We start from the raw sequence: 115,343 nt of genomic DNA, 5'->3' as shown, positions 1-115,343 counted from the left end.
CCGTACATCTATGTCGACAATGACGCTGCGCTGGCGCGCGGCTGGACACAGGGATTTCCCAAGAAGACGGGGAGCATCTTTCAGACACGCTCCTTTGTGGCTCCTGGGCCCGCCGCGGCGCCGATGGCGTCAGGCAGCCGGTTTGGCGCCAGCCTTTCGGCGCATGGCCAGCGTCTTGCGGAAGCGTGCGTCACCTTGCGCGAGCCGGTCGAAGACGGATTGTCTCTGCTCGGCCGCCCCACGGTCCTGCTGCGCTACTTTCCGAGCCTAGTGGCCGGCCGCCGGGACAAGCCTGCCGTCGACGAGCTGGCGATGTCAGTCACCGACAATCTCACCGTTGCCGGTGCATGGATCGGAACAGGAGAGCTCAATTTTCCGGATGCGAACGGTGAGGAGCTCCACTCGCTCGCGCCGCGTCGGATCGAGTCGGGCTTCCGGTACTCGCTTTCCTATTCGACCAGCGATCTGAAAATCCTCGAAGACCGTGCTTTATAAGTGACCTCTCGCGCCCGGACGGCGAAGTGCACAGCCGCCGCTTCGCTAGGAGGTCCGTCGCAGGGCCGCTATCGGCGGCTATATTGTTGAAAATAAACAACTCTTTCGCGTCATCGAACGTTTGCTCAGCAAAAGAGCATTTGCCCGAATTTAACTGTTCAGAACGTTACTTAACAAGCCAAGGGGCTTCCCTTGCTGCACTCTCTCGCCGATCCGGGCGGCCGGGCTAAGCGTCGAGGGAACGAATATGACAGGACTTCCGGCTACCGCCCCAGAATCTTCCCTCGCATCCGACCAACAATTCAACTTGGTTGCGAGTAGCCTGGCCACGCTGCTTGAAACGGCGAGGCGAGAGCTGGAGCGTGATCGAGATGCGGCGAGGGTGTCGCTGGCGACGGCATCCCACATCCTGCAAGCGGAGATCGAGCGATGTTCGGGCGCTAGCGGCTCCACAAGGGGCGGTCTAGCGGCCTGGCAGATCTTGCGCGTGCGAGCTTACATCGACAGCAATCTGCACCGTACCATTCACATTCGGGATCTCAGTGCGGTCGCACGTCGAAGCCCGGCGCACTTTTCCCGGAAGTTCAAACTGGCTGTTGGGGAGTCGCCGCATGCCTATGTGGTGCGAAGGCGCCTGGAGCGAGCCTGCCACCTGATGATGACCAGTGCGGCCTCGCTGAGCGAAATAGCCCTGAACGTTGGCTTTTCCGATCAGGCGCACCTATGTAGGCTCTTCAGGCACGCTTTTGGCCGGAGCCCGGCCAATTGGCGACGCGAGCGCGGCATCCCTGACGAGGTCAGCTTAAGACCCGGCTTGGACGAGAATATCCCATGAGCGATCAGCGCGGCAAAGTGCTGAGCTTCGGCCCTTTCGAGCTGTCGATCGGGGGCAGGATTCTAACGAATGGCGCAGAGACCGTATCGCTTGGCGCGCGCGCCATGGACCTTCTCATTGTCCTGGTGGAGCAAGCCAACAAGGTCGTCGGCAGGAGAACCCTGATCGAGCGCGTTTGGCCGGAGAGCGGAGTTGAACAAGTCAGCCTGCGCGTTCATATCTCGGCGCTCCGCAAGGCCCTCAATCGGAGTGACCCCGGTCGGCGGTATATCGCGAACGTGCCCGGGCGAGGGTACAGCTTCGTCGTACCGGTAACGTCAGCTTCCCTGCCAATGTCGGGGGATCTCAATCCATCTTCGAGGCCCCGACTGCCTGCGCGCCTGGTTCGGATGCTCGGACGAAGAGAGGCGCTCGCCACGATCCAGATGAAGCTGGCCGAGCAGAAATTTGTTACGATCGTCGGCCCCGGCGGGATTGGTAAAACCACCGTAGCGGTGGCGGTTGCCCACGAAATGAGCGCCACCTTCAATGGCCAGATCTATTTTGTCGACCTGAGTGCTCTGGGCGGCGCTTCGCGCGTAGCTCCAGCAATAGCGGCAGCACTAGGCGTGTCGGTACAAACGAGCAATGTCGTACCAGCCCTGATTGATCGGCTGCAGGGAAGGTCAACACTCATCATTCTCGACTGTTGCGAACACCTTATCGATGAGGCGTCGGCCGTGGCGGAAGAACTGATCTGCCGTGTCCCGACACTGCATCTGCTCGCGACCAGCCGGGAGGCGATGCGAGTCGAAGGTGAACAGATCTACGAACTCTGCGCGCTCGAATGCCCTGGGGAAGACAACAAGTCGGCGCACGACGTGCTGCAATATCCCGCGGTCCAACTGCTGGTCGATCGCGTGCGGGCCGTACGCGGTGACTTCGAGCTAACAGATGCGGATGCGCCGATTGCGGCAAGGATCTGTCGGCGGCTTGACGGAATTCCATTGGCAATCGAACTCGCCGCCGGCAGAGTTGACATATTTGGCCTTAGCAAGGCGGCAAGCTTACTCGACGACCGACTAAACCTGTCATGGGTGGGGCGCAGAACGGCGTTGCCGAAGCACCAGACCTTGAACGCCGCGCTGGAATGGAGCTACGACTTGCTTGGCGTGACCGAGAAGCGCGTCCTGAGCCGGCTCAGTGTTTTCGCCGGCGGATTTACGTTCGAAGCAGCGGTCGCCGTGGTCGCTGACGAAACGATCGATGAAGCAAACGTCTCGGATTGCATTTGGGAGCTCCGCTCGAAATCGATGATTGCCGCTCAGGGACAGAGCGCGAGGCTCCGCTTGCTCGACACCACTCATGCCTTTGCGTCCCAACGGCTGGCCGAAAGCGCCGAGGAGGTCGGTTTGCGCCGCCGTCACGCCCTCTACTTCGGCGACTTGTTCAAACAGGGTGCTTCAATGGACATTCCTGAGAGGATCCAGGCGCTCGGGGTCGAGGTCGGCAATGTCAGAGCGGCTCTGAACTGGGCTTTCTCGGTCGAAGGTGATGCGAAAATTGGCGTTGAACTTGCCGCCGCCTCAGCAAGCACCTGGATGGCAATGGCCCTTCTTACCGAATGCCGGGATTGGATGACGAAGGCCATCGGCCGGCTCGACAATGCGAGTGCCGGCTCGCGCCAAGAAATGATCGTTCAGTCCGCGCTCGCCAGTTGCATGATGTTCACGGATGGCATGACCGAAGAGTCGTACGCAAGCTGGGAAAAAGCGCGCCTTCTGGCCGAGTGCCTTGACGACACCGAATGCCAGCTCGATTCCCTGCTTGTTCTTTGGGCCCACCAGATCCGGCTTCCAAATTATGCCGAGGCGACGGAATTGGCAGATCGATGCGGTGATGTCGCTGCTTTGAGCGGCAATCGTGGCGCGATCGCAATGGCCAACTACATGCGTGGCGTAACGTACCACCACAGTGGGCGAATATCACAGGCTGAAGCTTGCTTTGAGTTGTCCCTGCACCGCGACGACGAAGCGTCCCGTCGGTCTCTCATCACCCGGTTTGGCTACGATCGGAAAGTAGATGCCCTGGCCGTACTGGCCAATGTGACCTGGCTCCGGGGCTGTCCTGATCAGGCGCGACGCCTCAAACTGACGTCGATCGCTGAGGCACGCCAGTTGGATCACGCGGTACCGCTCTGCGTGGCGCTGGCTTGGGCAAGCTTCAATACCTATCTGGCAAGCCCGGACGATCCCGAGACCGAATCGCTTGCCAACGAACTTGTCGACCACGCCGGAAAATACAATGTGGAGAGCTACCAGGGGTTCGGCCTCGGCATGCAGGCTCTCTACGGCGTCAGGCGGGGGGAGGGCGATGCAGCTACTGCGACGCTCTACCGAGGTTTGGAGAAGTTGTCCGCGGCGCGATATGGAGTCTTCAATTGGTTTCTGCAAGCAGAGTTCGCAAGATGCACGGCCGTCGCGGGGCATCCGCAGCTGGGGCTTGCCGTCTTCGAACGGGCCAAGATCAATCTTGACGAGACCCACTGGTACGCCGCGGAATTGCGCCGCATCAGAGGCGAACTGGCCGTGTACAACGACGAGGGGCTTGAAGTTGCCAGACAGTATTTTCTGTCGGCGCTCGGACTCGCCGCCAGTCAAGCCAGCTTATCGTGGGAGCTCAGGGCCGCGACCAGCCTGGCCATTGCAGAAGAATCAGCCGAGCTGAAGGAGCGCGCGTGGCAGACCTTGCAGTCCACCCACGCAAAATTCCGAGAAGGCCATGAGACCGTCGACCTACGGTTGGCCAAGCAGGTACTAGCCGTTTCACATTTGCACGATGGCGCCGCCAACTCGATGCACTGAGGCTTGTCGCTGGAGAAGGTTTGGGGTAACCCTCGGAGGGCCGGGTGTATTTGCCCAAGACCGACGACGAACGGTGCAATTGCCGACGTCGTGCTTTTGGCGGAATAGGTTATGTCCGTCCAACCAATTGGCTCATCGTGTGCAATCCGGTTTCGGTTTGGCCCATTCGAGCTGAATGTATCCGAGCGCTCTCTGAGCAAGGCGGGCCAGATCCTTCCACTGGGCGGCAGAGCCTACGACATTCTGATAGCTCTGCTCGAAAATGCCGGTGAGGTCGTCCCCAAGTCCGAACTGATCGCCAGGGTATGGCCTGACGTAACCGTCGAGGAAGGCAGTCTTCGTGTCCATCTATCGGCGTTGCGCAAGACACTGGGCGATGGTCAATTTGGTGACAAGTACATCGCGAATATCCAGGGCCGTGGGTATAGATTCATTGCGCCGGTCACGCCACTTCCCGCAGCCCTCGACAGCGGTAACGCATCTTCGGGATTGTCCAGCTTGCCGCCGGCATTGGGCCGCATGGTTGGCCGCAGCAAGGTCGTCCTTGAGATTCAGCGTTTGCTCCAGACTGACCAGCGCCTCACGACTATTTTGGGCGCCGGCGGCATAGGCAAGACCACGGTTGCCCTGTCGGTTGGGCACGCGGCGCTTGCTGATTTCTCCGGGGCGGTATTCTTTGTCGATCTTTCAACGGTGACCGACAACGAGCAAGTCATCGGTGCTGTCGCTTCCGCGGTCGGGCTCGTCCCGCAGCCAGCCGATCCGAAGGAGGCGCTGCTCAATTTCCTGAGCGCTCGCAAGGCGCTTATCGTTCTCGATAGCTGCGAACATCTCATCGAGAGATCCGCGGAGATAGTCGACTATATTGTCCGGAATACCCCGGCCGTCTACATACTCGCGACCAGCAGGGAAACCTTGCGCGTTCCTGGCGAACGCGTATTTCGTCTTTGTCCACTGGACTGCCCGCCGGAGCAGCCGCAGCCGACTGCGTCAGAGGTGCTTGCTTATCCGGCCGCACGGTTGTTCGCCGAACGCGTCAGTGCTCGCCGCGGCAGCTTTTCGCTTAGTGACGACGAAGCTCCTATGGTTGCCGAGATTTGCCGCAAGCTTGACGGCATTGCGCTCGCTATCGAACTCGCCGCCGGAAGGGCCGCTGTCTTCGGCGTCGGGAATACCGTGGCAAGGTTGGGTTCGCGCATCGATCTCCTGAAGTTCGGTCGCCGGACGGCGAATCCTCGGCATCAGACGCTCAAGGCGACGCTGGACTGGAGCCACGATCACCTGTCCGAGGCCGAACGGATTGTGCTGCGACGAGTCGCAATCTTTATCGGGCCCTTTTCATTGGAAGCGGCGTGTACGGTTGCAGAGCAGGAGGGTACTGACCGGTCCGAGATCGAGGGAACGATCGCAAACCTTGTCAACAAATCGCTCATCGTGGCGTGGCCCAGCTATCGACAGATGCTTTATCGATTGCTCGACACGACACGCTCCTATGCCCTGGAGAAACTCGCTGCGAGCGGCGAACACAATTCCATGGCGGCGCGCCACGCGATCCATTTGAGCCGGTCATTGGAGGACAGCCGCGACAATCTTTTCGACCTGGAGTCCGGACGGCCTCCGGGGAGCGCGATACAGCACTATCTGGGAGACGTCCGAGCCGCGCTTGAATGGAGCTTTGGCCCCCGTGGAAACGGCAGCGCGGCCATACGACTGGCGGCGGCGGCCTCGCGTCTGTTTCTGGCCAAGTCGCTTTTCGTGGAGTGCCGGGACTGGATGGAGAAGGCGATCAATCGGATAGCTGCGGACTGCGACCCGCGCGACCAGATGGAGGTCCACGCTTCGCTTGCCTTGTCGCTGATGTTTACCGCCGGGAACAGTGAGAGGGTTCGCGATGCCTTCAATACGGCGTTGGCATTCGCAGAGCGGCACGACGATGCCTACCAGCAACTGCGTCTTCTCAGCGGGCTGTCGATGTATCTTCATCGTACGATCGACGCGGCGGGCAGCCTTGAAGTTGCGCGACGCGCGGAGTCGATCGCGAACAAGACCGGAAATCCGGAAGATGCGGCGCTTGCGGATTCGATGCTGGGGGCCGCCTATTATATCCTTGCGGACCACGTCCGCGCGCCAAAATACCTCGAACGGGCTCTGCACAGGTCGCCGGCGTCCCGACGGTTCAACGCAACTCAATATCTGTTCGATCTGCGAACCACCTCGCTGTTCAACCTGACCCGGTCACATTGGTTTGCTGGCAATCTCGATAGGGCGGCGGATTATGCCGAAAGAACCATCGAGGAGGCTGAGAGATCGGATCATCCGGTCGCTCTGTGTCGAGCTCTCATGCTGACGATGCCTTTCTATTTCTGGATTGACGATTTGGGGCAGGTCGAACCGAACCTCTCCGCGCTCGAGCTGACTGCGGAGAAGTATTCGCTGGAGCCATTCCGGGCTGTCGCCACAGGACTTAGGGGGCGCTATCTGGTCCGTGTCGGCCAGACGGAAGATGGCATGCGTCATCTGCGAGACGGCCTGGAAAAACTGCGGATCCTGCGATACGAAATGCTTGTAACGGATTTCGTCTCCGAGTTGGCGCTCGGCCTGGCGAAACAGAACGAGCGCGCGGAAGCGCTGGCTCTCATTGACGGTTCGATCGCCACGCAGCTCGGATCGAACAGGCCTCTTCACCTTCCGGCGCTGTTGCTGGCGAAAGGCGCGGCCTTTGTGTGCCGAGAGCCTCAACAGCTTGGTCTGGCCGCGGAGTGTTTCGGGGAAGCGATGACCCTGGCCGGGCAACAATCGGCGCTTTCGTTCGAGCTGCGGGCGGGATTGGAGCTTGCGCGGATTTGGATTGATCGGGGTCAAACCCGAAAGGCCCACGATCTCATCGAAGCCATCTACGGCCGGTTTACCGAGGGCTTCGAAACGCCGGATCTCATGTCGGCGAGGCTGGTCCTCGAGCGGACCCGCGTTCGTGCGCGACAAGCCGGATGACGGGGCGAAGCTTCACCGCGTGGTGACAATGCCGAGGGTCTGCGCGCGTGACACGGCCTGCGCGCGCTTCTCCACACCCAGCTTGGTGAAAACGCTCTTGAGATGCGACTTCACCGTCTCGGGGCCGATATCAAGGCTTCGGGCGATTTCCTTGTTGGACAATCCATCCGCGATCCGCGTGAGAATATCGGTCTCGCGACGGCTCAATGCGCTGAGAATCCGTGCGCTTGAGTCCGTAGCCGAGCGATCCTGTCGTGCTCGCTGCAGACCCGCCGCGAGACGATCGACGTAGGGGATCAGATCCGCCTTGAGGTTTCCTCCCTCCCGTGTCGCCCGGAGAAGCTCTGAAATGGCTGGCCCCTCGTCGAGGACGGTCTGATAGAGACCGGCCGCCGCACACGCGGCAAGCACGCGACTAAACCGGCTCACCGCCTCCGCGGCCTTGCCCGCGCTGAGCTGAACTGTCGACTGACGAATCGCAATGCAGATCAGGAACTGACGGTGCTCCATCGCTTCGGCTTCGTGCTGCAATTGTTGAAGGATTGAAGCGGCCTCGTCCGATTGAGCCTGCAGGCCCAGCAAATGAGCGCGGGCCAGTTTGTGGTACCATCCGATCTCCGACCAGGCGCCAGGCCTCGGTGCCGGGTATTTCCGTGCAAGGCGTTCCAGGCGATCGACGCATGCGGCGGCTTCATCCAACCGGCCGTCGTTCAGGTAGAGCCGCGCCTGCTCCGCGATCACGCCGGCCGAGAGTCGTCCCCAATCCCGCGCGACGCCGAGATTTTCAGCTCGTTCCAACAGAGTGCGGGCCCGCTCGAAGTTCATCCGTGCAGCGGCGACCCGGGAGATCACGAAATAAGTGCTCCACACGCAGTCGAGCATTGTCCCCGAGTTAATCAGCGGGAGGCGATCGATGACCCAGGCTTCCGCCTCATCGAGCAGGCCTTGCTCGTACTTGATTCGCGCGATCAGACTTGCTGGCAAGGCCGCTGCAATCGAATTCGGCCCGACATCCTGCTCGGCGACCCGGAAGCCCTCGCGGTAGTGCTTATCTGCCGCCGCGAGGCGTATCTGCCGCTCTTCTGTAAGCCCGTTGAGGCAGTGTCGATACACCGAGGCAAATACGTTCCTGCGATCCTCCTCGACCGAATAGGGAATCCATGGCGTCGCATGGAATTGCTTGAGGCTGCCCGCCTTCATGTGGCTGAAGCGAACGACGTTTGATGCTACGTTCGCGGTCCAGGGATCGGATGAACGGTCGACGCAATCCTGTGCCAGAGGCAGCGCGCTTTCGCTGTCATCCTTCAGCGCGATGGCAACGGAGCGGATCGCCTGGCATTCACACAGCAGGTTGCCATCAGGCAGAGGCATTGCGGCGATGTCGCCTTCGATGTCGGTTGCAAGCTTCAGGGCCTCGTCAAAGCGAAGCGCAAGCGCCAATCCCCATCCGATCGCCAATCGGACCTCGCACTGACCTCGCATGAGTTCGTCGGGAAACTGGCGTTGCCACTCCAGCAAGGTGAAGAGATCGCCTCTCTTGATCAAGGACATCGCGCAATTTTTGATCCAGCCGATCGCGCGGTCAGGAGCGCCGGCCGCGATCGCGTGCTGGACCGCTTCAGTCCATAATTCGTGGGAGGCATACCAAAGAGCCGCACGCCCGTGCAGTTCGGGAACTTCAATGCCACGGTCCGCCTCGAGCCGCTGTCGCAGATATTCGGCAAGCAGCGTGTGATAGCGAAACCAAACGCCGTCGTTGTCGAGCGGCGTGAGTAGCATCTGGCGCTGGGCAAGCGATGCCAGGATGGTGCGGCTCGCGCCCAAACCCGTTACGGCCTCGCAGAGGGCGCCGGAGAGCCGGTCGAGAACGGCCGTTCGCAGCATGAAGTCGACCAGTTCGACCGGGAGCCCATCCAGCATCTCGGTCAGGTAGGCGGCAATTGGACGCTGCGAGCCCGAGAGATTGTGGACATATTCCTTCAGGCCGGATCCAGACTGCGAAGGCATGGATGAAATGATCCGCAACGCGGCCGGCCAGCCTTCGGTCTTGCGCTGCAAGAGTTGCACGTCGGGGAATTCCAGCACTCCGGGTTTGGTGCCGTCCAGAAACGCCTGTGTCTCCAGCATGTCGAACCGCAGGGCTTCGGCATCGATCTCGATCAGCTGGTTCTGGGCTCGCAAGGTCGCGAGCGGCAGGGGAGGTTCGGTACGCGTCGTCAGCACCACGTGACAGTGGGACGGTGCGTGCTTCAAAAAATACGCGACGGTCTGATGGATGCGAGAAGCGCTGACCCAGTGATAGTCCTCGAGAAACAGGTAAACGTCGTCCTCCATCTCCGCCAGATCGTTGATCAGGCTCGACAGGATCGCCGTTGGGTCGATCAAATTGTTCTCGAGGATCAGCCCGATCGCGCCGGCGCCGACGTCCGGGCAGGCGTGATGCAGGGCCTGGGAAACGTAAAACAGAAACCGCGTGGCCTCGTCGTCGTCCGGATCGATCGTCAGCCACGCAACGGCATTGCCGTCTTGCTCGAGCGTCTCGGCCCAGGTGGCTGCCAATGAGCTCTTGCCGAAGCCCGCCGGCGCCTTGATGACACCCAGTCGCTTGGCCGGGAGGTCCGACAAGATCGCGAGCAGTCGGGGGCGCGCGACCAGCCCGCCGAATCGTGCCGGCAGGATCTTGGTCGCGAGAAATGGCAGCTGTCCTCCGCCGGGCGACGGACCCGTTCCATGAGTCGGATGGCTGGAGTGCGGCTGGATCAAAGGCTCCCCCTAACCACGTCAGTCCTCCCCCCATTCGGGGGATGCAAACCATGGTGAAATTGTACGATCTCTGTCAGCGAGAGGGAAGCGCCGGGCATTGTCAGTTGTATGCAGGCCGCATGCCGGTCGCTGCGTGCTGATCCCTGAAAGTCCACGCTAGGAGCCGGAAGCCAGCCGATGTCTATCGAGAACGCACGCTTGGGTTTCGCGCGGACCACTGAACATCCGGGAAAAGCACCCCAAGCCGGTGCCAAGAGCCATGGCTGACGATGAGCCTCGCGGAAATCTGCTATTCGGCCCCTTTGAGCTTTCGAGCAAAGAAAGGGCGCTGTGGCGCGACGGCGTGGCGCTGCCCCTCGGCAGCAGGGCCCTCGACATCCTGATCTACCTTGCCGAGCGTCCTGGCAAGGTGATCGCAAAGCAGGAATTGATCGATCACGTCTGGCCGGACGTGACGGTCGAAGAGGGGAGCATCCGGGTCCACGTGGCCGCGATTCGCAAGGCGCTTGGTGACGGCCAATTCGGCAACCGCTACATCGCAAACATCAAGGGACGGGGCTACTCGTTCGTCGGCGCATTGGCCTCCCTTGGGGGCGCCACGGAAAGCAGGACCGCCAGGTCCTGGCGGCAAGGCAGGCTTCCGGTGCGACCGATCATGATGATCGGACGCGAGACGTTCGTCACCGAGCTCGGCGACAGGCTTCGAAATGACCGGTTCGTGACACTGCTCGGCCCCGGCGGCATCGGCAAGACAACCATCGCTCTGGCCGTCGGCCGCGTCGTCGCCCAGGCGATCGGCGGCGAGATCTATTTTGTCGATCTGGAAAGCCTCACCGATCCGCACCATGTTGCTGCGGCCGTTGCGACCTCCCTGGGGTTCTCACTCAAATCGAAAGATCCCGGCCCGGAGCTGGTCGACCTCATCCGGTCGCGGAAGCTCCTCATCATACTCGACAGCTGCGAGCATGTGATCGAGGCGGTCGCGTCGCTTGCCGAACAACTCTACCAGCAAACGGAACAGATTCATCTTCTGACCACGAGCCGGGAATTGCTGAAAGTTGAGGGTGAGCATTGCTGCCGGGTTCCTCCTCTCGATTTTCCGCCAGACGACTCGGAGCAGACGGCAAATGCAATTCTGCGGTATCCGGCGGTGCAGCTGTTCGTACGGCGCGTGGCCACGCGAGCGGGTCGCATCGTTCTCACCGACAAGGAGGCGCCATTCGTCGCGGACATATGCCGAAAGCTGGATGGGATACCACTCGCGATCGAGTTGGCCGCGGGTCAGGTCGCCTCCCTTGGCCTTGAGAACACGGTTGACCTCCTGGTGTCCCGGCTGGAATTGCTGAGACTGAGCCATCGGACGGCAGTCGCCAGGCATCGGACGCTCAAGGCGACGCTGGATTGGAGCTACGATCTACTGTCTGACGCAGAGAGGATCGTGTTTCGACGCTTAGCTCCCTTCGTTGGACGTTTCACCCTCGATGGCGCGCGGTCTGTCGCCGGTGAACCCGGTGCGGGAGTCGAGGACATTTTCGACGCCGTCGCAGGGCTGGTCGAGAAGTCGTTGATAGCAACCCGGATTGATGTCGTGCAGGCGCAATATCGGCTGCCCAACACGACCCGGGCATACGCACTGGCAAAACTGGAGGAGCATGACGAAGTCGATATGGTCTTCGGCCGGCATGCGGAATACCTCGCCGGACATCTCGAAACGCTGAGGGAGGCTCTATCGAGCCTGCCAGGCGCAGAGAGAGCTGCGGCCTATTCCGACCAATTGAGCAACGTCCGTGCGGCCCTCGAATGGAGCTTTGGGCCGTGCGGCGATGCCGCGACGGCAACGAGACTGGCCGCCGCCGCCACGCAGGTGTTTCTGGAGCTGTCGCTGCTGATCGAATGCCAGGCATGGGCCGAACGCGCGATGGCGGGCCTGGGAAATCCGCATCAATACTCCCGCCGCGCCTTGGAGATCTCTGCAACGATCCCGCTGGCCTTGATGCATACGGAAGGCAACGATCAACGCGTCCGGACCGCTTTCGCAAACGCGCTGGATATTGCAATCGAACAGGGCGATCTCGCCCACGAGCTGCGGGTTCTAAGCGGACTTTTCATGTATTCGCACTGGACCATGGACATCCGGGGTGCGAGCGAGATCGCCACCCGGAGCAAGAAACTGGCTTTGGGAACGGGGAGTCACGACGACATGGCGCTGGCGGAAGCAATGCTGGCGGCTTCCGAACATCTGTCGGGAAATCACCTCGCCACACAACTGCATTGCGAAGCGGGTCTCCGGCACCTGGCGTCCCGACCGCGCTCTCGAACCGAACCATATCTCTTTCATTATACGAGCTTCCTGCTCGTCGGCATGGCACGTTCTCTCCTGTACCGGGGCTTGCTCGACCAATCGCTGGACTATGCAAGGCGCGCCAGAGCGGAAGCCAAGAGGTCGGGCAACCCCGCCACGTTGTGCCGGTCCCTGGCTTTGGTCCTTCCCGTGTTTCTGGCCATGGCGGATCTGAGCCAATCGGACCAGTACATTGGTGAGCTGAGTGAGCTCTCTGTCGCGCATTCCCTGATGCCTTATCGCGCCATAGCGACGGGCTTGAAGGGGCGATGGTTGCTTCTTCAAGACAATCGCATCGAAGCGATACAATTGCTGAAGCGAGCCCTGGAAGAGCTTCACGTCCAGCGCCACGAGATGCTGAACATGGATTTTACCTGCGATCTGGCCGCGGCGCTTATGGACCTCGGTGAGCATGAGCAGGCGCTGACCCTCACGGTGAATGCGATCGAGCAACAGCAGCGTGCCGGAAAATTGTTGCACATGTCTGCCTTGTTCAGGATGAAAGGGCTCATCCTGGCGTCTCGATCTGCGGAGGATCGCTTCGACGCCGAAGAAAGCCTGCTGTCGGCAATCGACTGGGCCAAACGCCAGTTCGCCACCCTGTTCGAATTGACGGCCGCGACGGACCTGGCCGGGCTGTTGCTGAAACAGGATCGCTTGCCGGAAGCTCACGAATATCTCAGCGCGAGTCTTGATCGCGTGCCGGCCGGGATATCATTTCCTGCCCGCAACCGCGCGGTGCAAATGCTCGGCCAACTCCGATCCGCAGCCGAGGACGTCGGTTGAAAGGTGCGCCATCCGAAGCCGTGCGCCGTCTGCGCAGTTGGGTTCAAGTCCTCGCATTTTGATCCAAGCCCTGACAGCACAGTTGGGCGCACGCTGTGGCAGGAACGGTCATAGCCACGGTTGAATGTCATGGGCAAGCTGGTCGCGGATATCATTGTGGAGACCTTGCAGAGCGCAGGCGTCAAGCATTGTTACGGCGTCGTCGGCGACACCCTCAATCTGATCGCCCGCTCGCTCGAAAAAAGCGAGATCGAGTGGATATCGATGAGACACGAGGAGGCGGGGGCGTTCGCCGCGCAGGCGGAGGCGCAGGTCGCAGATCGCCTGACCGCTGTTGCCGGCAGTTGTGGTCCCGGAAGCTTGCATTTCATCAACGGGATATTCGAAGCCAATCGCAACCGTGCACCCGTCATCCTGATCGCAAGTCAGATCATTCGCGACGAACTTGGCTTCGAATTCATCCAGGAGGTCGACTTCAAGCAGGTCTACCGAGACTGTAGCGTCTTCTGCGATATGATCCATACCCCGGAACAGGCGCGCCGGAAAACGGTGATCGCCTGCCAAACGGCTCTGACGAAACGCGGTGTTGCTGTCTTGATCGTACCGGCGGATATCTCCGCCTCGGTCGTGGATGATAACATCCCCTATGCGGTGCACGTCGCCAGACCCGTCACGCGACCGAGCGATGCGGATATCAACGAGATCGCGGATATCCTCAACAGCAGCGAAAATGTTGTCGTGTATGGCGGATCGGGCTGTAAAGGAGCCCATCAGGAAATTCTCGCGGTCGCCGACAGGCTGAAGGCGCCGATCGCGCATACGTCGCGCGCAAAGGACTTCCTCGAGTTTGACAATCCCTACAACATTGGAATGACCGGGATGCTCGGCAACGAGGCCGGGTATCATGCCCTGTTGGATTGTGATGCGTTGTTGATGCTGGGCGCCGACTTTGCCTGGCGGCAATTCTACCCGGACAAGGCAAAGATCGTGCAGGTCGATATCGACCCGACCCATCTGGGGCGACGGCATCCGATCACGAAGGGTGTCGTCGGCGATGTGAAGGCGACGTTGGAGGCCTTGCTGCCGAAGCTCGCCGGGCGCACCGACGCCTCATTCCGAGGCGCATATCTCCAGCGCTATGCGAAATATCGGGAAACAGAGCGGGCCAAGGTCGCTGCCGGTCACGATGGCAATATTCCCGGAAGCTATCTGACACAGGTGATCAGCCGCCATGCGGCGAAGGATGCGTTGTTCACGGCCGACGACGGCACCCCGGCCGCCTGGGCCTATCGCCACATCGAGGCAAACGGCCAGCGCCGTATTTTCGCAAGCCTGCTTCATGGAACGATGGCCAATGGCATGCCGTCGTCCATTGGGCTCCAAAAGGCAGAACCCGGCCGGCAGGTCGTGTGCATGGCCGGCGACGGTGGAATCTCGATGCTGTTCGGAGATCTGATGACGATCGTCCAACAGGAGTTGCCCGTCAAGATCGCCGTCTACGACAACGGCAAGCTTGGCTTCGTGGAGATCGAGCAAAAGGCCGAGGGCATGCTCGATACCTTCACGAAGCTGAAGAACCCGAATTTTGCAGGCGTTGCGCGCGCGCTGGGTCTCTGGGGCCAGACCGTTTCGAACGCGAGCGAATTGGAGACCGCGGTCAAGGACTGGCTGGCGCAACCGGGACCCGCGCTTCTGCACGTGCATGTCAACCCGATGCAGCTCGTCATGCCGCCATTCATGCAGGTCGAACCTGCAATCGGGATGGCGCTCTATTCCGCCCGCGCCGTCCTGCACGGTCGCGGAGGCGACGTCTGGGAGATGGTGAAGGAAAATTTCCTCTAGTCGGGTCGTCCCTCCAGCGGGGGCATGGCATGCCGTGCTGCGCGAGAGTGGCCAAGCATTGCTGTGATGGGTAGATCGAGATTGGCGAAATTGCCGGAGCCATCGGCTCTGCCCATGGCAAGGTACTTTGCCGTTGTCGGCGGCGCACTCGCTGCTCTTCTGCTGATAATTGGCTGGTCTCTGCCGAAGCTGCCGGACAGATTTCCTGATCGGGCGAATGGTATCGACGCAGCCACCATCCGGATCTCATCCGCGCGCAAATGGCCGGAAAAGGTCGTCCTGGATACCAGCCAGCCGGCAATGCCGCCATCGTCCCTCGAGGCGATACCGATCCAGGAATTGGCCGAGCAGCTGCCTGATGAGAGGACTGATCAAATGCACGCTGATTCCTCAGCTGACTTCGTGGCGGAATCGAAGCCCCTGGCGCGGCCGATCATTGCCGAGCATCCGCTTATGCGCGGCAAGCGTAAGAGAGCTCGGGCCGGTTCATCTGCCCATGTGGCGAGAACCCGTAGTCCCAACGAGCTCCAGGGATTGAGTGCGGAGTGCTGCTGGTTCGAGCCGATGGACAGGCGGGTACGATCGAGGCCTGCCTCGCGCAGTCGCGTGGCGCGTCGCGACTCATGGACAGGCTGGCATTTCCCGGAGGCAAATTGAAAGTTGGAGCTGCTCTGCCAGCCTCGTCCTTGTTCTGCCGACCTCACATCCAACATGCGCATGATTGTCCAATACGAGCAGTCATGGGGTCGCTACGCTGACGGCGACTATGTCGCAATGCTTGGGGGCGGGCTCTAGACGCCGTATCCGGGCGCTGTGCAGGCAAATCGTCGATGGAAGAGATGGGCAAGGCTTCGGTGCGTTGACGATGAAGATTCTCGCTACGCTGCCGACGAAAGGCCGGGATCTCCGGCTGGACCTGTTCCGAGGTGTGGCAAATTGGGGAATCTTCCTCGACCATATCCCCAACAACATCGTGAACTGGGTCACAACGCGCAACTACGGTTTCAGCGATGCTGCGGATCTCTTCATATTCATTTCCGGCTACACCGTTGCCTTCGTCTTCGCGCGGATGATGCTCGAACGCGGGTTTGTCATTGGCGCGACGAGGCTTCTGAAGCGCGTCTGGCAGATCTACGTCGCCCACGTCTTCCTCTTCGTGCTCTATCTCGCCGAAATCGGATATGTCGCGCAGCGCTCCGGCAACTCTGGTTTCACCGATGACTTCAACATCCGGGGCTTCCTGGCAAATCCGGCGCAGTTCCTGTTCGAAGGGCTGATATTGCGCTTCAAGCCGGTGAACATGGATGTGCTGCCGCTTTACATCGTGCTGATGGGCGTATTCCCGCCGATACTCTGGCTGATGCTGCGCAGACCCAACATGACGCTGACTGCTTCGGCGTTGCTCTATGTCATGGCCAGGCGCTTCGGATGGAACCTCTCGGCCTATCCAACTGGCCTCTGGTATTTCAATCCATTCGCGTGGCAATTTCTGTTCACATTCGGAGCCTGGTTCGCGCTTGGCGGATCGGCACAGGCGATGCCGTTCATCCGGTCGCGTACCGCGTTGGTGCTCGGCATCAGCTATCTTCTGTTCGCTCTGGTGATGACAATGGCGGCCCGGTTTGACGAACTGCGCGAACTGATTCCGCCTGAGGTCTACGGCGCCTTCAATCCGAACGACAAGACCAATCTTGCGCCTTATCGCCTGCTGCACTTCGTCGTGTTCGCGTTCTTCGTCGTTCGTCTGCTGCCACGCGATTGGCCGGGGCTGGAATGGGCGATCTTTCGGCCCGCGATCAAATGTGGTCAGCAGTCGCTCGAAGTCTTTTGCTCCGGCATATTCCTGTCCTTTGCTGCACATGTCGCGCTGGTTGAGGTCTCCGGCGCGATCTGGATGCAGATCGTCGTCAGCATTGTCGGCATCCTGATGATGACCGTGCTGGCGTACTACCGCTCCTGGTCGAAGCGCGTCGACAAGGCGCCGAAGGCCAAGCCGGCTGTTGTAGCGGCGGGTTGAGCGTCGCGCGGGGAGGAGTTCGGAAACACGATCTGCGATGAAGCGCTCACGATTTCATGGATTGATCCAGACCGCGCTTCTCTCGCCATTTCGGGCCCGGCCCCCGTATGTAGTGAGCTTCGGGGCAGTATCTATAAGCTCACGTTGAATACACATATTCCGGTCGCGCCTAGTCAGCTCTGACGGATTTTCGTTGCGGGATCGACGGCGGCGTCTTTGGGCGACCCAAGGTTTGCCGGATGGATGAACTTTGGCACGACGCATTTGCTGTCGTCGCGAAGATAGCGCGCGACCCTGCCAGGGCGACAGCCGACCGCCCGGTGATCGGCGACCATGCGCCGCTGTTTTGGTCTAGCCATGACCGCGCCCAATTCGACCCCGATCACGTGGCTTGGACAGGCTCCGGCCCAGGCGAGCGGCTCTTATGCCGACGCCGGACGCTCGCAACCAACAACGCGCATCGGCAAGCAAGGGTAACCCTCGTCAATTTGCGATGAGTGATTTGCATAACGTCAACGGAAGTGCAGCCGACCGCAGGAAAGGTGAGACGAATAATCCAGGACAGCGTTTGCTGAAGGTAGCGCGCTGGATAGGTGAACAGCTTCGCGTAGCTGGCCTCCTCTCTAATCCTCGTCGAAATAGATATCTTCAGGAAGATTAAACGCGACGTATACGACGAAAGCGGCTGCAACGAAGACCAGTAAGGTGAGCGACAAGCCAATTAACAGCCACACGATTCTGAGGTTCTCAAATGAGCGAATGCAATTAAATGGAGTATATACGTGCCCTGCGGTTGGGGTAGCCGGACTTAAGCCTCGGCTCCCCTGCTTGGCGCAGCGTTCTTCCGGGTAGCTCTCAATTTAATGCAGCGCTTGCAAGATTTTGATTCCCGTGTTTTTACGGTAATCATCTGCTGGTACGCTAGCGTCGGCTGCTCGGCCGTTTTACGCGTCTTGAAGGGCCCCGATTTGGCTTCTGAAGAACGTTGCGCCTCAATTGAGAAGATTGCCTGAGTTTATTCGCTTCCGCTTCACCAACCCTCCTTCGCAAATCGACTAACTCTCGAAATTGTTGCGCTAAATCAATGTGTTCCATGCGATTCCAAACCGTTTTCTTTTCTTCTGATAGCTGGCTGTAAGGCCGAGCCAAATATGCAGTTGCGTGCTTTGCCAATGTTGAAGTCGAGGTGGCAATTGTCTCCCACCGACCGATAATATATTCGAGCGGCAACGCAATTAAATTCATACGTTAAGCTAATAAGTCAACCTTACCCCGAGCCGACAGCCACCTGTCGCCTGAGCAGCATGGTACCGTTCAATTGGCGCTCGCAAGATAGGCCGCCGCCCTTTGGGTCGTCGCAGATATTTGCCGAAGTTATGTCGTCTCAGCAGCGGAACGCCAACCGTTGCAGACCTGCGAGAACGGGGTACTCCAAAGAAGTGGTATCGATCCATTTAATTGTTGTCGCCGGGATACTTTAAATAGATTATTGCTGTAGCGAAAAATTCGGAAATTCGAATGCGGTTGTGCCGGCAATCCCGCGCTTCATTGGGTGCCAGCTGATTGCGCAAGGTTTAATCAGGGCGTGGGGACATTTTAGGCAGCAGAAGCATTCGCCCAAGCGATCGCATCAATTCAAGGAAGAGAATTTACCAATTTATTTCCGAACGGCAGAGTATTCCAATTCGCGCATGCGCAATATTGCCCGAATCGCCTGCTGTTTACATAAGATGGACGGGCAGTAGGAACGCTGCAACTTCTGGTGCGTTGCCGGAACAGATCGAACCACTATTACGGGATTTGGTGGAACGAAGTTTGTTTCATCAATTGTGAGCGAAAAATGCGGCCAAGCACGTTCGATTTGAAATCACTATCTATCGACGAACTCTGGAAACTTCACGAGGAAGTTTGCAGTATTTTGTCTGACCGGATCTTGCTTGAAAAGCAGGGGTTAGAAGAGCGTCTCGCGAAGCTTAGTGGCGGCGCCCAGATCGAAAAGCCTAGGATCTCAGGCAGGCCGCTGAAGGCCAACGATCGCCGGAAGTATCCGCCGGTGCTTCCCAAGTACCAAAATCCCAACGACCCATCCGAGACGTGGTCCGGTCGCGGTAAGCAACCAAAGTGGTTGGTTCCTCATCTCAAGGCAGGTCGGAAGTTGGTTGATTTTCTAATCAGCACAAACAAGCGCAATGCAACTGGGCGTCGTAAATCCGCTTGACGATTTGGATCTGCGGTTGACGCAGAGCGCTGTGCGAGTTTCGACGTAGGCCATGGGCTCTCAATGGTCAGCGCGAGTGTGCGTCTGTCGAGCTGCTGTAGCCTGTAAGTTGACCCAGGCGCTATCGCAGCCGGCTACGAGCGGTCCTTAGAAGAAGCATTGGCTTGCTGTGCATGGCGCGATCGTGGTCCCTGATCTTTCCTGACTACCATCGCCTTCTGATTATCTCGTGCGCCGCCAACACCACGAATATGGGCGCCATTACCAGGTATCTTTTCCAAAGCCTCTTTGGCTCGGTGAAAAGGCGATAGGCCCACTCCAGCCCACTCCGTTGCATCCAAGATGGCGCCCGCCGAACCAGATTGGCGTGGAAATCAAACGCTGCACCAACGCCGAGCATAGTTGCGCCACCGCATCGCCCCTTGTTTTGGCCCATCCAGATCTCTTGCTTTGGCGTTCCAAGTCCTACCCAGACGAAATCAGGCGCAGCAGCTCGGATTTTCGCGCAAGCGATCTCATCCTCCTCAGGGGTGAGAGGCCGGAAAGGTGGACATTGCGTTCCTGCAATCTTTAGGTTGGGGTATTTCTTGACGAGTGCTTCAGCAAGGAGATCTGCGACGCCCTCGGCGCCTCCGTAGAAATAGTGACGCCAGCCTCGCGACAATCCGTGCTGGCAGACCGCGGGCAGCACATCCGGGCCGCAGACGCGATACACTGGACCATCTCCCGCCGCTCGAAGGGCCCAAACCAACGGCATTCCATCAGGTGCAACAATATCGGCGGTTTGGTGAGCAAGATCCAACTGAGCATTGTTGCGGGCTGCGATGATGCCGTGCACATCGCGAAAGACCACATATCGGTCCTGCGAGTCCAGGGTCCATGTCTCAAAAGCGGCGAGGAGTTGGTTCAGACTGATTGTCGAGACGGGAGTGCCTACCAGCAATGCCTGAGATAGTGGTACGCAATTCGCCGCTGACACATCAACATTAATATTCACGAAAACACCCAAGATATAAATCCGCAATTTATATATCTGATTTAATGCATATTTAATGAGGAAGATAAATAGACTTTAGATGCGTGGTTTGATTTGCTTAGATTTAACGCCAAAGGGGAGGGTGGCTTTACTGGACAATCTAAAATTGTGCGGGCCGCCGGTTGACCACTATTCTCGGTGTTGTTGCGGTCACATGGACTTGCGAATAAAGGACGCTTTCCGCCAGACGACGGTTAGTTTCTCGACGTAGGAGTTGATTTCGTATCGTTGAGCTTGATCTTCGCGAGCGGTGCTTCCCAATCGCAACCGTAGCTCGGGATCTTCGATCAATCGTTCGATCGCTCTGCTCAAGGCCGACACATCACCCGCCGGCACCAGGAAGCCGTTTCGTTCAGGGGCAATGACTTCCGGAATTGCGCCAACGGGGGTAGATATCACGGGCACGCCGTGGGCGAATGCTTCCAATATCACCATGGGGAGGTTTTCGGCGTACGAGGGGAGCGCCAGGATATCGGTCTTGCAAAGAAGATCGTCGGCTTGCTCAGAGCTCAACCAGCCCGGAATAAGCACCCTGCCGACGAGACCGTGTTTCGCCACAGCCCTGCGGCTTTCTTCAACGGAGCCGTCACCTGCAATCGTTGCCGTCCAGTCCTGTCTCTGCGACAACATCTGCAATGCAGCTATCAGCTGCGGGGTACCTTTGCGCTCGCCGAGTTGCCCCAAGCACGTGATTCTTATCCGGGAATCAGGGGCTTGAAGTTGCGGTTTCGAACTTAGCTTCGTGGCATTGGGCAGAACTGTAATCTTGTCGCGAACCTGAGGCACACGCATCAGAACGGCGTGAGCCCAATACTCGCCCAGTACGACGATCTGCACACTCTTCAGAAAGAGAAGGTCAACGGCTCTCGCCAACCTGGTTGGGGCAACCGCCAGAAATTCGTCAAATCCAGATCCGTGCAAGTGGACCACGTAGGGGACCCTCAAGAGGCGAGCTGCTGCCCCCATAACCGTCTTTCGATAGCTACTTCCCCAGTTCGATAGGTGTATGTGCAGCACGTCAATTCGTCGAAAGAGGACCAGCCACGCGAATTTCAACAAAGCAATGGCGAAAACAAATTGAGCCACAATGAGTCCGCGCTGACCTCGCGTGACTAGGCGACTTGCCTCAACGTTCAAGTGGGGTTGTTGCTGCTCAATGGTCTCAAATATGCTGTCGTTTAAGCGATCGATACCACCGCGCCCATCGAGACCAAGCGGCGTGGCAACAGCGACGCGAAGTCGTCCTTCAATCAGGTGCAAACTACGTTCTTCGCCGCTGCGGAGCATTGAATCATCTTGGGTCGAGGGCGAAATCAAATTGGTCTCCGCATGTCAAATCGATCCGCGTGAGGTTCAAGGATGCCGTCGGTCGGATACGCCCGGCACAATGACTTCGGAGCCCCGATTGCGAAGTGCATCCGCGAAGATTTCGCGGTTGCGTATCGGAACTTCGGTTAGCAGTGGCAATATCTGATCGCGAACGCGCCACGCTGGACCGGTGAATATCTCAACGGCTTCCATGTAGAGACCGGTATTCAAAATCTGAATAAATTCTCTGATCGCCGTCTTCGCCAACGCGGGATCCAACGCCTCGAAAATGGAAAATGCGATATGATTGCGCTTCAGCGCAATCCATCCTTCACTAGGACCAAGCTCGTAAGACAGACGCAGGTACTGGAGGTTTTCGGACTTGAACCCAATCTGGTTGTTGCTTAGCCAAAAGAGTGCGAGCCATGAGAATGGGTCGGCTGGCGAGCAGGACAGTGTGGTGACGAGGGCCCTCCGCAGCGCATCGAACTCCTGATCGATGGTCTCGGGCCTGCCTACCGAGAGCGTCTGCTCGGCAATCCTCAGTCGAATGATTGCTGCGCTTCTCGTGGCGGAAGCTCTGCAGAACGGCAACTGCTCGATCGCATCAAGGTCCGACTTGAGCGGTGAAAGGATTTCGGGCCGAAACGCGCGACCAGAAATTATTCCGCGCGCGACCGATTCATCGAAGCCTTGATTCCAAAACAGCGGGAGCGTCCAACATCCCCAAAGTATCGCGATCAGGGCAAAGCCGCCAACGAAGGCGCGCACAAGCAAAGACACCTGTGTTCTAGACAGTTCGAGCATTCAAATCTTTATCGTGCAGTGGAAACTGACGAGGCCGGCCTCTCGCCGTAATAGACATTCCCGTATCCCGAATAGAGTTGCAGCACTTTAGCGTCAGCCTGCGTCAACACTACTCCGAGCATGTTATCTTGAATCGTAGGCGCCGACCTGAGCGCTTGGGCGACGACATCAAATTTCGTATGCGCCCACTTAATCGCAAGAACATAGGCATCCATGAGTTGTGTGGTCGCACGTACATCGACGATCGGCGCAAGCGGCGAAAGATCGACCACAACGTAATCGTAGTTCTTGCGGAGGACGTCGAAGAATTGCCTGGCTTCACTCGAATTCAGAAGCTCATTGGGATGCACTTCATTGTCCCAGCTGACAGCGCCCGGCAGAAAAGACATATTCGTCTTCGAATCCCGCCACAGAAGCTCGGAAAGCGGCTTTCTGCCCATTATCCCATCGATGATCCCAAATTCGGCTGCCGGAGCGATGCGGTTGGAGAGCGCACTGTTTCGCAAATCGCAGTCAACCAATAAGACCTTAGCTCCGGTTTGGGCGATGAGCTGTGCGAGCGACGCCGACAACGTCGATTTGCCTTCGTTAGGAATCGCCGAGGTTATTCCGATAACCTTGGAGGATTTCGCATCCCAACTTACATCGATAGCCAGCTTAATTGCGCGGACCGCTTCCGAGAACTGCGAGAATGGATTGTTCGAAGCGGTCCAAATCAAGCCTCGATTTCTCGTGATTGTTCGGTTGGCGCGATCGCTTGTTCCCACCCGATTATTCAAAGTATCGCGAGGGGTCTTTCCGGCGCTGATCTTTGGAACGAGTGAAATACATGTGGCGTTGAGTTCCGCCTCGACTTGTTCGGCGGTTCGGAACACCCGATCCGAAAGATCGCGCAAGATCGCCAGGCCAAGTCCTAGAATCAGTCCTCCGATTCCGGAGAGGCCGAGCGCTAGCGCTGGCTTTGGATCGCTTTTCTGCGTCGGAGGAGCCGCCTGAGAGATTACGCGCGCTTCACTGATTGGAAAGGATTGCTGCTGAATTGATTCCATGTAGCGCTGCAGAAAGTTGTCATAGAGAGTTCGGTAGGTTTGGGAAGCGCTCTCTAGCTCTTTCAATGACACCTGGGCCTGGTTCGTCGCCTTCGATTGGCTGACCGCATTCTCCAACTCACGTTGAACGCCGACCTCGCGTTGCTTGGCGATTTCAAAGTCACTTTTGTAGGTTTCGGCGAGGCGCTGAAGTTCGTTGAGAATTGAGTTCTGAATCTCAGCCATTTGACTTCGAAGGTTGACGGCTGCCTCGTGACCCGTTCCGTACCGGCGTGCCCAATCCGCTTCGCGATTTGCGATGTCCAGGTACTGCGAACGCAGCTTTGTCACCACTTCGCTCTTGAGGGCGTCTGCTACCGTTGAGTTGACCGTTGAATTGGGAGAGTCGGCTCGCAATACCGCTTCGATCCGATCAAGCCGGGCCTTGGCTTCCGAGGTTTGCGCCCGCGCGACCACGACCTGACTGTTGAGTTCGGATACCTGTTGCTCTGTGACGAGCCGCCCGCCGGAGCCACCGGTGTTTACGATGTTGTTCTTTGCCTTGAAGTCGACAACCGCACGCTCCGCCAAGGTTGCCTGATTGCGTAGTTCACCGATGCGGTCCTGCAGCCAGGCACTTGCCCGTCGGGTTGCTTGGTCCTTCGCCTCCAACTGGTCGACGATATAGGCTTCGGCTACGGCGTTGGCGATCTCCGCAGCGCGATCGCGACTCAGCGACTTGAAGCTGATCTCAATCACATATGACAGGCCAATCCGCTTAATGGTGAGTTGAGACTGAAAGGTCCGGATCGCCGACCGCGTAAGCTCAAAGTTTGAGGCGGTGTCCCTTGAGCCGAGCATGGCGGACACCAAGCCAAAAGCTGAGGAAAAAAGTCCGGATCGTGATCCGGAAAATTCCGGATCCTCGATCAAATGAAGTGTTTTAATTACGGAGAGAGCTACCTTTTCCGACTTCAATATTTCGATTTGGCTCTCCACTGACGCCGAGTCGATCGGGATGTCTCCCAGAATGGACTGCTGTTGAAAGAGCTGAACCTTGCGGGTGTCTATGATCAGGGTGGTCTGGGCTGTGAAACGAGGGGGCGCAGTCACCACGTATACGAGGCCGAGAGCAAGGATCGAGAGCGCTGTGATCAATATGATCAAGTACTGGCGTTGCAAGAATCCAACAAGGCGATTGAGGCCTTCTGCCGCCGATTCGGGCGGTCGCGGCAACTCAAAATCGACCCGTGACTTATCAGAATACAACATGGGGACTTTCGGATGATCGACGTGTTGCGTCAAGGCGCGCCGTCGTTCCAATGGGAAATCTGGTCGCCGAATAACCGACGAGCGTCGCGCTTAATCGTGGAATGCTGGCCATCGGGAGTCAGTGTGGCTCTAGGGGCTTACACTGTTCGATATTCTATTTGTCGTGTTTGAACTGGGGGCTGACGCGCTGGATGCGGCCGATGAGATTGAGAAGTTTCCGATCGTCACACCACCTTGTCCGATCGATGGCGCAGACGGCGTCCCAAACCTGGAGCTCGTGGAGCCGGTCTGCCCGCCAGATCCGCCACCCGATCCGGCGCCTGTGTCGCCCGCGCCGCCACCCGCACCCGTTTCGCCAGTCGGCTGATCTCCGGATGTGGCTGCAAAAGCGAGAACGACGTCCTGATCCTTTGTCCGGATGATCGCCTGCTGAATTTCGTTGGCGTAGGTTGGATTAGAGACGATCACGATCTTGGCTGCTTGAGCGAGCCCGCCACCGATCGCCAATTTTTGATCCTTGTTGGCGGTCGACAGCAGAGTTAAAATCGATGCTAGCGTCGCCGGATCGTCGACCGCGAGATTTCGAATTAATGTCAGCAGGATGGCGCCTCCATCCTTGTTTCGCTCCAGTACGCTTCCGGGATTGCTCTGAAAATCGGCCGAGGTCAGGGACGGCTGTGCCATAGCTCCATGCGTGGAGAGCCCCACGGCAGCCAGTAACAGGATCCAGCCAGTGGCGGCAAATGCACATTTGCGATAAAGATCAAATGGCATATTAAATCTCCCATTAACTTACGAAAAAGTTTAATTAAAAATCAATATCACGGTGGGGAGGCAGACACAATTGGTCCGCGCGCCCGATCGCTCGGCGGGCGGTTGAAGTTTAAATATCGTAAATCCTGCCAGATAGGTGTTGGGCCGGGAGCGCGGGGCTCATTGAATCCGATTGCCGCTCGGGAACGATTGGCTCAGTCCCACGCCGAGAAGCCCAAATACCGTGATTGCAAATCCGGGTACCTGGATCGAGAAATCCACCAGGGAATGAGCCAAAGCGACCGCTGAAATCGACAATGCGGCAATGGGAACGATACGATCTCGCCTGCGCACCTTTATCCCTCTGATCAGGACAGCGAGCGCCAAACCCCAGGCTGCAACGATCGTCATCGTAAGCGGGAGACCTCCTTCAGAGGCAATCTCCAGCAGCGTGTTGTGAGCGCGGTCCCACGTCCCCCACATCGATCCGTGCAGGGACCGATAAGCAGGAAACATCGAAGGAAAGGTTCCAATGCCGGTACCCAGCCAGGGATGATCCGCGATACTCGCTACGGTTGACCGGTAGGTATCGAGCCGCATCGCATCAGAAAGCCCTTCGGCGCTGAATCGTCCGCTTACGCTGGCCCCCAGGATCTGGAAGAGGGCGATCACCACACCGAGGCTGATAGCGAAGGCAATGAGGGCTCCGGACCGCCCCGGTAGATCTCGATAGAAATACAGGAGCAGCGCGAGGACGAGGCCGGCGAGGGAGAGAACAATCCCAGCCCTGGAGCCCGTCATGAACATCGCTGTTACGCAAAGTGACAACATGAAGAACGGTAGCAGGACGTCGCGAGGTGCCTCCGAGAGAATCCGAGAAAAGACCTGCCCCCAAGCGAACCCGTTGTGTTTAACGAAAGTACGAATGCTTTCGGACGTAAATAGAAGCCATACAATCGAGCAGCTGCCGAAATACACGGCTGCAGTGTTCCGGTTGGTGAACGTAGCAGTCAAGTAACTGAGATGAGCCTCTTTCTCGACCCACAGCACCTTTGTCGGATCAATCAGGAACGACGCAAGGCCGAATATCGCGTACGTAGCTCCGGACCAGGCGACAACTTTGAGTAGTTGGGTCGCCAAGCTTCGGTCGCTCCCGACGATGATGCCGCAGATGATGGTGAGAATAACGATAAAGGGAGCTCCAAGTGCATAGATCGGTTGATGGCGTGCAATAGATACCGTGGAAGCCAACGGAACACCCAGCAGCTCGCTGGTTCGCGTCCACAAGGGCGAGGGACGCGAAGCACCAAACCAGGGGGATAGTGCAAGTTGTTCATGCAGAACCATTGCGTAGGCAACAACAACAATCCCGAGGACGAAAAAGATGGGGGCATGATGGCGCCGGAGGCGGTCGGGGGAGGCTGCAATTGCGGCGGCGCCGAGAACGATACACCAAAGCGCCTCGACCCAAGCATCCATCGACCCGAACGGCAGGGGTGCTAGAGCTACGACAAGGAATAGTATCCGCGCTGAAACTCGAGTCTGCGACATCAATGCAAACGTGACGATCTCCCCCTGATGCGACGTCAATAGAATTCCGCTTTAACCTCGTCGTTGGCTCATTACACGACGAAATTGGTCGTACCTCTTTTCGCCGACTTGAGAGTATATGCGTTCGTCGTTACCGATCGAGATGCGCCCGGTAGGCGAGCGCGATACCCTCAGCAAGCGGAGTGACAGCGCGCCAGCCGAGTTTGGTGATCTTTTCAATATCGAGCAGTTTGCGTGGCGTGCCGTCGGGTTTTGATGGGTCGAAGCTGATCCCGCCTATATAGCCGACCACGGTGGCGACCAGGCGGGCGAAGTCAGAGATGGTGATGTCCTCGCCGGTGCCGATATTGACCGGTTCATCGCCGGAGTAGGTCTTCATGAGGTGAATGCAGGCGTCCGCAAGATCGTCGACACAAAGGAATTCCCGGCGCGGTGCGCCCGTCCCCCAGACCACAACGTTCTTTGCACCGGAGACCTTCGCCTCGTGGAAGCGGCGGATTAGAGCGGCCACCACGTGGCTGTATTCAGGATGATAATTGTCGCCGACGCCATAGAGATTGGTTGGCATCACGCTGATGAAGTCGGCGCCGTACTGGCTACGGTAGGCCTCGACCATCTTGATGCCAGCGATCTTGGCAATCGCATAAGGCTCGTTGGTGTGCTCAAGCGGACCGGTCAGTATCGAGTCCTCGCGCAACGGCTGCGGCGCCAGCCGGGGATAGATGCACGACGAGCCGAGGAACATCAGCTTGTCGGCCCCACCGACGTATGCCGCGTGTATCACGTTGGCTGCGATCGCCAGATTGTCGTAAAGGAATTCCGCGCGCAGCTTGTCGTTGGCAGCGATACCGCCGACTTTCGCTGCCGCAAGAAACACTACGTGCGGGCGTTTGCGGGCGAACCAGGCGTTTACCGCGGTCTGATCGCGCAGGTCGACCTCGCTGCGGGGCAGGGTCAGCAGTTCCACATTTTCGCGCGCAAGCCGGCGCACTAGCGCAGATCCGACCATCCCACGGTGGCCGGCGACGAAGACGCGCCGGCCCTGGAGCTCAAACGGGATGTCTGCCATTGGCGACCTCCCGCTTGGCGATCGCCAGATCGCTTGCCATCATCTCCTTCACCAGCTGAGCGAACGGGATCTTTGGTTGCCATCCCAGCTTCTCGCGCGCCTTGCTTGCGTCTCCGATCAAGAGGTCGACTTCTGTCGGGCGAAAATACCTGGGGTCGATCCGCACGACTGTCTTGCCCGAAGTTCGGTCTACACCAGTTTCTTCGACGCCTCTGCCGCGCCATTCGATTGTACGGCCGACCTCCGCAAAGGCCAGTTCGACGAATTCGCGAACCGAGCGCGTCTCTCCGGTCGCCAGCACGAAGTCGTCAGGCGCGTCTGCCTGCAGTATCCTGTGCATGCCTTCGACGTAATCACGCGCATGGCCCCAGTCGCGCTTGGCCTCGAGGTTGCCGAGATAGAGCGTGCCTTCGAGGCCGACCTCGATACGAGCCACGCCGGTCGTGATCTTGCGCGTTACGAAGGTCTCGCCGCGTATCGGGCTCTCGTGGTTGAACAGGATGCCGTTCGCAGCATACATGCCGTACGCCTCTCGGTAGTTCACCGTGATCCAATAGCCATATAGCTTGGCGACACCATAGGGCGATCGAGGATAGAACGGCGTCGTTTCCCTTTGCGGAACTTCCTGTACCAGGCCGTAAAGCTCGGAGGTCGATGCCTGATAGAATCGCGTTTCCTTCTCCATGCCGAGAATCCGAATCGCTTCAAGCATACGCAAAACGCCGATCCCGTCGGCATTTGCCGTGTATTCTGGACTTTCAAAACTGACGCTGACATGGCTCTGGGCCGCGAGGTTGTAGATCTCGGTCGGCCTGACCTGCTGCATGAGCCGGATCAGGTTGGTCGAATCCGTCATGTCACCATAGTGCAGCAAGAACGGCACGTTGCCGTGGTGCGGATCCTTGTAGAGGTGATCGATCCGCGCGGTATTGAACGAGGACGACCGCCGCTTGATGCCGTGCACGGTGTAGCCGAGGCCTAGAAGGTAGTCGGCCAGATAGGCTCCATCCTGTCCAGTAATGCCGCTAATCAACGCAACACGTTGTTTCGAGGCCTTGGGTGTAGTTCCCGAGAGCATTCATCTCCTCGTAATTTCTTCGCAACCTCATGTCCGTAGATCAACATAGCGGGGTATAATTCTATTTTGCATCAAATCGACCAAAATACTTAATTCTCAACGGCGAATTTCAATGCGTCCTCAGCATCGCCGCCTCAAATTAAATGCTGCCGGTATTTAAGGAAGGGTGCCGCTGGAAACTGCGGCAGCCTGAAGTGTTCAGCCTCGGTCAAGCACCTTTCGCAAGCCGCGCGCTGCACAAGGCATCTTCCTCTGCTCGGTATCGGCTCGCTGCATGCGGAGCGACATTCGCCGTAGCCTTCGCAAGCGCGGGTGTAGCGGGCGAGGCGGTTGGTTAATAAAGTCCGCGACAGTTGAGTAAAAAGCTTCGACAAAGTAGGGCCAAATCTCAAATTGCCCATGCGCATGATGCTCTCGGTAATGCGGGGGGGAGCAATTCGACATGCGTGAGATTCCAAAGATTGCCGCGGTGATGATTGCGCTGCTATCTGCCGCAATCTCCGATGGAGCAAATGCGGGAATTTCCAATATGTCGCGCGGCTTGCGGGCGCAATTGGAACGAATTCAGCTCAGCGCGCCGGCGTTGGCGCCGATGGCTCATGTGAGGTTCTGCATGGATTACCCTGCAGAATGCACAGTTCGAAGGCTGATCTTTCGCGGCGGGCCCGTTAAGCTGACTTCGTCGCGATGGTCCGATGTCGTCCAAGTCAACAACACTGTAAATGGCACGATTGTACCAACGGCCAACCTCGGCGGCCTTGCAACTGAAACCTGGATCGTTGGCCCCCGAACTGGCGACTGTAACGACTATGCGGTGACTAAGCGGCATGAGCTACTTGCGCGAGGTTGGCCGGCGCGCGCCTTGCTTCTGAGCGAGGTGATTACTTCCTCAGGCGAGCATCACCTTGTTCTGGTGGTGCGGACGGCGTCGGCTGACCTCGTTCTCGATAACCTAACCGCCGAAATCCGAGTTTGGTCGAAGACGCCTTATCGGTTCGCCCGCATGCAGACACCAGGAAATGCTAGGCTTTGGGCTACCATCGTGTCGTGGAGCTCAAGACGTGAGCGGACGGCAAGTCTCGAGGCCGTTAAGGTTGGCCTCGATTAATATCTCCATCTGGTGCCATGGCCGCAAGTCTCAGCGCGGAATTGATGCCCGGCTCCTTGGAACGCGGAAGTCCACCATTCCGCAGTCGCACTGGCTAAGCCTCAATTTTCGCAAGTACAACCCTTACGAAAAAGCGTTGCCAGCATCCATTTGAGGTAGAAGTCGGCGCAAAGGGCGCGCCGCGGCATGTCGCGTTAAAAATTTAATCAGAATTAATCGAAAGTTAGTTTAACAGTCAATCAAAAATATGCTCAAAGCACGCTTGTTTAACAAGCGAGTTTTCGAATCGCATATTTTTGAGTGATTTTTCATGCCAAACAGTAGCGGCGAGTTGGCGTCGAGCGAGGCGATCCTCTCTCGTGACAGCGTCGGCTCGGCAAGCAAGGAGCCACGGCTCCGATTTCCTCACGCGATGGCTGGGTACTTTTGCGCCGGGGTCGATTTTCTCGTAATTATCGTGTCGAGCATTCTAGGTTGCTCTATCTATCAAGCGTTTTCAGGCCTGGTTGTCAGTAATTTTGATGCCTTTGCGGGAAGCGTCGCCGCAATCCTTTACTTGTGGATGGCACACGCGGCGGGATTCTACCAATTCGGCTCCATTGTCTCGTCACATGCCGTTTACCGGAAAATCATCAAACGTTGGCTTGTCGTCGGTCTTTTACTGGCCCTGCTGGCTTTCCTGCTCAAGGTTGGCGCGATCTTTTCGCGTGGTTCGATTGTCACTTTTGTCGCTCTGACAGCCACGTTATTGCTGGTCGCGCGGTGGGCCGTCACGCGCGCCATTAAAGTTGTCGTGTCCGAAGGACTGCTAGCTGGTCGTCGAGCCGTCCTCGTTGGATCGCGGGATGAGTTGGCGGCGCTGGACAGCGAGCAGTTATTGGGGGATTTCGGCCTGAGCGAAATCGACCGCTTAACTCTTCCAAGCCCAAGCCTGTCGACCATGCAGCTGACCCGCAGCGAACTGAGCGTGCTCAATCTAGCTATGGATAGCGCAAGGCAAGAAGGGGCCGAAGCGATCGTATTGGCAGTTTCCTGGAGTGAGTCGCGGAGGCTGGAACTCATACGCGAATGCATGCGGGCTTCGCCACTTCCAGTTCAATTGCTCCCGGATCGGATTGTTCGGGGTCTGACGCGAAATCTCACATTTGCTTGGCAGCCAAATTTTGCGATCGAAATCAAGCGCGGTCCGCTCTCCCGCGTCGAGCATCTTTTGAAACGTGTGTTTGACGTCGTTGGTGCCCTGGTGCTCCTCCTTCTACTCTGGCCGCCGATTCTCATTGCCGCGATTGCAATCAAGTTGGATTCCGCGGGACCGGTCCTGTTCCGTCAGCGACGAAACGGCTTCAACGCCAAGCAGTTCAGGATTCTAAAATTCCGTACCATGACCGTAACCGAAGACGCTGACAAGGTTGTCCAGGCGACGCGCTTCGATCGGAGAGTAACACGAGTAGGTCGTCACTTGCGCCGCTTGAGCGTCGATGAGCTTCCGCAACTCTTTAACGTCCTGAAGGGTGATATGTCGCTGGTTGGTCCGCGACCGCATGCATTGGTGCATGACATCCAGTATGGGGAAATAATGTCGGACTACGCATTTCGCCATCACGTCAAGCCGGGCATCACTGGCTGGGCCCAAGTGAACGGATTCCGGGGCGAGACACGTCAAGTCGAACAAATGCAGCGCCGGGTGGAGCTCGATCTCTGGTATATCAACAACTGGAGCCTGTTGTTGGATCTGAAGATCCTGTTGAGGACGTGCATTGAGGTTGCGAGCGCGCGAAACGCCTATTAAGCATCCCGACGCTCCAGGACTCGCCATTTCGTAATCAAACGTTAAATTGGCGGCACACCGCAACCGCGTTCGACGCAGTCTGTGGCTTATTGCATTTTGAAAGCCGCGAACGCTTCGTAGTTCTCCGATACGCTGAATCAGGTGAGTTTCTCGTGACCCGCGTCAGTATTATTATTAAAGCCTATAATGAGGAAGTGCATATCGCTTCGGCAATCGAGAGCGCCTTGGCCGCGCTTCCGAGCCCGGAAGGCGAGGTGGTGCTCGTAGATAGCGCTTCTGTAGACAAGACGCTTGAGTGCGCCCTCCCTTATCCAATCTCGATTTTCAGGATCGCGAACGCCAGTGAGCGATGTTGTGGAGCAGGTCCGCAGATTGGTTATGCACACGCCAAAGGCGACTTTCTCTGTCTCATGGATGGAGATATGGTTCTGGACAAGGAGTTCATAAAGACTGCTCTAGCCTTCCTCAACGACCATCCCGACGTGGCTGGGGTAGGGGGCAGGATCGACGAAATGTCGACGGAGAATATCGAATTCAAGAACCGCGCACGGAATCTTTCTCACTTGAATCCATTAGGTGAGGTTGATCGCCTTGCAGGCGGGGGGCTCTATCGACGGAGCGCGATCGATGAACTCGGCTACTTAACGGATCGAAATCTACACGGGTACGAGGAGTTCGACCTTGGAGCGCGACTTCGGTCTAGCGGTTGGAAACTTGTGCGGTTGAATGTCCCGGCCGCCAAGCACTTTGGTCATACTAGTAGCACATATCGCTTGCTCTTTCACCGTGTGAAGATGGGATACATTTTCGCACCAGGCGAAATGCTGCGTGCATCGATCAACGCTGGCTACTTCGCGCGTGTGATACGATCGCTTCGCGAATTTAAGCTCTGGGTCGCTGTGCTTGGATACTGGTCTGCCTTCGCGTTGCTTGCTTTGTTCACGTCTTACGGAGCAGCGTTTGCCGCCTTGGCTCTTCTTGGAGTTGCCGCCATCATCCTGGCCCTAACAGTTTGGAAAAAATCCTTTTCGAATGGAACCTATATGGTTATTGGCTGGCATGTTTTCACGATAGGCATGCTCTTCGGGCTCTTCAGGCCTAGAATCTCTCCCCTCAAGCCGCTCACGGTCGAAACGCTACGGTTGTCGCGATAATGAGGGAAGAAATGTTCCTTGTTAATTTGCGAAGGGAGCTGCGGAGAAATAAATCGATCCGAGTAAAGGTGTTTATTGCCGGCTTTCGTCTGACTAATTTTTTCTTTGAGTTTGACAAGACGCGTGTCCTCTACGCGGTGTCCAACTGTATTTACAAAACGGTTTGCTTCTTCTTCAAGATCGATATCTTGGCGCGAACACGGATTGGTTGGGGCTTGCGGATATTTCATCCCTTTTGCATATGCATTCACCCTGACGTTCGGATCGGCGACGATTGCACTTTGCGGCACGGAGTGACGTTGGGAAACAAGGGTGAGAGCTCAAGTGCGGTCCCTTCAGTGGGAAGCGGCGTCGAGTTTGGTTGCTATGCAGTGGTTTTCGGCGGGGTAAGCATTCCAGATGGAACCAGAGTGCGCGCTCTGTCGCTCACGACGGAGAGTGAAAGGTCGAAGGTGGCGATCGACGTGAACGCTCGCGATGCCTGTGACCTCGATCGGAAGTCTCTGTGCGGATTCGACAGGCCGTGAATACCGAAGGACCACATAAGCACATCAATATTCATCGCGCGTTCCAGATCCACTACGCGTTCAAGTTCATCAATCTGTTCCTGGGATTCTTCTTTCAGATCCTTGTGGTGAAAACGCTACCGCCGAGCGGCTACGCGACCTATGCGATCTTCCTTGCAATCCTTTTGACGATGGAGCGGCTACTTTCGTTCGGCATTGATCGTACGTTGCTGCGTTATGTTCCATCGCTTACAGCGGATGGTGACTATCAAGGCCTCGCGGCCCTGTTGAAGAGGGTGGCTCTCGTAAGGGGGGGATCTATCCTGGTGGCGCTGGGTGCAATTGGTCTGCTCGCGACGTTCGCGCGAGACACGTTGCTGATGGGCGAAGGGATGCTTACGATCTGCGCGTTCGCTGTTTGGTATGCGGGCTATGCGGTGACGACCGATTTGGAGATGTTGGCGCAAAGCTGGATTGTGCACGCGACGACCGCGATATCGGGAACGATCGATGTCCTTTTGCGAAGCGCGTGCGTACTCCTTCTTGCACTTTCCGGTCATGAAATCAGCGGCGCTACAGTGATCGCAATATCGGCTGTGACGACGTTCGTTGCGGTGATCATCATACTCTTAAAATTGATCCGGCTCAGGCCGCATATCTCAAGTCTTCTGATCGCGACCAGCGAGCAGCGATTGCCCCGCCTGAGCGCGAAGGATGCTCCGCTTTTCGCCGCATCAATCTACGCGTCCAACATTGGTTGGTTGATTACCAGTCCCTCGGTTGTCAGGATATTTGCCAAAGGCGGGCTCGATATTGTTACGTTTTCCGCATTTTCGTTTGTGCAAGGGCTTTGCGTTTCGATTCAAAGAGCGTTTCCCGGTCTGATGATCCTCCCAAGTCTGGAGCCCTTGTTCGCCAGGTTCACGATGGCGCCTGCGCGAGTGTTTTCCTCGCTTTCGTTGGTGTTCAAGCTTGAGTTGGTCTGCTTTCTGGCTTTCTCAATTCTTACCGGCCTCGCGGGACGAGAGATCATCGCGCTTGTATCACGGCCGGAATATGCTCCGTACTACTACTTGCTCCCGTTGGTCATGTTGATCCTCTTGTTTCAGACGATTTACCGGATATGCGAGATTGTTACGAGCGCTCAGCTTAAGCACACCGTCTTCCTGGCGCTCTGGCCGGTATCGCTGCTGGGGGTCGCAGCTCTCTACCTGACTGCAGATCGTTGGGGCCTTCTCGCAGTCCTGTTCATTCCGCTCACTGAAAGTGCAATCCGTATCGGAATCATCATGCTTGCCCATCGACGCGTCGAGACATGGCGGGCAATAGACCCCGTTCGCTCGCTCCAGGTCGGAACAGCGGCAGGCGGCTCCGTTCTATTTGCTTTGCTTGCTCGCTACGCCCGACCAGACTTCGGAAACCTAACCTTGGCCGTGCTGGCTACAGGTCTCTTCTTCTTGACGGTGTTTGTTGTACGCCCACTGCGTAAGGATGAGGTCGCGAGTCTCAGTCTGACCATGCCGTCGTCCCTGCAGTCCCTGAGTCGCGCGATCACGCGTTGGGCCCGATAGGGATAGATGGGCTCGCCCTCAGGCGCCGTTTGATCGAGCCATGGCTTCGGTCGCTCAAAGTCAAAGTGCTCTTCGAGAACCTACCTTCCGGGCAGCCTCAGGGCCTCCAGCATATCCGCCTCAAATGCGAACGGGGGAGCTGCAGAAGAGATCGCAAAACAATCGCCTTGCATCTGATGGATAGTGATCAGTCCTATACCGCTTGCAAATGAGTTGTCCCGTATCGCCCGGACGAAATTGAAGGCGCTTTTCGAGGGAGCCTTTCCGACGCAACCAGCTTGGTCGCGATTTACGCCAAACTCCGTATTCATGATTTGCTTGCGTGACAAGTGATGAAGGTCGGCCCAGGTGTTTACGACATTCATTCGCTTCAGCAACAACTCCGCATTGCCAAAGGTTGTCCTGTACTTCTCGAAGCTGTAGCTGTGAACCGTTCGATACAGAAAGTCGTAGATTAGTTGCGATTTTGCCGAGTGGGTCAGATTTGGATCTGCCGCCACGTTTCTTCGAAAGATATTTTCTGCGGCGAGCTTACCATCTCTGTCCATTGCAGCAGGAAACTCAAGACCGCCGACATGAGAGAAGAATCCAGCATACCCTTGATGCGTGAAGGTGGCGGACTCGTAGGGGTGGATCGCATAGCCGGTATTCGCGTCAAAGCGGTCGGGCCTTAGATTGACAACACCCGCTGACGAGTCCCCGCTGACCGATCCGTCGAGCTCCGCGAAGCCGGTTCCGGCCACGATTAATGTGTGAGTTGGCAGGATCAGGCGGATCTGCTTCCAGTAGAATTCGATTTGCTCGTTCCAGGGGCGCTGATCGTTGAATGAAGTGGGTGACGGGGGTTCGTTGAAAAGCTCGATAGCAACCAGAGCTGGCGGAAAGCGCGCCCCGATGGAAATGGCAAGCTTGCTGACGACGTGGATCAAGCGCTGAAACTTCTCCCCGGTCTCGCCATCCAGCAAATCGACATCCGCGAAGCCGGAGACCGGGTGAGCTCCTCGAGGGAAGGGATGAATATCCACTAGGACCCTCAGTCCACTGTCTACTCTCCGGGAAATGCCGATCATTATCTGCGCAACTAATGCATCAAGTAAGGTTTCGGAGCGAGCCGACATCAACGCGCCAACGTCTATCACCATTCTGAGGCAGTCAAAGCCAGACGAGTTGATCAAAGCGAGCCGCGATTTTGGCATGATTGCTTGGTCGGAGCCGCCGTTTCGAAAGGGATCCTCGTCGTAAACAGCCGATCCTGGGGGGCCGATCGACAAGCCGTATCCGAACGGCTGAAATGTGTTTAAGCAGACCAGGGTCTTGTGATTATCGGAGAAGGCAGGGCCGTCGCTCAGCTGCGGTTTCTGCATTGACGCGTGAGAGGGAAGGCCCGAGCAGCAGATGGCAAGAGCTGTAGCCATCGCCATCGTCCGTAGTTCTCGAAAGTGACAAGCGTTCAATGGAATGCCCAATCTTAGGTTATCGACGACTCCGTGGATGTCCGACCTGCCTCCGCTTTGATATCTTGCGGCCAGTGACCTGCCCCTGAAGTTTCACCCAGTAGCGGTTAGAGTCTCGGCGGATGTTACGCCGTTTGGCGCGGTGTGAGCAACGTGCGATCGGCGGAGCTGGTCGGGGTTGCGCAGCCGATCGCACGTTGCGGTGAGGTAGGCGGCATAGGCCGCAGGGGTCAGATAGCCGAGCGAGGAATGCGGGCGTTGGCCGTTGTAGTCGCCGACCCAATCCGCAATCTTGGCGCGGGCGTGATCGAGGCCGAAGAACAAGGTTTCGTTGAGAAGCTCGTCCCGCATCCGGCCGTTGAAGCTTTCACAGAAGCCGTTCTGCATCGGCTTGCCCGGCGCAATGAAGTGCCAGTCGATCTTGTTCTCCTCCGACCAGGCCAGCATGGCATTGCAGGTGAACTCGGTGCCGTTGTCGGAGACGATCATGCCCGGCTTGCCGCGCTGATTGATCAGCGCCGTCAGTTCGCGTGCCACCCGCCGCCCCTGGATCGAGGTGTCGGGGATGGCCGCCAGACATTCCCGGGTCACGTCATCGACGATATTCAGGACCCGGAAGCGACGGCCGCTGGCGAACTGGTCGTGGACAAAATCCAGCGACCACCGGGCGTTCGGCCGAGCCTCGACCAGTATCGGCGCTCGGGTGCCCACGGCGCGGCGGCGGGCCCGGCGCTTGCGCACGCTGAGGCCTTCCTCTCGATACAGACGGTAGATCCGGTTCCGCCCGGACGGCTCGCCCTGCTGGCGAAGCAGCACGAACAGCCGGCGGTAGCCGAACCGCCGACGGGCATTAGCAAGCTCGCGCAAGTGGCCGCGTAGTTCGGTGTCCGGCGGTCGGCACGATCGGTACCGAACCATCTTGCGGTCAGCGCCGACGATGCCGCAGGCCCGCCGCTCCGCCAGACCCATGACGGCCTGCAGGTGCGCGACGGCTTCGCGCTTGGCGACGGGCCCTACCATTTTTTTGACAAAAGCTCGCGTAGCGCTGCAGCATCCAGCATCTGCTCGGCCAGCAGCTTCTTCAGCTTGGCGTTCTCGTCCTCGAGTTGCCGCAACCGCTTGGCATCGGAGACGTCCAGACCGCCGAACTTCGCCTTCCAATTGTACAGCGTCGCTTCAGAGACGCCATGCTTCCGCGCCAAATCGGCAGCCTTCGCACCCGCCTCATGCTCACGCAGCACGCCAATAATCTGCTCTTCCGTAAACCTGGCTCGCTTCATCTGTCCGTCCTTCAGAAGGCCGGACTCTAACTTCAACTGGAGGAAATCGGCAGGGGCAGGTCACCAGCGGAGAACATTTCGGCGTAGACAAATTTGATTTCTAACGGCCGCTCGACAATCTCGGCGGACCTTCCGGCGTTAGGAGTTGATTGGAGCCGGCGGCCGGCTAGGCGGGGTTGGAGCCAACTCCCAATCGTCGTTTAGGCTCTCGCCTGTACTGGCGCTTGAGCAGTCCGGGGGGACTGTTGAGCGATCTAGAACGCGCGCCCAAGCGTCTCAATGCGGAAAGCTCGGAGCTCGCGGTCACCATCGCCATCGCCGGCAAGACCGCATACCAGCTATTTGGCGCTAGAAACGCCGACTCTACAACGTTGGCCCCAATCATATAAATGAAAATCGCCAACGGAAACGCGTTGATGTGCGACTTCTCTTCATCTCCAGATATCAGAAGTCGCGCCGCAATCCAAAATTGCCAGGCGAGCAGGGCCAAGCATAGTGCGAGACCAACATACCCGAACGAAATTAGTATCTCCATAAAGCCATTATGCGCGTTGAGGAACTGACCGTATCCTATACCTTCGATCTGAGGTGATACTATCTTGGTAAAACCTGCTGCGAGACCGTAGCCAAGGAGCGGGCGCTGGTCGGCTAGCCCAATCAGGTAGCCCCACAGCGGAACGCGGCCCGTCAAATCGGGCTCCTTTCCAAGAGCATTAAGTGTGAGCGTTGCAAGATCGCCGCCGAATAATGCGATCATCAGAAGCGCAAGCGTCAGGAACGGCAATGCGGCTATTCGTATTTGAAATGAGCATCGACCCACGAGCATCAGCGTGGCCAGCAGGACGGGCATGAAACCCGCTACGGCGTAGGCGGCACCGGAGTTGGCTCCGTACAGGCACACCAGACTGATAGTGATGATGGCAACGCGAACTGCATAACTTGTGAAGGCAACGCGGCCATAAAAGAGCACGAGTACGAACGACAGCGCGGCCAGCTGCCCCAAGGCGGTCCGATGGCCAATCACCCCGCGCCAGGAACCCGCGTGGACCGCCTCAAAAGGAAAAACATCTGTGGCCTGATGGACACCCTGATAAGGAAAAACAAAGACCCAGACAAAGCTTGCAACGATAATAGAGGACAGCGTCCAGAGGAATAAACGCAGCGAGCCTACCGTTCCAAACTTTGAGCAAATGGCAATTCCAAAAAGTACGGTCCCAGACAGGGCAACGCTCTTTCGCAGAGTCAACAGCGGGTCTGGCGACCACAACATTGATAGGAAGCCCAGCAGAGGAAGGATAAATACAGGCCAGCTATGACGAACGGTTGTCCAGAAATTGGACGAGATCAGGAGAAGAATCGCAACCAAATAGCACAAGCTCAGCACGATTTGGCTGCGAAGGGAGCCATCTGCACCGAGGTCCATCGGACGGCCAGTGTCGATGCCGGCAATCTGCAGCGCAAATCCGCCGATCATCGCGATCGTGCAAATTCCGGAAATGATCGTGACCGGCAACGGAACCGAGGGCGGTCCCGAATTTTCTGTAGGTCGCTGAAGCTTGAGCCGATAGAAGTTACGTTTTTGAAAAACCGAATTTCGTTGCATGATCCAACTGGTCTTGCGCGACGAACGCTGAGAGGTCGTCAGGACGCGAATGTCTCAGTGGGCGACAAATCGTAAACGACGAGGATTCCCCGAATATTGCTACAGCACATTTTAAATACCAGGGAAATAAATAATTAAGTATTTGCGAAACAAGCTTAAAATAGCCGAGTTGCCGCGGTCGGTCTTTTGTCCCGCCGTCACCCTCGAACCGTTTTAGGCGGTCTACTCGTGGCAATCTCTGGGAGATGGTTGGCCACCGCAAGCGTGACGTAGGCAGCCCCAGCTGGCGGCCTCAGTTGAGTTTCCTGCGAAGCTTTCGAGCGCTGGCGGGCCTACCACTCCCTGCGCTCTAATCCGCAATTGGATCGGCAGCCGGGAGCATTGGGGCTGGAATTGCTATGGCGTGCCATGTTGGCCCTCCAAGTGACAATGCGTAGAAAACCGGAGTCCGGTAGTTGTCCGGACTCCATTTTCGGAACGGGGTGTTCTACTGAAGGAACACCGGCGCGATTTGAGCACCAAGTTTTTTCGTTATTCCGGGAATGCCGCAGTGGGGGCTGGAACCACGCTGCGGCTTTTCCGATTTCGCGAGGGTTCGAGCTGCCACCTGGCGGCCGGCGGCACAGACTGCACATGCCAAGGAAGAAAGCCCCAGCTACGCTAAGGTGATGCGTGAGGAATGGGCGTTTCGGTTTTTCATTTGCTTGGTCGGGCTTTTCCCCGTCGTTCTAGTGGCAATCTTGTTGTTCAAGCTTTGAGGCCGCCAACTGAGACGGCCTCTTATTGATCCCTCTTCAGCTTTCGCCGGCCCCAATGAGGCTCTTTGCCCTTCGGGCTAAGCTCCGGGACATAGTGGCGGTTCAATGCCCGCATGACCCCGATGCGGGCAAACATCGTCGGGCCACCACCTTCCGCCACCACGATCAAGGCTTCCATCGCCGCTTGCCACTCCAGTACGGCGTGCTCTTTCTTCGGCAGCGTGGCGATGTACTCGCCGGCGTCGAGCAGCGTCACCAGTACGTGATTGTCGATCGTGACCGGATCCTTGAAACGCCGACCCCAGCCTCGTTCGGTCATTCCTTCCGCTTCAGATCATGTCCCGCGGCACCAATGGCGCGTTCAACCTCATCGGCCAGGATTGTCAGATGCTCGGCCAGCTTGGTGAACAGTTCTCGCTTCCTGGGCTCAGTTGCCAGATCACGAATCAAGGCGCACTCGGCAGCATCCGTTCGCAGCTTTTCCAACTGAGCCTGCATGTCTTTCATGGTGATCGGTTCCGTTCCCGATCTGGAACTATAACGCTTTGTGCAAAAGCAGACAGATTTGATTGCCGTTTTTTCCTATGCTCATGGCCACCTGGCGACCCCATTACCGCCAAGGTACCTCCAAACGGCCCCGGCAATTTAGTCTTTTGCTGGGGCCGCTTTTGCGCTGGTGCCGATCAGCCGGACATAGGTCCCGCTCTCATGCAGCTCGAGCCAGCCGCATTCAACTGCATACTTGATGCCGGCCTTAAACTCCGAGCCACTGGCTTTTAGCGTGTAAAGGAAGGGCGCGTTTATCTTCTCAATGTGGATGCGGCCGTCCTCGACCGCTTCAATAGTCGTCGCGAGTTCTACCAGCTTGCGGGCCGCGACTTCTGGGTTGGCGAAGGATCGTTTCGCGGCGCGTTTCATCGGTACCCCATAGCTGGCACTGTCGGCGTATTCCAATCGAAGTCTGGTCGGACATCGGCGCCTCTTCTGCCGAAAGCCTGTCAGACGAATTTCGACTCAATATCCGATAGCCGCACATCGTCAGACCATCGATCCGCGCTTGAGGCGCTCGAGACTCTCCGGATGCTGTTGCGGCAGCCTGGCGGCAAGGGCGGCCTTTCCGTTGATCGAGATGCGCCCAACGGCAGCTTCGACTACCCGCGCGCCGAGCTCGACCCTAGCAGCTTATTAGCCCGGATTTTCAAGGCTAAAAGTCTCGGACTGCTCGTCATAGGCGAACAGCTCGGCATAACGGCCCCAGGACACCATCGTCTTGAGCGTTTCGTCCGCATAATCCTCGGACATATAGTCTTCGAGCTCGTTGCGGAACCGCGCCACGGGCGCAGTGTGCGAGGGACGTTCGTCGAGCACGCGGCGAATCAATCCCATCACCGGAACGTATGCGACGAGATGTTCGGCGAACAACCTTTTGCGTGCGTCGGTCTCGAGATGAGCGAAACGCTTGCCTGCTTCCGTCAGCATCAAGTCCCCTTCGCTGAGTTGGGCCAACCGCAGAAGCTGAAGAGATTCGCCGAGATGCAGGATTTCGTCTGCTTCGAGCTGGAGCTGGCTTGCGAGCACGGGCAGGTCGGCGTGTCCGTGATAGGGCGGTCCCGCCAGCGTCTCGATCAGGCCGGACAGCACGTTGGATGAGACGTGATGCAGAGTCATGCCGATACCGGTCCCGGAAATGCCTTCGATCGAAGATGCCTTCGGCTCGGCGCGCTGGGTCATGCGGGCATAGATGCTGTCGACAAGCTGGCGGAAATGCGGATCAAGCCGGTTGCGTGGATGAGGCAGGTCGACCTTGATCTCGGCGGCGACACGCCCTGGATTGGATGAAAATACCAGGATGCGATCGCACATCAGGACTGCCTCCTCGATATTGTGCGTCACCATCAGGATCGACTTGATGGGTAGTCGACCCTCGATCCAGAGATCGATCAGATCGGTCCGCAGCGTCTCAGCGGTGAGTACATCGAGCGCCGAAAAGGGTTCGTCCATCAACAACAAGTCGGGGTGCACAACAAGAGCGCGAGCAAAGCCCACGCGTTGGCGCATTCCGCCCGAGAGCTCTTTTGGGAAGGCCGACTCGAAGCCGTCGAGGCCGATCAGGTCGATCGCCGCCAGTGCGCGCTTGCGGCGCTCGGTGGCATCGACGCCTAGCGCTTCCAGTCCAAGCTCGACATTTTGCAGAACCGTCAGCCAGGGAAACAGTGCGAATGATTGAAACACCATGGCAACGCCGTTCGGTGGGCCAATGATGGCTTGGTCCCGGCACGTTGCCTCGCCTGACGAAGGGCTGACCAGTCCGGCGATGATCCGTAGAAGTGTCGATTTGCCGGACCCGGAGCGGCCGAGCAGTCCAACAATCTCTCCTGGCCGGATCGTTAGGTCGACGTTCTCTAGCACCAGAAATTCATCGCCGCTACCCTTTGGAAAGGAGCGGCAGACGCAGCGGATATCGATCAATGTGGCAGTTTGGTCGAGCATTATGGGCTCTCCTCTACTCAAGTCTCGTTAGCCAAGGCGCAGGCGCCGCTCGCCGAACGCGTAGAGCGGCCGCCAGATCAGTCGATTGAACAACGTCACCAGGATGCACATCGTGGCAATTCCGAGCACGACGCGCGGGAAGTCGCCGGCTTCCGTTGCGGAAGCAATATAGGCGCCGAGCCCGGTGGCCTTCAGATGCGTGTCGCCCCAGCTTGCGACCTCCGCGACGATCGACGCATTCCAGGAGCCGCCGGATGCCGTGATTGCACCGGTGACGTAGTACGGGAAGATTCCGGGCAGGATGACCTTGATCCACCACCGCCATCCCCGGAGATGGAAGCTGCCGGCGGCTTCGCGCAGATCGGTCGGAAAGGCGCTCGCGCCCGCGATCACGTTGAACAGGATGTACCACTGCGTGCCCAGGATCATCAGCGGGCTCAGCCAGATGTCTGGATTGAGCTTGAAGCTGACAATGGCGACGACAAAGACGGGGAAGGCGAGATTGGCCGGGAAGGCCGCCAGAAACTGGGCCAGCGGCTGGATCCGTTCGGCCAGCTTCGGGCGAAGCCCGATCCACACGCCAACCGGCACCCAGATCAGCGTGGCGAGGCTGATCAGGATGGCGACGCGCAACAACGTGATGAGCCCGTCCCTGATGACGACGAGAACGTCGGACATTCCGAGACTGGCCGAGAGATAGCGATAGGTCAGCCAGGCGGCATAGGCCGTGCCGGCGAGGATCAATGCGATCCAGACCGTATCGACGAGGCGTGACGTCTGGTCTTTACCTGGTGCCGCGGGCGGCAGCTTTGGCAGCGGAATGCGCAAGTTCGAGATCGCGCGGTTCAGCGCCGCGAAAGGAAGGGTCAGCGCACGCAGCGCCCGAGTCCGGCGGAACAGGTCGAGCATCCAGGAGGCCGGCGCCTCGCCTGAGGCGGTCTGCTCGAAGCGGAATTTGTCGGCCCAGGCGACGATGGGGCGGAACAGCAGCTGATCATAGGCGATGATCACGAGCAGCATCGCCAGGAGGGCGTAGAGGATGGCCGACAAATCCTGCTGCTGAATCGCCAGCGCGACATAGGAGCCGATCCCCGGCAAGGTCACCGTGGTCGTGCCGACGGTGATCGCTTCCGAGGCGACCACGAAGAACCAGCCACCCGACATCGACATCATCGCGTTCCAGATCAGTCCCGGCATCGCGAAGGGGACGTCGAGGTGCCAGAAGCGCTGCCAGCCGGACAAATGGAAGCTTTGCGTGGCCTCCTCGAGGTCCTTCGGCACGTTGCGGATCGACTGGTACATGCTGAACGTCATGTTCCAGGCCTGGCTGGTGAAGATCGCAAACACGGAGGCGAGCTCGGCGCCCAGCACCTGGTCCGGAAACAAATTCATGAAGAAGACGACAGTGAAGGTGAGGAAGCCGAGGATCGGCACCGACTGGAGGATATCCAGCAGCGGGATCATGACCAGCTCCGCGCGCCGGCTCTTGGCGGCGATCGCCGCGTAGACGAAAGTGAAGACAGTCGAGCACACCATCGCAAGCAGCATCCGCAACGTCGTGCGCAAGGCGTAGAGCGGCAGGTTTGCCGGATCGAGCGAGACCGGCGCGCGCTCCAGTTCGGACAGGGGCGCGACGGTCTGCTGGCCGCCATAGACGATCAGCACCATGGCGCCGATGACGAGGATCAGCGCCGCGACGTCCCAGACATTGGGACGTGCTGCCAACCCGATTGTGGTTCTGCGAATATCCTGTAGCCTCACGATGCGGTCCTCTCAGTTAGAATTCCGCGTGCAAGCGGCCCGAGAAGATCGAGACCGGCCCGCGATCGGCGTTGTAGGCGGGATTGACGACGAGCTGATAGTCGGCGGTCATCGTCACGCCCTCGATCACCGAATAGGCATAGTAGGCCTCGAGAATCCGCTCGTTGTTGTAGTTGAGACGGCCGTCGCCGATCAGGAGGCCGATGCCGCCGGCGGCGAGGAAGTCGCGATGCCCGGCCGACAAGCCGTTGATGGCGCCGCCGATGCCGACCGTGTCGTCCGGCCGTCCCCAGCGGCCGCCCTTGATCGACAGGCCGCCGGAGAGACTGCGGTCAATGTCGGTGAATGACAGAATCTGGTTCTGGCCGTCGTTCCAACTCGCGCGGGCGAACAGCCCGACGTCGTTGACGATCTGCTGCTCGAGATTGACGTAGAAGCCGTATTTGGAGCGGATGCGCTGGGTTGCGGTGGCGATGTCGTTAATGTTGAGCGCAGGGTTGGCGGCCGCCAGTGTCAGGACTTCGCGATAGTTCGCGGTGTTGCCGCCATTGGCAAAGACGCCGACACGCAATTTGCCCGGCTGCTCGAAGATCGAATGGCGCTCCTCGAATTCGACGACCGCGCCGCCCGTCTTGTAGACCAGTGTGTCGCTGTTGGGCGCATCGGGGACCTGGAACAGTCCGGCGCGCACGGCCCAATCCTTGCGGTTGAGCTCGACCACGGCGCCACGCGTGTAGCCGGGCAGGTCGGCGGGGAAATCGTACGCCCCCGACGACCACATCGCCCAGTTCATGAAGTCGGCGCGCGGGTCTTTTGCATATGAGTTGCCGTCGAAGAAATCACCGACGGCAAAACGGCCGACGATCAGCGTGATGCGGTCGATGTCGCGCTTGCCGGCGAGCTGGTTCGGCGCGTCGGCCACCTCTTCCTGCTCGCCGCCGAGGCCGAAGGTCTGCTTGAAGTAGTAGCGCTGCGGACGGATTTTCGGGAACGGCGCGCCAGCCTTCTGGGCTTCGCCATTGGAGAAGCCGGCAAGTCCGAGCGTGCCGTTGAGACCAAAGCCCTGGGCCAGCTCGGGATTGAAGTAGAATTCGCCGCCGTCCCACAGCCGCGCACCCAGAAACGCCGTGGTCGTCCACGTCGCCTGAAACTGGCCGCTGCCGGGCAGGCTCTGCGGGCTCGCATAGGGCGAATGGATCGGCCCGTAGCCCTGCGGCAGCACGGTCGTCTGGGCGTGGACATTCCAGTCGCCGGACTCCGGCAGTTTCGTCTTGCCGTTGATCGGCGCCATCCAGGGCGTATCGCCGAAGTGGTAGTTCAGGCCGAGCTTGAACAGATGAACGCGCGGTTCGACATCGACATTGGCGAGGCCAAAGCCGCTGAGATCGTAGGTTCGTCGCGACAGCGCGACGTAGTCGTATTCGGCCTTTGCGCTCCAATTGCCGCTGACGGCCAATTCAAGGCCGAGGCCCGCCGTCCACCCGGTTTGATACTTTCCGACCGGAAACAGCTCCGAGACACCGTCGGCATCATTGATGTTGATATGCGTATGGCCCCAGGCGAAACCGCCGGTGACGAAAGGCATGAAGCGGTCGAAGGCATAGCCGATGCGGCCGCGCACGGTGCCGACATAGTCGATTGTGGTGTTGAAGGGGGTCGGTGACCGTCCATGCGCGACGACGTCGCGCGGACCGGTGAACGTGGAGTCCGCCTCGATTCCGAGCACGATACGGTTTGCGAGCTGGCGATTATAGCCAAGCTGGTAGCCGCCGGAGAGGCCGGTCGCGCTGGACGGCAGGATCATTCCCTGCGCGGGCAGAGGGTTGGTGCCGGGCCCAAAGCTCGCATCGCCGTAGCCGAAATGGCCGCCGACATAGAAGCCGGTCCAGTCGTAGAGGGTCTTCGCCGTTCGTGCCTTCAGCGGCAGATCGGCGGCATGCGGCTGGGGGCATCCCAAGCCCGTGAGTACGCTTCCAATGGCAAGAAATCGCTTCATTCCAAACCTCCGTGCATCGGCAGCCGCCGATCACTGCTTGCGCCGCTGTCCCAAAGCGAGCCAGGCGCCTAGTCGTCCCAGCCAGCGTGTTCCGGACAGGACCGCTCGAAGACCTTGATGGGAAATCCGTCGCTGACCGTGGAGGATCATGGCGCAATGCAGAGTTCGGCTGGCCATCCGAAGGACGGCCGCCGCCACTAGGCGTCGCAGTCGTGCGAAAAGTGCCTTGATCATCGGGCCCACCATCGGCGACGGCTTACGCGCCAGATCCAATCCAGGGTGCCTGAAGTGGCTCAGACGCCGACCATTGGCGCGGCAATCCTGGCGCCACGGTCATCTCCTCGGACCAATGGCAGACCAGTCCATTGTCGTCCGTCGACCAGCGGCAGAGAAGCCGCGGGCGGATCGATCGGCCAACGTTGTGGACGCGTAGATTGTCGTTGGCGGGAAAGGGACCGCTTGCTCTGCGCGCAAAGCGGCAAAGTCCGCGCAACCGAATTCGTGCGATTACCTTCAACATCGCTCACCTCCACCTCCGCATGACGCGGCAGGTCAGTGAGCGGAACGAGACCGCCTATTTGCGGTCGTAATTCCTGTCGCTGCCGCCGCTTTCGCGGACGCTTGTGTTCTGCGGCTGCGTTGCTCCTTCGGGGAGCGCGGCGCCATAGGTGGTACTGCCCATAGCTCTTCGTCTGGTTGTGATCCGTCGGGAACGGAATGTTCCAGACGGTGACTGGCCCAATATGCTTGCGATCGCGTGGAGTCAAGCACACAGTTCTATCCTCCAGGGAGGATATGACGTATCCTCCCTGGGAGGATAGGAGACGTCATGAAAGATCATGCTCACAGCTCGATTGCCCGCCGCCTGAAACGCGCACACGGCCATCTCGAAACGATTATAGAGATGATCGAACAGGATCGCCCTTGCGTCCAGATCGCCCAACAATTGCAGGCGGTGGAAGGAGCGATCGAGAACGCCAAAAAGATGCTGGTCCACGATCATCTCAGTCATAGTCTTGAACGATCCTTCCCCGCCGCGGGGTCGAAGGGCAGGGCGACGCTCAAGGAGTTCAAGCTGCTGGCGAAATACCTCTGAGGCCGTTGACCGATCCTTCGCAACGTCAGCACCCCCCTGCGGGCCTCACCGGCCATTTGAACGCGACGACGAAGAGAGCACTCGCTATTTCGCTGCCGGTTTTCCCAAGGTTAGGAGCGGCGAAGTCTGGATCCCAAGCATGGGTGACCAGCAACAGGGCGCACGCGAACGCTACGTTTGAGAACGGCCCCGCGATTAGAATGGCTGCACGCCGTGGAATCGAGAGGCCACCGATTGAGGGGCGAGTGTTCGGCTTTGTTGGCTTGAGAGACTCGGGTCCGTCATAGAAGCCGCACGTTGACCGAACAGGCAGAACCCTGAAGGCCAAAATCGTGCCTGATCCATCGGAAAGTCGACCGATCGTTGGACCCAGTCCAATAGTCACGACCACTGCATTGATGCCGAAGGCGCGGGCAGCAAGCAGATGACCAAGCTCATAGACGACCAGGGCGCAGTAGCCGCCAATAGCAAGCAAAGGGATCTGCCACATGCTGATCGCCTTCTACGCGCATTGGTCTTTTTGAAGTGACCAATAACGGCCTCTCTGAAAGACCAGGGGGTGTCGTGAAGTTCTCGGGCTTTCGTGAATGGCGAGCACCCGAGAGATGAAGAGTTCGTGGTCCCCGCCGTCGTGTCGGGCATATTGTTCGCACTCCAGCGCGACCAGCACGTCGGGAAGGAGTGGGGTACCGAACTGTCCGTCGGTCGCAGATATGTCGTCCCATTTGCCAGATTTTGCGCGCGCAAAGCGATCGGACAGATGGCCCTGCTCTTCGCCGAGTACGTTTATGGCGTACCGACGGCATAACCGCCATTTCACCAGGCTCGCCGCTTCGAGGTGAATGCTGAAGGCTACGAGAGGAGGAGTTAGCGATACCGAGTTAAACGAACTCATGGTCATGCCCAGTCGCTCGCCCTCGTCGGTCGTTGCGGTTACAACGATGACTCCGGTCGGGAAGTAGCCAAGCGCATCACGGAACTGTCGATTGTTGAAAGTCATGGCTATGTGCTCTCTCAGGTCGGCTGCAAGTGTCTGCGCTTGGCAAGCGTGGCTCGTATCTTGCTTCGAATCGCCTTGAGGACGTGGCAGATCAGGCTCCTGCTATTCAGCAGGGATCGCGGCTTCGATTTGCTGGGTATGGTGAAATGACGCGCTGTTCGCGGGCAGATCGTAGCTAGCCATCAGCTTGTCGACGGTCTGATCAAGCGATGCCCAGGGTGCGAGCCTCATGCTATGGGCCCGAACGAGGAATGGCGGCCCCGCATAGAAGTTCTCATATTGAACGTGTCGGGCGCCGAACTCCGAGGCCAGTAGATCCCAGGCCAGCTTGTAGAGCTTCATCCGATCCAGCGCGCTCTCATGCTCAGTCGACCAATAAGTCTCAAAAAGAGCGTTCATTTGATCGTTTCCGACGATTGAGATGTCGGCTGGCATCTGGAAGATGGCGCCGCCCATCAACTCTCTTACCGTCGCGCAGATCAGCCCATAATTGTCCTGGCACCAGCTGAGAGCGGCGTACATGTAACGCTGATTGACCACGACATACCCGTCGCCAACGGGCTGATGATCGGCGACCTGGCCAGCGATCAAGCCGGCGATCGTCGCCTCCATGGCCGCAAGTTTTCCGAGTGTCTCCTGAACGGCGGGAATTCCGCGGACGCCGGCAGATTTTGCAATCTTGTTCGCAAGCCCGACGATCAATTGAAGCTTTGCCCAGAAGCGTACGTTCGATTGATGATTTCCGAAGTAGTGCCCACCCGTTTCCATGTAGATCGCGCGACTGAGGTCGACGTTTCCGATCGTGAAGACGCGTGACCATGGGACCTTCACGTTGTCGCAGACGAGCATGCAATCGCTCTCGTCGAAGCGAGAGGAGAGGGGGTAGTCGAACGTGTTCGGTGCGGCCTGCTCCATCGATCGTCGTGACCAGAGCGATAGTCCCGGCGCATTGGCCGGTACCGCACAGGTCACGGCTTCCTTGATCCGGTCAGGCGCTAGCGGCGTCAGGTTTCCGATCCAGATCTCGTCGCAAAACGCGCCTCCGGTCGCGAGTGTCTTCATGCCGTGGAGAGTGATCCCCTCGTCGTCCATGGCCGAAACATGAAGTGCCGGCGACTTGAAGAACGACGAGCCGGCGTCAGATGAGTAGTTGCGCGCGCCCTGTGGAGGGTGGGTCGCATAGCTGACATAGAGATCGTTGTCGCGGATGTAGGTGTAATAGTCGAGGAGGTTTTGTTTGAAGCCGTGGTTCGGAACGTCGAACACTTCGGGCCGACAGGTCATCCCGGTAATGAAAGATCCAACGTGATCTGGGGATCGACCGAACAGTCCGTAGCTGGCATCGGCCCACGCTTTGTGCCCGGCCGTGCGGAATTCGAGGTCTTGGCGGCTACGCGGCCGCTTGAAATAGAAACTATGACGCTGACCGTCTTCCGAGAAGGAAAGTCGATCGAAATGATCCGGATTGCATTTCAGATCGAACAAGCGCGCGAAGCTTTGAGCAGAATTGCGGAAGGCAGGATGGGTGGTCACGTCATCAACGAGGTGGCCACCGAGGTAGATCTTGCGGCCGTCTCTCAGCGATCGAAGATAATTGGCGCCGGTCCGAAGCATTGTTCATCTCTCCAAAATTAGTTAGGTAAACTAAATAAAGAGATGGGGCCTTGGAGTCAAGCAGGCCTCCCTGGGGGTTATCGCGCTGTTGTCCGTCGCCGACGCTTGGTTGGCTGGCGCAGCGCAGCCTCGCGTTGGTCTGCGGCGACATCGTTCAGGACCGAAATCGCGCTCTCGGCACGAGAGATCAAGACGCTCAGCTCGTTGGAGTAGGTGAGGGCGCTATTGCTATCGAGGTGCCCGTAGAGCGCGTCATTGACTATTTGCTGTATGGGCGCAATCGCCGAAAGCGAGGACACGCCCTTATCGGTAAGTTCGAGAAAGCTGACCCGCCTATCATCTGGATTGACGACCTTGGCCAGATAACCCTGCTCGACGAGGTCGGCGATCTCAACGCTTGCGTAGGCGTCCGTCACATGCATCTCGCGCGCTGTCGATCTGACGGTCCATTGCTGCTTATCAGTCAGACGTCCCACGGCCTGCATGAGCACATACTGAAAAGTGGAAAGGCCGACCAGAGAGGCAAATCCGCTACGAACGGTCTCAAGCAGGCTGGAAAGCACGAAATGCTGGTGGGTGATCCTCCGCACCAGCATGTCAGTCCCATCGACCATGAGCGCGGCGCGGGAAATCGTTGGCGGTAGTTTGGGGGCGCGAGGCCGGGTGACTGCCGCACCTGGCTTGGCCTTCGATACGCGCTCCCTCGACTTTGTCATCTCAACTGTTCCTCAGAAGGCCGTAGCGTACGAATCGCTATCGTGCCGCCCGCGCGGGCCAATCGTCGATTAGCATGCTTTGGCCCATGCCAACAGGGAGCGCGGCCTTGTGGCCAATCGCCTTGAGGACCGCCCAGCCAAGGCAAAGATTGGAGGAAAGCACCGCCTTGCCTGTGGCGCGAACGATGTCTGGTATGGCCCGCAAGGTCGGGGCGCCAGTGCCGGTCAGGACAATCGCGTCGGCCGAGTGCCAGTCCAGGCGCAGGACCGCTTCGACAACCTTGGAGGCGCGTAGCTTATATATGTTAAGCGTGTCACTGGAGCCGAGGTCAATTCCCCCTTTCGCCGTCAGATCAAAGCCGGCCTGTGACCAGAACGAGAATGATGCCTCCTGCAGCCAGCCCGGGTAGGGTCCAAAGAGGGCAATGCGCCGCGCCCCGAGCTCGGCGAGAGCAAGCTCAATGGCCTCGGCCGAGGAGAGAATAGGGTAGCCGTATAGCCGGGAGAGCTGCTCGAACTTCCGACGCACCTCGTCATGACCCAGCAGGTAGGTCGTTGCGGTGCAGGCGAAACCAAGGGCCCCGAGCCTGATTGCGCCAAACCCCTCGAGGCTCTCCCCCAGATTGAACAAATAGTCTGAAAACCTCTTGCGGGCGTCGATGGGATCGCCGCGGAGCCGTGTGGTGAGGCTCAGCACGTCCGGTGGCATAAGTGCGGCCATTTCAGGCTCTACGGTCGGATTGGACTGTGGCGGGGCGAAGCCAACAATGCCGCCGGATCCGTACTCAAAATCATTGGACATCGTCGCGCTCCGTCAGCTTCTCAAGGGATTTAAGCAGGTCGCTGGTTGGAAGTACGTCAGCGTATTTCTGGGCCATGTCGAACAGGTTCACGCCATGAGCGATCGAGCTGCGGTCGTAGACACACTCCTGCGGCACGGCGACGTGAAAATTGTAGGAGAAGGCGTCGACCACGCTGGCGCGGACGCAGCCTGACGTCGTGCAACCCGTCATGATGAGGCTGTCGACCTGGAGGTCCACGAGATGGCTCACCAGAGTGGTGCCAAAGAAGGCGCTGGGGTGTTTCTTCGGTATCAGTATGTCGCCGTCGATCGGCGCGACTTCCCGGACAAAGCGGTACCCGACGGGCGGAATCGTCATGATCGAGGGGACTTTTGCCGCAAGCCGGCCGCCGTCCTGCAGGACCTTCGGCGCGACATGTGGAAAGAGGACGGGCCAACGTTTCTTTCTAAATAGTTCCAGCACTGTGCTGATGTGCCCAACGGCCTGCCATGCGACCTCACCGCAGGACGTCGGATATTCCTCGACCGCTTGCCAAAACGGCAGCGGCAACGAGCCGGTCGTTCGATACTGCACGTCGATAATGAGAAGCGCAGGCCTGCGCCCAATGCCCGCCGAGCGGCCGAATCCGGCCGCATCGTAAGCTCGTCGATCTTCGTCAGTGATGATGCCGTCCCACGGTCGCACGTCAGATCTCCTCTATAAAATTAGTTTGCAAAATTAAATATCGTCGGATAGCGTTGCGGTCAATAGAGGAAGCGAGGAGGGCCCATGGCCAAGTTTGATACAAAGATGGATCGTTATCCGTTCGTGCCAATCACACAGCGGCCGACCTACGATTGGCCCGGTGGCAGGAGACTTGCCGTTTATTTTGCAATCAATATCGAAGCATTCGAGTTCGGCCGAAACCCTGGACCGGACTTCACGACCATGCCCGCCCCGCCGTTTCATCGCGGCTATGCTTACCGGGACTTCGGTAACCGGGTTGGGATCTGGCGCCTGATCGATCTCTTCCAGGAGTTCGACATCCAGCTCTCGGTACTTGCCAATACCGCCGTCTACGATGCCTATCCCGCGCTCATGGATGCGTTTCGACGGCGGGGCGACGAGTTCGTCGGCCACGGTCGTACAAATTCGGAGCGGCAGATCGACATGACCGAGGACGAAGAACGCGACATGCTGAGAGAGGTTCGGCTCCGCTTCGAGAAGGAAGAGGGGACGGCGCCGCAGGGGTGGCTCGGACCCTTCATCTCGCAGAGCACGAAAACCCCAGAGCTGCTGGTCGAGCAAGGCTTCGGCTATATGCTCGACTGGTTCTACGACGAGCAGCCGCAGCTGTTCAGAACGGATCTCGGCCCAATTCTCAGCGTGCCGTATCCATCCATGGAGTTGAACGATCTGCCGGCCGTCTTCAATAGAAGGGTCAGCGACGCTGAGTTTGCCGATCTCTTGGTCGATGCTTTCGATCAGCAATTGCAGGACTCCGAGAAATATCCGCTCGTCTTCTCGGCCGCACTCCACACCTTTGTCATGGGCCAGCCGCACCGAACCCGAAAGTTGCGGCGCGCGCTCGCGCACATCGCCTCTCAGCGCGACAAGGTCTGGATCACGACGGCCGGCAAGATAGCCGCTCATGCACTCTCGCTGCCCAAGGGGACGCTTCTCAGCCCCGAGATCGCAGGGACAGGCATTTCGCCTGAGCATTCATCGCATCGCCAAAGCCGCGTCTGATCTGCCGGGAGATGCTCAATATGGTGAAGCGATATCTCGATAAGTCTGCCTCGATCGAAGTAGCGGAGCGGCCATGATTGCTCAGCAAATTGTTAATGGCCTCATGCTCGGCGGCGTGTACGTGATGGTCGCCGTCGCCTTTACGCTGGCGATCGGTGTTCTCAACTTCCTCAATTTTTCTATTCCTGGCATCTTCATGGTTGCAGGAATGGTTTCGTGGGCCGCGCTGAAGAGCGGCCAGCACTGGCTGCTCGCGTTCGGCTTCGCGCTAATGGCGAGCGCCGTCGTGGGAGTCGCCGTCTATTTCCTGACTTATCGGCCGAGCAGCGACAGCGACCCGGAGGTTCCTCTCGTCAGCTCATTGGGATTCCTGGTTCTCCTCGAGAACCTGATCGTCTTGTGGTTGGGATCTGACCAACAATCCTATCCCGCGATCATTGCGGATTTTAATTTCAGAGCGGGCTCGATCATCGTCGGCGGAGCTCAGCTTCTAAGTCTGGCACTTTCGCTCGCGTTTGTGATCGCACTGTCCCTGTCGTTGCGGTTCACGAACCTCGGGCGTCAGGTCAGGGCGATCGCCGAAAGCCGCCGCACGGCATCGATTCTCGGTGTGAATGTCGGCTCCGTCGTCCCTAGAGTGTTCGTGCTGAGTGCGCTGTTTACGGGCGCCGGTGGCATCCTCTTCGCGATTAGCTACCTGCAGGTGTCCTCGTCCATGGGGGAGAGCATCGGGTTCAAGGGTATCAGCGCAATGATCATCGGCGGCATGGGCAACATCTGGGGAGCGGTCGCTGGCGGCCTGCTGATCGGGCTCGTCGAGATATTGTCGACGCAGTTCCTTGGTGCCGACTTCGTCAATATCGGCGTCTACGGCTTACTCCTGGCTTTGCTGATCATAAAGCCTGAAGGGCTTTTTGGCATGGCTGTCGCCAGGGAGAAGTTCTGATGTCGGGGTATCTGACCGGGCTCATCGTGCTTCTTGCCCTCAACACCATCGCCGCTTACGGCGTCTACCTGCCGATGGCCGCGGGACAGCTCAATCTCGGAATCGCGGGATTCATGGCGATCGGGGCCTACGCCTCTGCATATCTCACCAACATGTGCGGATGGCCGGCCCTTGCCGCTATAGCGGCTGGCGGGGGGACAGCGGCAATCCTGGCGTTCGTGGTTGCGATGCCAATCCTTAGGACCCAGGGCATTTATCTGTCCCTTGCGACCTTTGCTTTGGGACAGGTCATCTGCGCGATTTTGCTTAATCTGGAAGTTGTCGGCGGTGCCGCCGGCTATCCCGTCTCGACCCACATCGAGGCCTTTACGGTCGTCGCCGTGACGGTCGTAGTCGTCTTGCTCGTATGTCTGATGTCGACGACACGAGTGCCGATCTATCTCGCGGCCGTGAAGAATGATCCTTTGGTCGCCGACCTCCTGGGCCTGAATGTCAAGGCCCTTGGTGTCGCCGCACTGACTGCTGGCGCGACCATCGCCGGCGTAGGTGGGGCACTATATGCGCACTACTTCAACTACGTCGAGGCGCAGTACTTCGGCGTGATGCTGAGCACCTACACCGTGCTCTACGTATTGCTCGGAGGGACTCAATCGGTTTGGGGGCCTCTCGTCGGTGCCGCGATCTTCACGATTGTGCCGGAAGCACTGAGGTCCAGCTCGCAGTGGCGATATGCGATCTTTGCACTTTTCATCATCCTCTTCATGGCCCTGCGTCCGCAAGGGCTGATCACTCGTGGACTGACGCGTCGGCGCACGCAGGCCGCAGTGCAGGGCGGAACAACCGCGTCATGAGCATGCTCCTTTCGATGCAAAATCTATCAAAAGCGTTCGGCGGTCTCGAAGTCGTTCGCGAGCTCTCCTTCGACGTGCCGGAGCGAACAGCAACCGCACTGATCGGTCCCAATGGTGCCGGGAAGACGACCGTCTTCAACCTCATCAGCGGTGTGTACCCGGTCACTTCGGGAAGCATTCGGTTTCGCGGCTCGGATATCGTGAATCTTCCGTCACGCTATCGAATCAAGCGCGGAATCGCTCGCAGCTTTCAGAATATCCGTCTGATCCCCCGTCTGTCAGTGATCGATAATCTGCTCATCGGCCAGCACGTCACACTGACGCGGCCTTTCGATGTGATGCGGCCATTTCGATTGGTTCGGGATCACGAGTGGATCTGCGCGGCCAAGGCCGAGCTTTCGGCGTTCGGTCTAGGTCAGTATGCCGATGAACCCGTAGGTCTGCTCCCTTACGGGATCCGCAAGCGCGTGGATCTCATCCGGGCAACCCTGTCGTCGCCCTCGGTTTTGATGCTCGACGAGCCGGCTGCGGGTCTCAATGCATCGGAAACACGCGAATTGCATAGCCATCTCGATACTCTGAAGGAGCGGGGAGTAACCCTTCTCGTGATCGAGCACGACATGCAGTTCATCCGATCGGTCTGCGAGAAAATTGTCGTGCTGAACTTTGGCTGCAAAATCGCAGAAGGATCATTCGACCAGGTGAGGACGGATGAGCAAGTTCGTGAAGCTTATCTTGGGGCGGAGCAGGCGGCATGAGCGGATTGATCCTCGACATTGAGCAAATGTCGGCGTGTTACGGGCGGGTCGAGGCGCTCATCGGTGTTTCGCTGCAAGTCGCGCATGGTGAGATCGTGACCGTTGTCGGTGCAAATGGGGCCGGCAAGAGCACTCTGCTCCATTCAATTCTCGGAATGGTCTCGCCAGCGAATGGCAGGATTACTTTCGCCGGCGCGGACATCACCCGCTGGCCGATTCACCGTCGCATCGACACCGGGCTCGTTCTCGTGCCGGAGGGCCGGCGGATCCTGGTGTCCATGACGATCGAAGAAAACCTGCTTCTTGGCGCCCATATGCGGCAGGACAAGACTGCCGTACGGCGTGAGATCGATGGCATCTATGATCGGTTTCCAAATCTCGCGCAGCGCCGAAATCATGATGCATCATGCTTATCTGGTGGGGAACAGCAGATGCTTGCGCTCGGCCGCGCAATGCTGGCGAAACCACAACTCCTGATGATGGATGAACCATCCCTCGGCCTGTCACCCTTGTTTGTCTCGAAGCTGTTCGAGCTCATCCGGGAATACAATCGCGAGGGGCTCAGCGTGCTGCTGATTGAGCAGAACACCGCAAATGCTCTGAGGATCGCTCACCGCGCGACAGTGCTGGAATTGGGCCGAGTGGCCCTCGAGGGGAATGCTGCCGCCATCGCTGGCAGCGCTCGCCTTCAGGAAGCCTATCTCGGGGGCGCGGCTCGCGAGGTTACGGAGATTGATCACAAGAGGAAGTCAGCAGGGAGGCGTTCATGAAATGCAGAAGAATTCTGGCGGGAATCGCAATTGCAAGCGCGCTTGCGTCGGCGGCGTATGGGCACGAAAGGGAGTTGGTCATCGGGTTGTCGATGGCCAGGACCGGTACGTTCGTAAGTGTGGCGAACGCAAACGAAATTGCCGTCGATATGGCCGTTGACGAGATTAATCGCGCCGGCGGCGTCAACGGATCCGCAATCCGGCTCGTGAAATTCGATACGGCCGGTGACCCCAAGCAATCGGTGCTCGCGGTGGAGCAGTTCGCTCGTGACAACGGGGCCCTTGCCATCGTCGGCCCATTCTCGTCGAGCGAGGCGCGCGTGGCATTTTCGGCCGGAGAACGGCTCGGGATCGTCCAGATGTCGATGTCATCTTCCGCACCTGGAGTAGCGGCCCCATTCAAGTATGCTTTCCGGAATACTGTCGATGAAGGCCTGGTCATCGAGATGGTTCTCAAGGCCATGCGCGCCAAGAATCTCAGCATGGGGACTGCGGCGATTGCTTACGCGACCGACGACGCCGTATCCAAGGCGGTCGGCACCACGGTGCTGCCGGAGGCGCTGATTAAAGTCGAAGTCCCCGTCGGCGGATTCGTCGATTTTCCGTACAAGGCGTTCGACATGTCGGCTCAGGTCTCGAAGCTCGCCCAGCTGAAGCCCGATATCGTCGGCGTTGGGGCTCCCCCCGAGGCCATGATCAATCTGGCCAAGGAGATGAAACGGCAGGGCGTTAGCGCTCGCCTGTTCGCGGGCACGACGGTCGGCGATCCCGACTTGCCGGTCCGGTTTGGAGATGCGGGCGAGGGGACGATCATTGGCTCACCCTTCTATAGCGATCTCAACGATGCCGTCCGGGCCTTTGCAAGGTCGTTTGCGACCCGGGCAGAAGCCGCCAAAATCGGCCGGACGGTGCCAAATCAGACTGATATATCCAGCTACGATATCGTCTACCTCTATGCGGAGGCCATGAAGCGCGCTGGCGTGACGGGCGAGCCGTCCAAAATCGCTGCTGAGCGCACCGCTGTCAGGGACGAATTGCGGAAAATGAAGGATTACCCGGCTCTTGGTGGGAAAATCACATTTCGGGAGAATGGTGACGCGATCAAGCCCATTTACGTACTTGAGGCCAAAGGCGGACACTGGACTCTGTTTGATCAGCGTACCGCAGATTGAACACGGCTGGACGGTGCCGGATCATCGGCACCGTCCAGCCACTGCCATTACGACGGATGATCCGGCACCAGGACAGCTCGTCCGACAACGCGGCCCTCCCTGAGATCGGACAGTGTCTCATGAGCCCGATCAAGCGGCCTGGTCACAATCGGCATTTGGTCCACGCCTGTCCGCACCAGACCCATCAGCTCGATCAGATCTCGTCGGCTACCAACGAATGAGCCGGACACCGTAATGGCCCTTAAGGGCATTGTTGCCAGCGATAGCGTGCGCTCGCCGCCAAAGAGACCGACGATTACATAGATTGCGCCCTTGGCGAGGGTCGCCATGGCGAGATCCCATGAAGCCGGCGATCCGACGAAGTCGATGATCGCATGAATGCCTCCCTGGGCGCTCTCGGCAAGGAGTTTGGCAAAGTCATCTTTCGTAGGATCAAGAGCTGCAATGGCACCTGCTGCCAGCGCCGCACTGCGCTTATCGGGATCAATGTCCGCAACGATCGCGCCGGACCGCCCCATCGCCTTCAACAGAGAAAGGCACATCAGGCCGAGCCCGCCGGCCCCGACAATCAGGATTGGCTTTCCCAGGCGGTCGGGGCCGAGCTTCTTCAGGGCGGAATACGCCGTCAGCCCCGAGCACGCATAGGGCGCAGCCTGCTCCGGCGGGATCGCGGGAATATCGATGAGGTATCGGGGGTGGGGGACCAGGACGTGGTCGGCATAGCCGCCTGGGCGCAATACGCCGAGATATTGCGGAGTCGGACACAGATGCTCGTCGGAGCTCTTGCAGACCTGGCACTCTCCACATCCAAACCAAGGATAGACCAAATAGGTTCTGCCCATTTCAGCGAGACGCATGGCGTCTTCGCCCGCCGCTACCACCGTGCCAACGACCTCGTGGCCCATGGTGTGCGGCAGCTTTTGTCCCCGGTCGGACATCTTCATCATCTTGCCCCCGCCCAGGTCATAGCCGCCTTCCCAGATATGAAGGTCGGTATGGCAAACGCCACAGGCGTTGACCCTGAGAAGGACTTCGTTGCCCTTCGGGACGGGCGTAGATGTTTCGACGCATTCGAGGGGAGCCCGGTATTGGGTGAGCGCGAGACTTTTCAAATGTTCCTCCGTTGTGAATGAGCCTGAACGACGCCTTGCCCTTTTGCCTTCAGCCGCCGCGCGTCGATCTTCGTGCTTTCGATTTCACCTTTGACGTCGTGATGCGAGTCGCGGTCCGATTGACATCCAGGTGACGCATCTATAGCAATATAGTTAGGTTGGTTAAATAACTAAATGAGGCTGGGATGTTTGAGAGGGCACTGAAGAATTTCGATATCGGCTTTCTGAATTCCGGGACGTACGCGCATGGCGACGGATGGAGCCCGACCGATGGCAGGATCCCGTTCGATGCGGTCGACCCGGCTCAAGACAAGGTCGTAGCCCAAATCGCTGGCGCCAACGAGCGCGACTACGAGCGCGTCATTCGCTGCGCTCAGGCCGCGCAAACCGAGTGGGCAACCGTTCCTGCTCCGAGGCGAGGAGAACTGGTCGGGCGGATAGGTTCACTTGCTGCAGAGTACCTTGACGACCTTGCTGCGCTCATCGTCCTCGACACAGGCAAGGCGATTGGCGAGGCCAAGGCCGAAATCCGCGAAGTCATCGACATGGCTGCGATGGCGGCGGGTCAATCGCGCATGATGTATGGTTTCGTTCAGCAATCGCAGCGCAGCAAGCACCGAATGTACGATCAATGGCTGCCGCTGGGCGTCGTCGGCGTCATCACAGCCTACAACTTCCCGGCATCGGTCTGGGCCCAGAATGCCTTCCTTGCTGCTATCGGAGGCAATACGGTCATCTGGAAACCTAGTCCAAAAGTGCCACTCACCGCGCTTGGCCTGCAGCAGATCTGCAATATGGCGATGAACGAGCTCGAGCTCGACGGTGTCTTCTCGCTTTTCATGCCCGGCGATAACAGTGTAGCGGAGCTGCTCATCCACGATAAGCGCATCGCTTTGGTATCGTTCACCGGATCAAGTGCCGTTGGCCGGAGGGTTGCAGACGTCGTGGGCAGCACGTTGGGCCGCCGCTACCTGCTCGAATGCTCAGGCAATAACGGATGTATCGTTGACCAGACCGCTGACCTCGCGCTGGCCGCGCGGAGCATCGCCTTCGGTGCCGTCGGCACGACCGGCCAACGCTGCACGAGCACAAGACGCGTCATTGTCCAACGTTCGGTCGCGAAACCTCTGATCGAGCTCTTGAAGCAGGCCTTTGGTCAGATCACGGTCGGCGATCCCAGGGAGGAGGGAACGATTGTCGGCCCCCTGGTGGACCGCGACGCAGTGATGCTTTTTGAAAGGGCCGTTCGAAACGCAAGGGATGCTGGAGGAAAGGTCATCTTTGGTGGAAAGCGTATCGATCGTCCCGGCTACTATGTCGAGCCAACGCTGATTACAGACCTGCCTCACGACTTGCCTTCTGTTCAGAAGGAAACCTTTGCTCCGATCCTCTATGTCTTTATCTACGATACGCTTGAGGAGGCCATTCATATCAACAACAGCGTACCTCAGGGGCTCTCGTCAGGCATTCACAGCACGGATCTATCCAATATCGAGCTGTTCCTGTCTGCCGCGGGAAGCGACTGCGGCATCGCAAGGGTCAATATGGGGACGACCGGCGCCGACATCGGCGCTGCGTTTGGCGGCGAGAAGGAGACAGGCGGCGGACGCACTGCTGGCTCGGATGCCTGGAAGGGCTACATGCGAAGACAGAGCGTGTGTGTCAATTGGGGAGGGCTGTCTCCCTGGGATGCCTGCATCCGTCTCTAAATTAGCAAGCCGACTTGGGCTGCGTTGACGTCAAGAATTGGCCTCAAGCCGTCGCGGCTTGAGGCCGTGGCTCGTATGCGCGCAGACCGAGTTTCGGGCTCAAAGAACGATCCCTGAGGGATCAACCGGTCGCGTCAGCGCAACAGTCGGATCCAGCCCATCATGAACTGGACGGAGAACATCTTTCAGGAGTTTATTGACGCCCTTCAGACGGCCATGGACGAGGACGAATTCGAGCGGATTGCCACGCGAGCATCCCATGGTCTCGGCTTTCGCTGGTTTGCCTATCTCAGTATTGTCGACAGCTCGCAAAAATTGATCTCGTCCTACCCGAAATCCTGGACGAGCCGATATCTGCGCCACCGCTATCATCGGCTCGATCCGGTCGTGCTCCGCGCCAGAGCCGAACACGCGATGTTCACCTGGGGAGCATCGTCCGGGTCAACCCGTCCAAGAAACCGTGAGCAATCCCGCTTCTTTGAGGAAGCAACGGGATTCGGGATCAAGTCCGGAATAACGGTGCCGATCAGGGCAGGGTTCGGCCGCATGGCGGCCTTTACGGTCGCGACCGATGATGCCCTGATGGAGCCGGACCTCCTGCTTGCGACGTCGAATGACATCGTGCAACTGCTCGGGCTCTATTTCCATACGCATCTGCGTGGGCGAGCCCCCGCGAACCAGACACGGCGGGAGGGCCAGATCCTCAGCCAGCGCGAGCGCCAATGCCTTGCGTGGGCCGCTCTCGGCAAGACAGTGTCCGAGACAGCCGTGCTTGTCGGCGTCACCGCGCGCACAGTGGCATTTCATCTCGAAAACGCACGCCGCAAGCTCGACGCGGTTTCGATCACCCATTGCGTTGCGCTGGCGATCCGGCGACGGCTGTTGCCCTGACGCAACGAGGCATCTTCAGATCCCTATATTGACGCGCCAGCGCGTATCGCAATCCGCTATCTTGTGGGAAAATTGACGCTGAGTTGGCTCTCGCTGGCGTAAGCTTCTGTTTGGTTGTGAACCTGTCAAATAACACAGGCGCTGCTTGCGCCGCTCTCTGGTCTGGTGGGCTTTCCCTCAACGGAGCTTGCCATGCACGCTGTTACTCTCGATCATCGTCAAACCGGATCCCAACTCGACCTCTTGGTGCAGATGTTCCGCCTGCGCCGTCGTGTTTTCAGGGATCGTCTGGATTGGACGGTCTCAGTCTCCGGAGATCTGGAGATCGACATCTACGATGCGCTGGCACCGACCTATGTCTTGGTCGTCTCCGACGACTATGACGTCCTGGGGTGTGTCAGGCTGCTTTCGACCACCGGTCCCACCATGCTCGCGGACACGTTTCCAATATTGCTTGGCGACAAAGAGGCGCCGAGGAGCGAGCTCATTCTGGAGAGCTCGCGGTTTTGTGTGGATACCGATCGAGCCGTTGAGCTTGGCCCACACGGAATCAATCGTGCGACGTTCGTACTGTTCGCGGCAATGCTCGAAACGATGCGGGCGAAAGGTGCAAACGCAATCGTGACCGTTACGGATGTGCGGATGGAGCGCATCTTGAGACGCGCCGGCTGGCCGCTGGAAAGGCTGACGGAGCCGCGCAAGCTCGGCCAGACAACCGCGCTTGCGGGATATCTCCGGGACTCCGATTTGGCGCTTGAGGCGATGTACCGCCAAGCAGGGCTCGAAGGGCCCGTCGTGCGCAATCAGCCCGAAGGCCGCAAAGCCGCGTGATCGGGCGCGGCACCGCGCGTCAAGGAGCCCGCTTGTGCTGGCAGACCCCCGCCAGAGTCGCGTTGTCTTGCTAAACCTCGCGCGCGGCAGTACGGCGGGAGTAGCAGAGCGTTTCCCTGTCCGCTGCGGTGGAAGCCTGACGCTGCTCCCGGTCTGTCACGAAATTCTTGGCGCAAAGTCGATCGCAGTCGGCGAATATCTGACAGACCTGCTGCCGGTGGAGGTCGCGGCTTCGATCGAACACCTCAAGTCCGACGCTCTGTCGCCGTGGCGCGACCCAGGATTTTCCGCTCACTTTGCGGAGGCAGACGTCGGTATCATTTTTCTCGGTGGCGGGTTTCTGGAGGAAGAGGTGCTGATCGCAGCGCTTGAGGGTGCTAAACGGGGTTACGAAATGCGACTACTCTCGGATCTCGCGTTTGCGCGAAGGGAGACGGACCGCCAGTTTGTCGCAGATCGCTTGGCGCACCACGGCATCGTTACCACCACAATTCGCCAAGCCTTGTTCGAATGGGCGGTGGTTCTCGATGATCCGGCGATGACACACAGGATCCGGCAGTTGCTGCCTTGATTGGGCGCCCTCGCAAGCGTTCGCTTGCTGGCCGGGCTCTCGTGAACCGAGCCCTGTCCGGTCTCGGCCTTCCGGCTTCGATCCCTGACGCCAAGGTCCGCGCCAACCGGACGCGTGCGACGTTTGTGCTGAAGAGTATTTTCGAACGATGTGGACCTCGTTCGAACGAGAAACGAGTCGGAGGCAAAATCTGAGCTCACGACCAAGCCGCATTAGTCTGTGAGCCGGAAACGACGTGTGAAACACCTTCTGGCAGGGCCGGCCGCAAACAGCCATTAAGTTGCTCCTAAAGGCGGGGGCGGCGCCCGTATTGTCCCGAACCGGAAGGCAGCAACCGCGCCCCTGTCAGCTCCTTGTGAACACCGTGTCCTTGGCGCGACCCTCCACTTTCGCTCCGGCCGCGCCGGTACAGCCTGCCTCTGGCGTTCGGGGCTGTCCGGTCGCTCTTCGACGCAGGCGTTATACGATCTGTCTGCTGTCTTGACGCGACCTGAGCGATCAGGGGGCGGGCTGTATACAAGCCATGGCGCCTTCTTATGCGCGTTGCCAAAAGCTGATGCAGCAGACAAATCCATTAGCCGCGTTTATGCGGCGAATTTTTACTTCCAATTTTACTTCGCGAAATCCCGTCAATAGCCTTGAGCGCAATTGATCACATCGCAGCCGGTCAATGGCGATCGGTGCGGGCGTTCATCGTAACCAATGAGGGTTGCCATGCTTGACAGGGATAAGCGGACATCGACTTCCGATCCGGCGGGAACGGAAGTGACGTCTTCGAAAAAGCTGAGCCGGCGCACGATGTTGAAGGGTGCTGCGGCAGTTGCGAGCGCAGCTGTGGGTTCGGATGCGATCCGCGGATTCCCGACCATCTGGGCGCAGGAGATCAAGGACATTGAGCTCCGCCATGTCGGCGTCTCCTATTCGGTGGTGAAGGCGATCGGCGACCAGGCGGCCAAGGATCTCGGCTTCAAGGTGACGATGCAGAACCTTGATACCTCCGCTGCCATCAACCGCTTCATAAGCCAGCCTAATACGGTCGATATCGCCGATCTTGAAGGCTGGCAGGCCAAACTCGCCGCCAAGCGCAGCGTGATCCAGGGCATCGAGGTCAAGAAAATCAAGGAGTTCGACAACATCCTGCCGATCTTCACCAAGGGCGAGATCGACGGTCACAAGATCCCGCGTCAGGGCATTTCGCCCTACGAGGCGATGTATGTCTCCAAGCCCGACTCCACCGATCTGCATGACGGCGTCACGGAATGGGCGACCTTCCTGCCGCAGGTCTACAACGCCGATTCCATCGGCTATCGGCCCGACCTTGTCGGCCATGAAGTAACCGAGTGGAAGGACCTGATCGATCCGAAGTTCAAGGGCAAGGCTGCGATTCTCGACGTTCCCGCGATCGGGATCATGGATGCCGCGCTCTGCTTCGAAAGCGCCGGGCTGATCAAGTACGGCAACAAGGGCAACATGACCAAGGAGGAGATAGACTTTACCTGCAACAAGCTGATCGAGCTGAAGAAGCAGGGCCAGTTCCGAGCGACCTGGACCACCTTCGACCAGTCGGTGCAGTTGATGGCGGCGGGTGAGGTGGTCATCCAGTCCATGTGGTCGCCGGCGGTCGCCGCCGTGCGCGTCAAGGAAATCCCCTGCGTCTACGCGCCGGTTAACGTCAAGAACGGCAAGGAAGGCTATCGCGGCTGGTGTAACGGCATGGGCCTGATGAAGCACCTGTCCGGCAAGAAGCTCGACGCGGCCTACGAATATCTCAACTGGTATCTCTCGGGCTGGCAGGGCGGCTTCGTTGCGCGTTACGGCTATTACAGCCCGGTGCCGTCGACCGCGAAGAAGTTCCTCACACCGGCGGAATGGGCGTTCTGGTACGAGGGCCAGCCAGCGCCCGAGGTGGTCAACGATCCCTATGGCGTGCCGATGGAGAAGACCGGTACCAAGCGTGACGGCGGCTCGTTCCTGGACCGCGTCAAGAACATCTCGTGCTGGAATACGCTGATGGACGAGGCCGCGTACATGAACAAGCGCTGGAACGATTTCAAGGTGGCCTGAAACCTGCTTTCCCGACCTGACGACAGCATCGGCGCGGTCGCGCGCCGGTGCGAGAAGACCGAGTTCGAGGCCGATATGCAGCCGAGTCCAGTTTCAACTCAAGCTTCGCCACGCGACAATCTCGCCGGCTGGCTCTATGTGTCGCCGCTGGTCCTGGTGCTCGTGCCGTTCTTCGTGGCGCCTATCTTGGTCGTACTGGCGGCGAGCTTCTTCGCCACTGACGGTTTTGGCGGCCTGACGCCCGACTTCACGCTGGCGAGCTACGTCGATGTGCTGCATTCGGCGCTGACGCTGAAGCTGTATCTGGCGACTATCAAGTTCACGGTGCTGACCTGGATCTTCACGCTGATCATCGGCTTTTTTGTCGCCTATTTTCTGGTTTTCCACGTCCGTAACCAGCTGCTTGCTATCGGCCTGTTCCTGCTGTGCACGGTGCCGTTCTGGACCTCGAACATCATCCGGATGATCTCCTGGATTCCTCTGCTCGGCAAGGAAGGCCTGATCAACCAGGCGCTGTTGACGCTAGGCGTAATCCGCCAGCCGCTTGAGGTGTTGCTGTTCTCCGACCTTGCGGTGGTCATCGCCTATGTCCACCAGCTCACGATCTTCATGATCGTGCCGATCTTCAACTCCATGGCGCGGATCGACAAGAGGCTGATCGAGGCCGCGATCGACGCCGGCGCCAGCCGTTTCGACATCATGCGTCTGATCGTGGTGCCGATGTCCAAGAGTGGCATCGCGCTCGGCACCATCTTCGTGGTCTCGATCGTAATGGGCGACTTCTTCGTGGTGAAAGTGATGTCCGGCGGCGGTTCGGCCTCGGTGGTCAGCGCGTTCTACGAGGACGTGGGCGTGCTGCAATATCCGACCGCGGCGGCGAGCGCCGTACTTCTGACTCTCGTGCTGGTTGCGGTCGTCGCGCTGATCCTACGCACGGTTGATATCCGGCAGGAGATCGCGCGATGAGCGCCGCCCTCGCCGACATGCCCGAAACGGCCGCGCCCGCGACCAGGAAGGCGATCGCACCGAGCAAGGGCGGCCGGCCCTGGACCTTCTACGTTCTTGCGACGCTATTCGGGTTCTACGTGATCGCGCTCTACGGGCCGATGTTCTGCATTTATGTCCTGTCGTTTCAGGATATCCGCGGCGGCCTCGTGTTCCCGATGAAGGGCCATTCGCTGCATTGGTTCGTCGATCTCTTCACGCAGGTGCGGACCGGCGACGTCAAGGGCTCATTCGACCGCTCGATCAAGCTTGCGGTCATCGTCACCGTGATCACAGTGGTGGTGTCCTTTCTGGCAGGGCTCGGCTTCCGCAAGCGCTTTCGAGGCGACACCGTCGTGTTCTACATGATGATTGGTAGCCTTGTTGCGCCCGGGCTGGTGCTCGGTCTTGGCACCGGCCTGCTGTTTCAGGCGCTCGGACTGAACGCCAGCTGGTACACCTCGGCGCTCGGCGCGCAGCTGTCCTGGACGCTGCCGTTCGGCGTGCTCGTGATGTTCGCGGTGATGTCGCGCTTCAATCACGTCTGGGAGGAAGCGGCCTACGATCTCGGCGCCAGTCGCTGGCAGTCGATCTGGCTGGTGATGATCCCGGTGCTGGTGCCCGGCATCGTCGCGGTGGCGCTGTTCGGCTTTACGCTCTCCTACGACGAGTTCGCGCGCAGCCTCCAGACGGCGGGCTCGCTGAACACGCTGCCGCTGGAAATCTGGAGCATGACGCTGAATGTCACCTCGCCCTCGCTCTACGCGCTCGGCACGGTGACGACCATCGTCTCATTCATCGTCATTGGCGCGAGCCTGGGCAGCATCGTGCTGATCCAGAAGAGGCGCGGCAGCAGCGCAAAGGGCTGAGCTGGAATATGAAGAGCGATCGCGGTGATATCGAACTGGCTGGCGTCGGCAAGAGTTTTGACGGAGCGACCTACGTGGTCGACGGCGTCAACCTCAAGATCGCCGACGGAGCCTATTGCTGCTTCATCGGCCCCTCAGGCTGCGGCAAGACCACGATTCTGCGCATGATTGCGGGCCATGAGGACCCGACCGCGGGCGAGATCGTGATCGGTGGCCAGAACGTCGTGGGGCTTGCGCCGGCCCAGCGGCGCACGGCGATGATGTTCCAGTCCTACGCGCTGTTCCCGCATCTCACCGTGCGCGACAACATAGCCTTTGCGTTGCGCGTGCGCGGGATGTCGAAGACCGATCGCCTGCGCGCCGCCGACGTCATGATCGAGAAGGTCCGGCTGACGCAATTCGCTGACCGCCTGCCGGCGCAACTTTCTGGCGGTCAGCAGCAGCGTGTGGCGCTGGCGCGCGCGGCGATCACAGAGCCGCGCGTGCTGCTGCTCGACGAGCCGCTCTCCGCGCTCGACGAGCAGCTACGCGTACAGATGCGCCAAGAGCTCAGGCGGATGCAGCGGGAGCTCGGCATCACCTTCATCCATGTCACCCACACCCAGCTCGAAGCGATTGCGCTCGCCGATCTCGTGGTGGTGATGGAGCAGGGCAAGATCAAGCAGGCGGGGGCCGCGCGCGACGTATACGCCCACCCGCACGACCGTTATGTCGCCGAATTCATGGGCGGTCAGAATGTGCTGTCGGGGCGGGTGGAGAAGGTCAACGGTGCAAGCTTTACACTCGCACAGGCCGCGCCTTCAGGAATCGAAGTGCCACTCCAGGCGCGCTCGACTGTCTCCGTGGGCGACAAGGTTGATATCGCTGTGCGCCGTGACGACGTCGCGCTGGTCAGGCCGGGCCGGGAGTTGCCGCCCGGCTGCAGCACGTCGCTGCCGAGCCGCGTGCTCGCGATCGAATATCAGGGCTATTTCGTCAAGGTCATGCTCGACACCGTGCCGGACGACGAGTTCGTGGCTTATGTGCCGGAAAAGACCTTCTTCGCAGATCCGTTCACCGTCGGCGATGTCGTCATGGCCACATGGGCCACGGGCAGCGCACTTCCACTAGCCTGAAGACCCCATCGCGCACAGGAGTATGACCGTGCAGATATCCTTCACTCTCAACGACCGGCCAACCACCGTTGACGTCGAACCGGCGACGCTCGTCGCCGAGCTGCTGCGCGAGCAGCTCAATCTGACCGGCACGCATATCGGTTGTGACACCAGCCAGTGCGGGGCCTGCGTGGTGCATCTCGACGGCCTCCCGGTGAAGAGTTGCACGCTGCTCGCGCCTGCGCTCGACGGCGCGACGCTGCTGACGATCGAAGGGCTGAGGAGTGAACCCGGCTCGAATCGGATGCATCCGATGCAGGAGGCGTTTCGCGAACATCACGGCCTCCAGTGCGGATTCTGCACGCCCGGTATGCTGATGACGGCGGTGGCGCTCGCCACTGAGAAGCCAACGCTGACGGAGGCGGACGTCCGCCACGGCCTCGAGGGCAATATCTGCCGTTGCACCGGATACCAGAACATCGTCGTCTCAGTGATGGCCGGCGCTGCCGCCATGAACGCTGCCAAAGGAGAGTGACCATGGGCAATGTGATTGGCATTGGCGCCTCACCGAAGCGCAAGGAGGACCAGCGGTTCCTGACCGGCCGCGGCAATTACGTCTCCGACATCAAGCGTCCCGGCATGACCGCGGGCGTGTTCGTGCGCTCTCCGCATGGCCACGCGATTCTGCGCGGCGTCGATAAGAGTGCGGCGCTGGCTTCGCCCGGGGTCATTGCTGTCCTGACCGGCGACGACGTCAAGACTGACGGACTGGGTTCGTTGCCCTGCGGTTGGGGCATCTCGGACGCCAAGGGCGTGCCGATGAAGGAGCCGCCGTTCCCGATGCTGGCTCAGGGCAAGGTGCGCTTCGTCGGCGACATGGTCGCCTTCGTTATTGCCGATACGCCGGAGCAGGCCAATGCGGCAGCGGAACTATTGACCGTCGACTACGAGGTCCTGCCGTCCGTAGTGGGCGTGCTCGAGGCGGTCCGGCCGGGCGCACCCCAACTGTTTGATGATGTGCCGAACAACATCTGCTGCGACTGGGAGCTCGGCGACAAGGCCGCGGTCGAGACCGCCTTCCGCAAGGCCGCGCATGTCGCAAAGCTGAGCCTGGTCAACAACCGCCTGATCGGCAACCCGATGGAGCCGCGTGCCGCGATAGCCGAGTATGAGCCGGGCACCGACCGCTTCACGTTGTGGACCACCAGCCAGTTCCCCCATGTCGTGCGCTTCCTGATGGGCGCTCTGGTCCTGAACATTCCCCAGCACAAGCTGCGCGTGGTCGCTCCGGATGTTGGCGGCGGTTTTGGTGTCAAGCAGTTCCACTACGGCGAAGAGGCCGTCATCACCTGGGCCGCCAAGCGGGTGATGCGGCCGATCAAATGGGTCGCGAGCCGCTCGGAGGGCTACGTTTCCGATCGTCACGGCCGCGATCATGTCACCGAGGCCGAACTCGCGCTCGACGAGACCGGCAAATTCCTGGCGTTCCGCGTCAACACGCTTGCCAATATGGGCGGCTATCTCTCGACGTTCGGGCCGAACATCCCGACCAATCTTTATGGGCCCTTGCTCGGCGGTGTCTACACCACGCCCGCGATCTACTGCAATGTGAAGGTGGTGTTCACCAACACCGTGCCGGTCGACGCCTATCGCGGCGCGGGCCGACCCGAGGCGACGTTCGTGCTGGAACGCATCGTCGATGTCGCAGCCAGCGAGATGGGCATCGACCGCGTTGAGATCCGCCGCCGTAACATGATTCCGAAAGAGGCCTATCCGTACCAGACGCCGGTGCTGGTGCAGTACGATTCCGGCGATCCGATGGGGTGCCTCGACGGCGCGCTGGTCGCGGCCGACGTCAAAAATTTCGGCATCCGTAAGGCGGCCTCGGCCAGCAAGGGAAAATTCCGCGGGCTCGGCTACTCGACTTATGTTGAGGCCTGCGGCCTGGCGCCATCGCGTTTTGCGGGACGGCTCGGCGCGCGCGGTGGCCTCTATGAGAGCGCCACGGTGCGCGTGCATCCAACGGGCCAGGTAACGGTCATGATCGGCACGCACAATCACGGCCAGGGCCATGAGACGACGTTCGCGCAGATCGTCTCGGAGAAGCTCGGCGTCTCCTTTGAGAATGTCGACATCGTGTTCGGGGACACCGATCGCGTGCAGTTCGGCATGGGCACCTATGGCTCCCGCTCGCTGGTGGTCGGCGGCGCGGCGCTGTCCAAGGCGACCGACAAGGTGATTGCGAAAGGCAAGAAGATCGCGGCGCATCTGCTCGAGGCTTCCGAAGTCGATATCCAGTTCGAGGCCGGAAACTTCTCAGTCGCGGGTACGGACCGCATCAAGTCGTTCGAGGAGATCGCGGGCGCTGCCTATGTGCCGCATAATTATCCGCTGGAAGTGCTGGAACCAGGGCTAGAGGAGCAGGCCTACTACGATCCCGTCAACTTCACCTATCCCGGCGGCTGCCACATCGCCGAGGTCGAGGTCGATCCGGAAACTGGCACGGTGACACTGGTCAACTACACGGCCGTGGATGACGTCGGCACGGTGATCAATCCGATGATCGTCGAAGGCCAGTTGCACGGCGGCATCGTCCAGGGTGTCGGCCAGGCGCTGTTTGAGAGCGCGGTCTATGACGAGGGCTCAGGCCAGCTCTTGTCTGGTTCGCTAATGGATTATTGCATGCCGCGGGCCGATCACATGCCGATGATGAAGGTTGCGACCCACTCCACGCTCTGCACTCACACGCCGATGGGTGTGAAGGGCTGCGGCGAAGTCGGGACCATCGGCTCGCCGGCAGCCGTCATCAACGCGGTGGTGGATGCGCTGTCGCATCTGGGCGTGACCCATGTCGACATGCCGGCGACGCCGAACCGGATCTGGCGCCTGCTGCAAAATGCGTCGCTGCCGGTCGCGGCGGAATAGGGAGGACAACAATGAAGCCGTTTGCCTATCACCAGCCGGCCGAGATTTTCGACGCAGCACGATTGCTGACCTCGATTGAGGACAGCAAGCTCGTAGCTGGCGGGATGACACTGATTCCCACCCTGAAACAGCGGCTGGCCAATCCCGTCGCGCTGGTCGACCTGTCGAAGCTCGGATCTCTCAAGGGTATCAACGATGACGGCGCCACCATCACGATCGGCGCGATGACGCCGCACGCGGTTGTGGCTGCCTCGAGACTGGTGCAGGCAAAGATCCCCGGGCTTGCGGCGCTGGCCGCGATGATCGGCGACCCTGCGGTACGCAGCCGCGGTACCATTGGCGGCTCGGTCGCTAACAATGATCCCGCGGCTGACTATCCGGCCGGTGTGCTCGGTCTCGGTGCCACGATCGTCACCAGCATGCGTGAGATCCCGGCCGAAAAGTTCTTCGTCGGGCTGTTCGAAACTGCGCTTGAGCCGGGCGAGATCATCACCGCGATCCGCTTTCCCGTGCCGCTCAAGGCGGGCTATGCAAAGTTCAAGGCGCCGGCGTCGCGCTATGCGCTGGTTGGCGTGTTCGTCGCTAAATTTTCCGACTGCGTTCGCGTGGCTGTGACTGGAGCAGGGTCGGGTGTGTTCCGCGTGCCGCCGATGGAAGAAGCGCTGTCGCAAAATTTCGATCCGTCCGCGATCGCGGCGATCAAGGTCGACACCGACGGCCTCACCTCCGACATCCATGCCGAAGCGGACTACCGTGCGCATCTCGTCACGGTCATGGCCAAACGTGCCGTCGACGCGGCGCTCAGCTAGCTTTTTAGGGTTGATGATGACTGATGGTTCCGGCCGAACGGCCTTCCCGCCAGCGCCGACTGGCCTTGGCGCGCTTTCTGCAACCGAGATCATGGCCGGCTATCGGCGCAAGACGTTTACTCCGCGTGATGTCGTGGACGATACGATAGCTGCGCTCGAAGCGACGCATGAGGCTTGCAATGCGGTGGTGACGCCGATGTACGGGCAGGCGAGGGCGGAAGCCGACCGCGTCACCAAGGAGATGCGCGCGGGCGAGGCCAAGGGGCCACTCGCCGGCGTACCGGTCACCATTAAAGACCTCGTCTTTGTTGCGGGCGTGCCAGCCTATGCCGGCTCGCCGATGAACAAGACGTTCGTGCCCGACGTGGATGCCGCGGTGGTGTCGGCGCTGAAGGCATCGGGCGCGATCATCACCTGCAAGACTACGACTTGCGAGTCCGGCTACAAGCTGACGGCCGACAGTCCGGTCACGGGTACCACGCGAAATCCCTGGAATCCCGGTCGCACCAGCGGCGGCTCGAGCGGCGGCGCGGCCGCGGGCGTTGCCGCGGGCTGCGGCCCGATCGCGATCGGCACCGACGGCGTCGGATCGATCCGTGTTCCATCATCCTTCTGCGGCGTGTTCGGGCTGAAGCCGACCTTTGGCCTCGTGCCGCGCTCGCCCGGTTTCTCGCCGCCATCCTGGGCCTCGCTCGCGCACACCGGACCGATCACGCGGACGGTCGCGGATGCCGCGCTCACGCTGGAAATTATCGCCGGCTACGACATGCGCGATGCCGCAAGTCTGCCCGTGCCGTCCCGTCGCTTCGACACCAACGCTGTTCCGTTGAATGGCGTTCGTATCGGCGCCAGCGCCGATCTCGGCTACGCCGCGGTCAGCACCGATGTGCGCGCAGCGTTCAACAAGGCGATCGCCGTTCTCGATGCCTGCGGTGCACAGGTCACTATCGATGGTCCGGGCCTCGATGCCGGCATCTTGGAACACACGCTGAAGCCGATCGCCTTCACAGAGCAGGCGGCGGCGGTTGCGACAAAGACCACGGCTGATTTGGCCAGTTCGGAAGCCGATTATCGCGACGTGGTTACCGCCGGCCGCCACTACAGTGGCACGGACTATATCGAAGCCAGCTATCGGCGCGGCCAGGCGCGCAATGCATTCCTGAAGCTGTTTGAGCGGGTCGATGCGCTAGTGACGCCAACGGTTGCGGTGACCGCGTTCGAGGCCGGTAAGATCGGTGTCGGCAAGATCGACGGCAGGCAGGTCGATCCGCATCTCGGCTGGTCGCCCTTCACCTGGCCAATCAACCTCGCTGGCCTTCCGGCCGCGACTTTGCCTTGCGGTTTTGACCGGGATGGCCTGCCGATTGGTCTTCAAATCATCGCGCCCTGGCTCGACGAGCCCACGATCTTCCGCATCGCTGCGGCGTTCGAGCAGGCGCAGCCCTGGGCAAAGTTTTGGCCGTCGCTGGCGCTCAACGAGATAGGGCGAACGCGCGCGAAGGCGTAGTGCTAGGACAACGCGATCGGTGCGCCGCGGCCGCTGAGCTCTTCGTCGAGGCGCAGATAGTGCGCCAGGTAGTCGTGCAGTGCGGTCGCGGCTTTCGAAGTCGCGCCGCTCGATTTGTAGAGCAGCAGCTCGATTTTCGGCAGCGGCGGCAGGCCCTCGTTGGGACCGATCTCGCGCATCGTCGGCACCAGCGCGCTGCGGCCGAGCACGGTGACGGCCATGCCGGCGAACGCCGCGGCCTGCAAGCCGCCGACGCTTTCGCTGACGCAGGCGATGCGCCAGCGCAGATTCGCGCGCTCTAGCGTATCGATGGCATAGTCGCGATAGATGTTGCCAGGCGGCAAGAGCGCGAGCGGAATCGGGCGCTCCTGGTGCGCGGCGGATTGATCACCGGTCATCCAAACCAACTGCTCGCGCCGCACCACCTGGCCCCCGGTGAAATCATTCATCCGTGTGACCAAAGCGATGTCGACATCGCCGCGCTTGACGAGACCGACCAGTGGCGTCGACAGCGCGCAGTTGAGCTGGACTTGCACGCGCGGAAAGGATTTTCGGAACACGCTGAGGATCGAGGGGAGCATGAAGGCGGCGTAGAGATCCGGCGTGCCAAGCACGACATGGCCCTCGATCTCCTGTGACGCAAGTTGCGAAATCAGTTCGTCATGCAGCCTCAGGATGGATCTGGCGTAAGTGAGAACCGTGCTGCCATCATCGGTCAACGTCAGCCTGCGGCCGCCATGCTCGAACAACTGCTTGCCGGTGAGCTCCTCCAGCCGCTGCAATTGCAGGGTGATCGCCGGTTGGGTGCGGCCCAGCCGTCGCGCGGTCTCAGTGATGCTGCCGGTCTCGACCACCGAGATCAGCGACCGGAGCATGCGGATGTCGAGACTGATGAGGTTCATGCGGCGTCCATGTCGCCCAGAATTTATGCAAGTTCCGTGCAAGCGTAGCTACAGGCAATTGCGATCAGCCGAACCAGAGAAAACGAACAACCGGGCAGGGCGGCCGACGGGAGAAAAATACCCTTGTGTTTTTGAAGAGTGCTGTAAGATATTGTTAACATGGAAGGTTTTGCTCACTAAGCGAACTGGGCCTCCCTGCCAAGGTGGCTCTGAAATCCGGAATGCGGCTTGCCAAAATGGACTCAGAGCGGGATGTGCCGCGAAGAAATTCCCGGCAAAACCATCGATGCTCGCCACAACCTTCGGAAACTGAAGAACCGGCTATGGGGCGCCGCTGTCGCGCTGGTTCTGTGTAAGAATGCCGCACCGATCAAATCCGGAGCAAACTCATTCCTCAACTCTTATTCGGCCTGGTCTATCTCCTTATCCTGACCCGCTTCATCTGGCCGCTGCAGTTGCCGCTGTCGATCAAGTTCGTAATGGCAGCGCTTGCATTGGTCGCATTGCAGTTTCACCGGTGGAGCAAGCTCTCGTCAGGCTCTGTGTTCTCTCCGGAATTCCCGCGACCGGTGGTCGCTATCTTCAACTGGGCTTTCGGCGCGCTCGTTCTGCTGGCGCTGCTTCAACTGATGCTTGATGCCGGACTTCTATTCGGGTTGCTGATCCACGGCGGGCCCCTGAGTGCCCCCGACGGTGTCCGTTACGGGTTGGCTGGGTTAGCATCGATTGCGGCTGCGACCGGCGTCCATCAGGCAATGAGGATTCCGCCGCTGAAGGACGTCGAAGTCTGCATCTCCGGACTTCCGCGGCAATTCGACGGTTACACCATTCTGCAACTCACTGATCTTCACATCAGCCGCCTCTTTCCAGCATCATGGGCGCGCGCTGTTGTCGAGCGATCAAACAAGCTCGGCGTGGACTTAATCGCGATCACGGGAGATCTGATCGATGGCACGCTCGAAGCGCGACGCGCCGACATCGAGCCGTTGCGGGACTTGAGAGCGCCCGACGGCGTCTACGTGATCTCCGGGAATCACGAATACATTTTCGGCTACAGCACATGGATGGCGCACTTCGGCGCGTTGGGACTGCTCTCGCTCGAGAACAGGCACATCGTTCTCGAGCGCAATGGCGGTAAGTTGGTCCTCGCTGGCATCACCGACCGGGCGTCGCGCCATAGAGGACATCCCGACCGCGATCTCGCTGCAGTCCTTGAAGGCGCTCCAGAAGGTGCTCCTCTCATTCTGCTCGACCACCAGCCAGGTGACGCACGAAACGCCGCGGCGCTTGGCGTGGCTCTGCAACTGTCCGGACATACACACGGAGGACTGATTCTAGGGCTCGACAGGTTGGCCGCGCGCGCCAACGCGGGTTACGTCTCGGGTCAATACGACGTGGACGGGATGACGCTCTACGTGAATAACGGCACGGCCCTATGGCCAGGCTTCGCGTTACGGCTCGGTCGATCATCCGAATTGACGCGGGTCACGCTCCGCCGGGTAAGGTGCAAGTCAGGCAATGCTGACTGATCTGCTCGTAGCCTGTGCCGCAGCTGGCTGTCTTGGTTCGCTGGTTATGCGCTGATCGCTAGGCGGAGGCATATGTAAGTCGACGTATTGGCGTTTCGTCCGCTTCGGGTCAACAGGCGCTGCCCTAATCGCCGCCGGTCCCGTCCGATCTGCCGCGACAACCCGGCGATTTCAGAGCCGGCCCGGGCTTCGCGTTCGGGCCAGAAGTCGACCCAGCAAGTTACCGCTCGCTCACCCGGCCTGTTTAACTTGGCTCGCGGCCCTTGGCTTGACGGGCAGCCCCTTGAGGCGAAGCGGTTGAAATTGGCGAGACCCCAAGGTCGCCTGGACGGTAGAAGCCAACGGCTCTCGCTTGTCAGGTCGGGGGCGAGCCTCGCCCGTAGGCTGGCGAAGAGTTCGGTTCGCCCAACTTCCATTTAGATTTGCCCCAGCATGCTGGTAAATCATGTGATTATAATGCATACACTTCCCGTCCAACTGGCTGGAAAATGCTGCGTGAGCTCTGAAAACAACACCTTGAATATTGGTCCGCGTATCCGGCGTGCCCGCTTGTCCAAGGGGCTGCGAATGCGAGACCTGGCGCAGGTCGTCGGATGCGACGAGAGCATGATCTCCAAGATCGAGGCCGGGAAGGTCATGCCGTCGCTGCCGATGCTCGCCAAGATGGTCGACGCGCTCGACCGCGACATGGCCTCGTTCTTTGGCCTGCGGATCGACGACTACAAGCTGGTGCAGAAGCCCGAGGATCGGCTCAAGGTGCCTGTTGATGCGCTGCGCGGTGGCACGGGCGTCGTGTATGAGCGGCTGGTGCCGGTAGCCGCCGGAAATCTGCTCGAAGCCAATGTTCACGTGGTGGCCCCGGGAGGCGAGAAGATCGATCTGATTACCCATCAGGGCGAGGCCGTCGGCTATCTCGTGTCCGGAACCATCGAGCTCACCATCGACGACACCACCTATCTGATGACTGCAGGCGATTCCTTTTTCTTCAAGGCGTATCTGACCAACAGCTATCGCAACGTCGGGCCGGACGAAGCGCGGATCGTCTGGGTCAATACCCCCCAGGTTCACTGAGCCGAGCGATCAGGCTCACGGTGCATGAATTTCATGCATGTGGCGAAAACTGTAGCAGGCTGCTTCAAAGCCACTTCATTTCCTGCGCCCGCGCGAGCCTGCTTCGCAGTAAAACGAGCTGATCCGCTGGCTCTCGCACCCAAAGGTTCCGAAAGACGAGCTGGCATAACGCTTGCTTAAACTCGGGCATGACTGTGATGCATGCCAACTGCCCCTGGCTGTATCCGACGTCGATGGGGCCCGACCACGTTGATGCGCTCCGGCATGGCCGTCGCACCGGCGAATAACGGCAGGCGAACCGCTGATGGCTTTCGTTTGGAAACGTTTGCTAGGCACCATCCCGAGTCTGATCGGCGTCGTCGTCCTGACCTTTTTCATCTCCCACGCCCTGCCGGGTGACCCGGCGGCGTATTTCGCCGGCCCCGCCGCGAACGCCGCATCGATCGAGAACATCCGCGCCACGCTGGGCCTCGATCGCCCGCTTCCAGTGCAGTTCGTGCACTATGTCGGTGACCTCGCGCAGGGCAACCTCGGCCGTTCGCTCACCACGGGACAGCCGGTGTTGACCGATCTGCTCGAGCGGCTGCCTGCATCGCTGGAATTGTCGTCCTTTGCGCTTTTGTTCGCGATCAGCATCGCCATCCCGATGGGGGTGTGGGCCGCGACCCGCATCAACGGAAGCGTCGATCACGCCTGCCGTGCGCTGGTCACCGTGAGCGCCGCTTTCCCAACGTTCTTCGTCGGGCTGCTGTTCGTCTACATCTTCTATTTCCTGCTCGGCTGGGCGCCGCAGCCGCTCGGCCGCCTGAACGAGATCGCCTTCTCGCCGCCACCGCACGTCACCGGGGCCTACACCATCGACGCACTCATCGCGGGCGATTGGCCGGTGCTCCGCGCGTCGTTGTCTCAGCTGATCCTGCCCGCGATATCGCTCGGCCTGTTCGCGCTGGCGCCGATCGCGCGCATCACGCGCGCGGCCATGTTGGAGGCGCTCGGCAGCGACTTCATCCGTACTGCGCGCGCCAGCGGCTTGCCGGTGCGCAAGATCCTGATGACCTACGCATTCCGCAACGTGCTGCTGCCGGTCAGCAGCGTGCTCGGTATGGTGTTCTCCTTCCTGCTCGGGTCCAACGTCCTGATCGAACAGGTGTTCGGCTGGCAGGGTGTCGGCGCCTACGCGGTCTCGGCCGTCATCGCGTCCGATTACGCAGCGGTTCAGGGCTTCGTCTTGATGATGGCGGTGCTTTACGTGCTGCTTAATCTCGCCGTCGACATTTTCGCGACGCTGGTCGATCCCCGCGTTCGGTTCGAGGGCTGAGCGATGAGTATAGTCACGCTCGCCCGCAACACAGGTTATGCCTTTGGCGAAAACCGCCTGACGCTGATGGCTGTGATCATCCTGGTGCTGCTGGCGCTGTGCGCGATTTTCGGACCTTACATCGCGCCGTACGATCCTCTGGTCACCTCCGCCACCACCAAACTGGCGCGGCCCAGCACCCTGCATCCGTTCGGGACCGACGCGCTCGGACGCGACATCCTCAGCCGTGTCATCGTCGCGACGCGCCTCGACCTCGGGATGGCAGTCTCGGCGGTGGCGCTGTCGTTCGTGGTTGGCCTGGCGCTCGGCTCGCTCGCCGGCTATTTCGGCGGCTGGACTGACCGCATCATCGGCCGCGCCATGGACACCATCATGGCGTTCCCGCTGTTTGTGCTCGCCATGGGCATCGTGGTGGCGCTCGGGAACAGCGTCGCCAACATCATCATCGCCACAATGATCATCAATCTGCCGTTCTATTGCCGCTTCGCGCGCGCCGAGGTGAACGTGCGGCGCGAGCTCGGCTATGTCGAGGCGGCGCGCATGGGCGGCAACGGCTCGCTGCGCGTCCTGCTCAACCATATCGTCCCGAACGTTCTACCGCCGATGATGGTGCAGGCTTCGCTCAACATGGGATGGGCGATCCTCAATGCCGCCGGCCTGTCCTTCATCGGGCTCGGAGTCCGACCACCGACGCCGGAATGGGGCATCATGGTCTCGGAAGGCGCCAGCTACATCATTTCCGGCGAGTGGTGGGCCTTCATGTTCCCGGGCGCCGCTCTCGTGCTCGCGGTGTTCTCCTTCAACATGCTGGGCGACGGACTGCGCGATCTGCTCGATCCGAGGAAACGCGTGTAATGGCGCAGCTCGAGATCGACAATCTGTCAGTGGAGTTTCGCACCCGTCACGGCGTGGTGCGGGCGCTGGACGACGTGAGCTTGTCGGTCGGCCGCGGTGAGATCGTCGGCGTGGTCGGTGAAAGTGGATCCGGAAAGTCGGTCACGGCCTACACCGTCATGGGCCTCAACGATGAGGCGGCGCAGATCACCAAAGGCAACATCACGATGGGCGGCATCGATCTTCTGGCGGCGCGCCCGGAAGCGATGCGCGAATTGCGCGGACGCGAGATGGCGATGATCTTCCAGAGCCCCCGCACGGCGCTCAATCCGATCCGTAAGGTCGGCAAGCAGATCGAGGACGTGCTGCAGGAGCATGCCGGGTTGCCGAGTCGTGATCTCAGGAAAGCGGCAATCGCAGCACTGGCGCGAGTTCGCATTCCCGATCCCGAACGCCGGGCGGAAGCCTATCCGTTCGAGCTCTCGGGCGGCATGTGCCAGCGCGTGATGATCGCCATGGCGCTGGCCTGCACACCGTCGGTCCTGATCGCGGACGAGCCCACGACGGGGCTCGATGTGACAACTCAGGCGGTGATCATGGACCTGATCAGGGACATGAGCCGCTCGACGCGGATGTCGACGTTGCTGATCACTCACGATCTCGGGCTCGCCGGCGAATATTGCGACCGGATCGCCGTCATGCATGCCGGGCACATCGTCGAGATCGCGTCGACCGAGGCGCTGCTCGATCATCCGGCCCATCCCTATACACGCCAGTTGCTCGCCGCCACGCCCGTCCCGGAATCGCGTCTCGACGACCTCAACTCCATTCCCGGCCATTTGCCCGATCTGCGCGGCGCGTTGCCGCCGTGCCGCTTCAGCGGACGCTGCGAGCGGCGGCAGCTAATCTGCGACGAGGCGGAGCTGCCCTGGACCGAATTGTCGCCCGCGCATGTCGTGCGCTGCCGGTTTCCCCTGTCATGACGCCGCTGCTCGAAGTCAGGTCGCTGTGCAAATTATACCCGATCAAGCGGGCGCCGCGCGGCGCCCGGCTCCACGCGGTCGACGATGTGGATCTGACGATCGGCACCGGTGAAAGCGTCGGCCTGGTCGGCGAATCCGGCTGCGGCAAATCCACCATGGTTCGCCTGCTTGGCCGGCTGATCGATCCCACGGCGGGCCAGATCCTGCTCGGCGGTGAGGATCTCACCGCGATTGCGCAGGCGAAGTTCGCGTCCTCGGCAAGCCGGCGGCGTGTTCAGGTGGTGTTCCAGGACGCGACCGAAAGCCTGAATCCATCGTTCCGCGCTTTCCAGGCGATCGCCGATCCCTTGAAACGGCTACTCGGCATGAATAACGGTGCCGAGCTGGACAGCCGCGTTCGCGCCACCGCCGCGCTGGTTGGACTGCCAGAAGAACTGCTGCAGCGCTACCCGCATCAATTGTCGGGCGGCCAGCGCGCACGGGTGGGCATCGCGCGCGCCGTTGCGGTCGAGCCGTCGCTGCTGATCCTCGACGAGCCGACCTCGGCGCTCGACGTGTCGGTGCAAGCCGTGATCTTGCGGCTGCTCGCCGACCTGCGCGCGCGACTGGCGATGAGCTACTTGTTCGTGTCGCACGATCTCAACGTGGTGCGGCTTCTCTGTTCGCGCGTGGTCGTGATGTATCTCGGCAAGATCGTCGAGATCGCACCGGCCGAGACGCTCTTCACTTCACCCCGTCACCCCTATGCGCAGGCGCTGGTCGCCGCGATCCCGGATCCGGCACGGCGCGGTGAAGCGCGGCCCCGACTCGACGGCAGTCCGAGCAGCCCGATCGATCCGGACCCCAACGTCTGCCGCTTCTACGGCCGCTGTCCCAAAGGGGCCGACATCTGCACCAAGGCCATGCCGCCGCTTCGCGCGGTTGGCCCGGACCATTTCGCCGCCTGCCACTTCGCTCTTTCACCCGATGGAGGAACCGATGAGCGCTGACAATCAGATCTGCCGCATGGACGCCGCGACCGTCGCGGCTAAGGTCAGGAACAAAGAGCTATCCGCCGCCGAGGTCACCGAAGCCGTTCTGCGCCGCATGGAGAAGCTCGAACCGCACATCCATGCCTTCTGCACACCGACGCCCGACGTGGCGCGCGCCGCGGCCGCGGCAGTCGACGCCAAGATCGCAGCCGGCAAGGATCCCGGCCTGCTGGCGGGCGTACCGATCGGAATCAAGGATCTCGTCGCCACCAAGGACATCCTGACGGTGATGGGTTCTCCGCTCTACCGGGACTTCGTGCCGGATGAGGACGACATTGTCGTCGAGCGGCTGAAGGACGCCGGCGCAGTCATCATCGGCAAGACCAACGTGCCGGAATTCGGCTACAGCGGCGTCGGCCACAACCCGGTGTTTCCGGCGACGCGCAATCCCTGGAATCTCGACATGACATCCGGCGGATCGAGCGCCGGCTCTGGAGCTTCGGTCGCGGCGGGCGTTGCGCCTTTCGCAATTGGCTCCGATGGCGGCGGATCGATCCGCATTCCGTCCGCGCTTTGCGGCCTGTACGGAATCAAAGCCTCGATGGGGCGGGTGCCGCTCTACCCGGGTTGCCGGGATGAACGCTATCCCGGCGTCTCGAGCTGGGAATCACTCGAGCACGTCGGCCCGATGAGCCGCACCGTGACCGACTCGGCGCTGATGCTGAAGGTGATCACCGGACCCGATCCGCGCGATCGCTATTCCATCCCGGCCGCCGACTTCGACTATGTCGGCGCCGTGAAGGAGAGCATCAAGGGCCTTCGCATCGCCTATAGCGAAGACTGGGGCTATGCGCCGGTCGACCCGGAAGTCCGCCGCGTCGTGTCTGAAGCGGTGCGCGTGTTCGAGACCGATCTCGGCTGCACGGTCGAGCGCGCCAATCCGGGATGGGAAGATCCGTTTCCGCATTTTTGGACCATCGTCGCCGGTGACACCGACCTCGCCGGCATGCGCCGCATGATGAAGGGGCATGAAAAGGAAATGTCGCCGCACCTTGTCGGCTTGTTGCAGCGGCAATGGACGGCCGAAGAATTCACTGACGCCAAGATGATCCGGCAGATGGTCTGCAACCGCATGTGGCGGTTCATGGCCAACTACGACCTCCTGATCACGCCGACGCTCGCGGTACCGGCATTCCCGCTCTACATGCAGGGGCCCGAGATCATCGAAGAGAAGATGGTCTCTACCGGCGATTGGCTCTGCTTCACCTTCATCTGCAATTTGACCGGCCAGCCAGCAGCGACCATTCCCGCCGGCTTCACCAAAACCGGTTTGCCTGTCGGCATGCAAATCATCGGTCGCCATCTGGCGGATCGTACCGTGCTCGCCGCCTCCGGCGCCTTCGAACAAGCGCGTCCGTGGGCTCACAAATGGCCGAAACTGCTGGGCGATCTCGGCCTCTGACGCTGCCTCGACTTTTCAACCGAAATCCAGAAAGGACGCGCGATATGAAGTTCGATCGTAGTCTCGCTACAGCGGCGCTGCTCACAGCGTCCGTTGTCTGGCCCGGCGCTTCCGCGCGCGCGGCCGAAATTGCCAAGGACACGATGGTGATCGTGTCCGAAATGGGCCCCAACGGTCTCGACACGATGGTGCCGACCGCCAACGATCACAGCCGCATGGTGGTGTGGCAGGCCTACGACCGGCTCGTCAGCCACGGCGAGAAAAAGCTGGCCGACGGCACGGTATCTTACGACGCCAAGGTCATGACGCCAGAGCTGGCCGAGAGCTGGGAAGCCAGCGAGGACGGCAAGACCTACATTTTCCATCTGCGGAAGGGCGCGACGTTCCACGATGGCAGCCCGGTCACCGCCAAGGACGTCAAATGGTCGTTCGATCGCGCCATCGCCGCCGGCGGCTTTCCGGCGGTGCAAATGGCGGCGGGATCCCTGGTCAAGCCCGAACAGTTCACGGTGGTCGACGATCACACCTTCAAGGCGACGTTCGATCAGTTCAACAAGCTGACGATGCCTGACCTCGTCGTGCCGGTGCCCGTCATCGTCAATTCCGAGCTGGCCAAGAAGCACGCGACAGCGCAAGACCCGTGGGCGTTCGAGTGGGTGTCACGCAACGATTGCGGCGGCGGTGCCTACAAGGTGGAGTCCTGGTCGCCCGGCCAGCAGACTGTTTTTACCCGCTTCGACGCCTGGAAGTCCGGCCCGCTGCCCCAACTCAAGCGCGTCGTCTATCGGCAGATCGCCTCGGCCGGTACGCGTCGCGCGCTGCTGGAGAAGGGCGACGTCGATATGTCGGTCGGCCTTCCGCCGAAGGACTATGCCGAACTGGCAGAGCAGGGGAAGGTGACGATCATCGGCGTGCCGGTGCAGAACGACCTCGTGTTCGTCGATATGAATGTGAAGATCGCACCGTTCGACAATCCCAAGGTGCGCGAAGCGATCTCCTACGCCATCCCCTACAAGGAGATCGTCAGCTCCGCGCTCTATAACCGCGCCAAGCCGATGTTCGGTGGTGACCCTGACAAACCCTATCCCGACGCGACGTGGCCCGTTCCGATCAAGCATGGCCAGGATCTTGCGAAGGCCAAGCAGCTGTTGACCGAGGCCGGGTTCCCCCACGGCTTCAAGACCACGCTGTCGATCGATCTCAGCGAATCCACCGTGCGCGAGCCGACTGCCATCTTGATCCAGGAGGCGCTCAAGACGATCGGCATCGAACTCACGATCGAGAAGGTCCCGGGCTCGAACTGGTTTGCCCAGATGGCCAGCAAGACGATGCCGATGGTCATCGCCGAATTCTATGGCTGGCTCGATTACCCCGACTATTTCTTCTTCTGGACCTTCCACGGCGGCAACAACTCCGTGTTCAACACTGCCAACTACGTCAATCCCGACCTCGACAAGGTGATTGACCAGGCGCGCTTCACCCGCGATCCCGAGATCTACAAGACAAGCCTGAACAAGATGGTCGACATCGTCATGACCGACTTGCCTCGCATCCCGCTCTACACGCGGTTTGCCGACTATGCGGTGCAGAAGAACGTCAAGGGTTTTGAGTACTGGTTTCACACGCATCCGGATTTCCGCAAACTCTACAAGGAATGAGAGGACGGCAAGCGCGCTCGAACGGGGGCGCTTGCCATTCATCGGGGAAACACCGTGCAAGACACGCTCGGCGCTTTCGTTCCAGGCCCCATCATCCAACGGGCGCCGCACGGCTCAGGGCCACTTTCGGGCTTGAGCTTCGCGGTCAAGGACCTGTTCGATGTTGCAGGCGGCGTGACCGGCTGCGGCAATCCGGACTGGGCTGCCACCCACGAGATCGCAAAGGCCGACGCCTGGGCCGTCGACGCTCTGCTGGGCGCCGGCGCCTCGCTGACGGGCAAGACCATCACCGACGAGATCTCGCTCGGGCTGCTTGGCATCAACAAGTTTTACGGCACGCCGCTGAACCCGCGCGCGCCGGACCGTGTACCGGGCGGCTCGTCGAGCGGCTCCGCGTCCGCTGTTGCCGGCGGCCTGGCTGATTTTGCCTTGGGTACCGACTCCGGCGGCTCAGTGCGCATCCCCGCGAGTTTCTGCGGAATTTACGGCCTGCGTCCGACTCATGGTCGTATCTCCATCGCCGGCATGATGCCCCAGGCGCCATCATTCGATACCGTTGGCTATTTCACTCGCGATGCCCTGACTTTCGGCCGGGTCGGCGCGGTGCTACTCGGAGAGCAGGCGCCCGATGTCTTGCCCAGCGAGATCGTCGTTGCGGCCGACTGTTTTGCCATCGCCGACGAGCCGGTAAGGCGCGCCTTGCAGCCGGTTGTTGATCGGATGCGCGATGCAGTGGCGATCACCGCGTCGCCATTGGCCGAAGGCGCGCTCCTCGACTGGGCGCGCCACCAGCGCATCCTGCAGAAGTGTGAATTCCACGCCACGTTTCGGGATTGGATCGATCGCGTGAACCCGCGCTTCTCGTCGGAGGTAGCCGGCGCGTTTGCCGACGAAGGCCGCATTGAATCGAGTGACCTCTCGGCCGCCAAGGCTTTCCGCGAGTGCGTATCGAAGCGGCTCAACGATTTGCTCGAGGGGCGCCGCATGCTGTGCCTGCCGACCTCGCCCATTCTGCCGATAGGCCGCGACGCGCGCCTGTCGGACATTCGCGCGGCGGTACAGCGGATTGTCGACCTGACCGGTATCGCGGGCCTGACGGGCCTTCCACAGGTCAGCCTGCCCGTCGCTACATCCGGCTCTATTCCGGTCGGGCTGTCCCTCATTGGCTGGCGCGGCGGCGATGCGGCATTGGTCGCAGCAGCGCGCACCCTGGCGCGGGAATTCTCGATTGGACTGGCATGACCGACATCAAGGAAGCACGGACGCTGACCCTCGAAGGCGCGCTTAAGGTGCTCAACGCGGCAATCGGCGAGGCGACCCGCATTGGACAGCCGATGTGCATCGCAGTGGTCGATACCGGCGGCAATCTGCTGGCGTTCGGGCGCATGGACGGCTCGAAGGGACTTAGCGTGACCTCGTCCATCAACAAGGCACGGACGTCGGCACTGTCTGGCTCGCCGACCGGCAGCGCTCACGCGGACGTGGAAATCCAGGTCACTCTCGCGCATGAAAATCGCTGGACCAATCTGATCGGTGGTCTCCCGATCCGCGTCGATGGGTTCATCCTTGGCGCAGTGGCGGCGGGCTCCGGATCAGGCACACAGGATCTCGCTGTCGCCCGGGCCGGTGCGGCCGCGATCCCGGGAGCAGACATGTGCGTCGATTTCACGCCGATGGGCGCGGAAGACACCGGGATCATCAGGGGGGCGACGCTTCAGCCGAGGATTTGAAGCCAGCGGTCGGTCTGCGCACGACGACATAGGCCAAGGGGCGGAAGAGAGCCAAAAGTGATTGCTAGGCTCGGTGGAGCAATGTCTGCACTGGGTCAAGAGCGGGCCGGGATGGATCGCTAAACTTGCCCCTTGGTTGAGGGGCGTGAGTGAGGTGTGCTCCCGCTCGCATGGGGTAGTTGTCGGTCTGTAGCCAAGTGCGCCAAAAGGGACGTTGGCTAAACGTCGAAAAGCGTTTCTTCATTCTTCAAAGTTGCGATAGCGAATCCGTGCGGGCCGAGATCTCGAAAGAACTCACGGATAACGTCGATGAGGACTCGCACGTATTCGGGCTTATTCGATCCGTAAACGTCGGCGATGACGAGCGTGGGTGCGGGCAGATCGTCAGTTATCGGCAGCCGGATAAGCTCAGTGCCGTCCGGGGAAGCGTGGCCCAGTGGGGGCATGTTGAGCACAGAAACTCCAAACCCGCACGCAACAGAGGTCCTGATAGTCTCGTAGTTGCGCGTGCGGAAGCCGATCGTTGGTTGAGTTGCCAGCACATCGAACAATGTAAGGAGATACAGCGCGGTCTGTGGCAAATCCAACAGAACCAAAGGCCGAGTTGCCAATTCTGCGATAGATACGGCCGGCTGACGCGCGAGTTGGTCGGATCGCGAAATTAGCGCATGCGCAGGTACTTTACAGACGCGTGTTGTGTTCTCTTTGAAGTGCGGTCCGATATCATAAGTTACGACCAGGTCGACCGCTCCGTTTGCGAACCATTCTCGCAACTGCAACTGGTCTCCCTCGAGCACAGAAATCTCAACCGGCCCAACGCGCTCGATGTAGCGCTTCAGTGTGTCGGGAATGAAAAGTGCGCCGAAAGGATTGAAGCAGCCAATACGGATTGCCGGCGTGCTCAGTCCTCCCAAGCGAGCTATCGTCCTTTTGAATTCTGCATCGGCGGTCAGCATCGAGCGGGCTGCGCAGATAAAGCGTTCTCCCGCCGGGGTTACTCTGACCCCGCGTGAGGGACGCCTCTCAAAGATTCGAGCGCCCATTTCGGTTTCAGCAAGTTCAATCGCCGCAAGGATCGACGATTGCGAGATCCGCAAACTCACCGATGCTGCGTGCATGCTGCCAAGCCTGGCGACTTCGCTTACGTATCGAATTTGCCGAATCGTAAGATCCACAAGGCGTTCCCTACAGTTGATCGATGGTCTTTCTACAAATTATGCATTTTATGACCAGCTCGTAAATTCCTAATGCTCGCCGGACGGAGCCGAGTTTGACCGCTCCTGACTGTGAGAGAGGGAAAAGCAGTGTCTATGGACGTCTTCAGTCCGCCTGATGGGACCGACATATGTGGGCTGAATGCAGCCCAGGTGCTTTCCGCCTATAAGAAGGGGACATTGTCACCGATTGAGGTGACCGAAGCCGCTTTGGAGAGAGCTGAGGCAGTCAACGGGGAGCTGAACGCGTTCACGTTTATCGACCGGGATCGGGCTAGGAATGAGGCGCGTCGGTCCGAAGCTCGCTGGAGGTCCGGCGCACCCTTGTCAGACCTCGATGGCGTCCCGACAACGATTAAGGACATCGTCTGGGTCGAGGGGTGGTCGGTTCGGTGCGGCAGCCGCACGACGACAGCTTCGCCGTGTGAAAGGGATGCGCCGTCGGTCGAGAGGCTGCGCCGCTCAGGCGCGATCTTCATCGGGCAGACAACAACGCCGGAATTCGGCTGGAAGGCGGTTACCGACTCTCCTCTCTTTGGCGTGACGCGCAACGCCTGGGATCCTTCGATGACGGCAGGAGGATCCTCCGGAGGAGCAGCGGTAGCCGCAGCTGTCGGAGCGGGCAGCCTTCATTTGGGTAGCGATGGCGGTGGCTCGATACGCATTCCGGCGTCGTTCAACGGCATAGTCGGACATAAGCCGTCATTCGGACGTGTGCCCGCTCATCCTCCCAGCGCTTTTGGAACAGTGGCGCACATCGGTCCGATGGCACGAAGCGTTGGCGATGCTGAAGCCATGCTTGAGGCGATGTCTGGGCGCGACTTGCGCGACTGGGCGCAGGGCGCAGGCAAATTACCAAGATTGGGGAAGCGGCAGGCGGACTTTACGGGGATGCGGATCGGATACTGGTCAACTCCCCCTGTAGGACACGTCGACAGGGAAGTGGAATTGAGTGTGGCGGCTGCGGTTCGGCGAATGGAGGAGTGGGGAGCGATCGTCGAGCCGGTCGAATTGCCTTCCATTGATCTTCTTGAGCTGTTCCATATCCACTGGTTTTCGGGGGCCGCCAATCGGCTCGTCTCAGCGGGCGAAGTTGCCTCCGAAGTATACGATGCCGGCTTCCTGTTGGCCGCCGCGAAAGGCCGTGAGTACAACGCTGCTACCCTGGTGGCTGCCCAAGTGCTTCGCGCCGAATTCGGCGCCTTCATGGACGAGTTGCTCGAGAGTTACAATGTGTTGGTCTCTCCAGCCGCCGCCATTCCTCCGTTCGCAGCCGGGCGAGATGTGCCAGAAGGTAGTGGCCTTAGCCATTGGACCGAGTGGGCATCCTTCAGCTTTCCCATCAATCTGAGCCAGCAGCCTGCGTGCGTAGTTCCTTGCGGAATGACGGCTTCTGGAGCTCCAATTGGACTGCAATTTGTTGGCGCACGAGGAAATGACTCAGGCGTACTCGCCACGGCGCGGGCTTACGAACTGGTGTCACCCGAGCACTTCAGGATGGTCGATCTGACTAAGCGATCACGAAAGAGGATGGACGGCGTCGGAGCGACGCGCAGCGAATAGCGACCGGAACGAGAACGTACTGACGTTCATCAGGGGGCGTTCGGATGTGCGACCATCTATTGTTCTTTGGCGAAGTCGGAAGTCTCGCTTGAATGGATCGAGCGACCGGGGCCAGACGATGAGCGTGACTTGCGACGTCGCTGGTACAGTTCTTGGCTCATGGTTTTCGTTGCCCGCTGAGGTCGATGGAAGCTCTCGGAGTGTTCTTCGGCAGGCCGAACAATCTGATGTAACGGTAGGGAGAAGTGGGTATGGCGAAATACACTGGCCATTACATCGATGGGCGGCGGTGCGTAGGTCAGGGTCGACGGACCTCAACGGTCTTCAATCCGGCGACAGGCGAGCACACGGGATTGGTACCTCTTGCATCCGGCTCGGACGTTCATCGCGCGGTTGCGAGTGCGACTGCGGCTTTCGCGATCTGGTCGGAGATTACTCCCCTGCGCCGAGCACGAATTCTCAACAAGTTCTTGCGGCTTCTGGAGGAAAGGGCGGAACGCCTGGCAGCTCTGATTAGCGCGGAGCATGGCAAGGTGCTCGCTGATGCGATGGGCGAAGTGCAAAGAGGCATTGAAGTTGTTGAGTTCGCGACCGGTGCCCCGCAGCTTCTGAAAGGGGAGTTTACCGAAAGCGTCGGAACACGGGTTGACAGTCATTCGGTCCGACAGCCGATTGGGGTCGTGGCAGGGATTACGCCGTTCAACTTCCCCGCGATGGTCCCCATGTGGATGTTTCCAGTCGCTCTTGCCTGCGGCAACTGCTTCATATTGAAACCTTCGGAGCGCGTTCCTTCTGCCGCGATCCTGCTCGCCGAGTGGCTAACCGAGGCCGGCCTTCCGCCAGGAGTATTCAATGTCGTTCAGGGCGATAAACAAGCGGTCGATGCACTCTTAGTCCATCCGGATGTTGCGGCAGTGAGTTTCGTCGGGTCGACGCCGATCGCTCGATACGTCTACGAGACGGCAGCCCGCTTCGGAAAGCGCTGTCAAGCGCTAGGTGGTGCAAAGAACCATATGATCGTGATGCCTGATGCGGATTTGGATCAAGTTGCGGATGCCTTGATGGGAGCGGCCTATGGAGCGGCAGGCGAGCGTTGCATGGCGGCCTCCGTGGTGGTGCCAATCGGCGAACATACGGCTAACGAATTGATCGCGCGGATGGCCCCCAGGGTGCATGCGCTCAGGATCGGACCGGCGACCGATCCTGACGCTGAGATGGGGCCATTGATAACAAAACAGCATCTAGAGAGGGTCTGCGCTTACATCGAATCGGGCGTGACCCAGGGAGCAAACCTGCTGGTCGACGGTCGTGGTTTCAAGATGCAGGGTCACGAAGGGGGGTATTTTATTGGGGGCTCTCTCTTCGACCAAGTTGAGCCGAATATGACGATCTACAGAGAAGAGATCTTCGGACCGGTGCTTTGCGTCGTGCGTGCGGAAAGCTTCGAAGCTGCCGCCAGCCTGATCAATCGAAGCGAATTTGGCAACGGTACTGCGATCTTTACCCGTGATGGGAAAGCAGCGCGTGAATTCGCGCATCGGATACGCGTCGGCATGGTGGGGGTCAATGTTGCTATCCCCGTTCCCATGGCTTTCCATTCCTTTGGAGGTTGGAAGGCCTCTCTGTTCGGTGGTCATCATATCCACGGTCCAGAGGGAGTGCGCTTCTACACGCAATTGAAGACGATTACGACACGATGGCCCACAGACATTCGCCTGGACGTCAATTTTGCCATGCCGACCTTCCATTAGTGGGGCCGAGCACCGGCAGTGCGTGTCGGTAGCGACCGGTGTACTTTCTCCCCGTCACGACGTTCTCTCAGCAAAGGCCCCGCTGACAGCGCCACCCCACGAGGCGCGCAGCAATTCGGTGTCATCATCGCCAATGACGCCACATAGTGGTTCTCGACTGGCTGGAGTGGTGTTTGCGCGTAGACGCGTGCGGCCAAGGGCCCGCAGCGGTCTCTCGTGTTGGGGGGACGGCCCCCTTCCGCCACACCGCGTGGCAAGATGAGGTCGTCGCTGACCTCAAACGAAGGAGCCGCCCGTGGAAACGATTGTTCGCACCGGCCTGGATACGTCGAAGATTGTATTTCAGCTGCATGGCGTTGACGGGACAGAGCAGCTGGTTTTTACGGCGTAAGTTGAGGCGCGGGCAGGTTTGTTGCGAACCGTTTTGGTCGCTGGCGCGACGGCTGTGATCGCGGATATTCGCCGACGGAAACTCGCTCCTGGCCCTGGCTGAAAGATATCAGCGCACGCAAGCCGCCGAAGCTAGTGCCCATAGCGTTGGCAAACAAGCTGGCGCGGATTGCCTGGAAACTGATGGTCAGCGGCGAGCGGTTTCGACCTGCAAGCAGCGTCATGCCGATGCCGACATAGACTTGAACGAAATGCAGAGCTTGGCGCCAGACCGGCAGGTTTGACGCTAAGGGCGGAACTTGCAGGATAGTAAGAGGTGGTACGTTCGGCGCGAGCCGCTCAGTGAAATGCTCCGCTCGGTTTACCGGCAGAAAATGCCGCTCTCGTGTTTGGATCTCACTGTCCGCGGAGCCCATCTTGGCCGGTGGTCGCAAGACCCGAAAACAGGCCGGACATACGAGCGCAAGCGATCCGCGCAAGCTGCTAGAGCCGTCCTTGCAAGTCGGGGGCCGTCCACATATGAACCCGAGCCCTTTCGGTCTCGGCCTGCCGGCTTCGATCCCTGGCGTAGGACCATGATGGAGTCGTCGTTCGATATCTCCAAATCTGACGAGTGACTTGACGCGATAATCCACACAGCAGAATTGTCGCCGGAGGCGCTCTTTGATGAAGCCGGCCGTAAGCGGCCGGCGCTTGTTTTTACCCCCGGAAGGCGGGGTAGGCGGCGCTCCCGCATAGCCCCGAACCGGTGAGCCGCAACCGCGCCCCTCTCTGCTCCTCCAGGACGATCATGATGATGGCGCGGTCCTCCGCTCGCGCTCCGGCCGTTCCGGTGCGGCCCACCTCAAGTGTTCGGGGCTTTCCGGTCGCTCTTCGCCGCCCACCCCGCCTTCCGGGGGCAGGTTGCGGAAGAAGAGTTGACGGAGATCATCATGACCAAGGGCCGCAAGCGTGATTGCACGACGATGACAAAACCGAGCCTTTACGAAGAAATCACCTCGCACATCATCGCCGACCTGGAGGCCGGCACCTTCCCATGGGCGCGACTCTGGGGCGCGAGTGGTGAGAGCAAGGCGTTTGCGTTGCCCAGCAATGCCGCGACCGGCAATCCCTATTCCGGGATCAATATCCTGATCCTGTGGGGCAAGATGTTTGAATCCGGCTTCACCTCTCAAAGGTGGCTCACCTTCAATCAGGCATCAGCCCTCGGCGGCACCGTACGCAAAGGAGAGCATGGCACGACGGTCTGTTATGCCGACCGCTTCGTCCCCAAGCGCGCGCAAGATTCTGCGCGCCGAGGCACAGAGGGGCAGGCGGAGGAGGGGGAGGCAAGTATTCCCTTCCTGCGCCGCTACACGGTTTTCAATCTGGATCAATGCGACCAATTGCCGGCCGATCTCAGCCTCGCGTCACCCGAACTGCCCGAGCGGCAGCTCGTGCCGCAGGCCGAGGCGCTCGCCAAGGCAACGCTTGCCGATATCCGCATCGGCGGCGCGGACGCATTCTATCTGCCGCTGGCAGATACCGTTCACATCCCGCCACAGCCGGCATTCTTCGAGCAGATCAACTTCTATCGGACGCTCTTTCATGAGCTCGGACACTGGACCGGCCATCCCAACCGGTTGAACCGCGACCTCACGGGTACCTTCGGCTCGAAACCTTACGCCCATGAGGAATTGGTCGCCGAGTTGACCGCCGCTTTTGTCTGCGCCGCGCTCTCCATCAAGCCGACGGTCCGGCATGCCGACTATCTCGGTTCATGGCTGGACGTGCTCCGCAGCGACAGCCGCGCAATTTTTCGGGCCGCAAGCAAAGCCTCCAAGGCCGCCGATTTTCTGCTCGCGTTCAGCGAAGACAACCGAGCGGCCGCAGCGAAGGCGAGGGCGCCCTGAGCCGCGCCCTCGATGAGCCGCGTGCGGCCGCCGCCTGTGTGCCGCGCTACATGGCGTTTCCGATCGGTCATTAGGACGCCAAATAATCGCTATCTCGGCCCGCGCCTGCGAGATGATTAACCCTTTGTTTACCAGCCCTTGACGCTCTCGATTCGGGCGCAAGGACGCAATTTGCGCCCGAATTCTGCGGTGTCCGAGTCGCCTTGGAGTCAATCGGGCGAGGTGGAAATTTAGCCGGAAGCGATTCTGACGACTCAGCCTATTGGAGGGTCCAAGCAGAGCGCGTGCAGCGCATCATGGAGCCGACCATGGTTGATCCCTTCAAGGCGTTTCCCGAACCGCATGCAGTGAAGCTCAGGCGTATTTGCGTTGCTCAGGTCGTGGTGAGCGTCTCGGCACTGACGTCAACGGCCGTACTGCTGTCGTGCCTCACGATCGTCGTGAACAAGCTCTGATTGGCTGGAAAGAGCGACGCCGTCCTGACGCAGCCTGCAATGCTCTATTGCCAAAACGCCAAAGCCGGATCGTATCGCGCCCGGCGCGTCTACGATCCGGCTTAACGACGAGCTATCGTTCCAGCCATCGCCGTGAGATCAATCAGGTGGCAAGTCCACAAAGGCCAAATGCCTCAGGGGCGTGCCTCTGGCGGGAGCGAAAGCGGGTCTCAATGCCCGAAGACCTACTACTTTTTCTTGGCGGCCTTCTTCGCCTTCTTCGCGACGGTCTTCTTTGCCTTCTTCGCTTTCTTAGCCATATGCCCTCCGTCAATCCTCAATGGATGCAAACCGGGAATCGGTATGCACAGAAAAAAGTGTAACACTGTTTTGAAAGATTGACAGTGAGGCGGCTTGATCGCGCTTTTCGAGTCGCTCGACGTTGTTCGAGAAGATAGCGCTGCATGAGAAGAGCGACCGATGCCGTCGCATCGCTGCCGCGGCAATTCCAGGCAACGGCTGCCCCATGAGACAGCGATCTCAAGAGAAGGCAGTCCCAAGAGAAGGCGATCCTAAGTGAGCCGTCTCCAACACGCGGCTCCGTGCTCGCAGGACGCCTTTAAGAGAAAGCCGTGACGAGAGGGCCCCGCGACCGATGCTGGCGGAGACCGTTGGCGTCAGTCGGTGGATTTCCTGATCAAGGCGACGACGCTGTCGTCGTCCTCGCCGGCCGCCCGCCGAGAATGCGGCAGAGCTGGCAGGCCGGAGGTTGGCGCTGCCAGGGCGAGGTTCACATAGTCCTTGCTGCTGTTTCGCCGGAGCAGGTCCAACCTGTAGCGATCGCGATACGCCGGGGCATGTCACGAACGTCAGAGCGGGTCTCGGCGGCCTTGGCGCGGTTGGGGATGATGTCGACGCCGAGGCACTGATGAGAGACTGCGGTAGCCCTCGAGCGCCATCGTCTCGAGACATTCCGACGTGCGTCGGCCTTTGTCCTTCTGTGTTAGCGGGTCCGATCTCCCTGCGCGTGGCTGAGTCACCTATGGGAAGGGCTCCGCCTGCCAAACCCTCGCTCGCATAGCTTTTTTCCCCGCCGGACAAGTCCGGCTCCTCGCGGCCGCTTCGCTCCAAAAAAGCCATCGGCTCAGGTGCTCCGCATGCGCTACGCCCCGCGTCAACGCGGGTTCGAAGGCGTTTCGCTTCCCATCACGGTCCAGCCATCGCGAGGGGATCGGCTCCTCGCGAACAAGGGACAAAGACCATGACCGCAATCGGATACGTCACCAAGAACGACAACGGCAGCTACAAAGGGCAGCTCCGCACTGGACCGATAGCCGCTGTCGGGTGTTCCATCGCCATCTGACGCGGCGGGCGCTGCTCTACACGGAGATGCTGACGACCGGGGCCATCATTCATGGCGACCGGGAGCGGCTGCTGGGGTTCGACGCGGTCGAGCATCCGGTGGCGCTTCAGCTTGGCGGGTCGGATCCGCGCGAGCTCGCACAGGCGGCGCGGATCGGCGAAGAGTTCGGCTATGACGAGATCAACCTCAATGTCGGCTGCCCGTCGGATCGTGTGAAGGATGGCCGCTTTGGAGCCTGCCTCATGGCGGAGCCGGAGCTTGTGGCGCGATGTGTCGACGCGATGAAGGGCGCGGTTTCCATTCCCGTCACCGTCAAATGCCGCATCGGCATCGACGATCAGGATCCGGAGGTCGCGCTCGATACGCTTGCGCGCGGAGTGGTCGCCTCAGGCTGCGATGCGCTGATCGTGCATGCCCGCAAGGCCTGGCTCAACGGTCTGTCGCCGAAGGAGAACCGCGACATCCCGCCGCTCGACTATGACCGCGTCTATCGCCTCAAGCGCGCGATGCCTGATGTGCCCATCATCATCAACGGCGGCATCCGCGGTATCGACGAGGCGAAAGCGCATCTCGAGCACGTCGACGGCGTGATGCTCGGCCGCGCCGCCTATCAGGAGCCATGGCGGCTGCTCTCCGTCGATCAAGACATCTTCGGCGAAGCGGCGCCGCATGCGACGATGCAGGACGCGCTCGAAGCGATGATGCCCTATATCGAGCAGCAGCTTGCGCGGGGCACGCGGCTGCATGCGATCACGCGGCATTTCGTCGGGGCGTTCCACGCCGTGCCCGGTGCGCGCGCCTTCCGCCGCCATCTTGCCGAGCAGGGGGTGAAGCCGGGCGCCGGTGTGGACGTGCTGCGCGATGCGATCGCACGTGTCGGTGCGCGCGCTCCGGCGGAGGCCGCGGCCTAGCCCAAACGGGTGAAGAGCCGGATCGTGAAAATCCGGCTCCTCGTCGATCCGTCTCAGCGGAGCAGATCGAAATGATAGTTCACGCCGACGCGGAAGGTGTGGAATTTCGCGGCGTTCCAGTCCGGCAGATCGTCGTGCTTGAACTCGGTGTAGAGATATTCTGCCTTGGCCGACCATTTCGGCAGGAACGCCCATTCGACGCCGCCGCCCGCGGTCCAGCCCATCTTCATCTTGTTGATCGGCCCGTCCTTCAACTCGCCGGTGGCAAGACCCGCGGTCCCGAAGAACAGCAGCCGTGAATCCATCGTCGCGATGCCGGCGCGGGCGCGGCCGGTCATGTACCAGGGGATGCTCACCGCGGCGCTGTTGAGCGCGTCGTGGTTCTTGATGTCGCCGCCCTCGAAGTCATTCTCGATGCCGACCACGAACATCGGCGAGAGCTGGTAGTTGTAGCCAATCTGCACGCCGCCGACGGCGCCCTTGACCTTGCCGCCGCTGATGCCGACGAGATTATTGAACGCGTCGTCGCCGCTCTCTGCGTAGCCGGCGTTGAAGCCCGCATAGAGACCCGTCCACGAATACACCGGCTGCGGCGCCGTGTAGGCGGAGGAGGGCGCGGCGTAGCGCGGCGACAGGTCGGCAGCGCAGGCGCTGCTCGCGGCGAACACCGCGGCAAAGGGCAGGGCGCGCATCGTGCGGCGTAAGGCGGCTCTGGCAGTCATGACTCTCAATCTCCCACTTGGCCGCACCTCACGGAGCAGCCTTGTCCAACCCCGATCCGGGAATAGGCTTGTTATAAACCGACTAGGCGGTTTGTAAATGGAGGAAATGCCACATCGATGGATTGTTCGCGGGGGCTCGGGTTAGGCGGTTGGCTGGAAGCCGCGCCGATGTAGCGCAGCGCGCTGGCGCAAAGGTGGCCTCGCGGACTGGATCAAGCGGGGCTGCCTGGATGGAGCGGCGCCGTTAGTTTGACTGGCGCCAGAGCGGCCAAGGGCGATTTAACAAGCGCCGATCGCGTTGTGCGGCTCAGGCAGTCCCGGCTGATTGGGCCTGGATCGTGCGCACGGATCGGGTAGCGAAGCGCATTATCGCAACGCGCGGCGATCTGGCAATTCCGGGTAGCCGGTGAGCATCAGCTTGTCGGCGCGCACACCCCAGCTCTCCAGGCGGTCGAGGAAGCTCATGCCGAGCAGATTGGTCTTCATCTGCCCGCGCGGCACGACGAGGGCCGGCACCGACTTTTCGACGAGGTGGCCGACGGAGAGACGGTCGAGCGTAAGGCGGGCAGCCTTGGTGTGGCCACCCGCGGTTTCGAGATCGACGTCGTATTCGAGCATCTCGAGAGGCAGTCCGATCGCTTTTGCGGTTTCCCAGGTCAGCACCACGGAGGTCGCACCGGTATCGATCACCATCGGTGCGGCGACGCCGTTGATCTTGGCGCGCAGCGCGAATTCGCCGCCCTGGCCGCGCTGGATCTGCACGGCCGGGGCCGGGGAGGCGATCTGCGCGCGAAACATGTGCGAGACCTTGTTGCTCGCGCGCGCGATCCGGTCGGGATCGCCATAGGCGACGACGGCACCGGCCGTGCCAGCGAGCATAACGAGAACGAGCAGGAAGCGGATCATTGCGCGCCTCCGAGGCGACGCAGGGCGGTCAGGCGCGTTTCGGCGATCCCGCGATCGGCTGCAAACCCGCGTCCGCCATGCGTGCCGGCAACAGCGCCATCACCGCGAGCCGTTCCGTGCTCTCCATGGCGTGCCAGCGCGCGATCTCCGGCAATGTCCGGCCGCAGCCGAAGCACAGCCTCGTCTTGGGATCGATCATGCAGACGGCGACGCACGGCGTTTCTTTGCTCATGTGGCCATAGTGGGGGATCGTCGGGCATGTCTGCAAGCATCTCGTTAAGAGCCCGTACCTGCGCTCATGATCGGCTTGTGGCGCGGCCGGCGCTTCTCGTCGGGCACCGCGGAACTGTCCGGCTGGAGCGGCGGAGAATCGTCCGACATCGGCGCCAGCGCACTCATCACGCGCTCCGGCGGGAAGGTGACGATCACCTCGGTGCCGATGCGCAGCTTCGATTTCAGCGTGAATGTACCGCCATGCAGGTCGATCAGGTTCTTGGCGATGGGCAGGCCGAGCCCTGCGCCCTGTTCGGCCGACTTGATCGAGTTGGAGCCCTGGCCGAACGAGGCGAGCACGATCGGGATCTCGTCCTCGGGGATGCCGGAGCCGGAATCCTTCACCGAGAGATATTGCCCGCCCGAAGCGGTCCAGCCGGCCTTGAGCCAGATCTCGCCGCCTTGCGGGGTGAACTTGATCGAGTTGGAGAGCAGGTTGAGCACGACCTGGCGGATCGCCCGCTCGTCGGCCCAGAGCCGCGGCATGGCCTGCTCGAATACCTCGTGGATGGTGATGCCGCGGCTCGAGGCGCGCAGCTTCATCAAATGATGGCAGTCGGCGACGATGCCGACCAGTGACACCGCTTCCTCGTTGAGCTCGTAACGGCCAGCCTCGATCCGCGACAGATCGAGGATCTCGTTGATGAGGTTGAGCAGGTGCACGCCGGAATTATGGATGTCGGCGGAATATTCCTTGTAGACCGGGACCGCGTGCGCACCAAAGATTTCGCTCTTCATCACCTCGGAGAAGCCGAGGATCGCGTTCAGCGGCGTGCGCAGCTCGTGGCTCATCTGCGCGAGGAAGCGCGATTTTGCGACGTTGGCGGATTCGGCGCGGTGGCGCGCTTCGTCCGAGATCGCCTTGGCCTGTTCGAGCTCGCCGATCAGCGCGTCCTTCTCGGCGCGTGCCTCGAGCGTGGCGAAAGTTGAGGAGTGCAGGCGGTGCGCCAGCAGCACGAAATAGCCTTCGGCTGCGAGCGCGAGCGCCGCCAGGATGTAATTGTCGAGCGCGCCGGTGATTGCAAAGCTCAGCGCCATCGCGACCGCGACCGGCGCCGTGGCGGCAAGGGCGGCGATCGGCAGATTGGCGGCCAGCATGCTCGACACTGCGATCACCAGCAGCATCAGGAACATCATCAGCGTTTCCGTGACCATGTCGAGCACGGGATGGATCAGGATCGCCATCCAGCACAGGCCATAGAGCAGGTCGAGCACGACGAAGTGCGTCCGCCAGGCGCGCGTCGCCGCGGGCGAGGAGGCCTCAGTCAGGAAGCGGTGGCAGCTGCGGATCATCGCGGCGTGGATGCAGAGCATGCCGGCGGTCCAGGCCGCGGCCGGGATCGGCTGCATCCACAACCCGAACAGCACGCCGGTGGCGACCACCAGCAGCATCACGACATAGGAGGCCGACAGCCGCGTCTGGGCATATTGGCGCAGCATCTCGGCGTCGAAAGCCGGCCGGGTTCCGCTGGTCGACGTTAACTTGTCGCGCGCCTCGCGTACCCGCTGCGACGCAACCCGGCGGCTGCTCGCCGATGGCGCGCTCACCGGCTCGGCCGGAAGCTGTACGACCTCTGGCTTTTCAGCGGGTTTACTCATCGAACAACAACATTCCTGCCTGCGCAAAGGCGGGCCTTCTGCATTGTCTATCTCTGGCAAGAAATCCTTAAGAGGTGACTTAAGGAGCTAAAGAATTACGTTAACCCGGCGTTAATTTTGAACGCGCGCAGTGCCGGTCAGTGCAGTGCCGCATGCTGGGCGACGTAGACCACCGCGCCCGCCAGATAGCCCGCGAGCGCGGGGATGGCGATGCGGCGGGCGTACCAGAGGAACTCGATCCGCTCGAGCCCCATGGCGGCGACGCCCGCGGCCGAGCCGATGATCAGGATCGAGCCGCCGGTGCCGGCGCAATAGGCGATGAACTCCCAGAGGAAGCTGTCGGTCGGGTAGTGGCCGAGGTCGTACATGCCCATGGTCGCCGCCACCAGCGGCACGTTGTCGATGACGGCGCTGAGCAGGCCGAGCACGACGACGATGACGTCCTGGCGGCCAATCGTCGCCTCCAGCCAGAGCGCCAGCATCGACAGGAGGCCCGCATGTTCGAGGCAGGCGACCGCCAGCAGAATGCCGAGGAAGAACACGATCGAGCTCATGTCGATCCGCGTCAGCGCATGCGCGAGCGTCAGCGGCCGGCGAACATGCTCGTCCTTGTCGCGGTGAACGACCTCGCCGACCAGCCAGACGATGCCGAGCCCGAGCAGCACGCCCATGAAGGGCGGCAGATGCGTGACCGCCTTGAAGGCCGGCACGGCGATCAATACGCCGAGCCCCAGATAGAACATCAGATTGCGCTCGAACGACCCGACGAGCTGAACTCCGTCGTCCTTGGGTGGTGGCGCGATGGTCTTGCCTTTCACCAGAAGGCTGATGAAGGCGAGCGGCACGAGCAGATTGACCAGCGAGGGCAGGAACACCGAACCCATGATCTTCAACGGCGTGATCTGCCCGCCGATCCACAGCATGGTCGTGGTGACGTCGCCGATCACGGTCCAGGCGCCGCCGGCATTGGCGGCGATGACGATGAGGGAGGCGAACAGCAGGCGGTCGTCGCGCCTGGCGATCAGCCGCTGGATCAGCGAGACCATCACGATGGTGGTGGTCAGATTGTCCAGGATCGCGCTGAGGAAGAAGGTCACGAAGCCGATCAGCCACATCAGGCGGACCTGACTGGTCGTGCTGATGCGAGAGGTGATGACCTCGAAACCGTCGTGGGCGTCGATCACCTCGACGATGGTCATCGCGCCGATCAGGAAGAACACGATCTGCGCGGTGGAAACGACGGATTCGTCGATCTGCCGGCCGACCATGGCGTAGTCGCCGATCGTGGCCGCGTAGATCGCCCAAAGCAGCCCGGCGCCGATCAGCGCCGTGGCACTCTTGCTGATCCGGAGCGGGTGTTCGAGCGCGATCGCCGCATAGGCCAGAACGAAGATGACGGCGATCGCGATCAGCAAGGTGGGATCAGTTCGACAGGTGTCAGCGGTTAAGGCGCGCGAGCAGGCTCGACGTATCCCAGCGCTTGCCGCCCATCTTCTCGACCTCGGCGTAGAACTGGTCGACCAGCGCGGTCACCGGCAGATTGGCGCCGTTGCGGCGGGCTTCGGCCAGCGAGATCGAGAGGTCCTTGCGCATCCATTCGACCGCGAAGCCGAAATCATACTTGTCCTCGTTCATGGTCTTGTAGCGGTTCTCCATCTGCCAGGACTGCGCGGCTCCTTTCGAGATGGTCTCGATCACGGCGGCGACGTCGAGGCCACTCTTCTTGGCGAAGTGGATACCCTCGGAGAGGCCCTGCACCAGGCCCGCGATGCAGATCTGGTTGACCATCTTGGTCAACTGGCCGGAGCCGGCGGGCCCAAGCAGCTTGCACATCCGTGCATAGGCGCCTGTGATGACCGGCTCGGCGCCGGAATAGGCGTCCTGCGCGCCGCCGCACATCACCGTCAGCACGCCGTTCTCGGCGCCGGCCTGGCCGCCCGAGACGGGAGCGTCGATGAATTTGAAGCCGGCCTTGGTGGCGGCAGCGTCGAGCTCGCGTGCGACCTCGGCGGAGGCGGTGGTGTGGTCGACGAAGGTCGCGCCCTTCTTCATGCCGGCGAACGCGCCGTCGGGGCCGATCGTGACCGCGCGCAGATCGTTGTCGTTGCCGACGCAGCACATCACGAAGTCCTGGCCTTCGGCTGCCGCCTTCGGGGTTGCAGCGGTCTTGCCGCCGAACTTGTCCGCCCATTCCTTCGCCTTGGCCGCGGTGCGGTTATAGACGGTGACCTCATGGCCCCCTTTTTTCACGAGGTGTCCGGCCATGGGGAAGCCCATCACGCCGAGACCGAGGAAAGCGACTTTAGCCATGTGTGGTACCTTGTCCGTAGTTTGGGTTTTACGGTTTTTGCCGGGCGAGGGGGCGCCTGGTTCCGCTATGAGGGCGGATTAGGAGCGCACCATAAACCCTTGAGGCCAGAGGGCAACGGCTTCGTTTGGCAGCCGCCTGTGCTAGGATGGCGGGACTTAAGGTCCTACATAAAAAAAGGGAGCGAAAGCATGGGCGGCGTGAGCGTTGGTGTCCTCGATCATTTCAACATCCGGACCCGGAATCTGGCCGAGACGGTCCGCTTCTATGAGGACGTGCTGGGCCTGGAAAAAGGCGCCCGGCCCGATTTCGCCTTCCCGGGGGCCTGGATGTACAGCGAGGGCAAGGCGGTGGTGCACCTCGTCGATATTTCCCCGACCTCGGAGCCACAAAAGCCGGATTCCGGCGTTGTCCACCATGTCGCCTTCGTCAGCCGCGGGTTCGACGGCATGAAGCAGCGGCTGACGTCCAAGGGCATGAAATTCGACTCCCGCCAGGTCCCGGGCGGCGACCTCTGGCAGATCTTCGTCCACGACCCCAACGGGGTCATGATCGAGCTCAATTACGAGGCCGCTGCGGAGCAGGGGGCTGCCCCCGCGGAGATGGCAGACGATATCGGCAAGCAGTAGCCTTTTGGCCGTTTCCGCTCTAATGGGGCATCCTCAAGCCTTGAGCGTGATCTGATCGGAAAGCCGCTCCACACTTTTCCGGATCATGCTCTGTTCAGGAGATGCGCTTTGAGCGTGACGCAGCAACAGGTTCTCGACAGCCTCGCCAGGATCAAGTCGCCCCGCGGGGTCGCGCTCACCAATGCCAATGTGCTGAGCGCGATCAGCGCGGCCGACGGCAAGGTGTTCTTCTCGATCAACGTCGATGCCGCCGAGGCGCGGGCCTGGGAATCCGTCCGGGCCGAGGCCGAAGCCGCCGTGCGCGCCATTCCCGGCGTCACCACCGTGATGGTGGCGCTGACCGCCGAGCGCAAGCCGGGTGCCGCACCGCCTCCGCCGCCAACGCCGAGCCGCGGCACGCCGGGCGTGCAGCCGGTCCACGCCCACAAGCCACCGCCGCAGGGCGGCGCCCAATCGCCGATGGCGCGCCAGTCCGAGATTCCGGGTGTCGCCGCCGTGATCGCGGTTGCCTCGGGCAAGGGCGGCGTCGGCAAGTCGACCACCGCGCTCAACCTGGCGCTGGGCCTGCGCGACCTCGGCCTCAGGGTCGGGCTGCTCGATGCCGACATCTACGGCCCCTCGGTGCCGCGGTTGACGGGCCTCCACGAGAAGCCGGCGCTGGACGGCGAGCGCAAGATGATTCCGCTCAGGCGCTTTGGCCTCGCCATCATGTCGATCGGCTTCCTGGTGGAGGAAGAGACCGCGATGATCTGGCGCGGTCCCATGGTGATGTCGGCGGTGACGCAGATGCTGCGCGACGTCGCATGGGGGAGCCTCGACGTGCTCGTGGTCGACATGCCGCCGGGCACCGGCGATGCCCAGCTCACGCTGGCGCAGAATGTACCGCTCAAGGGCGCCGTGATCGTCTCGACCCCGCAGGACCTGTCCCTGATCGATGCACGGCGGGGGCTTGCGATGTTCAGGAAGGTCAACGTGCCCGTGCTCGGCATCGTCGAGAACATGAGCTACTTCCAGTGCCCGCATTGCGGCACGAAATCGGACATTTTCGGCCATGGCGGCGCGCGCCACGAGGCCGAGAAGCTCGGGGTACCGTTCCTGGGCGAGATCCCCCTGCACATGGCGATTCGCGCCACCTCGGATGCCGGCAATCCCGTGGTCGACAGCGAGCCGGACGGCCCTCATGCGGCGATCTATCGCGCCATTGCGGGGCAGGTCCGGGACCAGCTCAAAGGCGTTATCGCCGCGGCCTGATCCGGTCTTTTGGGGACATGCGACTTTCGTAGAGCCCCGTCATGCCATTGTCGCGTTCCGAAAGCGGGGCTTCCGTGTTAAAGGCCACGGCAGTCAAGCCCCTTCGGTTCGACGCGACAAAAACGCGTCGCCGGAACGAGCGGCGACAACGAGGAAGTTTAGGGGAAACGCCCCAACAAGGAGAGACCTGAAGATGAAGCGTCGTGATTTCCTGAAAGTGTCGGCAGCAGGCGCGGCGGCGACCGCCGCGGTGGCCTCGCCGGCGATCGCGCAGTCCATGCCCGAGATCAAGTGGCGCCTGACGTCGAGCTTCCCGAAGTCGCTCGACACCATCTATGGCGGTGGCGAGCAGCTGGCGAAGTACGTCGCCGAGATGACCGACAACAAATTCCAGATCCAGGTGTTCGCCGCCGGCGAAATCGTCCCCGGCCTCCAGGCGCTCGATGCGACCTCGAACGGCACGGTCGAGATGTGCCACACCGTCTCCTACTACTATGTCGGCAAGGACCCGACCTGGGCGATCTACGCCTCGGTGCCGTTCGGCCTCAACGCGCGCCAGCAGAACTCCTGGTGGTACCAGGGCGGCGGCGAGCAACTCGGCAACGAGTTCTTCAAGAAGTCGAACGTGATCGGTCAGCCCTGCGGCAACACCGGCACCCAGATGGGCGGCTGGTTCCGCAAGGAGATCAAGACCGTTGCGGACCTCTCCGGCCTCAAGATGCGCATCGGCGGCATCGCCGGCCAGGTGCTCCAGAAGGTCGGCGTCGTGCCGCAGCAGCTCGCCGGCGGCGACATCTATCCGGCACTGGAGAAGGGCACCATCGACGCCGCCGAGTGGGTCGGCCCCTACGATGACGAGAAGCTCGGCTTCGCCAAGGTCGCCAAGTACTACTACTATCCCGGCTTCTGGGAAGGCGGTCCGACCGTCCACGCCTTCACCAATTTGGACAAGTGGAATTCGCTGCCGAAGAACTACCAGGCGATCCTCACCAACGCGATGGCCAACGCCAACAGCTGGATGGCCGCGCGCTACGACATGCAGAACCCGGCGGCGCTGAAGCGTCTGGTCGCCGGCGGCACCCAGCTTCGTCCCTTCACCAACGAAGTGCTCGAGGCCTGCCTCAAGTCGACCAACGAGCTGTGGGGCGAGATCTCGGCCAAGAACCCCGACTTCAAGAAGTCGATCGACGCCATGCAGGCCTACCGCTCCGACGAATATCTATGGTGGCAGGTCGCCGAATACACCTACGACAGCTTCATGATCCGCTCGCGCACCCGCGGCTGATCTTTCGAAACGTCGCAAGACGACAGAGCCCGGCCTCGTTCGCGAGGCCGGGCTTTTTCTTTGCCGCCAGCGGCCGCCCAAACAAAAATATGAAAAACAACCCCATGCACAGTAGAAGCAGGGTGAGGGCAGGCCGCCCTGTGAATGCTGCCAACAGCTTGACGCGTCGGGGCAAATCAGCGGGAAGGGGCAATCGTCGCACAGCCGGGGCCAACGCGGCGATTTTGCCTGATCGCGGCATCTGGAATGACATCGTCATTTGCCCCGCGTCCGTTCCCGCATCGTCATTGCGCGGAGCCCTTGCGACGAAGCAATCCAGACTGTCACCGCGGAGGGTTGCTGGATTGCTTCCGCCTTCGCCGAGGCTTCGGCGGACAAGTCGCTACGCTCGCAATGACGAGTGGATGGAGTTGGGGCTCAACCCAGCAACGAACCCGTTTGACACGTCGGGCAAAACAGTGGCAAAAAGCTAGCATCGTATAATCCGAAATTGGCGCTGCGGTGCCGATCCCGTGAGGTGACGATGAGCTTCGATCCCGATGAGGTTCGACGCGCGCTGCGCAAGGCATGGTCGTTGTCGACTTCCAGCCAATGGACGCCGAACAATCCGGCGGTAGGACAGTGCAACGTCACGGCGCTGCTCGTTCACGAACTCTTCGGCGGCGAGCTGCTGAAAACGCCTCTGCCGGCGGCCGATCACTTCTACAATCGGATCGAAGGCCGGCGGTACGACTTCACCTTATTGCTGCTGGACGCCTCCCCTCCTTAGACCGTCGACAATGAAACGCCCGCATTCCAAAGTAGCAGATTTTCCCGGCGGGTTGGTCAGGGTCGTCACTGACTAAGTTCACGCCTTTCTACCACGCCCGTGTCCATGTCCGAGTTGGGTCCAGGCTGTGTAAAGCGGGTACTTGTCAACGACAAGCGCTCTCGTCGTTGACGCTTTTCGCGAGGGCAGTCCCGGGTCGTTCCGCCCCCGTGCAGTTGTTTCACGCTATTGGTGCCGCGGATATTTTTCTTCCTGATCCTGCTGGAACCTCTCAATCGCGTCCTTTACCTTTGGAAGCAGATTGTAGATCGGCGGATTGTTGTTGAGGACACCAATCTTGAACTGCGGCGGATACTTGACGAGGTCCTTGATGTACGAGGCCGCCGCGCCCGCCAATGGTACGCCCATCGGAAGATGGCGTAGCCCTGTTGACACGTCTTCCTTTGGATTGGTGTAGAGGTTCACCATGACCGCGCCTCCTGTGTCGACAGCGATCGGACCACTGAACCCGCCCCAATCACCCTTCTGAAAGAACCCATTCTCGATTTCAGCCGTCCAAATGTATTTGAACTCATCGATGCGGATCATCGCGAAGTATTGATTGAGGGTGTAGATGCGCTCGCGGCGGGCCGACTCACCATTGTCGGCGAGCAGCAGGCCGGACTGATCAACGCCATCGACGTAAGTCGTCTTCGGGAAGAACTCGGCAAGCTGTGCACCGGGCTTACCTGCCAGCGATACAAAGGTCGGCAGGATGTCCGCTTGATCGAACAGTCCCTCCGACCGGCGCGGCTTTATCATGCCTTTCCAGTAGGCAAATGTCGGGACGCGCACGCCTCCCTCCCATGACGAACCCTTGCAGCCCCGGAATAGGGTTCGGCCATGCGGCGGGATTTCGCATTCGGGTCCGTTGTCTGAGGTCAGTAAGATCAGCGTATTCTCAAGCTGACCCGTATCCTCAAGCGCCTTGACGAGTTGCGCGAGCACATAGTCCATGTGCACCAGGCAGTCACTATACACGGTGCGCGCTCGCGATTTTCCTGCCCACTCGTCGGACGGATAGTTGTCGAAATGACAGCCGCGCGTCGCGTGGTAAAGGAAAAACGGCTGCTTGCTGTCCTTCATCTGCTTGATGAAATCGACGCTGTAGTCCATCCAGCGCTTGTCGAGGTCCTTGATGTAGGCAAGATCGATCAGCTTGAGGTTTTCGCACTGTTCCGTGTTGGTGGGAGTGCAGTGAACCTCATAATGACTGAACGGAGCCTCTTCCATCATCTTGAAGCGGGACGGGCTCAGAATCATCGTAGCCAACGTTCTGCGGCAGGGAGCCACGGTTCTCGCCCATGTGCCATTTGCCTGCACCACGCGTCACGTAACCAAGCTTCTTAAGAATGCTCGGGAGCGTGATTGCGCCGTCAAGCCCGCCCGGCTCGCCATACATCGGCGGACGGAGAATGCCATGGTGCAGCGGGTTCTGCCCTGTCATGATCGTGGCGCGGCTCGGCGAGCAGCTCGGCGTCGAGTAGGCCGAGGTCAGGTTCAGCCCCTCGTTGGCCAGCTTGTCCATCGTAGGCGTTTCGTTGCCAACCGCGATGCCCCCGCCGTTGAAGCCGGGGTCCGTCCAGGCCACATCGTCGAGTAGGAATACAATGAGATTGGGCTTCTTGCCGGTCTTCCTTTCGAGGTCAGCGAGCTTTCCGCGCGCCTGTTGCTCCTGTTCCGAATGGGCGATAACGGGATACATGTTGTCGGCTGGCTTCACCGGTTTTAGGTGAATGAATTGATCTGGATGATCGTAGCCTTTGGCGGTCGTGGGGCCGGTAGCGCTGCCTCGAATATTCTGCGCGAACGAAACACTCGACATCGTGAGGGCCGCTAACCCGAGCGCGCCCGCCACTAGTGCTGCAATTGAAGCTCCACTGGCTTTGGTTGATTTCAAGTCGCTGAGACGGAACCGTACAACAGGCATGTTTCCCTCCTGATCACACAGAAAAGATGGCGCGGACTGTCGCAATTTTGAGTTCGGTAAAAGCGAAGTGCCAAGCAGCTAAGTCGGAGCGACTTACTGTGCCTTGTTTATCGTTTCCTGGACCTTCTGTTGGTGAAGCTTTTCCTCCGCAGCCTTCATCGGGACCAGCTTGACCGTTAGCTTGTCGATCTTGCCGGTGAAACGGAATGGCGGCTGGTAGTCCTTGTCGTCCACGCCAGTGCGGGTGTCCACACCGACATCGAAGGTCTCGTAGATCGTTTCGACGAACGGAATGGTGTGCGGGATAGTCCTGCTGGCGACTTCCTTGCCATCCACCGACAGGACGCCGGTGCCGCCCTTGCCAAAACCGGGGCCGTCATACTTGAAATCAAACACGATGGTATGCTTACCCGGTGCGAGCGCCGCTGGGCTTTCCCATCGGAAGCGCTCCACGTTAAAAAAATTGTACACGAAGACTGGTTTGCCCTTGAGCAAGTAGAGACCATGACCACCGCCACGGCCCCCGAGCGTATTGATCATGCCTTCTGCGCCTCCCTGCGGAATTTCAACCTCGGCGGTGATGGAGTAGGACTTGCCGGCAATGTCGGGGGCGCTGCTGTAGGGAAGACCAGACGATTCACCCGAGTAGGTGAATAAGGTCCGACCCGCGGTCGCGCTCGGTCGCGGCGTGACTGCGCGAGCGGTGAAGCTGTTATCCAGCGGGAACACGTTGTATTTCTGCGCCGTGACCAGAAACAGTTCCTTCATGTCGCGCAGCCTGTCCGGCATCTTGGCCGCGAGGTCGTTGTTCTCCGAATAATCCTCGGCGAGATTGTAAAGCTCCCAGGTGTAGCCGTTGACGACATCGGGAAACTTGCCGAAGCCCAGATCCCACGGCGGCTCGGGCGGCGTGGTGGCGGCGAGCCAGCCGTCGTGGTAGATCGCCCGGTTGCCGACCATCTCGAAATATTGCGTGCTGCGGGTCGAAGGGGCGTTCGCGTTTGCTTTGTCGAAGGTGTAGGACATGCTCACGCCTTCGATCGGCTTCTGAGCAACGCCGTTGACCATCACCGGCGCTGGAATGCCGGTGGCTTCGAGGATCGTCGGCACGATGTCGATCATGTGATGAAACTGCGTGCGGATGCCGCCCACCTCGTTGATGTGACCGGGCCATGAGATGGCCATGCCTTGACGGGTGCCGCCGAAGTGCGACGCGACCTGCTTGGTCCATTTGAATGGTGTGTCAAAAGCCCAGGTCCAGGCCACCGCAAAGTGCGGCGTGGTTTGGGCCGAACCCCAAACGTCGTAGAATTTCAATTGCTCCGCGACTGGAATGTTGACGCCTTGGATCGCGGCCATTTCGTTCGGGGTGCCGAGGATGGAGCCTTCGGCGCTGTTGCCGTTGTCGCCGCTGATGTAGATGATGAGTGTGTTGTCGAGCTTGCCCTGGTCTTCGACTTCCTGAATGACCCTGCCGATTTCATGGTCGGTGTAGGCCGTGTAGGCTGCAAAAACGTCCGCCTGGCGAATGAAAAGCTTCTTCTCGTCGGGGCTGAGCGTGTCCCATTTTTGTAGCTTCGCGCCGCCGTATTCTGGCTGGCCATCCGGCCACGGTGTGAGCTGGGTATTCGCCGGAATTACACCGAGCCGTTTCTGGTTGGCGAAGATTGTCTCGCGCAGCTTTTCCCAGCCCTGATCGAACAAGTGCATGTCGCTGATCTTCTTGATCCACTCTGGCGTAGGCTGGTGCGGTGCGTGCGAGCCGCCGGGCACGTAATAGATGAAGAACGGCTTGTCTGGCGCGGCGTTGTTCAACCCCCTCATGTAGTTGATCGCATCGTCCGCCATGTCGGTGGTGAGGTTGTAGCCGGGGCGTCCTACCCACGGAAAGACTTGCGTCTGGTCGCGGAAGAGAAACGGCGTCCACTGGTCAGTTTCGCCGCCCATGAAGCCATAGAAGTGATCGAACCCCATCCCGTTCGGCCATTGATCAAAAGGTCCTGCCAAGCTCAGTTGATAGCTGGGAGTGTTGTGGTTCTTGCCGATCCACGCCGTCGTGTAGCCGTTCTCCCTCAGGATCGTGCCGATGGTGGCACTCTCCGGCCCGATGACGGAGTCATACCCCGGGTATCCGGTGGACATTTCGGTGATCACGCCGAAGCCCACCGAGTGATGGTTGCGGCCCGTGATCAGCGCTGCCCGCGTCGGTGAGCAGAGAGCAGTTGAGTGGAACTGCGTGTAACGCAGTCCGGCGTTCGCGATGCGATCCATTGCAGGAGTTGGGATGACGCCGCCGAAGGTCCCCGAAACTCCATAGCCTTGATCGTCTGTCATGATCAGGAGCACGTTGGGCGCACCCTTGGGCGGCACTACTTGCGCAGGCCAATACGGTTTCGACTGGCTGGCCCCAAGGTTGATCTCGCCGCCGAACTTCGGCGGCGGCGGCGGGAGATACTTTCCATCTATCGTCGTCGTGGCGCTGGGTGAACCCGGCGTGCCGGTGGTTTGTTGCGCGAGGCTGGTTGTTCCCAGCGCGCACAGCAAATAAGCGGCGGTGAGTGTGGTGCCGCAAAGCAGCAAGTTGCGGCGGTTGCGGCTTTCTGGCTTTGAGCTATCGTCATCCTGGCGGGCACGGGTCATTGGAAGCTCCCTCTTGGAGACGTCAGAACCCTGTGGGCGCCTACTCGGGACACAATGCCGCAAGGCTTCTATTGATCTAAATCAAGACGGTGCCCACAGGTCCGAAACGTCGCCTTCGGTCATTCGCGACAGGGCCAGACCAGCAGCAAGTCCGGCGATGTCCGTTATGCCGCCGGAAGCGGAAGTAAATTCAGAGCATTGGCCGGACCGCGACCAGCCATTGCGGGTTGGTGGCGCTGCCCGAGACGTGATTCAAGCTCCAAAACCGGAGCCTCGAATCCGTCCAAGACCACCGATCTACAGCTGCGGGCCAGATAGTCTGACCTCTCGCTCGGCGCGGAAGACATTGCCATACAGGTTGCTGATCCATTGTCTTCCGCTCGACGTTACGTTCAGATAACGGATCGCCGTTGGGACTTGCGGTGCGACCTTGGTCCAGTAGAACTGCGGATATTTGTGCACCACGTCCGCGGGTGTGGCGTATCCGAGCGATTTGTTGAGCCCTATCTCTTCGAATTCATAGAAGAGCGCATTTGATTTCTTCATGTAGTTCGGATCGCCGAGCTGGCCGATCAGATCAGCGGCGCGCAGCAACAAACCTTCTTCCTCGTCCAGATCATCCTTGAGTTCGCTCGTTGGTGCGTCTGTATAGGGAAAGCGGGTATATTCGATGGCTTGGGCAACGCGCGCGGCGTCGATCTGGTCGACAGCGTCGAGGCGCTCCACCGCGAACAATTTTGAGCGATCGACGTGATAGGGCGCAAGCGCTGCATCGGAGGAGCCGACCGGCAACTCAACCGTTCGGCCGGTACCATCAACGACATAGGCGCCCTCCTGGTCTCCGTAGATGACGCCCCGAACGTAGCCGATGTCGTGGATCAGACAGGCCAGGATAAAGTGAGCGTAATCGCTGGCCGTGGTTTGCCTCAGAAGTGAGCGGCCGATCAGGATGTCGTGCCCCACCAGCGTGACCAACAGGGTGTGCTCCACGTTGTGATACAATGCATCGCTGTTGCCGATACATTCCAGGGCCAGCTTCGCAGCGTAAGGGAGCAATTCCGGCAAGCTGGCATGCGATGAGCCGAAGCGGCCCTTTGTCTCCGAGATGAGGAACGCACCGAGCGCCTGGGACGTCAGTTCCGGAATTGTTATCATGAGCAAGGTCCTCGTCGACGAACCCCCAATAAGCCTGCTGCAGGATCAGGAGGGAGAGGAGGCCACTGGAAGAATGCGACGCCGAGCTGGAAATTGCCGGGCGCCAGCGAACTGAAAGGCGACGTCACCGCCTGAAATGGGCTGAACATGACGTGAGGCCAAAGGCGGGGGTGATGCTTGACCTAGATCAACGTGGCTGCGGCGCATGCTACGTCTGCCCGGCAGCAACGCCCGTTCAGGGTGGTCAAAAGCCGGCGTGCGGCGCGAAGGCCAGTCAGCCGGAGGCTGACATCGGCCGACAATTCAGCCATGGCGCCAATTTGTCGCCGGACCGCGTTGCTGGTCCGCCCTAGAAAGCGCGAAGGGTGCACCGGTACGCTCGGGTTCGAATGAACTCCACCCGACGGCGGAGCGACATGTTATTCTGGGTCATTGTATTTATGTGATTATCAGGAGACCGGATCATGATTCCTCAGGATCGGTTTCGCGGCCTTTTTCATAAATATCTGTTCGCGCTTTTCGTGGCTGTCGCGATCCCACTTGCATTCAACGGCGTCATTGAGGCGTGGTTCGGCTATCGCGATCAGCGCGCGAGGCTCGACCAGTGGCTTAGCCTCCAGTCCGCATCCGCGGCCGCCGAGATACACGATTTCATCCACGGCATCACGAGTCAGCTTGGCTGGCTGGTTCAGCTTCCATGGAGTGACGAGTTCGACGAACGCCGGCGGACCGACGCGTTGCGCCTGCTTCGACAAGCGCCCGCCATCGTCAGTCTCACACTCCTCGACGGCAATGGCCTGGAGCGTCTCTACATCTCGCGGATCGGCCTCAATCGTATCGAGAGCCGCACGGACCGATCAGCCGATCCCGCCCTGGTTGGTGCCCGCGCAGCTCAGATCTGGTTCAGCGACGTCAGCTACAATCGAGGCTCCGAACCGTACTTGACGGTCGGGATTGCCGGCAACCGACCGGCTGTCGGCGCAGTCATAGCCGAAGTGAACCTCAAGCTGATTTGGGACGTGATCTCGGCGATCAAGGTCGGAAAGACCGGCTCCGCCTTCGTCCTGGACCGATCGGGTCGCCTGATCGCCCATCCCGACATCAGCCTCGTGCTCCGCGGGGCGGAGGAAGCAACCTCCAAGCCATTTCGGGCTGTGCGGGACGCGATAGGGTCGAAAGCGGGCTTCGCAACGAGCCGGGATGCGCAAGGACACTATGTTGCCGCCAGCGCTGCTCCCGTACAGGGCCCCGACTGGACAGTCGTGGTCGTGCAGCCGCTATCCGAAGCTTACGCGCCGATCTATTCCGCCCTGTGGCGGACGGCAATGCTTCTCGCAATCAGCACCATGCTCGCAGGCATTCTTGCCTATGCATTGGCGCACCGGATGACGGAGCCGATCAAGCTGCTCGAGGAGGGCACGGAGAGGATTGGTGCCGGGTCCTTTGACCACCGCATCTCGATCCACACCGGGGACGAGTTCCAGCGTCTTGCAAACAGTTTCAACAGAATGGCGTCCGAGCTGGCGCTGGCGCAGCAGCACCAGGAGCGCATCGCCAAGCTCAAGCGGTTCCTTGCCCCCCAGGTCGCCGATCTCGTCGATCGAGCCGGCGATGACAGCGTGCTGGACGGCCGCCGTACGGAAGTCGTCGTTGTCTTCTGCGATTTGAGGGGGTTCACCGCGTTTTCAGCAGGCGCCGCGCCCGAGGACGTCATGAGCGTATTGTCGGAATATTATGAAAGCCTTGGCAGGGTCATCACGAAATTCGAGGCAACGCTGATCAATTTCTCCGGAGACGGACTGATGGTGCTGGTGAACGCACCTGTCCCGGTCGTAGAGCCTGCATTGAGAGCCATCGATCTCGCCATCGACATGCAGACGAACGTGCAAGCCCTCATCGCCGGCTGGCGATCGCGTGGCTACCACATTGGTTTCGGAATCGGCCTTGCCAGCGGGCCGGCGACTGTCGGCCGGATCGGATACGAGGACCGGCTCGACTACACCGCCATTGGAAGCGTCGTGAATCTTGCGGCCCGGCTGTGCGCATCTGCCGCAGACAAGGAAATCCTGATCGACGCCAAAGTCGCCGCCGACGTCAAGGGCAGGCGGCCCGTTGAGGATCTCGGGGGCCGCGAGATCAAAGGATTTGACGAAGCCATTCCAGTCTTCGGAATATCCTTCGAGGCTCTCGAGCCGAGTGGCCGCGGGATGCCCGGCACAATCCGCTAGAGACTGTCCGCGTATCCGGGGCTATGCTCCGGCAAACGGCTGACGGCAGCGGGTCCGTGGGCATGAGGTGCGCCAACTCTGAAGCAGCAACGCTACGCAGACGCGCCAGACGGCGTGATTTTCTTCTTTGGATGGCAGGCGCCGCGACGTGGACGACCGTCTCGTATGGGCAGAAGCCCTCCATGCCGGTCATCGGATATCTTTGCCCGGAGTCACCCGAGCTCTTTGGCAGTCGACTTGAGGCTTTCCGACAGGGACTGGAGGAAGCCGGCTTCGTCGAGGGGCGCAATGTGGCGATCGACTTTCAGTGGGCCGCCGGACAATATTCTCGATTGCCAGCCCTGGCTGCCGAATTGGTCGCCAGAAATGTAGATCTGATCGTGGCTCCTGGCGGGGCTCCCGTGGCACTTGCCGCGAAGGGTACGGGTACGACCAAGACCATCGTGTTCGAGATGGGCGGCGACCCCGTTCAGCTACGCGTGGTGGACAGCCTGTCGCGGCCGGGCGGAAATATCACGGGGGTATCGAGCCTGAGCGTCGATGTGTCGCCAAAGCGGCTTGAGCTGATGCGCGACCTGTTGCCCACGGCGACCCGATTGGCGGTGGTCGCCAACCCGACAAGTCCGACCGCACCATCACAATTGCAGAAGCTTCAGGCGGCCGCAGAAACCCTGCGGGTTCAACTGCAGATCTATAGCGCAAGCAAGGAGGATGAATTTGAATCCGTGTTCGCGGCCGTTGCCAGGGACGGGCCAGGCGGAGTTGTGTTTACCTCCGACCCTTATTTTGCATTTCGCAGTGCCCGGCTGGCGGCTCTCGCGATGAAATATCAATTGCCCGCAATCACGCAGACCCGAGACTTTCCCGTGGCTGGAGGCTTGATGAGCTACGGAGGAGATTTCGTGCAGTCGCACCGTCGCGCGGGTATCTATGCCGGACGCATTCTGTCGGGCGAGAAGCCTTCCGATCTTCCGGTTCAGCTCGTCACGAAGGTGGAGCTCGTTGTCAATTTGAAGGCAGCGAAACTGCTCGGCCATCCGTTCTCCGCAGCAGTCATTGCCGGCGCGGACGAGGTGATCGAGTAAACCATCATGGGAACGCGCCCAGATCGGCTTACACGAACCTGACAGGGGGCGCGGGCGAGCCTGCCACGCGCTTTTTCGCTGGCCGAGGCGGCCGGAATGGTGGAAGAGAGCGAAGATGCGGCGCGAGCCGTGATTGCACCGGAACATCCGGCGGGACTGCGATGCGCCTTCTGATCGTCGAGGACAATGTCGAGCTGTCGCGGCTCGTTGCCGCCGGGCTGTCGGCCGCCGGCTACCAGAGCGACATCGTGAGCACCGCGGCCGAGGCACGCGAGGCGGTCAGCAGCGTCAGCTATGCTGCGATGATCCTCGACCTCGGCTTGCCCGACGGCGACGGCCTGTCGGTACTGCGCGAGCTGCGCCGGCAGATGGAGCCGCTGCCGGTGCTGGTGCTGACCGCGCGCGGCGGCCTGCAGGATCGCGTCAGCGGCCTGCGCAGCGGCGCCGACGACTATCTCGCAAAGCCGTTCGCGATGGAGGAGCTGGTGGCGCGGCTGGAGGCGATCCTGCGCCGGCCCGGCCAGCTGCTCGGCCGCTCGCTACGCCTCGCCAATCTCGTCTACGACACCGAGAGCCGCCAGATCTTCGTCGACGACCAGCCGCGGATCATCTCCGCGCGCGAGACGTCGGTGCTGGAGATTTTGCTGCGCCGGCAGGGGCGGGTGGTGCCGAAGAAGAATGTCGAGGACCACATCTTCGGGCTCGAAGGCGAGGTCGCCTCCAACGCGGTCGAGGTCTACGTCTCGCGGCTGCGCAAGCAGCTCACCGAGCACGGCGCCAAGGTCGTGATCCACACCATCCGCGGCGTCGGCTATCTCATGTCCGAGGAGAAATAGCGTGGCGGCCGCCGGGGCCTATGGCAAATCGCCGACATTCAAATCGTTGATCTGGCGCATCGTGTTCATGCACATCGTGGCGGTCGCGGTCGTCGCGATCTTCCTGCCGCTGGTGCTGTTCTGGCTGCTCAATTCCGAAGTCGACCAGCTGCACCGCGAAGCCATGCGCGCGCAGGCCGAGGTGCTGGCCGAGCGCATTGTCGCGGCGCCGGACGGCCTGCTGACGTTCAACCTGCCGGACAGCCTGCGGGGCCTCTATTCGGAGGCCTACGGCCGCTATCTCTACGATATCCGCGATGCCGACGGCCGTTTGCTGTTTTCGTCCCGCCGCAAAACGGGAGCGGCCGCGTCGGCGCCGCCGACGCTTTCCGAGACGATTTCCGGCGCCG

At 60.2% G+C, this 115,343-nt stretch carries 92 protein-coding genes and 3 pseudogenes (2 of these 95 running past the window's edge); 57 read left to right on the top strand and 38 right to left on the bottom strand.

The features are described 5' to 3' along the window. From AB7531_RS28345 to AB7531_RS28330, 4 genes are all read left to right on the top strand, one after another. On the top strand, positions 1–495 hold the 3' portion of the coding sequence (locus tag AB7531_RS28345; protein WP_063986473.1) for an acetoacetate decarboxylase family protein. The gene continues 306 nt to the left of window position 1, outside the view; 495 of the gene's 801 nt are visible here — the last part of the coding sequence; its start codon lies off the left edge, out of view; its stop codon occupies positions 493–495. Positions 496–742: 247 nt separating this feature from the next. Beyond that, positions 743–1,330, top strand: a complete 588-nt coding sequence (locus tag AB7531_RS28340; protein WP_063984094.1) for a helix-turn-helix domain-containing protein — start codon at positions 743–745, stop codon at positions 1,328–1,330. Then, positions 1,327–4,173 (top strand): ATP-binding protein, encoded by a 2,847-nt coding sequence (locus AB7531_RS28335; protein ID WP_231144553.1) that lies wholly within the window; start codon positions 1,327–1,329, stop codon positions 4,171–4,173. Before AB7531_RS28340 ends, AB7531_RS28335 begins: the two co-directional genes overlap by 4 nt. 111 nt (positions 4,174–4,284) lie before the next feature. Continuing rightward, positions 4,285–7,164, top strand: coding sequence for an ATP-binding protein (locus AB7531_RS28330; protein ID WP_063984092.1), 2,880 nt, complete (start codon positions 4,285–4,287; stop codon positions 7,162–7,164). A 12-nt stretch (positions 7,165–7,176) separates the two neighbouring features. Here the strand turns inward: AB7531_RS28330 and AB7531_RS28325 are convergent, their stop codons facing one another. Further along, positions 7,177–9,927 carry a LuxR C-terminal-related transcriptional regulator gene (locus tag AB7531_RS28325; protein ID WP_084795189.1) on the bottom strand — a complete coding sequence of 917 codons (2,751 nt, stop codon included), beginning with the start codon at positions 9,925–9,927 and terminating at the stop codon, positions 7,177–7,179. 259 nt (positions 9,928–10,186) lie between these two features. Between AB7531_RS28325 and AB7531_RS28320 the strand changes: the two genes are divergently transcribed. The 5 genes from AB7531_RS28320 to AB7531_RS28300 all read left to right on the top strand — a co-directional run bounded on the left by AB7531_RS28320 (position 10,187) and on the right by AB7531_RS28300 (position 19,131). Further along, complete coding sequence (locus AB7531_RS28320; protein WP_231144554.1) at positions 10,187–13,054, top strand: ATP-binding protein; 2,868 nt, start codon at positions 10,187–10,189, stop codon at positions 13,052–13,054. A gap of 129 nt (positions 13,055–13,183) precedes the next feature. After that, positions 13,184–14,896 carry a thiamine pyrophosphate-dependent enzyme gene (locus AB7531_RS28315; RefSeq protein ID WP_063984090.1) on the top strand — a complete coding sequence of 571 codons (1,713 nt, stop codon included), beginning with the start codon at positions 13,184–13,186 and terminating at the stop codon, positions 14,894–14,896. Between the two features lie 114 nt (positions 14,897–15,010). Continuing rightward, positions 15,011–15,553 (top strand): hypothetical protein, encoded by a 543-nt coding sequence (locus AB7531_RS28310; protein WP_063984089.1) that lies wholly within the window; start codon positions 15,011–15,013, stop codon positions 15,551–15,553. 208 nt (positions 15,554–15,761) lie between these two features. Then, positions 15,762–16,913 carry an OpgC domain-containing protein gene (locus tag AB7531_RS28305; RefSeq protein ID WP_063986471.1) on the top strand — a complete coding sequence of 384 codons (1,152 nt, stop codon included), beginning with the start codon at positions 15,762–15,764 and terminating at the stop codon, positions 16,911–16,913. Between the two features lie 1,840 nt (positions 16,914–18,753). Beyond that, positions 18,754–19,131 (top strand): H-NS histone family protein, encoded by a 378-nt coding sequence (locus AB7531_RS28300; protein WP_084795188.1) that lies wholly within the window; start codon positions 18,754–18,756, stop codon positions 19,129–19,131. A gap of 205 nt (positions 19,132–19,336) precedes the next feature. On the opposite strand, the gene AB7531_RS28295 is transcribed toward AB7531_RS28300, so the two are convergent. From AB7531_RS28295 to gmd, 8 genes are all read right to left on the bottom strand, one after another. Then, a complete protein-coding gene (locus AB7531_RS28295; protein WP_144030834.1) occupies positions 19,337–20,140 on the bottom strand; it encodes a WecB/TagA/CpsF family glycosyltransferase in 804 nt (267 codons plus the stop codon). Between the two features lie 177 nt (positions 20,141–20,317). Further along, positions 20,318–21,484 (bottom strand): glycosyltransferase family 4 protein, encoded by a 1,167-nt coding sequence (locus tag AB7531_RS28290; protein ID WP_231144555.1) that lies wholly within the window; start codon positions 21,482–21,484, stop codon positions 20,318–20,320. Between the two features lie 36 nt (positions 21,485–21,520). Continuing rightward, the gene (locus AB7531_RS28285) at positions 21,521–22,282 is read right to left on the bottom strand and encodes a hypothetical protein (protein WP_063984085.1); all 762 of its coding nucleotides are present in this window, start codon (positions 22,280–22,282) and stop codon (positions 21,521–21,523) included. 8 nt (positions 22,283–22,290) lie between these two features. Further along, entirely contained in the window at positions 22,291–24,582 is a 2,292-nt protein-coding gene (locus AB7531_RS28280) for an AAA family ATPase (RefSeq protein ID WP_441280195.1), read from the bottom strand. A gap of 129 nt (positions 24,583–24,711) precedes the next feature. Further along, on the bottom strand, positions 24,712–25,356 hold the full coding sequence (locus AB7531_RS28275) for a hypothetical protein (protein ID WP_085404109.1): 645 nt from the start codon (positions 25,354–25,356) through the stop codon (positions 24,712–24,714). A gap of 159 nt (positions 25,357–25,515) precedes the next feature. Beyond that, positions 25,516–26,814 carry an O-antigen ligase family protein gene (locus AB7531_RS28270; protein ID WP_161495915.1) on the bottom strand — a complete coding sequence of 433 codons (1,299 nt, stop codon included), beginning with the start codon at positions 26,812–26,814 and terminating at the stop codon, positions 25,516–25,518. Between the two features lie 202 nt (positions 26,815–27,016). After that, positions 27,017–27,955: a GDP-L-fucose synthase family protein gene (locus tag AB7531_RS28265; protein WP_085404108.1), complete on the bottom strand. Its 939-nt coding sequence runs from the start codon at positions 27,953–27,955 to the stop codon at positions 27,017–27,019. Next, the gene (gene gmd / locus AB7531_RS28260; RefSeq protein ID WP_063984084.1) at positions 27,936–29,033 is read right to left on the bottom strand and encodes a GDP-mannose 4,6-dehydratase; all 1,098 of its coding nucleotides are present in this window, start codon (positions 29,031–29,033) and stop codon (positions 27,936–27,938) included. Before gmd ends, AB7531_RS28265 begins: the two co-directional genes overlap by 20 nt. A 442-nt stretch (positions 29,034–29,475) precedes the next feature. On the opposite strand from gmd, the gene AB7531_RS28255 reads away from it, so the two are divergent. The 4 genes from AB7531_RS28255 to AB7531_RS28240 all read left to right on the top strand — a co-directional run bounded on the left by AB7531_RS28255 (position 29,476) and on the right by AB7531_RS28240 (position 35,161). Then, complete coding sequence (locus AB7531_RS28255; protein ID WP_084795183.1) at positions 29,476–30,141, top strand: transglutaminase-like cysteine peptidase; 666 nt, start codon at positions 29,476–29,478, stop codon at positions 30,139–30,141. Between the two features lie 310 nt (positions 30,142–30,451). Continuing rightward, positions 30,452–31,930 (top strand): undecaprenyl-phosphate glucose phosphotransferase, encoded by a 1,479-nt coding sequence (locus AB7531_RS28250; protein ID WP_084795182.1) that lies wholly within the window; start codon positions 30,452–30,454, stop codon positions 31,928–31,930. Positions 31,931–32,082: 152 nt separating this feature from the next. Next, positions 32,083–33,084 carry a glycosyltransferase family 2 protein gene (locus AB7531_RS28245; protein WP_063984083.1) on the top strand — a complete coding sequence of 334 codons (1,002 nt, stop codon included), beginning with the start codon at positions 32,083–32,085 and terminating at the stop codon, positions 33,082–33,084. Between the two features lie 523 nt (positions 33,085–33,607). Beyond that, positions 33,608–35,161, top strand: a complete 1,554-nt coding sequence (locus AB7531_RS28240; RefSeq protein WP_441280194.1) for a hypothetical protein — start codon at positions 33,608–33,610, stop codon at positions 35,159–35,161. An 80-nt stretch (positions 35,162–35,241) separates the two neighbouring features. Here the strand turns inward: AB7531_RS28240 and AB7531_RS28235 are convergent, their stop codons facing one another. The 10 genes and pseudogenes from AB7531_RS28235 to AB7531_RS28190 form a co-directional block, all read right to left on the bottom strand. Beyond that, a complete protein-coding gene (locus AB7531_RS28235) occupies positions 35,242–36,576 on the bottom strand; it encodes a cellulase family glycosylhydrolase (RefSeq protein WP_187387741.1) in 1,335 nt (444 codons plus the stop codon). 132 nt (positions 36,577–36,708) lie between these two features. After that, the gene (locus AB7531_RS28230; protein ID WP_231142186.1) at positions 36,709–37,776 is read right to left on the bottom strand and encodes an IS3 family transposase; all 1,068 of its coding nucleotides are present in this window, start codon (positions 37,774–37,776) and stop codon (positions 36,709–36,711) included. Then, positions 37,743–37,895, bottom strand: a pseudogene (locus AB7531_RS28225) (transposase); the annotation flags it as partial. The gene AB7531_RS28230 and the pseudogene AB7531_RS28225, both read right to left, overlap by 34 nt. Positions 37,896–38,061: 166 nt before the next feature. Next, positions 38,062–39,498 carry an O-antigen ligase family protein gene (locus AB7531_RS28220; protein ID WP_441280193.1) on the bottom strand — a complete coding sequence of 479 codons (1,437 nt, stop codon included), beginning with the start codon at positions 39,496–39,498 and terminating at the stop codon, positions 38,062–38,064. Positions 39,499–40,278: 780 nt separating this feature from the next. Next, positions 40,279–40,575, bottom strand: coding sequence for a hypothetical protein (locus AB7531_RS28215; RefSeq protein WP_063984077.1), 297 nt, complete (start codon positions 40,573–40,575; stop codon positions 40,279–40,281). After that, on the bottom strand, positions 40,572–40,763 hold the full coding sequence (locus AB7531_RS28210) for a hypothetical protein (RefSeq protein WP_063984076.1): 192 nt from the start codon (positions 40,761–40,763) through the stop codon (positions 40,572–40,574). Before AB7531_RS28210 ends, AB7531_RS28215 begins: the two co-directional genes overlap by 4 nt. A 138-nt stretch (positions 40,764–40,901) precedes the next feature. Continuing rightward, a complete protein-coding gene (locus AB7531_RS28205; RefSeq protein ID WP_063984075.1) occupies positions 40,902–41,174 on the bottom strand; it encodes a hypothetical protein in 273 nt (90 codons plus the stop codon). A 267-nt stretch (positions 41,175–41,441) separates the two neighbouring features. Further along, the gene (locus AB7531_RS28200) at positions 41,442–42,746 is read right to left on the bottom strand and encodes an ABC transporter ATP-binding protein (protein WP_063984074.1); all 1,305 of its coding nucleotides are present in this window, start codon (positions 42,744–42,746) and stop codon (positions 41,442–41,444) included. 27 nt (positions 42,747–42,773) lie between these two features. Further along, a complete protein-coding gene (locus tag AB7531_RS28195; RefSeq protein ID WP_231144559.1) occupies positions 42,774–44,507 on the bottom strand; it encodes an ABC transporter permease in 1,734 nt (577 codons plus the stop codon). A gap of 16 nt (positions 44,508–44,523) precedes the next feature. Then, positions 44,524–46,503, bottom strand: a complete 1,980-nt coding sequence (locus AB7531_RS28190) for a carbohydrate porin (RefSeq protein WP_441280192.1) — start codon at positions 46,501–46,503, stop codon at positions 44,524–44,526. A gap of 829 nt (positions 46,504–47,332) precedes the next feature. Here AB7531_RS28190 and AB7531_RS28185 point away from each other — a divergent pair. Then, positions 47,333–47,599 (top strand): metal-sensing transcriptional repressor, encoded by a 267-nt coding sequence (locus AB7531_RS28185; protein WP_063984071.1) that lies wholly within the window; start codon positions 47,333–47,335, stop codon positions 47,597–47,599. Positions 47,600–47,624: 25 nt separating this feature from the next. Here AB7531_RS28185 and AB7531_RS28180 read toward each other — a convergent pair whose 3' ends face one another. The 6 genes from AB7531_RS28180 to AB7531_RS28155 form a co-directional block, all read right to left on the bottom strand. After that, a complete protein-coding gene (locus tag AB7531_RS28180; RefSeq protein ID WP_084795179.1) occupies positions 47,625–48,089 on the bottom strand; it encodes a site-2 protease family protein in 465 nt (154 codons plus the stop codon). Between the two features lie 12 nt (positions 48,090–48,101). Then, entirely contained in the window at positions 48,102–48,599 is a 498-nt protein-coding gene (locus AB7531_RS28175; protein WP_080669672.1) for a flavin reductase family protein, read from the bottom strand. Between the two features lie 102 nt (positions 48,600–48,701). Beyond that, positions 48,702–50,213, bottom strand: a complete 1,512-nt coding sequence (locus AB7531_RS28170) for a 4-hydroxyphenylacetate 3-hydroxylase family protein (RefSeq protein ID WP_231144560.1) — start codon at positions 50,211–50,213, stop codon at positions 48,702–48,704. Between the two features lie 77 nt (positions 50,214–50,290). After that, on the bottom strand, positions 50,291–50,929 hold the full coding sequence (locus AB7531_RS28165) for a MarR family winged helix-turn-helix transcriptional regulator (RefSeq protein WP_187387740.1): 639 nt from the start codon (positions 50,927–50,929) through the stop codon (positions 50,291–50,293). A 37-nt stretch (positions 50,930–50,966) separates the two neighbouring features. Further along, a complete protein-coding gene (locus AB7531_RS28160; RefSeq protein ID WP_063984067.1) occupies positions 50,967–51,731 on the bottom strand; it encodes a maleate cis-trans isomerase family protein in 765 nt (254 codons plus the stop codon). Then, positions 51,721–52,416 (bottom strand): isochorismatase family protein, encoded by a 696-nt coding sequence (locus AB7531_RS28155; RefSeq protein WP_231144561.1) that lies wholly within the window; start codon positions 52,414–52,416, stop codon positions 51,721–51,723. The genes AB7531_RS28160 and AB7531_RS28155 overlap by 11 nt, the downstream gene beginning before the upstream one ends. An 84-nt stretch (positions 52,417–52,500) precedes the next feature. On the opposite strand from AB7531_RS28155, the gene AB7531_RS28150 reads away from it, so the two are divergent. The 6 genes from AB7531_RS28150 to AB7531_RS28125 all read left to right on the top strand — a co-directional run bounded on the left by AB7531_RS28150 (position 52,501) and on the right by AB7531_RS28125 (position 57,957). After that, positions 52,501–53,460: a polysaccharide deacetylase family protein gene (locus AB7531_RS28150; RefSeq protein ID WP_063984065.1), complete on the top strand. Its 960-nt coding sequence runs from the start codon at positions 52,501–52,503 to the stop codon at positions 53,458–53,460. A gap of 73 nt (positions 53,461–53,533) precedes the next feature. Then, a complete protein-coding gene (locus AB7531_RS28145; RefSeq protein WP_063984064.1) occupies positions 53,534–54,406 on the top strand; it encodes a branched-chain amino acid ABC transporter permease in 873 nt (290 codons plus the stop codon). Beyond that, complete coding sequence (locus tag AB7531_RS28140; RefSeq protein WP_231144562.1) at positions 54,406–55,257, top strand: branched-chain amino acid ABC transporter permease; 852 nt, start codon at positions 54,406–54,408, stop codon at positions 55,255–55,257. The genes AB7531_RS28145 and AB7531_RS28140 overlap by 1 nt, the downstream gene beginning before the upstream one ends. Next, positions 55,254–56,015 carry an ABC transporter ATP-binding protein gene (locus tag AB7531_RS28135; RefSeq protein ID WP_231144563.1) on the top strand — a complete coding sequence of 254 codons (762 nt, stop codon included), beginning with the start codon at positions 55,254–55,256 and terminating at the stop codon, positions 56,013–56,015. The genes AB7531_RS28140 and AB7531_RS28135 overlap by 4 nt, the downstream gene beginning before the upstream one ends. Next, a complete protein-coding gene (locus tag AB7531_RS28130; protein WP_063984062.1) occupies positions 56,012–56,785 on the top strand; it encodes an ABC transporter ATP-binding protein in 774 nt (257 codons plus the stop codon). Before AB7531_RS28135 ends, AB7531_RS28130 begins: the two co-directional genes overlap by 4 nt. Next, the gene (locus AB7531_RS28125; protein WP_063984061.1) at positions 56,782–57,957 is read left to right on the top strand and encodes an ABC transporter substrate-binding protein; all 1,176 of its coding nucleotides are present in this window, start codon (positions 56,782–56,784) and stop codon (positions 57,955–57,957) included. Before AB7531_RS28130 ends, AB7531_RS28125 begins: the two co-directional genes overlap by 4 nt. Before the next feature lie 47 nt (positions 57,958–58,004). Here the strand turns inward: AB7531_RS28125 and AB7531_RS28120 are convergent, their stop codons facing one another. Then, a complete protein-coding gene (locus AB7531_RS28120) occupies positions 58,005–59,069 on the bottom strand; it encodes an alcohol dehydrogenase (protein WP_063984060.1) in 1,065 nt (354 codons plus the stop codon). A 185-nt stretch (positions 59,070–59,254) separates the two neighbouring features. On the opposite strand from AB7531_RS28120, the gene AB7531_RS28115 reads away from it, so the two are divergent. The 12 genes from AB7531_RS28115 (at position 59,255) to AB7531_RS28060 (ending at position 73,323) form a co-directional block, all read left to right on the top strand. Beyond that, positions 59,255–60,778, top strand: a complete 1,524-nt coding sequence (locus tag AB7531_RS28115) for an aldehyde dehydrogenase family protein (RefSeq protein WP_063984059.1) — start codon at positions 59,255–59,257, stop codon at positions 60,776–60,778. Between the two features lie 162 nt (positions 60,779–60,940). Next, positions 60,941–61,669, top strand: a complete 729-nt coding sequence (locus AB7531_RS28110; RefSeq protein ID WP_063984058.1) for an autoinducer binding domain-containing protein — start codon at positions 60,941–60,943, stop codon at positions 61,667–61,669. Positions 61,670–61,861: 192 nt separating this feature from the next. Continuing rightward, entirely contained in the window at positions 61,862–62,500 is a 639-nt protein-coding gene (locus AB7531_RS28105; protein WP_063984057.1) for an acyl-homoserine-lactone synthase, read from the top strand. Between the two features lie 34 nt (positions 62,501–62,534). Next, on the top strand, positions 62,535–63,071 hold the full coding sequence (locus tag AB7531_RS28100; protein WP_231144565.1) for a hypothetical protein: 537 nt from the start codon (positions 62,535–62,537) through the stop codon (positions 63,069–63,071). Positions 63,072–63,785: 714 nt separating this feature from the next. Next, complete coding sequence (locus AB7531_RS28095; RefSeq protein ID WP_063984055.1) at positions 63,786–65,135, top strand: ABC transporter substrate-binding protein; 1,350 nt, start codon at positions 63,786–63,788, stop codon at positions 65,133–65,135. Between the two features lie 75 nt (positions 65,136–65,210). Then, positions 65,211–66,101, top strand: a complete 891-nt coding sequence (locus AB7531_RS28090) for an ABC transporter permease (RefSeq protein WP_063984054.1) — start codon at positions 65,211–65,213, stop codon at positions 66,099–66,101. Beyond that, positions 66,098–66,988, top strand: coding sequence for an ABC transporter permease (locus AB7531_RS28085; protein ID WP_063984053.1), 891 nt, complete (start codon positions 66,098–66,100; stop codon positions 66,986–66,988). The genes AB7531_RS28090 and AB7531_RS28085 overlap by 4 nt, the downstream gene beginning before the upstream one ends. Positions 66,989–66,996: 8 nt before the next feature. Then, positions 66,997–68,103: an ABC transporter ATP-binding protein gene (locus AB7531_RS28080; RefSeq protein ID WP_063984052.1), complete on the top strand. Its 1,107-nt coding sequence runs from the start codon at positions 66,997–66,999 to the stop codon at positions 68,101–68,103. 22 nt (positions 68,104–68,125) lie between these two features. After that, positions 68,126–68,617, top strand: coding sequence for a (2Fe-2S)-binding protein (locus tag AB7531_RS28075; protein ID WP_187387739.1), 492 nt, complete (start codon positions 68,126–68,128; stop codon positions 68,615–68,617). A 2-nt stretch (positions 68,618–68,619) separates the two neighbouring features. Next, a complete protein-coding gene (locus tag AB7531_RS28070; RefSeq protein WP_063984051.1) occupies positions 68,620–71,007 on the top strand; it encodes a xanthine dehydrogenase family protein molybdopterin-binding subunit in 2,388 nt (795 codons plus the stop codon). An 11-nt stretch (positions 71,008–71,018) separates the two neighbouring features. Further along, positions 71,019–71,816: an FAD binding domain-containing protein gene (locus AB7531_RS28065; RefSeq protein WP_063984050.1), complete on the top strand. Its 798-nt coding sequence runs from the start codon at positions 71,019–71,021 to the stop codon at positions 71,814–71,816. Between the two features lie 16 nt (positions 71,817–71,832). After that, positions 71,833–73,323: an amidase gene (locus tag AB7531_RS28060; RefSeq protein ID WP_063986463.1), complete on the top strand. Its 1,491-nt coding sequence runs from the start codon at positions 71,833–71,835 to the stop codon at positions 73,321–73,323. Positions 73,324–73,325: 2 nt separating this feature from the next. On the opposite strand, the gene AB7531_RS28055 is transcribed toward AB7531_RS28060, so the two are convergent. After that, on the bottom strand, positions 73,326–74,225 hold the full coding sequence (locus tag AB7531_RS28055; protein WP_063984049.1) for a LysR substrate-binding domain-containing protein: 900 nt from the start codon (positions 74,223–74,225) through the stop codon (positions 73,326–73,328). 389 nt (positions 74,226–74,614) lie between these two features. Here AB7531_RS28055 and AB7531_RS28050 point away from each other — a divergent pair, with 389 nt between their 5' ends. The 10 genes from AB7531_RS28050 to AB7531_RS28005 all read left to right on the top strand — a co-directional run bounded on the left by AB7531_RS28050 (position 74,615) and on the right by AB7531_RS28005 (position 85,781). Further along, complete coding sequence (locus tag AB7531_RS28050) at positions 74,615–75,754, top strand: metallophosphoesterase (RefSeq protein ID WP_063984048.1); 1,140 nt, start codon at positions 74,615–74,617, stop codon at positions 75,752–75,754. A gap of 495 nt (positions 75,755–76,249) precedes the next feature. After that, positions 76,250–76,825, top strand: coding sequence for a cupin domain-containing protein (locus tag AB7531_RS28045; protein ID WP_187387738.1), 576 nt, complete (start codon positions 76,250–76,252; stop codon positions 76,823–76,825). A 301-nt stretch (positions 76,826–77,126) separates the two neighbouring features. Next, positions 77,127–78,143: an ABC transporter permease gene (locus AB7531_RS28040; RefSeq protein ID WP_063984046.1), complete on the top strand. Its 1,017-nt coding sequence runs from the start codon at positions 77,127–77,129 to the stop codon at positions 78,141–78,143. A 3-nt stretch (positions 78,144–78,146) separates the two neighbouring features. Next, the gene (locus AB7531_RS28035; protein ID WP_028152375.1) at positions 78,147–78,998 is read left to right on the top strand and encodes an ABC transporter permease; all 852 of its coding nucleotides are present in this window, start codon (positions 78,147–78,149) and stop codon (positions 78,996–78,998) included. Then, positions 78,998–79,960, top strand: a complete 963-nt coding sequence (locus AB7531_RS28030) for an ABC transporter ATP-binding protein (RefSeq protein WP_063984045.1) — start codon at positions 78,998–79,000, stop codon at positions 79,958–79,960. The genes AB7531_RS28035 and AB7531_RS28030 overlap by 1 nt, the downstream gene beginning before the upstream one ends. After that, positions 79,957–80,949, top strand: coding sequence for an oligopeptide/dipeptide ABC transporter ATP-binding protein (locus tag AB7531_RS28025; RefSeq protein WP_063984044.1), 993 nt, complete (start codon positions 79,957–79,959; stop codon positions 80,947–80,949). Before AB7531_RS28030 ends, AB7531_RS28025 begins: the two co-directional genes overlap by 4 nt. Next, positions 80,939–82,393 carry an amidase gene (locus AB7531_RS28020; protein WP_063986462.1) on the top strand — a complete coding sequence of 485 codons (1,455 nt, stop codon included), beginning with the start codon at positions 80,939–80,941 and terminating at the stop codon, positions 82,391–82,393. The genes AB7531_RS28025 and AB7531_RS28020 overlap by 11 nt, the downstream gene beginning before the upstream one ends. A 44-nt stretch (positions 82,394–82,437) precedes the next feature. Beyond that, complete coding sequence (locus tag AB7531_RS28015; RefSeq protein ID WP_063984043.1) at positions 82,438–84,051, top strand: ABC transporter substrate-binding protein; 1,614 nt, start codon at positions 82,438–82,440, stop codon at positions 84,049–84,051. 54 nt (positions 84,052–84,105) lie between these two features. Next, entirely contained in the window at positions 84,106–85,293 is a 1,188-nt protein-coding gene (locus AB7531_RS28010) for an amidase (protein WP_063984042.1), read from the top strand. Further along, positions 85,290–85,781, top strand: a complete 492-nt coding sequence (locus AB7531_RS28005; RefSeq protein WP_063984041.1) for a GlcG/HbpS family heme-binding protein — start codon at positions 85,290–85,292, stop codon at positions 85,779–85,781. Before AB7531_RS28010 ends, AB7531_RS28005 begins: the two co-directional genes overlap by 4 nt. A 218-nt stretch (positions 85,782–85,999) precedes the next feature. On the opposite strand, the gene AB7531_RS28000 is transcribed toward AB7531_RS28005, so the two are convergent. Next, positions 86,000–86,956 (bottom strand): LysR family transcriptional regulator, encoded by a 957-nt coding sequence (locus tag AB7531_RS28000; protein ID WP_028152372.1) that lies wholly within the window; start codon positions 86,954–86,956, stop codon positions 86,000–86,002. Between the two features lie 135 nt (positions 86,957–87,091). Between AB7531_RS28000 and AB7531_RS27995 the strand changes: the two genes are divergently transcribed. The 7 genes and pseudogenes from AB7531_RS27995 (at position 87,092) to dusA (ending at position 95,299) form a co-directional block, all read left to right on the top strand. Then, positions 87,092–88,558: an amidase gene (locus AB7531_RS27995; protein WP_063986461.1), complete on the top strand. Its 1,467-nt coding sequence runs from the start codon at positions 87,092–87,094 to the stop codon at positions 88,556–88,558. Positions 88,559–88,809: 251 nt separating this feature from the next. Beyond that, the gene (locus tag AB7531_RS27990) at positions 88,810–90,309 is read left to right on the top strand and encodes a CoA-acylating methylmalonate-semialdehyde dehydrogenase (protein WP_063984040.1); all 1,500 of its coding nucleotides are present in this window, start codon (positions 88,810–88,812) and stop codon (positions 90,307–90,309) included. Positions 90,310–90,604: 295 nt separating this feature from the next. Beyond that, positions 90,605–90,719: pseudogene (locus AB7531_RS27985) on the top strand (IS110 family transposase); the annotation flags it as partial. Then, positions 90,701–90,939 (top strand): annotated as a pseudogene (locus AB7531_RS27980) (IS110 family transposase); the annotation flags it as partial. The pseudogenes AB7531_RS27985 and AB7531_RS27980, both read left to right, overlap by 19 nt. Positions 90,940–91,631: 692 nt before the next feature. Beyond that, the gene (locus tag AB7531_RS27975; RefSeq protein WP_063986460.1) at positions 91,632–92,591 is read left to right on the top strand and encodes an ArdC family protein; all 960 of its coding nucleotides are present in this window, start codon (positions 91,632–91,634) and stop codon (positions 92,589–92,591) included. A 308-nt stretch (positions 92,592–92,899) separates the two neighbouring features. Then, positions 92,900–93,046 (top strand): hypothetical protein, encoded by a 147-nt coding sequence (locus AB7531_RS27970; RefSeq protein WP_155256151.1) that lies wholly within the window; start codon positions 92,900–92,902, stop codon positions 93,044–93,046. A gap of 1,323 nt (positions 93,047–94,369) precedes the next feature. Next, positions 94,370–95,299 carry a tRNA dihydrouridine(20/20a) synthase DusA gene (gene dusA, locus AB7531_RS27965; RefSeq protein WP_231144570.1) on the top strand — a complete coding sequence of 310 codons (930 nt, stop codon included), beginning with the start codon at positions 94,370–94,372 and terminating at the stop codon, positions 95,297–95,299. Between the two features lie 53 nt (positions 95,300–95,352). Here the strand turns inward: dusA and AB7531_RS27960 are convergent, their stop codons facing one another. The 6 genes from AB7531_RS27960 to AB7531_RS27935 form a co-directional block, all read right to left on the bottom strand. Next, complete coding sequence (locus AB7531_RS27960) at positions 95,353–96,021, bottom strand: outer membrane protein (protein ID WP_038943855.1); 669 nt, start codon at positions 96,019–96,021, stop codon at positions 95,353–95,355. A gap of 366 nt (positions 96,022–96,387) precedes the next feature. Further along, on the bottom strand, positions 96,388–96,927 hold the full coding sequence (locus tag AB7531_RS27955; protein WP_063984038.1) for a TIGR02281 family clan AA aspartic protease: 540 nt from the start codon (positions 96,925–96,927) through the stop codon (positions 96,388–96,390). A 28-nt stretch (positions 96,928–96,955) separates the two neighbouring features. After that, positions 96,956–97,159 (bottom strand): DUF1289 domain-containing protein, encoded by a 204-nt coding sequence (locus AB7531_RS27950; protein ID WP_028146760.1) that lies wholly within the window; start codon positions 97,157–97,159, stop codon positions 96,956–96,958. Between the two features lie 44 nt (positions 97,160–97,203). After that, a complete protein-coding gene (locus tag AB7531_RS27945) occupies positions 97,204–98,799 on the bottom strand; it encodes a sensor histidine kinase (RefSeq protein WP_063984037.1) in 1,596 nt (531 codons plus the stop codon). A 137-nt stretch (positions 98,800–98,936) separates the two neighbouring features. Continuing rightward, positions 98,937–100,214: a sodium:proton antiporter NhaD gene (gene nhaD, locus AB7531_RS27940; protein ID WP_354095268.1), complete on the bottom strand. Its 1,278-nt coding sequence runs from the start codon at positions 100,212–100,214 to the stop codon at positions 98,937–98,939. Between the two features lie 22 nt (positions 100,215–100,236). Then, positions 100,237–101,109, bottom strand: coding sequence for an NAD(P)-dependent oxidoreductase (locus AB7531_RS27935; RefSeq protein WP_028159845.1), 873 nt, complete (start codon positions 101,107–101,109; stop codon positions 100,237–100,239). A gap of 189 nt (positions 101,110–101,298) precedes the next feature. On the opposite strand from AB7531_RS27935, the gene AB7531_RS27930 reads away from it, so the two are divergent. The 4 genes from AB7531_RS27930 to AB7531_RS27915 all read left to right on the top strand — a co-directional run bounded on the left by AB7531_RS27930 (position 101,299) and on the right by AB7531_RS27915 (position 105,041). After that, entirely contained in the window at positions 101,299–101,736 is a 438-nt protein-coding gene (locus AB7531_RS27930; RefSeq protein ID WP_063984035.1) for a VOC family protein, read from the top strand. A 108-nt stretch (positions 101,737–101,844) separates the two neighbouring features. Beyond that, entirely contained in the window at positions 101,845–102,987 is a 1,143-nt protein-coding gene (locus tag AB7531_RS27925; protein WP_063984034.1) for an Mrp/NBP35 family ATP-binding protein, read from the top strand. A 193-nt stretch (positions 102,988–103,180) separates the two neighbouring features. After that, positions 103,181–104,272: a TRAP transporter substrate-binding protein gene (locus tag AB7531_RS27920; RefSeq protein WP_014496209.1), complete on the top strand. Its 1,092-nt coding sequence runs from the start codon at positions 103,181–103,183 to the stop codon at positions 104,270–104,272. A gap of 523 nt (positions 104,273–104,795) precedes the next feature. Beyond that, on the top strand, positions 104,796–105,041 hold the full coding sequence (locus tag AB7531_RS27915; protein WP_425364300.1) for a YunG family protein: 246 nt from the start codon (positions 104,796–104,798) through the stop codon (positions 105,039–105,041). 225 nt (positions 105,042–105,266) lie between these two features. Here the strand turns inward: AB7531_RS27915 and AB7531_RS27910 are convergent, their stop codons facing one another. The 4 genes from AB7531_RS27910 to AB7531_RS27895 all read right to left on the bottom strand — a co-directional run bounded on the left by AB7531_RS27910 (position 105,267) and on the right by AB7531_RS27895 (position 110,805). Then, complete coding sequence (locus tag AB7531_RS27910) at positions 105,267–106,343, bottom strand: sulfatase-like hydrolase/transferase (protein ID WP_441280191.1); 1,077 nt, start codon at positions 106,341–106,343, stop codon at positions 105,267–105,269. After that, positions 106,285–107,010, bottom strand: a complete 726-nt coding sequence (locus AB7531_RS27905) for a sulfatase-like hydrolase/transferase (protein WP_441280190.1) — start codon at positions 107,008–107,010, stop codon at positions 106,285–106,287. Before AB7531_RS27905 ends, AB7531_RS27910 begins: the two co-directional genes overlap by 59 nt. Positions 107,011–107,103: 93 nt before the next feature. Continuing rightward, the gene (locus AB7531_RS27900; protein WP_084795176.1) at positions 107,104–109,650 is read right to left on the bottom strand and encodes an arylsulfatase; all 2,547 of its coding nucleotides are present in this window, start codon (positions 109,648–109,650) and stop codon (positions 107,104–107,106) included. Positions 109,651–109,947: 297 nt separating this feature from the next. Continuing rightward, a complete protein-coding gene (locus tag AB7531_RS27895) occupies positions 109,948–110,805 on the bottom strand; it encodes a hypothetical protein (protein WP_063984030.1) in 858 nt (285 codons plus the stop codon). A gap of 464 nt (positions 110,806–111,269) precedes the next feature. Between AB7531_RS27895 and AB7531_RS27890 the strand changes: the two genes are divergently transcribed. The 4 genes from AB7531_RS27890 to AB7531_RS27875 form a co-directional block, all read left to right on the top strand. Further along, on the top strand, positions 111,270–113,033 hold the full coding sequence (locus tag AB7531_RS27890; RefSeq protein WP_063984029.1) for a cache domain-containing protein: 1,764 nt from the start codon (positions 111,270–111,272) through the stop codon (positions 113,031–113,033). Between the two features lie 131 nt (positions 113,034–113,164). Continuing rightward, complete coding sequence (locus tag AB7531_RS27885; RefSeq protein ID WP_063984028.1) at positions 113,165–114,118, top strand: ABC transporter substrate-binding protein; 954 nt, start codon at positions 113,165–113,167, stop codon at positions 114,116–114,118. 161 nt (positions 114,119–114,279) lie between these two features. Next, positions 114,280–114,954, top strand: a complete 675-nt coding sequence (locus AB7531_RS27880; protein WP_028146749.1) for a response regulator transcription factor — start codon at positions 114,280–114,282, stop codon at positions 114,952–114,954. 67 nt (positions 114,955–115,021) lie between these two features. Further along, positions 115,022–115,343, top strand: the 5' portion of a protein-coding gene (locus AB7531_RS27875; RefSeq protein WP_371498199.1) for a sensor histidine kinase. It continues 1,013 nt past the right edge of the window; only the first 322 of its 1,335 coding nucleotides appear in the window; the start codon lies at positions 115,022–115,024; its stop codon lies off the right edge, out of view.

The sequence above is a fragment of the Bradyrhizobium sp. 63_E2_N1_3 genome (assembly GCF_052076005.1).
In the GTDB taxonomy this organism is placed as follows: domain Bacteria; phylum Pseudomonadota; class Alphaproteobacteria; order Rhizobiales; family Xanthobacteraceae; genus Bradyrhizobium; species Bradyrhizobium barranii.
This window is presented reverse-complemented; position numbering and strand designations above follow the sequence as displayed.

Coding starts and splice junctions, on each gene's coding strand:
- AB7531_RS28340 (WP_063984094.1), top strand. CDS start 743: ATGACAGGACTTCCGGCTACCGCCCCAGAATCTTCCCTCGCATCCGAC.
- AB7531_RS28335 (WP_231144553.1), top strand. CDS start 1,327: ATGAGCGATCAGCGCGGCAAAGTGCTGAGCTTCGGCCCTTTCGAGCTG.
- AB7531_RS28330 (WP_063984092.1), top strand. CDS start 4,285: ATGTCCGTCCAACCAATTGGCTCATCGTGTGCAATCCGGTTTCGGTTT.
- AB7531_RS28320 (WP_231144554.1), top strand. CDS start 10,187: ATGGCTGACGATGAGCCTCGCGGAAATCTGCTATTCGGCCCCTTTGAG.
- AB7531_RS28315 (WP_063984090.1), top strand. CDS start 13,184: ATGGGCAAGCTGGTCGCGGATATCATTGTGGAGACCTTGCAGAGCGCA.
- AB7531_RS28310 (WP_063984089.1), top strand. CDS start 15,011: ATGGCAAGGTACTTTGCCGTTGTCGGCGGCGCACTCGCTGCTCTTCTG.
- AB7531_RS28305 (WP_063986471.1), top strand. CDS start 15,762: ATGAAGATTCTCGCTACGCTGCCGACGAAAGGCCGGGATCTCCGGCTG.
- AB7531_RS28300 (WP_084795188.1), top strand. CDS start 18,754: ATGCGGCCAAGCACGTTCGATTTGAAATCACTATCTATCGACGAACTC.
- AB7531_RS28285 (WP_063984085.1), bottom strand. CDS start 22,282: ATGCTCGAACTGTCTAGAACACAGGTGTCTTTGCTTGTGCGCGCCTTC.
- AB7531_RS28280 (WP_441280195.1), bottom strand. CDS start 24,582: ATGTTGTATTCTGATAAGTCACGGGTCGATTTTGAGTTGCCGCGACCG.
- AB7531_RS28275 (WP_085404109.1), bottom strand. CDS start 25,356: ATGCCATTTGATCTTTATCGCAAATGTGCATTTGCCGCCACTGGCTGG.
- AB7531_RS28270 (WP_161495915.1), bottom strand. CDS start 26,814: ATGGATGCTTGGGTCGAGGCGCTTTGGTGTATCGTTCTCGGCGCCGCC.
- AB7531_RS28265 (WP_085404108.1), bottom strand. CDS start 27,955: ATGGCAGACATCCCGTTTGAGCTCCAGGGCCGGCGCGTCTTCGTCGCC.
- gmd (WP_063984084.1), bottom strand. CDS start 29,033: ATGCTCTCGGGAACTACACCCAAGGCCTCGAAACAACGTGTTGCGTTG.
- AB7531_RS28255 (WP_084795183.1), top strand. CDS start 29,476: ATGCGTGAGATTCCAAAGATTGCCGCGGTGATGATTGCGCTGCTATCT.
- AB7531_RS28250 (WP_084795182.1), top strand. CDS start 30,452: ATGCCAAACAGTAGCGGCGAGTTGGCGTCGAGCGAGGCGATCCTCTCT.
- AB7531_RS28235 (WP_187387741.1), bottom strand. CDS start 36,576: ATGGCTACAGCTCTTGCCATCTGCTGCTCGGGCCTTCCCTCTCACGCG.
- AB7531_RS28220 (WP_441280193.1), bottom strand. CDS start 39,498: ATGCAACGAAATTCGGTTTTTCAAAAACGTAACTTCTATCGGCTCAAG.
- AB7531_RS28215 (WP_063984077.1), bottom strand. CDS start 40,575: ATGACCGAACGAGGCTGGGGTCGGCGTTTCAAGGATCCGGTCACGATC.
- AB7531_RS28210 (WP_063984076.1), bottom strand. CDS start 40,763: ATGAAAGACATGCAGGCTCAGTTGGAAAAGCTGCGAACGGATGCTGCC.
- AB7531_RS28205 (WP_063984075.1), bottom strand. CDS start 41,174: ATGAAACGCGCCGCGAAACGATCCTTCGCCAACCCAGAAGTCGCGGCC.
- AB7531_RS28200 (WP_063984074.1), bottom strand. CDS start 42,746: ATGCTCGACCAAACTGCCACATTGATCGATATCCGCTGCGTCTGCCGC.
- AB7531_RS28190 (WP_441280192.1), bottom strand. CDS start 46,503: ATGAAGCGATTTCTTGCCATTGGAAGCGTACTCACGGGCTTGGGATGC.
- AB7531_RS28185 (WP_063984071.1), top strand. CDS start 47,333: ATGAAAGATCATGCTCACAGCTCGATTGCCCGCCGCCTGAAACGCGCA.
- AB7531_RS28180 (WP_084795179.1), bottom strand. CDS start 48,089: ATGTGGCAGATCCCTTTGCTTGCTATTGGCGGCTACTGCGCCCTGGTC.
- AB7531_RS28175 (WP_080669672.1), bottom strand. CDS start 48,599: ATGACTTTCAACAATCGACAGTTCCGTGATGCGCTTGGCTACTTCCCG.
- AB7531_RS28170 (WP_231144560.1), bottom strand. CDS start 50,213: ATGCTTCGGACCGGCGCCAATTATCTTCGATCGCTGAGAGACGGCCGC.
- AB7531_RS28165 (WP_187387740.1), bottom strand. CDS start 50,929: ATGACAAAGTCGAGGGAGCGCGTATCGAAGGCCAAGCCAGGTGCGGCA.
- AB7531_RS28160 (WP_063984067.1), bottom strand. CDS start 51,731: ATGTCCAATGATTTTGAGTACGGATCCGGCGGCATTGTTGGCTTCGCC.
- AB7531_RS28150 (WP_063984065.1), top strand. CDS start 52,501: ATGGCCAAGTTTGATACAAAGATGGATCGTTATCCGTTCGTGCCAATC.
- AB7531_RS28145 (WP_063984064.1), top strand. CDS start 53,534: ATGATTGCTCAGCAAATTGTTAATGGCCTCATGCTCGGCGGCGTGTAC.
- AB7531_RS28140 (WP_231144562.1), top strand. CDS start 54,406: ATGTCGGGGTATCTGACCGGGCTCATCGTGCTTCTTGCCCTCAACACC.
- AB7531_RS28135 (WP_231144563.1), top strand. CDS start 55,254: ATGAGCATGCTCCTTTCGATGCAAAATCTATCAAAAGCGTTCGGCGGT.
- AB7531_RS28130 (WP_063984062.1), top strand. CDS start 56,012: ATGAGCGGATTGATCCTCGACATTGAGCAAATGTCGGCGTGTTACGGG.
- AB7531_RS28125 (WP_063984061.1), top strand. CDS start 56,782: ATGAAATGCAGAAGAATTCTGGCGGGAATCGCAATTGCAAGCGCGCTT.
- AB7531_RS28115 (WP_063984059.1), top strand. CDS start 59,255: ATGTTTGAGAGGGCACTGAAGAATTTCGATATCGGCTTTCTGAATTCC.
- AB7531_RS28110 (WP_063984058.1), top strand. CDS start 60,941: ATGAACTGGACGGAGAACATCTTTCAGGAGTTTATTGACGCCCTTCAG.
- AB7531_RS28105 (WP_063984057.1), top strand. CDS start 61,862: ATGCACGCTGTTACTCTCGATCATCGTCAAACCGGATCCCAACTCGAC.
- AB7531_RS28095 (WP_063984055.1), top strand. CDS start 63,786: ATGCTTGACAGGGATAAGCGGACATCGACTTCCGATCCGGCGGGAACG.
- AB7531_RS28090 (WP_063984054.1), top strand. CDS start 65,211: ATGCAGCCGAGTCCAGTTTCAACTCAAGCTTCGCCACGCGACAATCTC.
- AB7531_RS28085 (WP_063984053.1), top strand. CDS start 66,098: ATGAGCGCCGCCCTCGCCGACATGCCCGAAACGGCCGCGCCCGCGACC.
- AB7531_RS28080 (WP_063984052.1), top strand. CDS start 66,997: ATGAAGAGCGATCGCGGTGATATCGAACTGGCTGGCGTCGGCAAGAGT.
- AB7531_RS28075 (WP_187387739.1), top strand. CDS start 68,126: ATGACCGTGCAGATATCCTTCACTCTCAACGACCGGCCAACCACCGTT.
- AB7531_RS28070 (WP_063984051.1), top strand. CDS start 68,620: ATGGGCAATGTGATTGGCATTGGCGCCTCACCGAAGCGCAAGGAGGAC.
- AB7531_RS28065 (WP_063984050.1), top strand. CDS start 71,019: ATGAAGCCGTTTGCCTATCACCAGCCGGCCGAGATTTTCGACGCAGCA.
- AB7531_RS28060 (WP_063986463.1), top strand. CDS start 71,833: ATGACTGATGGTTCCGGCCGAACGGCCTTCCCGCCAGCGCCGACTGGC.
- AB7531_RS28055 (WP_063984049.1), bottom strand. CDS start 74,225: ATGAACCTCATCAGTCTCGACATCCGCATGCTCCGGTCGCTGATCTCG.
- AB7531_RS28035 (WP_028152375.1), top strand. CDS start 78,147: ATGAGTATAGTCACGCTCGCCCGCAACACAGGTTATGCCTTTGGCGAA.
- AB7531_RS28030 (WP_063984045.1), top strand. CDS start 78,998: ATGGCGCAGCTCGAGATCGACAATCTGTCAGTGGAGTTTCGCACCCGT.
- AB7531_RS28025 (WP_063984044.1), top strand. CDS start 79,957: ATGACGCCGCTGCTCGAAGTCAGGTCGCTGTGCAAATTATACCCGATC.
- AB7531_RS28020 (WP_063986462.1), top strand. CDS start 80,939: ATGAGCGCTGACAATCAGATCTGCCGCATGGACGCCGCGACCGTCGCG.
- AB7531_RS28015 (WP_063984043.1), top strand. CDS start 82,438: ATGAAGTTCGATCGTAGTCTCGCTACAGCGGCGCTGCTCACAGCGTCC.
- AB7531_RS28005 (WP_063984041.1), top strand. CDS start 85,290: ATGACCGACATCAAGGAAGCACGGACGCTGACCCTCGAAGGCGCGCTT.
- AB7531_RS27995 (WP_063986461.1), top strand. CDS start 87,092: ATGGACGTCTTCAGTCCGCCTGATGGGACCGACATATGTGGGCTGAAT.
- AB7531_RS27990 (WP_063984040.1), top strand. CDS start 88,810: ATGGCGAAATACACTGGCCATTACATCGATGGGCGGCGGTGCGTAGGT.
- AB7531_RS27975 (WP_063986460.1), top strand. CDS start 91,632: ATGACCAAGGGCCGCAAGCGTGATTGCACGACGATGACAAAACCGAGC.
- AB7531_RS27970 (WP_155256151.1), top strand. CDS start 92,900: ATGGTTGATCCCTTCAAGGCGTTTCCCGAACCGCATGCAGTGAAGCTC.
- AB7531_RS27960 (WP_038943855.1), bottom strand. CDS start 96,021: ATGACTGCCAGAGCCGCCTTACGCCGCACGATGCGCGCCCTGCCCTTT.
- AB7531_RS27955 (WP_063984038.1), bottom strand. CDS start 96,927: ATGATCCGCTTCCTGCTCGTTCTCGTTATGCTCGCTGGCACGGCCGGT.
- AB7531_RS27950 (WP_028146760.1), bottom strand. CDS start 97,159: ATGAGCAAAGAAACGCCGTGCGTCGCCGTCTGCATGATCGATCCCAAG.
- AB7531_RS27945 (WP_063984037.1), bottom strand. CDS start 98,799: ATGAGTAAACCCGCTGAAAAGCCAGAGGTCGTACAGCTTCCGGCCGAG.
- AB7531_RS27935 (WP_028159845.1), bottom strand. CDS start 101,109: ATGGCTAAAGTCGCTTTCCTCGGTCTCGGCGTGATGGGCTTCCCCATG.
- AB7531_RS27930 (WP_063984035.1), top strand. CDS start 101,299: ATGGGCGGCGTGAGCGTTGGTGTCCTCGATCATTTCAACATCCGGACC.
- AB7531_RS27920 (WP_014496209.1), top strand. CDS start 103,181: ATGAAGCGTCGTGATTTCCTGAAAGTGTCGGCAGCAGGCGCGGCGGCG.
- AB7531_RS27915 (WP_425364300.1), top strand. CDS start 104,796: ATGAGCTTCGATCCCGATGAGGTTCGACGCGCGCTGCGCAAGGCATGG.
- AB7531_RS27910 (WP_441280191.1), bottom strand. CDS start 106,343: ATGATTCTGAGCCCGTCCCGCTTCAAGATGATGGAAGAGGCTCCGTTC.
- AB7531_RS27905 (WP_441280190.1), bottom strand. CDS start 107,010: ATGCCTGTTGTACGGTTCCGTCTCAGCGACTTGAAATCAACCAAAGCC.
- AB7531_RS27900 (WP_084795176.1), bottom strand. CDS start 109,650: ATGACCCGTGCCCGCCAGGATGACGATAGCTCAAAGCCAGAAAGCCGC.
- AB7531_RS27895 (WP_063984030.1), bottom strand. CDS start 110,805: ATGATAACAATTCCGGAACTGACGTCCCAGGCGCTCGGTGCGTTCCTC.
- AB7531_RS27890 (WP_063984029.1), top strand. CDS start 111,270: ATGATTCCTCAGGATCGGTTTCGCGGCCTTTTTCATAAATATCTGTTC.
- AB7531_RS27885 (WP_063984028.1), top strand. CDS start 113,165: ATGGCAGGCGCCGCGACGTGGACGACCGTCTCGTATGGGCAGAAGCCC.
- AB7531_RS27880 (WP_028146749.1), top strand. CDS start 114,280: ATGCGCCTTCTGATCGTCGAGGACAATGTCGAGCTGTCGCGGCTCGTT.